Here is a 115343-nt window from a genome sequence, read left to right as displayed (position 1 = left end):
CCATGCAGTTTTTTTTAACCGACAGCACCCGACATTTTTTACGCGGCGCGTTCTATATTCGCGAAGTTCCCGACATTGATTCGCTGAGTCCGGTAATCAACTTTATCGAACCCGACGTGATTCATATGATTGAAACCACAAGCTGGAAATAATGCCGCTAATTGAAAAAATAGCCAACCAAAACGGTACAATCGGTGTATGGGAGCTGAAAGAAACAGTTGCTGATTTATTAAAATCATGTACATTAAATTCCGATGATACTGCGCGTTTGGCAACTTTTAAAGCCGAAAAGCGACAAAAAGAATTTCTGGCTACACGTCTGCTTCTTCAGAATCTGATACCCGAAAATACCCCAATTATTTACCGCGATGAATTTGGCAAACCGTCACTGATAAATTCCGATTTAAATATCAGCATCACACACTCTGCTGATCTGGCAGCCATTATTTTATCCGAAAAAAATATTGGAATCGACGTTGAACAATTGCAGCGGAATATCGATAAAGTTGTTACCCGATTTGCCAGCACTGCAGAAATTGAATTTATTGAAAGTAGCAAAGATCCGCAGTTCGTAAAAATATTGCTTTGGGCAGCAAAAGAAGCTATTTTTAAATGTTCTGGAATCCATGGAGTTCAGTTTAACGAGCAAATTGCAATTACTCCGTTCGATTATAATGCGCATTCCTGTTTCACCGGCGCTTTAAAGCATCCAGAAAAGGAAGTGAGTTACGATTTATTTTTTCGCATTATCAAAAACAATATTCTGGTTTATTGCGTTCAACACTAAAATTTAACCATGAAGAAAGTCGAAGATCAAATTCTCATCATATTCGGGGCATCGGGCGACCTCACCAAACGTAAATTGATACCTGCACTATTCGAACTTTACAAACAAAACCTTTTGCCCAATAAGTTTGCGGTTCTTGGTGCTTCCCGTTCAGCACTTTCCGATGATGAATTCAGAAGCCGGGCCGATGAATTTATTCCCAACGATGAAAAACGCGAAGAATTTAAAAAGCTTTTGTTCTATCAATCTGTTCAGAATAACGAAGCCGACGATTTTATTCCGTTAAAAGAGCGGCTTGATGAAATTTCCGGCGCGCTGGAGATTGAGCAGAATTACGTATTCTATTTATCAACTCCCCCATCGTTGTACCCGGTAATTCCGAAAATGCTTTGCCAGAATGGTCTTTCAAAATCGGAGAATAATTTTAGGCGACTGATCGTTGAAAAACCTTTTGGAACGGATTTAAAATCGGCAAAAGAATTAAACAAACAACTACTGAACTATTTCGAGGAAGAACAGATCTACCGTATCGACCACTACCTGGGCAAAGAAACCGTACAAAACATGCTGGTAACGCGCTTTTCGAACGGAATTTTTGAGCCACTGTGGAACCGGCGTTATATCGAGCGCGTGGAAATCACCTCAGCCGAAAGTCTGGGAGTGGAAGGCCGTGGCGGATACTACGAGAGCTCAGGAGCCTTACGCGATATGTTGCAAAACCACCTGCTGCAGGTTGCGGGTTTTGTGGCCATGGAACCGCCTGTTGTGGTAGAAGCCGATGCCATAAGAAACGAAACGCTAAAAGTTTTTCAGTCGTTACGACCGATTAAAGAAAATGAAGTATCGCGTTATGTTATTCGCGGCCAATATACCGCCTCAACAATTGGCGGCAAAAAAGTTGCCGGTTACCGCGAGGAGCCTGGCGTGGACAAGCTTTCGCGCACCGAAACGTTTGTTTCCCTTAAATTCTTTATCGATAACTGGCGCTGGGCAGGCGTACCATTTTATATTCGCACCGGGAAAAAACTACCAACCCGCGTAACTGAAATTGTTATCCACTTCCGTAAAGTACCCCATCATTTGTTTGGCAATGCCAGTTCCGACAGCAATAACCAGCTGATCATCCGAATTCAGCCCGACGAGGGAATTCTGCTGAAATTTGGCATGAAAACTCCGGGAGCCGGATTTAAGGTGCAAACGGTAAACATGGATTTCCATTACTCGGATCTGGCCGACAAAAAAGTTCCGGCAGCATACGAACGCCTTTTGCTGGATTGTATGCAGGGCGATGCAACACTGTATTCGCGCGGCGACGCTGTAGAAGCTGCCTGGGAGTTTGTTCAGCCTATAATTAACGCCTGGGAAACCAATCCTGAAATTCCAATTTATGGTTACCCGGCCGGAAGTTGGGGGCCGGAAGAATCCGCCAAACTTATCGTTAACGGAGATTGGCGCTACCCCTGTAAGAATTTACATAACGACGGCTTGTATTGTGAACTTTAATCTGCATATTGCATTGTATTATCTAACAGCATAAACTATCTGAAATGGAAACCTTTACTGAAGTAAAAATCTATTCGAAACCGAAAGATGTTTACAAGGCCATCGCGAAAGCACTGATCAAGATGGTACAAAATTCGAATCAGGAAGTGTTCGATATTGCGCTGTCTGGCGGAAATTCTCCAAAAGGACTTTTTAAAAAGATCAGTAAAAAATACGCCGACCGAATTCCATGGGAACGCATTCATTTATGGTGGGGCGACGAACGCTGTGTGCCCCCGACCGATGAACAAAGCAACTATAAAATGACGGTTGACTACCTGCTTTCAAACATTACTATTCCCGAAGAAAATATCCACCGCATAAAAGGCGAGGATGATCCTGAGCAGGAAGCTCTGCGCTACTCGCAAGAGATGGAACAAAGCCTGAATTCGAGGGGTAAAGATCCTGTTTTCGACCTGATCATTCTGGGGCTTGGTGACGACGGACACACGGCATCAATCTTTCCCGACCAGCTGGAACTTTTTGAAGACGAGCAAAGCTGCGCAGTTGCCGTTCATCCGCTTACCGGGCAAAAACGTATTACCATTACAGGAAATGTGCTGAATAATGCCAACCAGATATTTTTCCTGGTAACAGGCTCGAATAAAGCCTTGCGGGTTGCAGAGATTATGAATGATAATGATGCAGCCCAATTGCTACCGGCCTACTATATTTCTCCTACAAACGGAATCTTAACCTGGTTTTTAGACGAAGAGGCAGCTGCTCAAATTCAGTAATACCGAACGCTGATTACACTGATTGTGCAGATAGTCACAGATTTTATTATCAGTGAGAATCCAAATAAACAGCGTTATCTGCGTTCCAATCCCAAAACCCCTTCACCAAAACGAAAGGTTTCGGCAATTACCTCTTCCACGCTACCGGATGTTAGGTCGCACGCAATAACGTGGTCACCGGCCTCAGGAAAGGCTTTTTTCACCTTTTGATTGGGTAAGGTTCCAAGTTCATCAAACATATCAAGCATTGCATCAACACTCACTGTTTGATCCTGATTCTCTTCATCCTTATAGTAATATCCAAGAAACACTGGCACTGTTACACGGCCAAACGTTTCTTCTGTCATGGTAGCATCCAACAATTGTTGCAAATAAACCAGTGCTTCCACACGGTATTTGCAGTTCCAGTATTTACAATCTTCCGACTCCGGATCATCGTCAGAAACACGGTACTTCCCACCAATTACCTTTCGCCCGATTTGTAATCCCCATGGTTTTGACAGTAAAGCCATTGAGCCGTTTTTCACCTTAATATTAGGCGAATACATGATCAGTCCGTCAACATACTCCGGGAAATCTGCCGCCAGTTTTAATCCCAGCGTTCCTCCTGTTGAAGTGCTCATGATGATCACTTTTCTTCCCAAACTGCGGGCAACCATTAATGCTTCTTTTGCCGAAGCGTATAATCCATCGGGAGTCATATCAATTAAAGGATCCTCGGTAACCAATCCGTGATCGTGTAAACGCGGAATGTATAAGTTATAGCCAAAATGTTGAGCAAAACGCTCGTGTGCAGGGTGCCCTTCAAACCACGATGCGGAGAATCCATGCAGGTACAACACGCAATAATCAGTGCGTTCTTTTAACGAATCGTTTGCCCAGATAATGCGGCTTTCGTTATCAGGTTTTATGGAAAAAGATGCTTCCTTTCGTTGCACAAATGTCTCGATGTTTGAAATACTTGCCGATAGCGATGGCAGGTCTTTATTCAACTCAGGTTTAGGAGGTTTTGGCCCCAGAAGGTAGCCAATTATCGCCAAAAGAATCACTATCAGTAAAAAGCGTTTTATTCGTTTCATAATGAAGGTGGAAGTCCGAAGACCGAGGTTAGAAGTAGTCTCCTATTCGACCTAAGGCAGTTAATAATCGGGATGAAGATACATGTGTTTGTATTTATATCGAAATTTTTCGGCGTTTTTTAGTTTCAACCACAGAAGAAATATGGACAATACTGCAGCATTAATATCTTTCCTTCATTTAGATTTTGAATAAAATACATTTTCAAAATACAGTTTTAAACTTCTGGCGAAACTTCACGAATTTGTATCACGTATTTATTTCACTAGTCGTTTACCAATTTAAATGGCCATACACAATCAAAACCAGAAATCAAATTAATGAAATACATCGCCAGCACAAAAATTATCGAATGGATTGATCGTTATCTGGAAGACCCCAGGCTTGATCGCGAAAAACAACTCAGAAAGCGGTGGGCCTGGATTTGGATGGTTGTTACCTTTATTTTTGTCCTTCTCTCGATATATGTAACTCTATTTATATGGAAATTATGGGCACTATCGTGGTTTGGATTTCTATTTCTGCTGGGTTACGGCATTGGCTTCCCATTGTATCGTCAAATCAAACGATTCGATTTGGTTATCAACGTTCTTTTCACCGTTTTTACAACAGGTGCAATGTTTGCCATGCTTCAATCCGGTGGGCTTACAACTTCTCTGGGATATGTTTTTATTGGAATGAATTGTGCCATGGGATCGATACTTGCAGGCAATATTCGTTGGACTATAGGTATGTTTATCTGGTACTGTTTCACAATTTTAATAGTAGGTGTATTTCAGTCATCATTAACAACTCCGGAATATATTACACCGCAAATAAACACATTATCTTTTGTCGGACTAACATTTTGGATCAATGCATGCATACTGTTTATCGTCCTACTTTTCATGAAAGATAAAAGCCGCTATGAAAAATCGGAAACTGATAAGTTGCGTAAAATCGATGAAGCAAAAACCAAACTATTTACCAATGTTTCACACGAATTCAGAACACCGCTTACAGTCATTCATGGTGTTGCTGAACAAATGGGAAAACACAACGATCGATGGATGAAAGATGGTCCTGAAAAAATTAAGGCACAAAGCCAGATTTTGCTTCGGTTGGTGAATCAAATGTTGGACATCGCCAAAATTGAAGCAAATGAAATGCAACTGAATTTGATCCATGGAGACATCTGCCAGTTTGTTAAGATTATCGCCGGATCTTTCCAATCGCTCGCAGAAAATGCGGAAGTAAAACTAATGACAAATCAGAACAAGGAACCAATCTTCACCGATTACGATCCCGATAAAATAATGCATGCAATTTCCAACTTAATATCAAATGCAATTAAATTTTCTTTTCCGGGAGGAGTGGTAAGCGTTGATGTAAAAACTGAACTTTCTCAAAATAAAGAAACAGTTTGTATTTTGATTTCTGATAACGGTCGTGGTATCCCCAAAGCATCAGTTAGTAAAATTTTTGAGCGATTCTACCAGGCTCCCGATAACAACAACCAAACTTCGGGCACCGGATTAGGTCTGTCAGTAGCTTATGAAATGATTAAGCTTATGAATGGAGATATTACCGTGAAAAGTAAAGTTGGAAAAGGCTCATCATTCAAGGTTACCCTGCCAATAACAAAAACAGCAGAAAAAGTTGCTGATAACGGTATCTCTGTGATAAGCTCAACAATGATCCACACACAAATTTCCAAATCACCTTCTTTTAAAAAAAATAATTGGAATAAAACTGCTAATGAGCCCGAAAAAAAACCATTATTGCTAATTGTTGAAGATAATGGTGATGTTGTAGAATATCTTCAGTCGATTTTAAACACTGATTACAATATCAAACTGGCACCGAACGGCAAAGCGGCGCTTGAAAAAGCAAAAGAGATCATTCCTGACCTTATCCTTTCAGATATAATGATGCCTGAAATGGACGGTTTTGAGATGCTCGAACAACTGAAGTCAGATTTTCGGACCGATCATATTCCGGTCGTGATTTTAACTGCCCGAGGCGATTTTGAATCAAAAATGACCGGGTTTGAATATGGTGCCGATCACTATCTGATTAAACCTTTCAACGAAAAAGAACTCCTGTTAAAACTAAATAATCTGCTCGAGCTGAGGAGGAAAATGCAAAAACACTTAGGAGGAATTCCTTTAAGCATTCAACAAGAAAATACAAGTTACAATTCCGAATTACTATTCTTAAAAAAGATTAACGCACTGATTGAAAAAGAGATGGTTAACGAAGATTTCGGGATCAATGAAATTTGTTCTTTAATGAATATGAGTAGAGCCCAGCTTTATCGAAAATTCAGTGCTCTTACTAATAACTCTATTGGCCGTTATCTTCGATTGTGCAGACTTTACAGAGCAAAAGATTTATTGGAAAACAAAGGAAAAAACGTTACCGAAGCGGCTTTTGAATCCGGATTCAAGAATCTGTCGCACTTCAGCACCTGCTTTCATGAAGAGTTTGGAATTGCACCCAACACGCTCATTCAACAGCAAAGATCATAATTGAGACAAAACCCAAATAATCTGAGACAATTACCAAAGCACAGCCTTTGGCATTACTGTAATTTTGATACGAGGTTCGTAGCCGCACACAATAGTATTAGAAACCTTTAAAATTGGAAAAAATGAAACGATTAATCTTTTTATTATGGAGCATAAGTCTGCTGCTGACAGCTTGTGATATGAGTGACCCATTGTTACCAGAGAGAGATGTAGAGCCTAAATCGGCTGAAATGAAAATGACTCCGATAAAGGGCGAGATTCAATCGCACGTAACTGAGACATTAAATGGCATTCCTGTTTTTGGAACCTTGTCAGGAAATTTGTCGCATTTGGGAAAACTGATTTCTGATAATAGCACATGGTACACTATTTCGGTGGAAATGGATGAACAGAGCTGGACAATAGTATGGGAAATGTTTGGATCTGTTTGCGCGGCCAATGGTGATTTTCTAAAGTATACCTTAAACGGGTCGTTTAACATCCTCGAGAACAAAATTAGTGGGGAGATAAAAATTAATGGTGGTACCGGCAGGTTTAGTCAGGCACAAGGAAGTATGGATTTTACCGGTTGCGCCGATGATCCGTCAAATATAACGACGATGTACATGCACACTGAAGGTATCATATCAAATGTTGGTTCCAGCCACGGTGATGAGAATTCCTTGGTGGAACAAAATGAGTCGATTGCCCAGGCATTTACTGATGCGTGGGATACTCACGACACTGACCTGCTCACTTCACTCTTAGCCGATGAATTTATTTATACCGAAGCAGGAGGTAATAATTTCACCGATAAAACCGCAGTTGTTTTATATGCCATCGGTACCTATTCCGGAGCACCAGACTCACGTTTTGAAACCATTTCAATTGTTGCGAATGAACAGTTTGCGGCTGTTGAATGGATGTGGAAAGGCACAAATACAGTTGGCTGGCCACAAATGGGCATTCCTGCTACCAATGTATATTTTGAATTACCGGGAGTATCTGTTATGGAAATTGAAAATGGTAAAATAGTTTGGGTTAAAGATTACTGGGACCTAAACGAATTTTTAGAATTGATAGGAGTTCTATAAACGATGATCTTCTGATAAAATAAAGGGATTAAAGGCTGGTAGCTATTCCGGCCTTTTTTCGTTCATAAACAAACTAACAAAACTGAGGCTCGTGATTTTTATGCTCTTTCGGCCTTATCAGAACTCAATCACCAGCTGAACACCAATTTCACCCTCTTGCTCGTGCAGAAAATTGGAGAGTGTAAGCCCCAGTAGGCGGATTCCTTTTACAAACCCACCTTCCGATTTCATCAATTTCAGGCTTTCGGTAATAAATCGTTCTTTTGTGTTGATGTAGGGCTCAATGGTTTTACTTCGGGTGTGTTGCTCAAAATCGGCATATTTAAACTTTAAGGTCACCGTTTTGGCTTTTACCCCCGATCGGTCGGCCCGCTCCCAAACCTTCTCTGCAATTACCAATAATTCTTTTTTTAGTTCATCCTCTAAAAACAGATCCTGTGAGAAGGTATTTTCAGCGCCAACCGACTTTCTTTCGCGCGATGGCTGCACCTCGCGGTTATCAATACCCCGGCAAATATCGTAGTAGTAATTGCCTGCTTTGCCAAACATCCGGGTGAGTTCAAGCCTGTCGATCATTTTCAGATCGCCCCCATACCACACACCAATATCGTTTAACTTTTTGGCCGTTACTTTTCCTATTCCAAAAAACTTCCGGATCTCCAATTGATCGATAAAATCCTGCGCCTTATCGGGAGTCACCACAAACATTCCGTTGGGTTTATTGACATCGGAAGCGACCTTAGCCAGAAATTTGTTGTACGAAACGCCGGCCGATGCGGTTAACCCGGTTTCTTCGAAAATACGCTGGCGAATTTCTTTGGCAATCAAGGTAGCAGAAGGCTGACCTTTTTTGGCATAGGTAACATCGAGATAGGCCTCATCGAGCGACAGCGGCTCAACCAAATCGGTATACTCCAGAAAAATGCTCCGTATTTGCGCCGAAATTTCTTTGTAACGCTCAAAACGATGTTTTACAAAAATCAGGTTCGGACATTTTCGTTTGGCCACCTTCGACGACATAGCCGAACGAACGCCGTACTTTCGGGCTTCGTAACTGGCCGCTGCAACAACTCCCCGGTCGCTGGTGCCTCCAACAGCAATGGGCTTTCCTCTCAGTTCGGGATGATCCAACTGCTCTACCGACGCAAAAAATGCATCCATATCAACATGTATTATTTTACGTTTTTTTTCGGTCGGCATTTTGTCTTTCCTGATATGATGCGAAAATAACGAAGTCGCTGAATTAATTGAATCTTTATTCCTTCAATCGTTGTTCCACGAAATAGCGGCTCTAATTTTTTCTTAATATATTAGCAAAAATTTTTGATCGGGAAGGAATGGAAACACGAGATATTCTAATTAAAATTCGCAAAATCGTGCGCTCGGTAGACATCGAGTCAAAGAAAATTCAGAAAGAACACGGCGTAAGTATTCCACAGGTTCTTTGTTTAAACTTTCTGCACGAGTCGCCTAACTATCAAACAACGCAGGGCGAACTGCGAAAATTCCTAAACCTGAATCCGAGTACGGTTAGCGGTATTATAAACCGTCTTGAGAAAAAAGGCTACCTGGCCCGTCTTCCCAAATCGGGTGATAAACGTGTTGTGAATATAGCTCTTACCTCATCGGGCGATCAACTGCTGAGCACTATGCCATCACTGTTGCACGAACAATTATCGGAAAAACTTCTGCAACTTAGCGAAGAGGAATTCGGAGTTGTTGAAGCCGGCCTGAATACACTGGTAAAAATACTTGATATCGAAAAAATTGACGCTTCGCCGTTAATTACTATGGATTCCGACCTGGATGAGCAATTATAAAGCAAACCGGCAATTTTCGTGGCAATTATTTCCCATCGCCGGGTATAGCGTTTTCTAACGTTTAATCAAACAATAAGTATTTCAACTGAAGCAATAAGAGCTTCACCTCAAACAATAAACGCTTCAACTAAAGCAACAAGCACTTTAACTAAAGCAACGAGCGCTGCGACCAAAGCAACAAGCACTTAAACTGAAGCAATGTCAGCTTTAGCTGAAACAATGACAGTTTCAACTAAAGCAACGACCGTTGCAAGTGAAGCAATCACGATTTCAACTTAAGCAATGGCAATTTCAAGTCAAACAATCAGTGAATCGCGTCCAGAATCTGCTCATCCTCAGTGGTCTGCCCTTTCGAGAAGTTTATAGCCGTTTCGATTAAAGCCAAATGCGAGTAGGCCTGAGGAAAGTTCCCCAGCAAACGTTTGGTTTTAAAATCGATATCCTCGCTAAAAAGCCCCACGTGATTGCTGTACGTTAGCAGTTTATCGAATAATTTCTTTGCTCTTTTTCGCTGACCAATTGCATACAACGAATTAATGAGCCAGAAGGTACAAATAGTAAACGACGAACTTGGCAAACCAAAATCATCCTCGTTTTTATACCGGTACATCAATCCATCTTCGCAAAGCTCCCTTTCGGTGGCCAGCACCGTTTTTACAAAACGTTCGTCTTTTCCATCGATAAAACCGTACGACTGCATCAGCAGCGTGGCAGCATCGAGATCTTTCGATCCGTACGACTGTGTAAATGCGCCAACTTCTTCGTTCCACGCATTGGTGAAAATATCTTCTTTTATGGTATCGGCGAGTGGTTGCCATTCCGCCACATATCTTTCTTTGTGAATAAACCGGGCAATTTTTACTGCCCTGTCGATTGCTACCCAACAAAGTACCTTCGAGAAGGTAAAGTGGCGGTCATCGGTTCGAATCTCCCAAATTCCTTTATCCGGTTTGGTCCAGTTATTGGCTACCGTTTTTACGATGCTACGCACGATTGTCCAGAGCGACTCACTGTCTTCAAGCGAAATCTTAAATTCGGTAAACTGCTGAAAAATAACATCCATCAGAATTCCGTAAATGTCATTCTGTTTTTGAATGTAAGCCGCATTCCCAATACGAACCGGGTACGAATTTTTATAACCGCTTAAATGATCCAAAGTCTCTTCCTCGAGTACTTTCTCGCGATTTATGCCGTACATGATCTGTATCTTCTCATCCTTATCGGGAATAATATCGATAATGAACTTCATAAAACGCTTCACGGTATTCAGATGCCCCAAACTCGACATTACCTTTATTACCATCGAGGCATCGCGGATCCAGCAAAAACGATAATCCCAGTTTCGCTCCTCGCCAATTGTTTCGGGCAACGATGTTGTGGCAGCCGCCAAAACGGCTCCCGATTTATCGTAACTCAGCAGCTTCAGAACAAGCGCGCTTCTAACAATTTCGTTGTTGTATTTTTTAAACGACGTTAGTTTGTTGGCCCATTCCAGCCAGTACACTTTTGTTTTCTGAAGTTTAAGGTATTGCCGTTCCAGTGTTTGATTCAGCAGTTTCTGATCGTAAGAAATAAGGATAAACGCATTATCAGTTAAGGTAATTTCGTTTTCCTGCAAAATATCTTCTTTATCGAGGTCGGTATACAGGTACAACGAGTCGTAATCTCCTTCGGTGGTGTAACACTTGATGTACTCCTCCTCGGCTATCGTTGTTGTATTAAAACGGGCGTACTCCACTTTTGGATTGTATCGAACCCTAAATTTAGGTTCCCCCCATTTGTACTTTATATACCGAATAATATCCGGAGGGGTAAAATGCCCGAACTCGCTTGTTTTGTAACGAGGCATAAAATCAACAACCTCAAAACACGAATCTTCATTCTGAAAAAATGTAGAAACAATATTTGTTGTTCTTATGTATGTTTGTTTAATCTCATAACTATCGTCTACCAGGAACTCCATGCTCCCACCTTTCTTTTCGTCGAGTATTTTTGCAAACACCGACGACGAATTAAAATCGGGCAAACAACACCAGTCAATCGATCCCTTGTCGGAAATTAATGCAGCACTTTTGCAATTTCCGATTATCGAGTAGTTCAAATTATCCATGGCCGCAACCTAATGATTTTTGAATTAGTATTAACAGAAAGCTTATAAACGAAGCTACTTTTAACTATGATTTTACAAGCTCATTCAAAAAACTTCGTACCTCCTTGTAGTTGTTTACGAAATATTTTGCGGCCGAATTTTCAGTACCTACTTTAATGGTATGTGCCTCTTCGGGTAACTCTTTGAACAAGAATTCATCGGTCCAGTCGTCGCCCATTGCCAACACAAAATCAGCAGGATTAGCATGTAAAAAGTCGGTTGCAGCCGTTCCCTTATTTATTCCCGAAACTTTTACCTCTACTACCTTTTTCCCTTCCAGTATTTCCAAATCCTGGTTAAAGATCAGGTTTGAAATATCGTGCACCAATTCGAGCGCACGCAACACGCCTAATTCAATATCTGCTTTACGGTAGTGCCAAACCAGCGAGTAGGTTTTCTCTTCGATTAAACTTCCCGGAGTACGATCGACATACGATTCAAGCACCGGCAAAATACTCTCTTTCCACTCGGTATGAACAGGTTTACGTTCAACCCAACCTTTGCCTTTTTCTTTTAACCAGGCTCCGTGCTCGGCAATTAAATTGTATTTTCTTTTTCCAAACCAGCGGTCAAAAGTCTCTCTGTCGCGCCCGCTTACCAATGTCAGCGTTGTATTCTTTTCAGCTGCCAGTTTATCGAGCAACTTATACAAGTCCTCATCGGGTTTAGCCGCTTGCGGATTTGCAAAAAAACGTTGCAAAGTTCCATCGTAATCCAGGAACAAAACTTTCGACTGCTTATCATTGTAATCCGTGAAGATCTTATTCTTTAACTGGGCTGTAATTTTTCGTGCATGATGCTCCGAGCGTTTTTCAATCGTTTTATTTAATGCTTTCATAAACTCCGAAGCCCACTTATGAATATCGTAACGTTTTATTCGCTGTTGCATGGCCGTTATGGCTTTCTCCATTTCTTTGTCGGGTTTGGTAAGTGCCCTGTAAATTGCATCGGCCGTATCGGGAATATTATTCGGGTTCACCGAAATGGCTTCTCCAAGCTCTTTCGATGCACCAGCCATTTCACTCAAAATAAGAACACCTTTTTTGTTGACTTTTGACGCAATATACTCTTTGGCCACCAGGTTCATACCGTCTCTGAGCGGTGTTAGTAAAGCCACATCGGCCGAGCTGTATAACTCAATCAGGTTATTGAACGGAACCGAGCGATAGAAATAAATTACAGGGTTCCAGTTCAGCGTTCCAAATTCACCGTTAATATTCCCCACCAACACATCAATCTCGTTTTTCAGATTTTGGTACTGCTCCACATCCGTTCGCGACGGAACGGTAAGCATAATCAACGAAACTCTTTCGCGATAATCAGGATGTTTCATTAAAAACTCGCGGAAAGCATTTAAACGCTGCGGAATACCTTTGGTATAATCCAAACGGTCGATAGAAAGAATCAATTTACGGTTTGGCATACTTAACAGGAACCGGTCAATGTCCTGGTGTTCTTTCGAACGATCCTGAATAGGTTTGCTTTGTATCTCAAGCGCATGCGATTCGAACTTCTCGTAATCAATACCCATCGGAAATACATCGATCATCACCTGACGGTTTTCCAGTTTTATCTGGTTAAAATCAACATCGTGTCCTAACAAACGTTTCACCGAACTAATAAAGTGTCGGGCATAATCGTAGGTGTGAAAACCAATCAGATCAGCTCCCAGCAGTCCATTTACAATTTGCTCGCGCCATGGAAGTATACGTATTAACTCGTATGATGGAAAAGGTATATGCAAAAAGAATCCGATGGTTAAATCGGGGCGTCTTTCGCGAAGGATGTTGGGCAAAAGCAACAATTGATAATCGTGTACCCAAACCACGTCACCTTCTTCTGCATTTTCGATAATCGCATCGGCGAACATTTCGTTCACTTTGCTGTACGACTCCCAATACGATTCGTTAAACTCAGTAAACTCGGCAAAGTAGTGAAACAAGGGCCAAAGCGTTGCATTGCTAAACCCATCGTAGTAATTCGTAATTAATTCTTCGTTTAAAAACACAGGCAGGCATTGTTCGGTTTCCAGCAAACCGATAACTTCCTTTTCTTCCTTTTTTGTTTCGGGCATCACACCCGGCCAGCCTATCCAAACGCTGTTGCTGTCTTTGTGATATGATTTCAAACCTGTAGCTAAACCTCCGGCACTGGGAGTTATAGTCATTCCATCTGCACTTCTGTTTATCATTACAGGTAACCTGTTTGAGGCAATTATTAATCTACTCATAGTGTATTGTTTCTATAGAAATTTTTTCTAATTTACAAATATATTATTATCTGCAGAAAGTTGCATTCCACTTATGTAAATTCATTATTAACAATGAATTTAAAAGCTACATGAATTTGCATGCCCGCTTTTTTTTGTATTTTTGTTCGCATAGAAACTATTTTCAAATATGAATATAACTTCTTTAACAAAAAAGCAGGTAGCAAAGTCAATTGTTCCCCAGTTGGAAGAACAGGCATACGAGATGTCGTTACAAACCGGGTTACTAAAAAACTATATTCCTTCTTCTCCTATTACAACGCAAACGGAGGATAATGGTTTTATTCCTGATATTATAACCACCGAAAAAAACGGTGAAACCAACATTTACGAAATTCAGTTAACCAATAATATTGATACAGAAAAATGGAATTTTTTCGCGCATTTCACAAAGGAAAGACACGGAAAACTTCACATCATCGTACCCGAACCCAACTTAAGTGCAGCAGAGAAAGTAATTGTTGAGAACGACATCCGCAACATTAGGCTGATGTTTGTTCCTAACTAACACAACTCGCTGATAGTAATCGATTTATCTCTTTAGTTCATAACATACTCAAAAACAACTTTTGAGTAAAAAAATATGTATGATTTATAATAACAGACAGCAGACAATTGCACACAAAATTGAGACAGAAGCGCAACTTTCGAAGTGGAAAGACTGGAGGTGGCAGCTACGGCACTCCATAAAAACACTGGAAAAGTTTGAAGAACTATTAGGCGTTAAATTTGATGAGAATGAACGGGAAAATCTAAAAGAAACATTCGACAAATTCCCCTTGTCGATAACGCCTTATTACCTTTCGCTAATTAACAAGAAAGATTTCAAAAACGATCCGGTTTTTAAACAGTCGTTTGGCCAGGTTGAAGAACTTATTACTTTAAAATCAGAGCTGGAAGACCCGCTGTCGGAAGACAGCGACAGCCCGGTTGAAGGGATTACACACCGTTATCCCGACCGCGTGTTATTTCATGTAAGTAATATTTGCTCCATGTATTGCCGCCACTGTACGCGTAAACGTAAAGTTGGCGATATCGACTATGTGCCATCAAAAGAACAATTGCAAAAGGGGCTCGATTATATTGCCGGCAACCCGCACGTACGCGATGTTCTGTTATCGGGTGGCGACCCTTTTATGTTGCCTGATGAAAAAATTGACTGGCTTTTATCGGAAATCACCAAAATACCACATGTTGAGATCGTAAGAATTGGTACACGAATGCCGGTGGTACTTCCTTACCGGATTACCGATAAACTGGTTTCGATTTTAAAGAAATACCAGCCACTTTGGATTAATACGCACTTTAATCATCCGAAAGAAATTACGGCTTCATCAAAAGAAGCATTGGCAAAACTGGCCGACGGCGGATTTCCGTTGGGAAACCAATCGGTTCTGTTGGCCGATGTAAACGACTGTCCACGGATTATGAAATCGCTGCTCCACAAGTTGGTGGAAAACCGGGTACGACCTTATTACCTCTACCAGTGCGATCTTTCTGAAGGATTGTCCCATTTCAGAACACCAATTGGTAAGGGTATCGAAATTATGGAAAGCCTTATCGGGCACACCAGCGGTTTTGCCCGCCCAACTTATGTGGTTGATGCCCCCGGCGGTGGAGGTAAAATTCCGGTAATGCCAAATTATATTATTTCATGGTCGACCAACAAAGTAGTGTTGCGAAACTACGAAGGAGTAATAACAACCTATAAAGAACCCGACTCGTACGAAGCAAAATTGTGCGACCGAAACTGTGAAAATTGTAACCTCGACTTAAAAATTGAAGAGGGAGCAGAAGAAGACGCAATTGGAATTGAAAAATTATTATCGGATACCGACGATGCGATATCGTTGATACCCGAAGACAACGAACGAATGATAAGGAGGGAAGAAGATGCAGGATAAAATTGAAAAATTAGGCAACGGAAGCATAATTCAACACGGGCAGTTAAACGACCGTGTCTACCTGATGAAATTGGGTAGCACGGATTGTCCGTCGGAAATTGTTGAAGAAATAAATACGCTGGCAAGAGAAAACAAGTACAGTAAAATAGTTTGTAAAATACCGGTGCACGCCGCCCCGGTATTTCTATCCAACGGTTTTCTATCCGAGGCACAAATACCGGCGTTTTACAACGACAATGAAGCTGCGTTTTTTGTTTCGAAGTTTCTGAATTCCGACCGGCTTTTAGATATTGAAACGGAAAAACTGAACAACCTTAGCCAAATGCTAAAGGTGCAGGATTCGATTACGCCCAACGGTACCGACTATTCGAATGTAACGGTGCGCAAGCTGGAAAAAGAAGACTATGAGCAAATAACCGACATATATCGCGAAGTTTTTGTAACTTATCCGTTTCCGATCTATAATCCGGGTTATGTGCTTAAAACATTTCAGGATGGAACACAATATTTCGGAGCCGAATCGAATGGGAAACTGGTAGCTCTGGCATCGGCCGAGATTGACAAAGAAGGCAAAAATGCAGAAATGACCGACTTTGCCACCCTACCCGACCAGCGCGGTAAAAATCTGTCGGTGCTGTTATTAAACGCACTTGAAAAATCGATGAAAGAACAGGGAATTACAACCTTGTATACGATGGCCCGGTTAAATTCGATAGGAATGACAAAAACTTTCCTGAAGATGGATTATTGTTATTCGGGAACTTTAATAAAGAATACGAACATTGCCGGAAAGATTGAAAGTTTAAACATTTTATATAAACATATCTGATATGAACCTGGGATACCGATGTCATTTTGCAAAAACCTGCCCTCTTTATAAAGGAGAGGAGAAATCAAAGGATATGCCTTTGCTACTTTTTAGAAACGTGTTTTGTAACCGAGGAATGAAAGGCTGGAAAAACTGTAGCAGATTCAACGAATTGACGGAAAAGGAACATCAGAACCAAAAATGAGCGAAAAAATATATGAGTAAAGAAACAATTGACATTCAGAAAATCAGTAATCAATTTGAAAAAGACATTTTAATATTATTAAACGAAAAAGAAAAATACGTTTATGGCGACATCATTAAAGACCTTAAACTGTCGGCCAGAAGAGGCCAGGAGTTAATTTCTTCCTTACTTAATAAAGGTCTTGTGAAACGTATTGACCAATCTTCATACCTCAAGCTTAATGTTGATATTAAATAATGGGGTGGATTGATCTCTCTATTTTTTGCGTATACCTGTTGGCGATGCTTGGCGTAGGCGTTTATTTTCTGCGCAAAAATAAAAATACAGACGATTATTTTGTTGGTGGACGTAAACTCAGTAGTATTCACATCGGGTTATCGGTGGTAGCTACTGATGTAGGCGGAGGTTTTTCCATCGGTTTGGGTGGATTGGGTTTTACCATGGGATTATCTGGTAGCTGGCTTTTGTTTACCGGCCTATTGGGAGCCTGGCTTAGCGGTGTTCTTCTCATTCCAAAAGTTTCGGGGTTGGCACGCCGAAAAGGATTTTTATCTTTTCCTCAGTATCTTGAGTACGTTTTCGACAAACGAGTAGCCCTCATTGCCGGGCTGATATCGGCCATCGGATACCTCGGCTTTACCAGTTCGCAAATTCTGGCAGGAGCCAAACTCGCATCCTCAACGTTCGACGGGCTTAGCATTGATAAGGCGCTGCTGATTATGGGTACGATTGCCATTGTATACACCGTGCTGGGTGGTTTAAAAGCGGTTATTTACACCGACACCGTTCAATGGATCATTCTTATGGCCGGGCTTATTTTTGTTGGTCTGCCATTTGCCTATACCAGTATTGGAGGCTACGAAGCTATTTCGGCAACATTACCGGCTTAGTTTTTATCGCTTCGTTCGGTAAGCTGGCAGCAAATTGTTAACTGGATGTTTACCATTATTCCGATCTGGTTTATCGGAATGACACTTTATCAGCGGATTTACGCGGCAAAAAATACACAATCGGCACAACGCGGCTGGTTTATTGCCGGGCTGTTTGAATACCCTTTAATGGCATTTATTGGTGTGGTTTTAGGCATGTTTGCACGTGTGGCAATGGAAAACCAACTACTACCGGGCTACAACGCTGCCAACCTCGATGCTGAAATGGGACTTCCGGTATTGCTAAAAACCATACTTCCGGTTGGATTCCTGGGTATTGTTTTATCGGCTTACTTTTCGGCCATCATGTCAACTGCCGACAGCTGTTTAATGGCTGCATCAGGCAACTTGTTAACCGATGTATTCCGGCTGCACAACGGAAGAAGAAGTTTGCTTCTTTCGCAGTTACTGACTTTGATAATTGGCTCAATAGCATTGTTACTGGCCTTAAAAATGACCAGCGTTCTGGATTTAATGCTCCACTCCTACTCGTTTATGGTTTCGGGAATGATTATTCCGGTGCTGGCAGCCTTATTTTCCAGAAATCCGAATAAAGTTGCAGCGCTGTTATCCATGCTTACCGGAGGTTCGTTAACGTTGTTCCTCATCCTGTCGGGAATAGAGCTTCCGTTTGAACTGGATGCCAATATTTTTGGAATTGCAGGTTCGCTATTGGTTTATGTTATTGTTGCATCGGTTAAAAAGGAGAAAACTTTAACAGTATAATTATTTACATATTTTTTTGTGGCCTTATCAACCAAGAACCACTTATTTTGTTAGATACAGCATAAAAACAAGTAGCTAACAACCAAATGGGTGAAGAAACGTCCCATATACATACCGATAAATCCATTGTTGTTCTCCCTTTCGTGAACATGAGCTCCGACCCGGACAACGAATATTTCAGCGATGGTATTACCGAGGAAATAATTAACGCGTTAACCAAAATCGACGGGTTAAAGGTTATTGCGCGAACCTCTTCGTTTGCGTTTAAAGGCAAACATGTTGATGTGCGCGAAATTGCCCGGCAGTTAGACGTTTCATCGGTGCTTGAAGGCAGCGTTCGTAAAGTTCAAAGCCGGGTTCGTATTACAGCTCAGCTGATAAATGCAGCAGACGGCACACATTTCTGGTCGAAAAATTTCGATCGCGAAATTGAAGATATTTTTGCCCTTCAGGATGAAATAAGTTTGCTTATTGCCAACCAGATTCGCGAAAATTTTGGGCACTTTAACATTCAGGAACAACTGGTGAGCGAGCCAACCACAAACATGAAAGCCTATGAGCTGTTTTTGAAAGGACATTTCTATCAATTAAAATGGGATGCCGATTCGATAGCCGAAGCAACAAAATATTACGAGGCTGCCGTGCAACTCGATCCAAAATTTGCACGCGCCTACTACGGTTTGGTGCAAAGTTACGGTTTGCTGGCTGCCTGGGGATATATGCCTGCCGAGCAAGGTTTTGAAATAGCGATCAGAAATTTTATGATTGCCAGCGATCTTGATAAATCACTCCCCGAATATGGCCAGTCGTTTATTGGCCGCACTTTTTGGATGGAGTGGGATTTTAAAGCCACCTACAAACAACTGATTGAAACACTGAATCTGCATCCGCGATTTACCGACGGACTGGAGGCAATGGCCGAACTGCTTCTTTCTCATGGTTACTTTAAAGAAGCCGAAGAATACATTCAAAAAGCCATGAAAGTGGATCCGCTGTCGGCTAACCATTATTACACGCTTTCGCACATTTATTACTACCAGCGCCATTTTGATACGGCACTACAACTTATCGAAAAGGCATTGCAAATAAATCCCGATTTTGTGCTCGCACGCGAACTCCGGATTTTATGCCTGATCTGGTTGAACAAAGAGGATGAATTTGTACAGGCTATTGTCAATACTCCCAATCCGGAAGTAAAACAGATCTATTTTAATGTGCGAAACAAAGGTCTTAAAACGCTGCCCGAAGCAACTTTAAAAAGCTGGGAATCAACCGCCGAAGACAAACGGCAAATGGTTCCCTACGAACTTTTTATATTGGCCAATACCGAGCACCAGCTGGAAGCCATTGAATTATTGAGTAAATATATTACTCAAAAACGTGGTCAAATTATTAATTTCAGGCAAGACCCATCACTGGAAACACTTCATAAATTTGATGCTTTCGGTACATTACACATTTCAAATTTTGTTCTTGAAGAAGAAATTAAACATGTACCTGCCAAAGAAAAAAATACAGAATCAGAATTTCCGGAACAAGACAAACAGCTTGAAAAACTGGTAAATTTTATCGAAACGGAACAACCATTTCTGAATGCACAGCTTAGTTTACGAACGCTGGCCGAAATGCTCAATCTCCATCCAAACAAACTCTCGTATCTCATCAATGAAAAAACGGGCATGAACTTTAACGAGTTTATTAACCAATTCAGGCTTGTCCATTTTAAACAACTTGCAACTGATTCGAAAAACGCCCACCTCACTATTTTAGGAATGGCTTACGAAAGCGGTTTTAATTCAAAAACCGTATTTAACGCTTACTTTAAAAAGGCTGAAGGCATAACGCCCGGCAACTGGTTAAAAAACAGCAAAGGATAAAACCCATTTTTCGCCCCACAACTTCTCAAGGTTCCAAATCTCTTCAAAGTGCGGATTTTCACCAATGAGTGCGGAATTACATTTTCGGACGATTGACTCTTTTTTCTGCTTCATCTTTGTAGCGTAAAACAATTCAAAACAACAGAAAACAAAATTTAATCGAAATGAAAACAACAATTAAAAAAGCTACAACGATGAGAAAAACAAGAAGACTACCTTATTTGGTTTTAATGTTACTAACCGTTCTGTTAGTGCAAAATGCAAGTGCCCAAAGCCATGAAAACACGAAAAAAGAGAACGAGAGATGGATTAGTCCGGCGCGCACGGCCATAAATGTTTGTCCAGGAGGAGTTGCTTTTGGATTTTATTCGGCAAATGTTGAGCATCTTTTTGGCGAAAACCACGGACTGGTTTTACGTGGCGACCTGGAAACGATTCCTGATACCTATTCCGATGCCAAAATCGAATCAAGCGGAAAAGCGGTGATATTAAACTACCGTTATCACATTGGCGGAGGTTTAAACTCCTTTTATGCAGGAGCCTTTGCGCGCTACCGCAAAATAAAAGGCGACGGTGCGCTGGAAACCGGAGATTTTGATTTCAAACTACCCGAGTGCACTCTTGGCCTAAATGTTGGGAAACGCTGGATTTGGAAAAGTGGACTTTCGCTGAACTTTGCCTTGGGTTACGGTTATGCTTACGACGAGTTAAAAGTGAATAATTCGAGCCAGGCAGCCTTGGATGCCATCGATGTATTCCGCGATGATTATACCTTTATGAATGGATTTCTGGGCGAATTTTCAATCGGCTACGCATTTTAATTATTTTCATACAATGTATTTATCCATAGTCAATAAGTCAAAATTCGGAGTAGTAGTACTTTTCATTTTGCTGGGAATATTTCTGCAATGCACGAACAACAACAATACCGGCATAAAGCAGAAAACAGAAGAACTGTTCCAAAAGCAACTGAAGAAGAACAACATCCGAAATGCATTTCTGAGCGTGTATTCTCCTTCGCGTTCTATCGACTGGAACTATACAGGTGCTACATTTCAGAGTGGCGAAAAAGTAAGCTCCGACAATCCTTTTTTAACAGCCAGTATTGGGAAAACATTTACTGCAACTGCCATCGCACAATTGGTGGAGCAAAATAAGCTGAAGTTCAGCGATCCGATTAGCAGGTATTTGCCCGATTCAATTATGCAAGGCCTGCATGTATACAACGGAGTGGATTATTCGGCTGAAATAACGATTGCACATTTACTACAACACACGTCAGGGTTGCCCGATTATTTCGAAGGAAAGACCATTGACGGCCGTGCCAATGTGATGGAGTTGCTGTTTAGCGAACCGGACAAATTCTGGGAACCAGTGGAAACCATTGAGTTTGCAAAACAGAAAATGGAGCCACTTTTTGTTCCCGGAAACGGATTTAATTACACCGATACGGAATATGTTTTGCTTGGCTTAATCATAGAGAAACAGAGTGGAACAAACTTGCACAATTATTTTGAGGAGCACTTTTTTAAGCCGCTGGAAATGGAACACACCTCCATGCATTTACGATCGACACCACTGGAGCAGACTTTAAAGTTGGCTGAAACTTATGCAGGCGATTTTGAGGTGAGCTCAATTGCAAGTCTTAGCGCGGATTGGGCCGGAGGCGGGTTGGTTTCTACCGGTAGCGATTTGATAAAATTCCAGCAGGCACTTTTTTCTGGTAAAATTATTTCAGCCGAAACATTACAAACAATGCAACACTGGGTACCTGAAACGCATGGAATGGAATATGGTTTTGGCCTGCGCAAAATCGCCTTTCGAAAATTGTTTCCAACACTTCCGGATTTAACCATTATCGGCCATTCCGGAAGCACAGGTTCCTTTATGTTTTATTGTCCGGAATTGGACGTATACCTCGCCGGTACATTAAATCAAACTGTGGAAGTAAAAGAATCGGTAGTACTTATGGTAAAAGTGCTTTCGCTTATTTTAAAGAATACTGAAAATCAATGAGCACCTATTTTCGAAGTGGAGAAGCCATACAAAAAATTGCAAATAGGTACGCGCAAAAGTTAGATGAATTGCCGGTGCGCTACGAGCTAATGATTATTGAGACCACCTACGGCGACACCAATATTGCAATTACAGGTACCGAGAACAAACGTGCGCTGGTATTTATACACGGAGCTGAAACATGTGCTCCACTCGAATTTGAAACGTTAAAAGAACTGGTAAACGACTTTAAAATTTATGCTGTTGATCTGCCGAATTTAGCCGGCCGAAGTGCAGAGATTCAGCCTAACTTACAAAACAACTCGTACGGAAAATGGATGTTCGAAATTTTATCGCGCTTAGGTGTTAAGCACGCAATATTGCTGGCCTTTGGCGGGGGTGGTTTTATTGCCCTGAAAACTTTAGCATTCGACGAAAAACGAATTGCCAAAACCTTTTTGGTTGCTCCGGCAGGAATCGTTAAACCCAGTCGGCTCAGGTATTTTTTCAAAGTGCTTTTTTCAGTAAAAAGATTCAGAATACTCAGAAAAGAAAAACTGACAACGAACATTTTCCGAATCCCCGAAATTTCAGAAATTGAAGCGGCAAAGATTCAAACCCCATTATACATTTTTGCTGCTGAAGATGATGTCTTCTACCCGGCAAACCAGTTAAGAAAAAGGGCAAAAAAATTATTCCGATCTTTAAAAGATGTTTTTCTGCTATATAGAGGCACAACCAGAACAGCCAACAACGTACACAACAGCAGTACAAGCAGAAATACGATTAGTGATACCATTATCAAGAATGAACTGTAAACTAAAACTCAAACAAAAGTGAAAAAGATAGCCATAGCCGGCGCTACCGGATATTTAGGAAAATATTTGGTGGGGCAATTAATCGAATTAAACGCTGAAGGAATCGCATTGGCAAGGAATACGGAAAAACTGGCCGCTTTCGACAGCAAGAATTTACAAAAGGTAAAAGCTGAACTTACACGGCCGGAGTCATTAAAAGGCCTACTTAATGGAGTCGACACGGTTATTTCAACCGTTGGAATAACCCGCCAGAAAGATGGACTAACCTACATGGACGTTGATTATCAGGCGAACAAAAACCTGTTAAATGAGGCAGTAGAAGCGGGCGTTAGGAAATTCATTTATGTATCGGTATTGAACGGACAAAACATGAAGCAGCTGAAGATTTGCGAAGCAAAGGAACGATTTGTTGACGAGCTTAAAAATTCGGGGCTTAATTACACTGTTATCCGGCCAACAGGATTTTTCTCTGATATGAAAGACTTTCTGGAAATGGCAAAAAAAGGCAGCGTTTACCTTTTTGGAAACGGCCATAAAAAATTAAATCCGATACACGGTGCCGACCTCGCTAAAGTTTGTTTCGATGCCATAGAGACAGACAAAACAGAAATTGAGGTTGGTGGCCCCGATATCCTTTCGCACAACCAAATTGCAGAGATGGCTTTACAAGCTAGCGGCAAAAAGATTAAAATTGTACATCTTCCCGATTTCCTGCGAAAAGCAAGTATCGGTTTTGTCCGTACTTTCTTCCCTCAAAAAACTTATGGTCCTGTCGAATTTTTCCTTACCGCAATGGCCTTCGATATGGTTGCTCCCAAATTTGGCACGCATAAACTAATTGATTTCTTTTATGATTCAGTCAAATAGATACCTCATCTTAAAAACGAACAAATATGAATATCCCGGATAAAAACAAAACATTCCCGCTCCCCCACTACGACCGCTTGTGTTTTCTGAAAAACATCATCAAAAATCCTAATATCATTGTGGGCGACTACACGTACTACGACGATTTTGAAGACGTGAATAACTTCGAAAAAAATGTGAAATACCACTTCGATTTTGTGGGCGACAAGCTCATAATCGGCAAGTTTTGTATGATTGCATCAGGCGTTAGGTTTATAATGAATGGTGGCAACCACCTTGCCGACGCTATTTCCACTTACCCGTTCTCCATTTTCGGAGAAGACTGGGCAAATGCCATGGAAGGAAAAACGTATCCGCACAAAGGCGATACAGAAATTGGCAACGATGTTTGGATTGGAAGTAATGCAACAATAATGCCTGGTGTTAAAATTGGCGACGGGGCAATTATTGCAACAAATTCAACCGTAACAAAAGATGTTGAACCTTACTCCATTGTTGGTGGAAATCCTGCAAAACCTATTCGTAAACGTTTCTCGGAGGAGCAAATTGAAGCGCTGCTAAAACTCAGGTGGTGGGATTGGGATATTGAAAAAATTACCCAATCGGTGCAAATACTGAGCGGAACCAATATTGAAGAACTCAGCAAGCTGTTAAACACGTAATAAATGAAGAACATACTGGTTACATTAATCCTATGCCTTGCCGTTTTAAAGGTTTTCGCCCAGCAAACGGAAAAAGAATTTTGGCTGCAGGATCTGAAAGCCTATAAAACCGGATTAGAGGAAAAACACATTGATCTTTACAACAGAATTTCGAAAGCCGAGTTTGATTCGGAGTTAGAGCTAATTAAGTCATCGATAGATAATAAAACCGATTTTCAGCTTGTAATGGACCTGATGCGCCTGACCCAAAAAATTGGTGACGGACATACCGCTATTTCCTTAAGCAATGTGGAAACTCATAATTTCCCCTTCGAAATCCAGCAATTTGGCAACGACTGGCGCATTGTAAAAATAGTCCAAGGTTTCGATCACCTATTGGGAACCCAACTTATTGCTGTTGATGAAACTCCAATTGCAATTGCAGCACAAAAAGTTAGCGAGGTAGCGCAGTTTGTTGAAAACCGGCACTCAGCAATTATCCGAACTGCACAGTATTTCCCGATTAGTGAAGTGCTTTTTGAATTAAAGCTCATCAAACAAAAAGACAAAGCCTCGTTTATTTTAAAAGCGACGACGGTACTGTTTTTACAGAAACACTAAGCGTTTCTGCAGATAACGAACCTATAGAATTTGCAGAACTCACAATCTCAGTTCCCAAGATCAAGAAACCTGATACAACTTCAATTGAAGGTTTTTGGTACGCTCCAATTTCAGGCACCGATGGTCTGTACATTCATTTTGAAAGCTACCCAACCTTTGAAGAGATGATGCACATTGGTGAAGAAATAGTGGGCTATATTTTTCAAAACAATATCCACGAACTGGTTATTGATTTGCGAAATAATGGCGGTGGCGATCTTTATGCCGGTCTGGTTTTGGCCAATGCTTTAAATCTTGCCGATCCGGTTGACTGGAAATCGGGTGTTTATGTTTTGGCTGACAAAGTCACTTTTTCGGCAGCAACAAGTAACACAGCCTTATTTCGCGAATTGCTAAACGCAAAAATTGTTGGCGAACCTACAGGTTCAAATCCAACCGGGTTTCAGGATATGGACACTTTTGAGCTTCCCAACTCCAAACTTGTCATCTGTTACTCGAAACGCCTGTTTCGTATTCAGGAAGAATTTTCTGAAGGCGTGCAACCCGATATTCCCTTACAATACGAATGGAAAAGTTTTTCGCGGGGAGAGGACAATATGTTACAATGGGTAATTGAAAAGATAAGATAAAAGTAAATCGGAAGAGGATTCTTTTGAGGGTCTCCGAAAACAAAAAAGAGTTGCAAGAAATACATCTTACAACTCTTTAGTTTTCTGGTGAACCTGAAGGGACTCGAACCCCTAACCTCCTGATCCGTAGTCAGGTGCTCTATCCAATTAAGCTACAGGTCCAGAACGCGTTTGCTTTAAAAGCGGTGCAAATATAGCGCTTATTTGTATAAATACAAATCTGCACAGAAATTTTATTGAAATTAATTACAATTCATTTTTGCCTGCTTTTCTGCTGAGGTATTCAACCGCCTAACAGCAAAATAATTACGAGTATTTTTCCATTTTATCTTCAATGGCCACATTTTTTTCAAAATTCACCTGAAGTTTCATATTGGTGATCATTCGTTGTGTTCCTGCTTCGCCGCAGGCCTCATGAATACGCTCCAGCAAATCCGGAAATTCATGAAATCCACATTCAACTACAGTTTCAAACGGGCACACCTGGTAGCGGTATCCCGATTTTTGGATGGTTTCAATCGCTTTGTCAACCAATTCGTATTTTATTTTTCCGTCGGCTTCAGGCAATACCTGAATAGCCACATTTATCTTATTCGTTTTCCAACTCATCGTTATTCTTATTTTCCTTATGATGTATTAATTGTATAATCTCGCTACGCGACAAAATCTTAACATTGGTAATTACCATATCTTCGCGTAAAAAGCCACCGTACTGATTGCACTCGTTAATTACATTCTGAAATGTATCTCTGATTTCGGCAGTAATCGGCAACATTACCAAAGCCGATGAAAAACCTTCCATAAAGTCCATCGATTCAAACACTCCTTCCTGCTTGTTGAGCTCGAATATTAACTCATCTTTAAGAAGCTTTTGTTGCGCTTCTGTTAACATTTCGTTCTCATTAACCGAAAGGAACACCACAAAATAGCGCAATTTTTTGCCTTTTCCACCCAGTCCGGTTGATATAAACACCTGTTGCTCATCAAGTAAGGAGCTATGCATCAGCATTCTGCTTTCCTGCAAAGCCAGCGTTCCCCATTGTTTCAGGTCACCCTCAGCCTCTTCAACAAACTTCTCAAGCGTACGGTACGCTTTCACGTCATCGTACACCGCAATGGCTGTCAGTATTTCCTTTTTACGTTCTTCGTCAACTTCTTTGTCAAAAAGTTCCTCTCTCGCCTCAAAACATTCTTCCGATATGTCCCTGTCCTTCAGTAGTCGGGCAAATTCAAAGTATTTCATCTGAATACCAACATCTATCTGTTCCTCCAGAATACTAAAGTTTTCGGGCAGATCGTCCAATGCTTTCTGAATATTATTATAAAATTTATCTTCCTCCATTTAACCTCCTTCGTTCGAACAAAAATAGTCACTTGTTGTAACTATGTAAAGAACAAATATATTTTATTTTTTATCATCGGAATTTAAATATATTTGTAGGCTTATTTTTATTTAATTTAAATACAGAAAGCAGGGGGAGAGTGAAATTAAGCGAAGCAAGAAATAATGAGCCGGTGATAATCACCAAAGTTTTAGGTCATGGTTCGTTCCGGAAGAGGATTACTGAAATGGGATTTATCCGTGGCAACGAAGTTCGGGCCATAAAAGATTCTCCATTTAGAGGGCCCAGCGAATACAAAATTCTGAACTATAATATTACGCTGCGGAAATCGGAAGCCGATCAGATTGAGGTTATTCCGGCCTCCGAGTTCAAAAAAACATCAACCGACACTTACGAGGGTACTATCGACCGTAATATCGATTTAATCGACCACTCGGCGCGTACAAAAACAATCAATATCGCATTGGTAGGTAATCCCAACTGCGGAAAAACCACACTGTTTAATTTTATCTCCGGATCGAAAGAAAAAGTTGGAAACTACAGCGGTGTTACGGTTGACGTTCACAAAGCCACTTTTAAAAGCGGCGATTATACGTTTAACTTTTACGACCTGCCCGGCACATACAGTTTAACAGCCTATTCAAAAGAAGAAATATTTGTAAGGAAGTTTATTTACGAACAAACTCCTGATATTGTAATTAACGTACTGGATTCGACCAACCTGGAACGAAGCCTGTTTCTTACCACGCAGTTAATCGACATGGATTTAAGGGTTATAATGGCCCTGAATATGTTTGATGAGCTGGAAAAGAACAAGCTTAAACTGAATAAGGAAGAGTTATCGAAACTGGTTGGAATTCCTCTCATCCCTACGGTTAGCTCGAAAGGGCTCGGATTGGATAACTTAATTGAAAAGGTTATTGAAGTTTTTGAGGGCCGAGATAATTTTTCGCGCCATATCCATATTAATTATGGAAAAGAGCTTGAAAAGTCGATCCGCACCATTCGTCAGAAAATAAAAGAAGACAAACCGATCACTGATAAGATTTCGTCGCGTTTTCTGGCCATTAAACTGCTCGAAAAAGACAACCAGGTAATCGAACTGCTCTCGAAATACTCGAATTTCGAGGAGATACAGGAAGTTACCCTAAAAGAAATAAAGAAGATAGAACTGCTTGAAAACGACGATAGCGAAACGGTTATTGCCAATGCCAAATACAGTTTTATTGCCGGTGCTTTACGCGAAACGTACAGCAACAAACGTAAGGAAAAGAAAACTCAATCGGAAAAGATCGACAGTGTGTTAACCAACCGCTACCTGGGATTTCCGATATTTACTGCACTACTGTTTTTTATCTTCTGGACCACCTTTAAGCTGGGGGCTTACCCGATGGACTGGATTGATGCGGGAGTTGTGGCATTGGGTAATTTTGTGGGCAACATAATCCCCGAGGGCATGCTGAACGACCTGTTGGTTGACGGTATAATCGGGGGCGCCGGAAGTGTTTTGGTGTTTTTGCCTAATATACTTATTCTTTTCTTTTTTATATCGTTGCTCGAAGGCTCAGGATACATGGCTCGTGCGGCCTTTATTATGGACAATATAATGCACCGCTTTGGTCTGCATGGCCGTTCGTTTATTCCTATGATAATGGGATTTGGATGTAATGTTCCGGCTATTCTGGCAACTCGTTCCATGCGAAGTCGGGGCGACCGGATTCTTACCATGCTCATCATTCCGTTTATGTCGTGCAGTGCGCGGCTACCGGTTTATATACTTATTATTTCTGCCTTTTTCCAGAAATACGAAGCCTGGATTTTAATTGGAATTTACGCTGTTGGAATTCTTTTTGCTTTTATTACAGCGCAGGTTCTCAATAAAACAGTTTTTAAAAATAAAGAAACACCTTTTGTAATGGAGCTCCCGACCTACCGCCTGCCAACATTCCGGAATGTGGTGTACCATATGTGGGACAAAACGCAACATTACCTAAAGAAGATCGGGACGATTATTTTGTTGGGTGTTATTATTATTTGGGCATTGGAATATTTCCCGCGAAAAACGGAGAATACTTCTGCTTTTGAAGCACAAATTGAGCAGATAGCAAACTCGGAAATCACCGAAATACAAAAAGACGAACGCATTGCGGAAGTGAACCATGCCATGGAATCCGACCGTTTGATCAACTCCTATCTTGGACGAACTGGCAAACTCATTCAACCGATAATGAGTCCGCTTGGTTTCGACTGGAAAATGAGTATTGCTGTGGTGGCCGGTTTGCCGGCAAAAGAAATTGTAGTAAGCACCATGGGTGTGCTTTACCAATCGCAGGATGGTGAAACAACCATTAACCTGCAGCAAAAATTACAAAACGAAGTTCATCAATTAGGTAAGCATAAAGGACAGGACGTATTTACCACACCTGCCGCACTGGCATTCATTATTTTTATTCTGCTTTATTTCCCGTGTATTGGTGTTGTGGCGAGTATTAAAAACGAATCGGGCTCGTGGAAATGGGCAGCGTTTTCGGTATTTTACACCACGGCCCTGGCGTGGGTAGCCGCGTTTGTAACTTATAATATCGGGATGTTATTCATTTAATATGGTCCAGGAAATTCTGACATACCTTATTGTTGCTGCTGCCGTTTTTTGGGCAGCATTAAAAGTGTACCGTCGTTTTTTTAAACCGGCTAAAAAAAACAAAACAACCGATTTTAAAAAGGATAAAATAACCATGGTACACAACTGCTCCGAATGCGCTGCAGGAGACTGTGCTTTGCGGGATTTACCACGAAAGGTTATTGAAAAGAATATTGAAGAGTGCCACGACAACGCCGTTCACTCATCACAATGATTTTAATCCTGAAATAATTTCCTTTGGATTTTCGGCACTAAAAACAAAACTTCCGGCAACAAGTACATCGGCACCCTTATCAAGCAGCTTTTTGCCAGTTTCGTAGTTTACTCCACCATCAATTTCAATCTTACAGTCAGAATTTGCGTCATCAATCATTTTGCGCAATTGTGTCACCTTCCTATATGTATTTTCGATGAATTTCTGGCCACCAAAACCCGGATTTACCGACATCAGCAACACCATGTCCAAATCGCCGATAATATCCTCTAAAACGGCTACAGGCGTATGTGGATTTAAACAAACACTTGCCTTGGCTCCAAACGATTTTATTAACTGCACCGTACGGTGTAAATGGCGGCATGCCTCGTAATGCACCGTTATAATTGATGCACCGGCGTTAACAAAAGGCTCAATGAATTTATCCGGATCAACGATCATCAAATGCACATCGAGCGGTTTTTTGGCAATTTTCTTTACATGTTCAATTACGGGAATTCCGAATGATATATTTGGAACAAACACCCCGTCCATCACATCAAAATGAATATAATCAGCTTCACTTTGATTGATCATTTCGATATCTTTTCCGAGATTGTTAAAGTCAGCTGACAGAATGGAGGGTGCTACCAAAGCTCTCATAAGTTTCGTTTATTTACCCAGGTATGATTTTAGTAACCTGTTTCGGTATTGGTTTTTTAGTTTTTTTATTGCTTTTTCTTTTATCTGACGAACGCGCTCACGTGTTAATCCAAAAACATCTCCGATTTCTTCCAACGTATGCGGCTGATATCCTTTTAACCCAAAGTAATAACGCAGAATTTCCGCTTCCCGTTCCCCGAGTGTTGACAAAGATCGTTCTATTTCTTTACGAAGCGAATTATCCATCAGTTCGCCATCCGGATCCGGTGAATCTTCGTTGAGCATTACATCATACAAACTATTTGCCTCCTCTTCACGCAGAGGGGCATCCATTGATACGTGAGTACTGGAAAAATTCATAGAATCCTCAACCAAATCGGGTTTTGATTCCATTAATTCTGCCACCTCATCAACGGTGGGTTCGCGCTGAAATTCCTGCTCCAGCTTGTTAAATGCTTTGTTTATTTTATTTATCGAACCAATTTTATTTAAAGGCAAACGAACAATTCTCGACTGCTCGGCCAAAGCCTGAAGTATTGATTGGCGAATCCACCAAACAGCATACGAGATAAATTTAAATCCGCGGGTTTCATCAAAACGCTCCGCAGCTTTTATCAATCCTAAATTTCCTTCGTTAATTAAATCGGGTAGGCTAAGGCCCTGGTTCTGGTATTGTTTCGAAACAGAAACGACAAACCTGAGGTTTGCTTTTATCAGCGTTTCCAAAGCTTCGCGGTCTCCTTTTTTTATGCGTTTGGCCAACTCCACTTCTTTCTCCGCAGACAACAACTCTACCTTCCCAATTTCGTGCAGGTACTTATCCAGCGAGAGGGTGTCGCGGTTAGTAACCTGTTTGGTAATTTTTAGCTGTCTCATATATCGATCTTGTTAACATTAATTCTTTTTGAAAATGATATCCTACATAATAATATTACATTTCGGGGATAAAAGTAACACTCAAAACTGAATAAATTTACCATTAAATTTATCATCTCCAACTAAAACACAAAAATCAGTCAACTGTTCAATAACATTTTTTCTTTAAATTGGACGATCCAGAAGATAACGTTTAAAATCAGGATATTCTTTGGTCATTTGTTCACTTTTCTTTTCGCCCTTCATAAAGGCAGCAAGCTTTTCAGGTAATTCTACCTTACCTTTTCCAACAACCGTCTCTACCGTCTCTGTAAACTTTGCCGGATGTGCCGTTTCTAAAAAAACGCCGATCTCATTCTCCGACAAATAATCGCTTAACGACTGATATCCACATGCTCCATGCGGATCGCATAAATAGTTATGTTCGTTGTAGACCTTCAGAATCACCTCTCTGATTTCTTCATCAGAATAACGGTAACCTTTAATTTTTCCGGCTACTACTGCGTGCTCGTTTTTGTATAAATCGAGGATTCGGGCAAAGTTACTCGGTGCACCAACATCCATTGCATTGGCAATGGTTTCAACCGACGGACGTGGTTTATACTCTCCAGTGTTGAGGTATTCAAAAACTACATCATTCTCGTTGTTGGCAGCAATAAATTGTTTTACCGGCAGTCCCATTTCTGCCGCAATCAACCCGGCTGTAAGGTTTCCGAAGTTACCGCTGGGCACTGAAACAACCAATTGTTTATCATCAAGTTTACCAGCTTCTTTCAGGCGGGCATACGCATTAAAATAATAAAATGCCTGCGGAAGAAAACGCGCTACATTTATGGAGTTTGCCGATGTTAACACCAGCTTTTTATTCAGTTCATCATCAAGGAAAGCCGTTTTTACCAAATGTTGACAATCGTCGAAAGTACCTTCGATCTCCAATGCTGTAATATTCTGCCCCAGTGTTGTAAACTGCGATTCCTGTATATCACTAACTTTTCCCTTTGGATAAAGCACGTAAACATGAATGCCGTCAACTCCGAGGAAACCGTTAGCTACCGCACTACCTGTATCGCCCGATGTGGCCACCAAAACGTTTACCAGTTTCTCTTGTTTACCCAAAAAATGATTGAGCAAACGCGCCATAAAACGCGCGCCAACATCTTTAAATGCCAGCGTTGGGCCATGAAACAGCTCCAGGGAATAAATAGAATCGGTAACTTTTACAACCGGACAATCAAATTGCAGGGTATCAAAAACGATCTCTTTCAATTTGGCCTCTTCAATATCTTCACCAAAGAATTTCTTTGCCACTTCAGAGGCAATTTCCTGAAACGACAGGTTTTGAATTTGATCAAAAAAAGCAGGCTCGAATTTTTCAATCCGCTCGGGCATAAACAATCCGTTATCGGCCGCCAGTCCCTTTACAACTGCTTCTTTTAAAGAAACATCAGGGGTATTTTTATTTGTACTATAGTATTTCATCTCACTTCAATTAAAGCTTTAGGGGTGTTCGATGTAACTCGCTTATAACTATATGCATAAATGGAAAATAATTTTACAAGCTCGTTTCATTACTCCAACAAAAATAGAATTTTGGGATGAAGGCAAGACTCCCCCAACCTCAAAAACATGACATATATCAGAAATTTAACACCTTTTGATCTCCACAAATGGATATTTACTTCAAAAATGCACGAATAAATTCGTCACCTTGCAGAGTTCCAAAGATTCCGTTTCGTGGATCGAACTCATCGTATACCTCCACCGCATCGGCTTCACCACCCGGTTTGTAAATGGTAAACGGCACGGCATCGCGGGTATGTGTTTTTAGTGCACATGGCGTTGGATGATCGGGCAAAATAGCAATGGCCACGTCCTCGTCCATTTTTGCTGTTTCCTCCAGAATGTATTTTACCACGCGCTGATCGAGATACTCAATGGTTTTTGTTTTCAGTTCCACATCACCTTCATGGCCCGCTTCATCGCTTGCTTCGATGTGCAAATACACAAAATCGTTTTCTTTAAGCGCATCGATTGCAGCCTGTGCTTTTCCTTCGTAGTTGGTATCGTATAAACCGGTTGCGCCTTCCACATGAATCACTTTCATTCCGGCATACACTCCAATTCCATGAATCAGATCGACCGCAGAAATAACTGCCGAATTCTCGATTCCAAACATTTCTTTTAACGTTGGCATGGCCGGTTTATAACCAGGTGACCATGGCCAAACAGAGTTACCCGGATCTTTTCCTGCCGCTTTGCGTTTTAGGTTCACCGGATGATCTTTTAACAGTTCCTGTGATTTTAAAATCAGGTCAGTAACCAAATCAGAAGTTGCTTCTGCGGCGTCGGTTTTTGCTTTTGGCAAACAATTGACAAAGGGTGTTCCCGGTACATCGTGTGGTGGTGTGCAGGCAAAATCTTTAACACCATCTTTTATTACCAGCAAATGACGATAAGATACACCTGAATAGAATTTGATCTTGTCATTCCCCAATTTCTCATCGAGGAAACGAATCAGTTCCTCTGCCTCTTCATTTGAAATATGTCCGGCCGAGTGGTTTTTAATTTTCTCATCTTCCACACAAATCAGGTTACAGCGCATACCCAAATCTCCGGGTTGTAATTCAACGCCCATACTGGCCGCTTCCAGTACTCCCCTGCCTTCAAAAACCTTTTCAACATCGTAGCCTAATACGGCCATATTCGCAATTTCGCTACCCGGATGCATACTTTCGGGCACGGTTTTTAATAAGCCCGACTGGCCGTTTTTCGCCAGCCAATCGATATGTGGTTTATTCGCCATTTGCAACGGAGTTTTTCCGCCATAGGCTGCGATTGGCTCATCAGACATGCCATCGCCAAGAATTATAATATGTTTCATGTTGTTCAGAAAATAAAGAGAAGACCAGTATCCGGTGACAGCAGTTGGCAACCGGTCTTCAAAGTTTTTTTACTTTTTTATATGAATGCTTTTAGCAACAACTTTGTTTTAAATATTCGACACTTTTATCAAATCGGCAAATACCCCGGCGGCCGTTACCGAGGCTCCGGCGCCATAACCTTTTATCAGCATCGGAAATTCGTGATAACGTTCTGTTGTGTACATTACCAGGTTATTGCTTCCTTCCAGGTCGTAAAACGGATGCTTAGAATCTACTTCCTGCAATCCGGCTTCGGCCTTACCATTCTCGAACTTAGCCACAAAGCGCCATTTTTTATTTTCAGCTTCCAGTCGTTGACGTTCAGTTTCAAATTTGGCATCCAACTCCGAAACACCGGCCCAAAACTCGTCGAGCGTACCGGCAAATAATTCTTCGGGTACAAAACGGTTGATCAAAATATCATCCATTTCAATACGATAACCCGATTCGCGGGCAAGAATCAGAATTTTACGGGCCACGTCAACACCACTTAAATCAACCCGGGGATCGGGTTCTGAATAACCTTCATCCTTGGCCATTTGAATGGTTTTACTCAATGGAATATCAGCCGAAATAGTATTGAAAATATAGTTGAGCGTTCCGGAAAGAACGGCTTCAATCCGCAACACTTTATCGCCCGAATTTACCAAATCATTAAGTGTATTAATAATAGGCAAACCTGCGCCAACGTTGGTTTCGAAAAGAAATTTAATCCCTTTCTTTTTGGCGATTTTTTTCAGTTCGGCATAATTATCATACTCCGATGAAGCGGCTACTTTATTGGCCGTAACAATGGAAACGTTCGAACTCAAAATTTCCTTGTAAAGATCAGCAACCGCATCGTTAGCCGTACAATCCACAAACACGGAATTGTAGATATTCATTTCCTTGATCTCATCAACAAAACCCTGCAACGAAGATGTTTTCTCCGAAGCATCCAACTGCTCTTTAAAGGAATCAATTTCAATTCCATCGCGGTTAAAGAGCATTTTTTTAGAGTTGGCAATTCCGGTTAACTTCAATCGTAAGTGGTTTTGTTTTAATAGTCGCTCCTGTTGTTGTTTAATCTGTTTCAGCAGGTTTCCTCCAACAGTACCAATTCCCATCAGGAAAATATTCAGCTCCACATTCTCCGACAGGAAGAACGATTCGTGCACCACATTTAAGGTTTTTCGCAGATCGTCGTTTTTAACTACCCACGAAATATTCAGCTCCGACGCTCCCTGCGCGATGGCAATAATGTTTACACCACTTTTTCCCATGGTAGAAAAAAGTTTTCCGGCAATACCGGTAGTGTGTTTCATATTCTCGCCAACAATCGCCACAACAGAAACGCTTTTTTCGAGATCAATTTTATTCACCTGTCCGGCGGAGATTTCCTTTTCAAATTCTTCGCGAATTGCAGCTTCGGCCACATCCAGTGCTTTTTCTTCAATAGCCACACTGATTGAATTTTCTGAAGACGCCTGCGAAATTAAAATCACATTTACATTTACTTTTGCGAGTGCGGTAAACAATCGCATTGAAATGCCGGTAACACCCACCATTCCGATGCCCTGCAAGGTAACCAGCGTAATTCCCGAAATAGAAGAAATACCTTTAATCGGGCGGTCGAAACCATTCTTAACACCTTTTACAATTTTGGTTCCCGGGTTTTCCGGATCGAAGGTATTTTTTATCTGGATGGGAATTCCCTTTTGATAAACCGGCAAAATAGTTGGCGGATAAATTACTTTGGCACCAAAATGCGAAAGCTCCATGGCCTCTGAATAAGATATCTCAGGAATGGTATAAGCCTTGCGAATCACACGCGGATCGGCTGTCATAAAACCGTTTACGTCGGTCCATATTTCCAGAATCTCAACATCAAGGGCTGCAGCCAAAATTGCGGCAGTAAAATCAGATCCACCACGCCCAAGTGTAGTAAATTCGCCTTTGGCATTTTTCGAGATAAAACCGGGCACAACGGCTGCTCCTTTAAAACCGGCAAAAGTTTCCTTAATTCTATTGTTAGTAACGCCAAAATCAACTGCCGCTTTACCAAAGTTGCTGTCGGTTTGAATAAACTCCGACGAGTCTTTTCGCGGGCAGCCAATAAATTCGGCAACAATATGCGACGAAATTCGTTCGCCCAAACCGGCAATTCGATCGAGTGTTTTCAGTGTTAATTCGCCCACCAGAGTTATACCGGTCAATAATTTCTCCAACTCGTCGAGCAATACATCAACATGCTCTTTTACCGATCCTGATCCGTTAAAAAGTTCACGTAATGTTTCGTCGTGTCTTTGTCTGATTTCCGTAAGTTCCGTATGAAAGTCGCCTGTACCAGAGGCAGCATTGTGCGCTGCCGTTAGAATTTTATCGGTTATGCCACCAAGGGCTGAAACTACCACAACAACATCCTCGTTCTGGTTTAGTACAATGTCTTTTACACGTTTAATGTTTGCGGCGGAACCTACGGATGTTCCACCAAACTTTAACACTTTCATACGATTTTTTTTATCTATTTATATTTGTAAAAACTACTTCATCTTTAAGCCTGCCTTATAAAAAAACCGGATGAATCGACAGAATCAATTCACCCGGTATATTCTGTCTATATCAGTTAATCTATTCTGTGGTGGTGGTTACTGTTCCTGTAATGGCTTCAATAATTTTCGTCTCCAATTCCTGAGCAAGCTCGGGATTATCGATTACCAACTGACGCACAGTTTCACGGCCCTGCCCCAGTTTTGTTTCACCATAACTAAACCACGATCCACTCTTTTTAATAATATTGTACTGAACGCCCAAATCGATGATCTCGCCCGATTTAGAAATTCCTTCGCCATACATAATATCAAATTCAGCTTTACGGAATGGCGGTGCCACTTTGTTTTTCACCACTTTTACACGAACGTGGTTACCATTCACTTCGTCGCCATCTTTAATTTGTCCGATACGACGAATATCCAAACGCACCGACGCATAAAATTTAAGTGCGTTACCACCGGTTGTTGTTTCCGGGTTACCGAACATTACGCCGATTTTCTCGCGTAACTGGTTAATAAAAATACAGCAGGTTTTTGTTTTGTTGATGTTGGCAGTAAGCTTACGCAATGCCTGCGACATCAAACGTGCCTGAAGTCCCATTTTTGAGTCGCCCATTTCGCCTTCCAGCTCGGCTTTTGGTGTTAATGCAGCAACCGAGTCGATTACAACAATATCCAGCGCTCCTGAACGGATCAGGTTATCGGTAATTTCCAAAGCCTGTTCACCGTTATCGGGTTGCGAAATTAGAAGTTCATCAATATCAACACCCAGTTTACGGGCGTAGTACGGATCGAAAGCATGCTCGGCATCTACAATTGCGGCAATTCCTCCTGCTTTTTGAGCTTCAGCAATGGCATGAATGGCCAGGGTTGTTTTACCCGACGATTCAGGACCATAAATCTCAATAACACGGCCTTTCGGGAATCCGCCAACGCCTAAAGCTACGTCAAGCGCAATAGATCCAGACGAAATAGCGGGAACATCTTCGTCGGCGCGATCACCCATGCGCATAATAGAACCTTTACCGTAGCTCTTTTCAATTTTATCCATTGTAAGCTGAAGCGCTTTCAGCTTTTCCTTGTTCATTTGAGCTCTCTCCTCTTTTGTCATGTTCAGAATAGGTTATAGATTTAATGTTTCAATAATCTGATTCGTGTGATCTTTTGTATTTACTTTTTCGAAAATTTCGGCGATTACGCCCTCTTCGTCAATAACAAAGGTTTTTCGTAAAACACCCATGTATTCTTTGCCATAATTCTTTTTTAAGCCCCACGCGCCATAAGCCTCCAGAATTTCTTTTTCAGTATCGGCAATCAGGTTAAATTTAAACCCAAATTTGTCGATAAATTTCTGATGCGATTTTTCACTGTCGGGGCTTACTCCCACTACATCAAAACCTTTTTCCAACCACGCGTCGTAGTTGTCGTTTAAGTTACAAGATTCGGCCGTGCAACCGGGAGTATTGTCTTTCGGATAGAAATAAAGGATCAGTTTTTTTCCGGCAAAATCTTTAAGAGCGATCTTCTCTCCATTTTGATTTTTACCTTCAAAATCCGGCGCCTTATCTCCAACTTTTAAATCTGCCATGTCTTACGAATTATTCAATTTTACAAATATAGTTTAATAAATGATAAATCTCAGCTCAATTCTGTATCTTAGCTGCTACTTCAGTTTAATTTAATCTCTAAAAAAAATTGATTTTTTGTAGCTTTACAAACATAAAACAGAACTGGTTTTTATATGATTTTTAGAAAGGTTTTAGCACTACTAACAATATTCTCTATTTTTTTGTTTGCTTCCGACAGCGTTTTTGGAGCTAGCCAGGAAAATCCGTTATCGCAAGCCATTCGTTTATACGAAGAAGGCAATTTTGCCGAGGCTGAATTGATTCTGAAAAAGCTGCTGGATGAAAAGCCCGACCACCTGATGGTTAATTACTATTATGGGGCCTGCCGTACCGAAAACGGACATTACGGAACCAACGAAATCATTTACTTGCTGAACGGCAGTCTGGGCGAAGCGCCTTTAAAGACAAACTATTATATTGGTGTTCAGTACCACGCCCAAAACCGTTTTCAGGAAGCATTAAATTACTATAAATTATTCAGTAATAAAACCGATGAGGCAACGGCACAGGAAGTTGGACTTGCAGAAAAAATGGAACTATGCCGCGAGAAAATCAATCCGTTTGAGCAACGAAATGAAGCACAGGAAGTTGCTGAAACTGCAGCGGGCGATGTAATGCCGGCAGCTGTGCCCCGCACAACTGAACCCGAGCCATTTAATCCGGTTATTGGCGAAATGGTTATCGCTACTGAAATTTCGGATTCAACAGAAGTTATTGCCGCAAACGATTCGATTTTGATGGACTCAACCATTGCTGATTCAATCATTCCTGAGCCGGTAGTTATTGAGGAACCAACCGAAGTTGAGATTTTACCGGAGCCGATAAATTTTGTAGTGAATGCAGAGATTACTTATCCCGACACTACTTTTTTCAAAACAAAAAAAGGTTTAAAACTATATACCGAAGGAACTGCGAAACAGGAAGAGCTGGAGCAAACGATAAGCAATACAGATAAACTGCGAAAACAATACGGTGCCACAACATCGTACACCGAGCGGCAAACACTCGGCAAACAAATTCTTGATAACGAAACAAGTATTTTTCAGCTACGTGCAACTGCGGAAGAATTGCTGTTAAAATCGCAACAAGAAGAAAATTCGTTCTGGCAAAACGCTTCTTACGAAGAAATAGATGCCTTCCATAAACAGGCCGATGAGTATTTAGCAGCTTACAAATCTCAGTTAGTCCCGAAAAAACCGGATTCGATTATACTGGTGGCGCCATCAGTTGCACCGATAACAAGAACAACAAGTAGCAAAACCGAAGAAACAACAGAAGACGAACTGATTTATAAAATACAGTTGGGCGCCTATAGCCGTGGATTACCACCCTATGTAAAACGATTATTCGACAAGTTATCCTATATTCGTAAAATTGAGAATTACACCGACGAAAAAGGCATTGTGGTATACACTACAGGAAACCTTACAAACTACGACGATGCACTAAAAATGCAGGAACAAGTGCGTAGAGAAGGTGTAGAAGATGCCTATGTTGTGCCGTATTTTAACGGAAAAAGAATAACTTTGAGTGAAGCTAAAGAAATTGCAAACGACAAATGACGCAGAAAGAGACAAAAAAGATCCCAAAGGGGGATTTCAGAGAAGGAGTTGTTGAAGAAAATTTCCTGACTTTGCACAACGACGATGTGCACACATTCGATTATGTTATTGATGCTTTGATTGACATTTGCAACCACGAATATGAACAGGCGACACAATGTACAATGCTGGTTCATTACAAAGGCAAATGCGATGTAAAAAAAGGAACTTTTGATGCACTAAAGCCACTGAAAGATGCATTGATCGAACGTGAATTAAACGCAACTATTGACTAAAACATATGAGCATTCTTGCTATTATTTTGCTTATTCTTCTCGGCCTGCTACTATTGCTTATCGAGTTTGCAGTAATCCCGGGAGTTACCATCGCCGGAATTGGCGGTTTTCTTCTTTTAGGAGGAGCAGTGTATGTGGCTTTTGCCGAATACGGAACACTTGTCGGTTTTATAACACTGGCCACAGTCCTTATTCTTGCACCGGCTATGATTTACTACTTTTTTAAATCGCGGACAGGAAAAAAAATGATTCTGGAAAAGAACATTGTTGGAAAAGTTGACCTTATAAACAGGGAGAAAATTGTAGTGGGCGAAACCGGTAAATCTATTGGAAGATTAGCACCAATGGGAAAAGTAAAAGTAAATGGCGAAATTGTGGAAGCCCAATCAACCGGTGCTTTCATCGACCACAATACCGAAATCAGAGTTTTAAAAATTGAATCCAATAAAATTATAGTTGAACCTTTAAATAAATAAAACATGATAGTAGAAGCAGTAGGCGCCTGGGGATTAATAATCGGGGCAATCGTATTACTTTTTATAATCCTCTATTTTATCCCAATAGGATTATGGTTTTCAGCGTTGGTATCTGGAGTACGAATTTCACTCCTGCAGTTATTCTTAATGCGTTTCCGTAAAGTACCTCCTGGAGTAATTGTTCGTGCAATGATTGAAGGAGCAAAAGCCGATGTTGAATTAAGTCGCGATGCTTTGGAAGCACATTACCTGGCCGGTGGTCACGTAGCAAGAGTAGTTCATGCATTAGTATCTGCCGCAAAGGCAAACATTGAACTGCCTTTTAATATGGCAACCGCCATCGACCTTGCGGGTCGCGATGTTTTTGAAGCCGTACAAATGTCGGTAAATCCGAAAGTAATTAATACTCCTCCTGTAACTGCTGTATCGAAAGACGGTATTCAGCTAATTGCAAAAGCAAGGGTAACGGTTCGGGCCAATATTAAACAATTGGTTGGTGGCGCCGGAGAAGAAACCGTTCTCGCTCGTGTGGGTGAAGGAATTGTTTCGTCAATCGGATCATCGCATTCACATAAAGCAGTTTTGGAAAATCCGGATTTTATTTCGCGCGTAGTGCTTGAAAAAGGGTTGGATGCTGGAACAGCATTTGAAATATTATCGATTGATATTGCCGACATCGACATAGGTAAAAACATTGGAGCAGTGCTTCAAATGGACCAGGCTGAGGCAGACAAGAATATTGCCCAGGCTAAGGCAGAAGAACGCCGTGCTATGGCAATTGCCCTGGAGCAGGAAAATAAAGCTACAGCACAAGAAATGCGAGCTAAAGTTATTGAAGCCGAAGTTCAGGTACCATTGGCCATTTCGGAGGCCTTCCGTAGCGGAAACCTTGGAATTATGGATTACATGAAATACAAAAACATAATGGCCGATACCACCATGCGTGAGTCGATTGCTGATGAAGATAAAAGCAAACCAGACGATCAATAAAACGCATTAACGATAAAATAGTGAAGCCCGTTGCAACTTGTAGCGGGCTTTTTTAATGCAATTGTTTCTAAAATTTTTTCCAAAGCTTAAGCGTTTGTTAAAATATCTGTCTTTTTAGACGATTTTAGATCCATTTTGATGCCAGAACATGTTTTTCAGCATATCTTTGCAGCATAAGTTTTAGTTCATAAGTTTAGGTTTGATTAGTTTTATTGGTTTAGTTAGTGGAAAGGATGAGTGTTGACTCATCCTTTTTTTATGGCTTATTCCTGATACAATCTCTTCCACCCCATTATTTTCCATCTATAAATTCACCCGATAGATTTTCTTTAAGTTCGCATAGATTTAAAATATGTTATAAAACACATTTTTTTAACATTCGGGTAACTTCCGGTTCACATACGCACCTTATCTTTGCAGTATAAGTTTTAGTTCATAAGTTTAGGTTTGATTAGTTTTATTGGTTTAGTTAGTGAAAAGGATGGGTGTTGACCCGTCCTTTTTTAGTTTATACCAACCAGACTCCAATAGCACCTGGTAGTCACCCACTCTTTACATTTCATCTATCAGCGAACTGACTTTCACATTTAGCCACTTTTCCATAGAACATATTTAAATCAGTTTACATTCCTACAGAATTATATTTTGAAAAAATAACTGTTTCAGAAATTGCAGAAAGAGGATCGTGTGTTAAGTAAATTCCTATTTTTTTGGATACTTCATTAGTTGAAAATTGGGATATTTTTCACGTTCTTAATACGTATTTAACATCGGAAATAACACAAACGCGTTCGCAAAAACCAGGTTTTGAAAGTATTTCTACAGGCCACAACCGACGTTAAACACTGATATTCTGACAATTAAAACACAGGACCAAACAATTCCGATCAATTTGATTGATGATCCATAAAGTTAAAATATGTTATCGTGTGGCATTTTAACATTGCATTAACTTCCCTTCGCCTTATTCGCCGTACATTTGTAGTACAAATTTAGTTCATAAGTTTAGGTTTGATTAGTTTTATTGGTTTAGTTAGTGAAAAGGATGGGTGCTGACCCGTCCTTTTTTTATGACCTCAATTAAAATCAAACATATCTTTTTGCCGCCTTTCACGTATTTAAAATTACATTTTAATATCTAATTGCAATATTTGAACGATAGATGGCATTTATTGCTCATAAATAATAACAATACGATATTCGACAACTTAACATTAGATTAACTTTTGTTTCGAAGAAAGACCTTACATTTGTACTATAAGTTTTAGTTCATAAGTTTAGGTTTGATTAGTTTTATTGGTTTAGTTAGTGAAAAGGATGGGTGTTGACCCGTCCTTTTTTTATTTTAACCCAAACAGTAGATTTCACAAGCCATTCAACACCGACCAACAATCTCCCAATAAATTTTCCTTAAGTGGCAATAGATTAAAAAGATGTTATAAAACACATTTTTTAACATTAGGATAACCTCCAATTCATATTTACTCCTTACATTTGTCATACAAGTTTAGTTCATAAGTTTAGGTTTGATTAGTTTTATTGGTTTAGTTAGTGAAAAGGATGGGTGTTGACCCGTCCTTTTTTTGTTTATACCCACCAAAGCACAATAATTCCAATAAACGCCATCGTTACTGCGAAGTTGATTAAACATGCTTTGTAAACATCCTTTGAAGATACCGGCCTTGGATTTTCGCCAATAAAAGGCTTTTCAACCAGTTTTCCGTGATAACGGTTTGGCCCCCCGAAACGACAATTCAGTATACCGGCCAGGGCAGCCTCCGGATATCCTGCATTTGGACTTGAATGCTTCCTGCCGTATTTAACGATGAATTTAATGGCCCGGAAGTTAAAACTAACTGTAGCCATTAAAATCGCAGTAAGTCGTGCGGGAATAAAATTCAACACATCATCGAGCTTTGCAGCAAAAAAACCAAAATCTTTGTATCGTTCGCTTTTATAGCCGATCATCGAATCGAGGGTATTGGCCATTTTATAGGCCAGCATTGCAGGCACTCCGCCGATGAAATAAAAAAACAGGGGAGCAATTACCCCATCGCTGAGGTTTTCGGCCAGTGTCTCCAAAACTGCTGTTCTTATCTGGTTTTCGTTTAACGTTGCTGTTTCGCGGCCAACAATCATCGACAATTGCTGCCGACCGGCTTCCAATCCTTCCTTATCCAGTTTTATTACCACGCGCAATGCTTCCTGAATAAGCGAGCGGTTGGCTAAACCATAGAAAACCAGGATGGAGGAAACCACGAGGTACAGGTTTTGATAGGCAGCTAAAACCATTAACCCCAGTTTAAAAACAAAGTAAGTGGCAAGAATGAGGCAAGAAGCCAGAAACGCACCTTTTAGCTTTTTGTTTTTGCCCCGGTTCAACTTTGCTTCACCAACAGAAATTGCGTTGCCAAATAAACGAATGGGGTGTGGCAGAAAATGAGGATCGCCAATCAGACAATCAAGTGCAAAACCCGCCAGCAGAGGAATAATTATAGTAAGATGTTCATTCAATTTCCATCGATTTATAAATGTACGCCATATCAACATTTTCCCTGATTAGCTGCGCCAGTTTGTCGTATTGAGTTTCTTTAAATTGCCGGAAATCCATTTGGGTTGCCAGCTGTTTCCCCGACTCTTTTAAAATTCGGTTAACCACGCTGATATTATCAAAAATGCCATGAATATAAGTCCCCCAGGTTCGTTCATTCAGGAAATAACCATCCTTCTTTTGGCCGTTTACCAAACAAGCCGGGCTTTCCTGCTTTGCTATTGTTTGGCCCATATGAATTTCGTAGCCCTTACCTACCTCGCCGTTTTGAAAAGTAAACGAACACTGTTCTGTTACCTTCTCTTCAGTCAAAATAGTTTCAACCGGTAAAATTCCAAGACCCGGAACTTTTTCAATCTGTCCTTCCACATGATGCGGATCAGCAATCCACTCGCCCATCATTTGAAAACCGCCACAAATACCGTAAACAGCTTTTCCCTGATCGTGCGCCTTTTTCACCGCCATTGCCATTCCCTGCTTTTGCAGAAACAGAATATCTGAAATCGTATTCTTTGAACCGGGCAATAGCACAATATCGGCCTCATCGATATCTTCGGGCGATGCGGCATAAAACAGGTTTACTTCCGGTAATTGTTCCAGAAAATTAAAATCGGTGAAGTTTGACATGTGCCGCAGCAAAACCACGGCAATATTTGTTTTTCCTTCAACCGCCTTAAACTGTTTTTTATCTACAACCACCGAATCCTCATCATCAATATAGATGTCGCGAAAATGTGGAATGATACCCACGACCGGCACACCACAAAGTTCCTCCAGTTTTTTTGCGCCATCTTCAAACAAGGTAATATCGCCTCTGAATTTATTGATTACGATGCCTTTCACCAGTTTGCGTTCCTGCTCGGGCAACAGCATCATGGTACCGTAAACACTTCCAAACACACCACCTTTGTCGATATCAGCAATAAGATAAGTGGCTGCATTTTTCTCCACAGCCACCCGCATATTCGTGATGTCTTTTTTCCAAAGATTAACTTCCGAGATACTACCAGCACCTTCCACAACAATCGGATTAAATTCGTTCTCCAGTCGCGAAAAAGCATTCATTGCTTCGCTGAACAGAAAATCGCGGTCGGTTTCGTTAAAATATGCTTTTGCCGATTTATTGGCCCAGGGTTTACCATTCAACACAATTTGCGAATCCATGTAACCGGTTGGTTTCAATAACACCGGATTCATCTCCACACGGCAATCAATGCCACATGCTTCGGCCTGAACAGCCTGTGCCCGACCAATCTCCAAACCATCGGGAGTCGGGAAACTATTCAGCGACATGTTCTGTGCTTTAAACGGAGCCGGACGTAATCCATCCTGTTTAAAAATCCGGCAAAATCCGGCATTAACAACACTTTTTCCCACATCGGAGCCGGTGCCGACAAACATTATCGGGCGGTATGTTTTTGTTTTAGTCATGTTTATCTAATTCGAATACGGTAACACTGGCATAAGCCGGTTTAAAATTTTCAAAGAGTTGTGAAATGGGTAAATTTTCGATCACACTTTTTAATATGCGGATTACTCCGGCGTGGGCAACAACGGCAATATTACCGGCGTTTAATTTTTTTATTTCGTTGACACAAGCTGAAACACGCGCCACCATTTCGGGGTACGATTCGCCGTTTTTCGTTGGCAAAGTTTGATAATTGTCCATCCAGGTTTTTCCTTCAGGTTGAGCGTATATATCGTCCCAGGGCAACATCTCCCAGTCTCCAAAATTCAATTCTTTCAAACGCGTGTCAAATTGAATCTCCTCATTTGGGAAAAGATTTTCGGCCAGTTTCCGGCAACGTAACAAGGGGCTCGACCAGACGGCATCAAAACTCACCTGCTCAATATCCTGTAGCAAGCGTTTTTGTTCTTCATGAAATGTTTCGGCCACATCAACATCGGTTTGCCCGTAACAAATTCCGGGTTTTACATTTACGCTGGTATGTCGGATCGCGTAAATCTTCATCCCATATTTTGATAAGCGAGAATACACAAATAAAAAAACACTTCGCAGAGTTGCTGCAGGGCCCCCAACACATCGCCGGTGTAGCCATCTAATTTGCGGGTGATATAGTTTCGGAAGAAAAAAGTTACGATGAGCAAAACGGCGACCACCAAAACCGTTTCCTGCCAGGCAAGAAACAGCAACGAAAATCCGCCCGTAACCAAAGCAAATAACAATGAAAATAAAGAATCGGCTTTCCCGACAGGTTTGGTTTTGCTGCTTGCATCTAACCTTGCATATACCGAAGAGTAGATGAGCAACACCGGGAAGACACGACTTAATGCATGCCCGGCAATTAAAATGAAAGGTATTCTAATGGCATCGACATGCGATAAGGCCAAAAATTTTATCGCCAAAACCGACAATAGTCCAACAGTTCCGTAAGTGCCTATCCGGCTATCTTTCATTATTTCCAGAATACGTTCGGGCGTGTAACCGCCACCAAAACCATCGCAAAAATCGGCGAAACCATCTTCATGAAATGCTCCGGTCAACAATATGGTGGCCACCATGCTAAGTGCGACTGCCAGCGTAACAGGCAGCACAGCGCCAATAGCAAAATAAACCACTGCCCCAACTCCTCCAACAATCCATCCGATTACCGGAAAGTAGCGCGTTGATTTATTCAACATCTTCTCTGACCATCCTTCGATGCGCCCAACCGGGATTCGGGTGTAAAACATCAGGGCCGTGAGGAATATTTTTATCTCATTTCTCATGTGTCGCTTATTTCTGCCAAAATCATTCGGATTGATTTGCCATCAACCTTAGTTGTTTCTTTTCCTACCATGGTTGTTCGCTTATCAACCTCAGATGTTTTTATATCATCTTTGGTTGCTTTGTAATCAAACTTAGTTGATTCATTTCCAACCTTTGTTGATTCATTTCCAACCTTAGTTGATTTATTTCCAACCTTGGTTGATAGTCTTCCAACTTAGGTTGTTTGATTTCCTACTTAGGTTGATTGACTATCAACCTGTGTAACAAAGTTATATCATCACTTTATGGATCCAACAAAACATTGCTTTTTATAAAGCAGGCGTTTAATCCTTATTGCTCACACCGGCGTCTTCCATGCTGCTCATTTCGTTCAGGAAATTAACAGCCGATTTTACCAGCGGCATCGCAACGGCAACTCCGGTTCCTTCGCCCAGTCGCATTCCCAACTGCAGCAGCGGTTTTGCCCCAAGGTGCTCCAACATCAGCTTATGCCCTTTTTCGTCGGAACCATGGCAAAATACACAATTATCTTTTACGGCAGGATCCATTTGTACTGCCGTAAGCACAGCAGCCGTAGCAATAAAACCATCTATAAGGATAAGCATATTTTGTTTTTTCGCTTCGAGGTAAGCTCCCGTCATGGCAGCAATTTCGAGGCCTCCGAAAGTGGCCAGAATTTCTTCGGGTGTGGTTGGATTGTATTTCCCTGCAATTTCTTTTAGGATTCTGGTTTTTCGATCTACCTGCTCATCTTTCAATCCTGAGCCACGACCGGTACAAGCTTCCATAGAAATGCCCGTAAATTTGTGCATCAATAACGACGAAGGCGAGGTATTTCCAATTCCCATTTCGCCACAACCAATAGTATTGCAACCAAAGGCCGCTTCTTCGCGAACTGCTTTTGCTCCTGCTTCCATTGCTGCTCGGCATTCTTCCGCGGTCATGGCCGGTTCTTTTCGCATATTACGGCTTCCGTTTGCCACTTTTGCGTTAATCACCGGAAGTTCTGCCGGAAAACTGTAATCAACACCCACATCGTAAACTTTCAGCTCCAACTCGTTCTGACGGCAAAAAACGTTAATCGACGCACCTCCGGCGCAGAAGTTCATTACCATTTGCCAGGTAACATCTTTTGGGTAGGGGCTGATGCCTTCGTCGGCCAGACCATGATCGGCAGCAAAAATCAGGTGAGCCGGTTTTTCTATTTTGGGAGACAGGGTGTTTTGAACCATCCCGATTTGCAGGGCCAGGTTTTCAAGCAAACCAAGCGATCCGATTGGTTTGGTTTTGTTATCGATTTTGTGTTGAAGTTGATCTTTTAATGTCATTGTTTTATTTTTTCTCGCAGATTACGCGGATTACCGCAGATTTTATTTTGAACACGAAGACTCGAAGAATATTTCTCTCGCAAAGGCACCAGGACGCGGAGGATTCTGAAATCTTAATTCGTTAATCTTCATTCGAAATTCCTTTGATTTGAACAGGTATTCCGGAAACCATCAGAAAGACTTCGTTTGCTGTTTTGGCAATGTACTGATTCATCCAGCCTTGCAGATCGGCAAACTTACGGGCAATTTCATTTTCGGGATGAACACCCATTCCCAACTCATTGCTTACCACAAAAAGCGTCATATCCTGATTGATAAATTTGTCCCACTCGTGTTTGGCTACTTCCAGACTGGCATCTACATCGTTGCTGTTCTGATAAAAAATATTGGTCAGCCACAGCGTGATACAGTCAAGCAGTACTGTTTTTCCGATCATGTTATGTTTACTGATTTCCAGCTCTTCCTCGATGGTTTGCCACTGTTCGCCACGATCGGACTGATGGCGTTTTACCCGCTTATGAAAATCTTCGTCCCAGATACGGGCAGTTGCCAGATACACCGGTGCATCGGAACTATCCTCTGCACGTTTTTGTGCAAAACTGCTTTTACCCGAACGCTGACCGCCTGTTATAAATGTAATTTGTGTCATTCTTTAAAATTGAATTTCAAAAGTTACAAAAAATCAAACCCCGGTACACGACCAGGGGTAATCATTATCATGTGCCTTGAGTGCCACACTTAGGGAAGAAACTGCTATAATTATTCCTATAGCTATTTGTCTTCTTTCGAACTGCAAACATCTTGTTTATATATCCAGGTTATTTTATCGCCGTTTTCAAGAGGCTGGTCGATGGCAATCTTTTTGGCAGGCTCGCCATTAATTTTGTAGTACCAAACACTTTGGTTCGGCACACCTTTTACACCATCAATTTCATCGACAAAAACATATTGCCCCACGGGGTGTGTTTTTACTTCCGCAACAAACTGGAGGGCTTCCAAAGCCGAAAGCCCTTCTTTCCAATTTGTCTCGATTTTCAGTTTTGGATGTTTCAACGATCCAAAATCTATTTCAACAGTAACCTTATCTCCGTTGCCGGCAAAAGCCGATAATCCGACAAAACAGGCCAACAGCAGATTAAGGCAAAATATTTTTGGGTTGTTCATTGCTTATTTAATATCAAGTAACATGAATGGCGCAATACCTGTTTCAAACTCGTTCAGCTCAGTTCCGTCTGGCGAGTATGTTATTACTGAACCATTTGAAGTTACATTGTCAGAGAAGAAACAAAACAGTTTATTATCGTAGTATCCCAAACCATTCAGGCCATTCACTCCATCGATGAATTTTTCAGCCTCGAAACTTTTTGATGCTACATCGAAAACAGACACACCTCCAGGCATTCCGTAGCCGCCGGTTGTTACGATATATAATTTCGAGAAGTCATCATTAAACTCAAAAACATCAACGTAGTTCATGCTGCTTACTCCTTCCAAATCGTATTTGGCTTCAAATTCATCAGTAGAAGTATTGATATAACCGATTCCTGTTTGAGTGGTCTCATCGCCGTATGCTACTCCCAGATTGATGTACAGGTTATCCTGATCATCCATTTCAAAATACGAAGGGATGTTACCTTCAGGAAGATCGATGTATGAAACTTCATCGGTATCTAAGTCGATTACTGCAACTTTATTCGTATAATTTAATGCAGCATACAATTTATTTCCAGCGATAGCCAAACCTTCAGGACCATAATGCACAGGAATAGTTTTCACTACTTCTCCCGCAGTTAAATCCACTTTGGCAATGTACGAAAGAGTAGGATCGTTATACACTTTGCCTCCCCAGCATGAAACATACAAGTAATCACCACGTGCCTGACAGTTGCGTGGGCCTACAATCTGATCGGTGATTCCATTTTCTGTCTGCTCAAATGTTTTTGCATCAACCCAAAAAACCTGATCGGCAGTATTTCCCATCATATAAATTTTGCCGTTGTAGTTATAGGCAAACTGAATATTTGAAGTGATATCCAATCCATTTACCGAATTGTAATAGCTATTAACCACCTCATCAGTATATTTATTGTAAGCTGTAATGGTCGATTTATCTCCCGACCAGCTACCGGCGTTAACAATGTAGGCCAGTGATGCGTCAACATTCACCTGGTGAGTGATCGTATTACTCAACTCTCCATTCACCGCAATCAACGTAACATCATAAATACCCGGCTCGGTGTATATATGAAATGGGTTGGCTTCTGCTGAAGTTGCATTGTCGCCAAAGCTCCACTCATAACTTGCTGCCTCTGATGAAGTGTTAGTAAAGAACACAGTATCTCCCGCCTGAATATTCTCCTCGGGAGCATAAGTAAAGCCGGCTGTAACACTTGCCGAATCATTGTCGTCGCATGCAGTAAAGGCAAAGGCCAACACCGCCAAAAACGTCAAAATTTTAAATTGTTTTTTCATTTTGTAGTTTGTTTTTTATTTGAATTTATATGTGATGCTCAATCGGTAGGCGATGCCGGGCATGGCATAGCCCCAACTTGCCTGGTAATCGGTATCCAGCAGGTTGTTGATCATTCCATTTATTCGAATTTGATTCTGTCCGTCGATTTTCCAGTTGTAACCAACAGCCACATTCATCAGAAAAAAAGCATCCAGAACATTTTTTTCTTCCTCATCAGTAAATTGCTCGTCGTTGTAACTTCCGTCAACTGTGAAATCGAATTTGTTATAAGCTACCGTTGTGAAAAAATTACCGGCGTGAAGCGGAACATATTCCAACTGACGGTTAAGCGCGTTCGTGTTATTTTGCGACTTTTTTCGCTCTGCAGAAGTATAGGTATAATTCAGTCCTGAATTAGCTTTTAGTCCGAAAATGTTATAGTTCCAATCGGTCATAAACTCCAAACCTTTGCTTTGCACATTTTGCACATTCGCGGCATACCAATATGCTCCTCCGTTTTTCCAGAGAATCCAGTCGTCCACATTCATCAGGAAAGCATTCAGTTTTACATTCCCGGAGATGTCTCCAACGCAGTAGCTCCATTTTGTGCCGAATTCGTAACTCATTCCTTCTTCAGGATTCAGATCGGGATTTCCGCCGGGCACCCAGAAGCGGTCGTTAAAAGTTGGAACACGATAACTGCGTGCAATATTTCCGGTAAACCGAAGCACATACTTTTCTTTTGAAAGCGCCAGGTAGTTCAATCCGAACGAAGGCGTAAAAGGAACGTCGAAATCGGTAACATAACCATAGCGTAAATTTAGAGTTGCGGTTAAACGGTTAAAAAAACGATGATAGTACGAAGCATACAAGTCTACCCGATCCTCGTGTTTCAAAGATTCGGAATAAGCATAAACCGTTGGATAAATACGGGTAACTTTTGCTCCGGCTTTATAACTGGCCTGATGCGAAAAATCGTGTTCGACAAAAGCCTCGCCAATTATGCGTTGGGTTGAAATGGTATCAGAAGTATTTTCGTTGCTAACGGCATTATCATATACATACCCGCCGTTAATTTCGAATTTGAAGGGATTTTTGCGGTTTTTATAACCTGTCCAGATACGCACATGATCATTGTTATACTCTTCGCGCAAATCCGGATTACTCAGGTTGGTTTGCATATTTTGCTGAACCAGATGCCAGTCTTTCTCCAGCCAAATATTAAAGATGAAGAACTCGTCCTTGTCGAACTTATAATTCAGTTCCTGCAGTAATCCAATATTTTCAATAGCTGCATTGTGCTGCTTATCTTCTATTTCAAAAATATTGTTTTCGAAATCACGGTAATTGGGATTCGTGAATTTAAAATCATTGTTTTTCGCATAATAATATGCTCGTGTAACGGCTTCAAACCTTCCGTTTCCCCAAAACAGTTTTGTTCCGTAAAGCTGCTCACCAAATGAACCGTTTGCAATGCGGGCTTCGGCCTTAAAACCGTTGGTCCAGTTGTTTTGCAGGCCCAAATGAATGGCTCCGCCAATACTCCCTGATCCGTTTACAGAACTGGCACTACCAAACTGCACCCCAATTTCATCGAAAAGATAGATGGGTACATTATTAACATTGGAGTGGCCCAGCGTAAGCGAATTAATATTTATTCCGCCAAAATTAAAACTGGTATGATCGGGTGCCGATCCGCGAATACGAATAGTGGCCAAACCACCTGCATTGGTTTTAAAGGCAATGGGTAAACTGCGCGAAAGTAATTGCTCCAGGTTTCCATCCTGCGCTAACGAAAACTGAGTGGCATTAATACGTTCGATTTTAGCTCCCGACTGGTATTTCTGAAGCTTTCCATAACTCACTACTTCCTCAACCTGAACGGTGTCGAACACGGTAAAAGCCTGCTGCGCCACTGCACTTTGAGCCAGCGCCCACAATACGATTCCAAAAACTACAAACCTCCTCATTATTAGAATTTAAGGAGCTTTGGATAAATCAATGAAAAATACGGATATATTTCTCAAGCTTTTATCCCGAAGCTTAATTATTTACTATTGAATTTATGGCAGGTCTTCTGGCTCATCCCGGTTATTGATGCCTTCCCTCCCGATTCCCTCGGAAAGTGGCTTATGGTTCAATAACACGATCCGTCAAACGACGGATAGGACTTACAGCTGCGGGTACAGCTCCGGTTTTTCACCGGATTCCCTTTTCATCTTATTTCTGATACAGAAATTTTAAGAACCTAAATTCACCGACAAAGATAGTCACATTTTTTAACAACAATGATTTTATTGAAAAAGATACACAGGAAATAGCATTGACTTATTAACAGCACTCGACACCCCCACCCAAACGCCTGTACAGATGACACTTACACGATTATCACAATGGCAAATTGTGAATTAAGATTGATTTAGCACACCACTAAATATTCTAAAATACTTTAAAATTCCTGAAAAAGTTAAAACACACTAAATAATTGCATAGAAGTTGTTTACAGCTGCTGAAACAGAAAAACTACAGAGATGAAAGTAAGTAATAGAAAAAGCAGAAAAGAATTTCGGAATTTAATTAAACGTAACAATTTAATGAATCGTTTTATCCGGGATATTGAACGCGAAGAGCCGCTGGAATTTGACACTATGCAAACCATGATGGTTTATCAGCCGGTGCGCGTGCGATAATTTTTCGGGAATCAACTTTTTTCAATCACCTCCTCCGACACCAAAAATACCACCGGTTTATTTGAGATGGGATTGGTGCGCACCACTACAACCGTTTCGTAAACAGCTTCAATGTCGGCATAATTAAGCACTTCAACCGGCAGTCCCTTTTTACGAATATGGCCTTCCTGCATCATAATCAGCGAGTCGCAATATTCGCCGGCCAGGTTCAGGTCGTGAATAATCATCAGAACGGTTAATCCCAGTTCGCGACTCAACCGACGGATGAGATTCAAAGTTTGTACCTGGTGCGTGATATCCAAATGCGAAGTTGGTTCGTCAAGCAAAAGCAGATCGGGTTCCTGTGTTAATGCACGGGCAATGCCTGCCAGCTGCTGCTCACCGCCGCTCAAAGCGTTCATGTATTTACCTTTGAGCTTGTCAACACCGGTTAGCTTCATGTATTTTTCGGCAATTGCAAAATCTTCTTTCGTCTCGAAAAACTGAAATTGTTTGTGATATGGAATGCGCCCCATCAATACATATTCCTCTACGGTCATGCTGCCGATTTCGATATTCTGCGTAACAATGGCAATATTTTGAGCGCGCTGCTTCAGATTCATTTTTCGCGTATCCAACCCCTTCAACTCCATTTTTCCTTTCAACGGAGGAAGCTCTCCTGAAATTCCACGAAACAAGGTTGTTTTTCCGGAACCGTTTGGACCGATAATCCCCACAAAATCGCCTTTTGCCACATTAAAACTCACCTCCTTCAGTAAAAACTTACCGGGATAACCGCAGGAAAAATTAGTGATCTGAAAAAACTGTTCCATGCTAATTCAGTTTGAAATGTGATTTTGAGCGACTCAGTACAATAATAAAAACCAAACCACCAACAAAACCGGTAATTACCCCAATTGGCAATTCGTTTGGTGAAATAATGGTTCGGGCAATCGTATCAGAAAGAATTAGAAAAATGGCACCTCCCAAAAACGAACCGGCCAAAAGAATACGGTAATCGTTACCGATAATCAGTCGGATTAAGTGTGGAATAACCAAACCAACAAAACCGATAACTCCGGCCACAGAAACCGCAATTCCGGTGAGCAGCGAAGCCACAAAAAAGAGCAATTTAATGGCTACTCCGGTGTTTATTCCAAGATGTCGTGCTTTTACTTCTCCCAGACGAAGCGCATTTAGCGTTTGTGCAAAAAAGTAGGAAATAACCAGCCCCGCCAGCGATGAATAGAAGGCAATGGCGATCAACGAATTGTTTGATTCATCCAACGAGCCCATCACCCAGAAAACAATATTATGCAGGTTTTCGGTGGTGGAAATCGACATCAGAAACATCATGGCAGAGGAGGATACAAAACTTACCATCACACCAATCAGCAACATACTGTTTATGCTTAAACCTCCACGTTTTATACTTAACAGATACACGACAATGAGCGTGACAAGTGCTCCCAAAAAACCAAATGCCGGAAGCGAAAAAAAGCTCAAGGTATTCAGTCCGAAAACAATGGCAATGGCCACACCCAGTGCGGCACCGCCGGAAATTCCGAGCGTATAGGGCTCAACCAGCGGATTGCGGTAAATGCCCTGCAGCACCACTCCCGAAAGGCTTAAAGCACCTCCAACTCCGATGGCCATCAATATTCGGGGAACACGAATTTTTGATAAGACGGTATATTCAATGCTGCCTGTATCCGATAATATTTGTGGCAGTTGCATCAGCGACACTTTTATTTCTCCGGCCGATAATGAAAACAAAACAGACACCACCAGCAACACCAGTAGTGCGGCTAGAAAAAGTATCCATTTTAAATATTTGCTGTTCATTCGTTTCAAAATATGGGATTTACTCGCTTATAAAACGGTAAACATCTTTCAGTGCACTTGCAAAATTGGCCGGCGTTGGGCTACACGATGTTTCGGAAGAAATCAAATAAACTTTGTTGTTTTTCACAGCCTCCATCCCTTCGTAACTGTTCCACACTTTTTGTTCCTCCTTACCAAAACCTCCCATTTCGGCAATAATTATCACATCCGGATTTTTAAGCAAAACACTTTCACGCGTTAAAGTACCGTGGGTTAATCCCGCGGCAATATTCGTCGCATTACATAAGCGAATAAAATCGTTCATAAAAGTATTGTCTAACACCGAAAATACCGGATTGGCACCTATTTGAAAAAATATTTTTGAAGAAGGAAGCTGCTTCGCTTTCTCCTGAATTTCACTTACTGTTTTTCGGGCTTTTGCAACCACTTCTGTCGATTGATCTTCGCAACCAATCAAGTCTGCTATTTGCTGTGTTTGCTCACAAATTTCGTCAAAGGAAATCGGTGTTTCCAACACCTCAACACGTAACCCAAGTTTTTCAAGAGTAGCAATATCTTGTGGTTTGGTCAATTTCATGGTCAACACCAGGTCGGGTTTCAATGCGAAAATTTTCTCCACATTTACATCTACAGTTGATCCAATTTCTTCAATACCATCATTTAAGGCCAGCATACAATAACTCGTACAACCAACCAGTTTATCTTTTCCGCCAACCAGGTAAATATTCTCGGTAATCGACGGTGCCAGCGAAATTACGCGGTTAACGTTCTGTGCAAACACCGAAAAACCGGCAAGCAGCAATACAACGAGTATTTTAATCTTCATCCGTTTAAAATTAACAGGAAATCAGGTGCAGAAATCAATAGATTGATTCCCGAAACTTTGTTCCCGAAGTTCGTTCATCTAAATTGTTGGCAGGTCTTCTGACTTATCCCCATTGATCATTGCCTTCCCGTCATTGGCTGAACCGACAGTGGCGTGAGTAATGATCAGTTTCAGGATTTACAGCTGCGGGTACAGTTCCGGATTTCCACCGGATTCCCTAAACGCTTTTGCGCGCAACCAACGGGCACAAAGATAAATAATTTTAAAGAGAATGAATGCTAAATAACGACAGTTGCCTAAAATTCAGGATTTGAAATAATCTAAGGATTTGCGTATCAGTTTTTCAGGATACCCAATATCCACCAAAAACAATCCCTGTGCCGGAGCTGATGCGCCGGCCGAACCACGGTCCTGCTTTTCAATAATCTCGCAAAACTGATCGATACTCAGTTTGCCTTGTCCTACCTCCAGCAGAGTTCCTACAATGGCGCGTACCATATTGCGTAAAAACCGATCGGCTTTAATTGTAAATTGTAATCGCTCGCCGCGCTGCGTCCACTCGGCCTGCATTATTTTGCAGTTGTTGGTCTTTACATCCGTATGCAGGCGACTAAAACTTGTAAAATCAGTGTAGTTAAAAAGCTTTTGTGCTGCCTGGTTCATTTTCTCCACATCGAGCGGTTTCAGGTATTTGTGGCTCGTTTCAGTAGCAAACGGATCTTTTTCAGTTGAGATAAAATAATGATAAGTTCGTGATATAGCACTAAACCGGGCATGCGCCTCCGCATCAACCGGCCAAACTTTTTGCACGGCAATATCCGAAGGTAAAAAGCTGTTGAGTTTATAAACGATATCCAGATTTTTGGGAATACCATTTTCCGAATCAAAATGCAGGATAAAAAACGAAGCATGCACTCCGGTATCGGTTCTTCCGGCACCAACCACCTCTATTTTCTCGCGCAGGATTTTTGATAGTGCATCCTCCATCACCTCCTGAACAGAAACGGCATTGGGCTGGATTTGCCAACCATGATAATTAGTTCCTTTATAACTTAGTTGTAAAAAATAGCGTTGTGGCATTGTTCTCGTTTATCAGGGCGTAAAATTACAGAAAAAGTTGAAAGTTGAGATGAGCTAGGCGGGCCGAATTGCAAATCGGGCTTAGCCAAATCCCGACCACAGCGTCGGGACCAAAATCAATATAAGTTTGTACAAAAAATAGCCGCCTCTCTTTTTCAGAGAGGCGGCCCCAGTTAACCCCAAACACGCGACTTCAGAACGAAGCCTAAAAGTTTTTGAAAGTATTCATTAACTTTTGTCAATCCTATCCCTTGAGTTTCTAATGCAATATCAGCGGTTTTATAAGCAGTTTTTATCCTCCAAAAAGTATCCGTTGTTAAAACTTATACTTAACATTTTATGGAGTTAAAACTTTTCATTGTTTGTTTTAATTTGGCGGCCCTTTAAATGGGGCGTCAGGTTTATTTAATAAAATTAATGTATTAATTCATTAAAAGCAAGAGCGATAAAGATGTTGTTTAACAATAAAGGAGACAAGCTGAAATTTTGACATTTTACAAAATCCTGACTTTCAACAACATTTAAAAAACACACCAAACCAACTGACAGCCAGACAGCTAAATCTGAAATATTTTCAGAAATTCCGGTATGGTATACCTTTTGATTTTTTGTTACTGAAAGTTCAATGAATTGTTTAACCAAAAAGTTAAAGGAGGATAAAGTCATGAAATTAGCAAAAAGAAACGAACCGTATTTTCCATCAGTCTTTGACAGGTTTTTTAACAATGAATTGATGGATTGGAATCACTCGAATTTTTCGAGCACAAACACTTCGTTACCGGCAGTTAATGTAAAAGAAACCGACGATGACTTTGTTATCGAGGTTGCAGCTCCGGGAATGAGCAAAAACGATTTTAACGTGAACTTTAAAAATAACGTGCTCACTATTTCGTCTGAAAAGAAAAACGAAAAAGAAGAAAAGAATGAAAACTATACACGTAAAGAGTTCAGTTACCAATCGTTCCAACGTTCATTCACCGTTGCTGAAAACGCTGTAGTTGGAGAAAAAATTTCGGCCAAATACGATAACGGCATTTTACATATTGTACTGCCAAAACGCGATGAAGTAAAACCACAACCTGAAAGACAGATCAAAATTTCGTAATGATTAATAAAAACGTCGCTCAGAATTTTTGAGCGACGTTTTTATTTGATTGCCTTCGGAAAGAAAAGTTCATAAACCCCGTTTCTTTTCTAAAACCCATTGAATTGCTGCATCCATTGTATTAAAAGGCCGCGATTCATACCCCCGGTCGTGAAGCCGAATCAACATGGGATATACAATATCTTCAGGATTCTCGGTAACTATTGCAATTCTTTTATGCTCAAAAACACTGGGATTTTGCCTGTAAAATTCCGGAATTTCGATATGCTGCCCCGGCTCAATATCAAAATGAGCAGACCGATAGTCAAGAATAAATCCAATAGTATCTGCCGGAAATAAGTTCTTCCTTATGCATCCAGCCAGGATTCTTTCACATCGTTAATGGTTATTAAACCGAAATAGGACTTAAATACAATACAATCTTTGTATTCATACTTAAATTTCTCTGCATCCATAGAAGTCTTTAGTTGTTTTGCGTCGGTATAAAGCTACAAAATAAGATACACCAAATTAAAACCCGGTTAACTTTTACACCGAATTGGCGCTAAAATTAAAGTACAGCATCAAATAAATACTATAATCGTTTTAAAGCCGGTTCGTGCGTTTACAGCATAGTATATTTGCAGTAACTCACCCCTTATCTCTTAAATAGTTACCCTTTTGTTTTTCGAACCGTATCTTGAAGTATATCCGGTATAAATCATCGTCATCATAATAATCTATCCAATCAATATTCGCCTTACCAAACTGTTTGGTAAGTTCATACCCAAACGTTACCCTCCCCCACGAAATTTCTGTCCCGAGGCGGGTGTCGGTTTTTAATCCTGCCCGATGCAAACGAAAATCTCCGGAACCAATAAAATCAAACGAAAACAACCTTTTTGAAAGTGGAAACCTAAAAAGATGTAGGGTCATATCATTTTCAAAAAAAAGCCAGTTCCCGGCATACTCGTCGCATAAATTCACGCCTAATTCACTAACTAATGTATGTGGAGTATAACCCGATTTTGGAAACAGATTCAAATAATAACTCACTGCCGGGTTAAAATACATGAAATGAGTTAACACATCGCGTCCTTCAAGAATTTGTCCATGCTGTTTCCCAAAGCTATCAATGATTTTGTGAATTCCGCCGGCACCATCATTTCCTCCCTGAATCCACAAAGCCAATCCGGGAATCGGTTCTTTCTTGTTTAAAATACCGGGGCCTCCCGACAATTGGATGGCCAGGTTGTTCGTAAGAAACTTTACCCACGAAAATTCAGCGGTACTAATTTCGGTAAACGACTCTCCTCTGTAATACCGTCCATTTTCATCAAAACGCTGGCTATATTCCCGTTGCGTATAAAGGTCTGTCCTGATTCCAAATGAAATTAAGCGCTTCTTCTCTGTTTTATGATTGATAAAAGCCTTCACCAAAAACGATGAAGTAAATGCCACATCGTTTGAATTGCCGGAAAAAAGCAAATCAATGTCATTTATATGCTGAACCAGTATATGACTCTTTTCAAAATAAGATTCGTTGCCATTTAAAGTGCTTTGCGAAAAACAGGTATTAGCGCACAGGAGAATAACGATTATAAAAACGATTGATTTCAACACTATTTTTTCAATTCATGAATTAACATTTGGACATGCGTACCGATGGTGATACCGGGCAGTCAATATATAAACACAATTTCGAATATGTACACCACAACAGATTTTACAGGAACTTGTTTAATTATTTTTAACACTACTTTCTATATCAGATGAACGCTGCGATTATACATCAGCACAAAAAAGTAATGTGCCGATTACAATGCTTAGCCGCAACAACTTCATAGCATCAAAAATACTTTAATCAGAGCATAATTTCTTAATAAATTCCTAATAAGCTGTTATTCTTTGTTAACATCATAATTTGTTTCGCTGTTACTTAATTTTTTTTAACAAAAGAATAGGGAAATAAATTTCATAATGCCTTAAATTCGTGCCTTCGAAAAAATTAGCAAATAAATTTATAAAAGATATGAATCAAGCAGTTGATATCAAAGAATTGAACGAGAGAATACAGAGAGAGAGTTCGTTTGTGGATATGATTTCCATGGAGATGAACAAGGTGATTGTAGGACAAAAACACCTGGTTGAAAGTTTGCTGATTGGCTTACTTTCCAATGGACACATTCTGTTGGAAGGTGTACCGGGATTGGCAAAAACACTTGCCATTAAATCCTTGTCGCAAACCATCAGTGCTAAATTTTCGCGTATTCAGTTTACACCCGACCTGCTGCCTGCCGACGTTTTGGGAACAATGATCTACAGCCAGAAGAGAGAAGAGTTCAGCATTAAAAAAGGACCGATCTTTGCCAACTTTGTACTGGCTGACGAGATTAACCGTGCTCCGGCAAAAGTACAATCGGCACTGCTCGAAGCCATGCAGGAACGCCAGATTACCATTGGCGACGAAACCTTTAAACTGGAGGAACCATTCCTGGTAATGGCAACACAAAACCCCATTGAGCAGGAAGGTACGTACCCGCTGCCTGAAGCGCAGGTCGACCGTTTTATGCTGAAAGTGGTGATCAACTACCCGAAAAAAGAGGAAGAGCGCCAGATCATCAATCAAAACCTTTTGGCACAGTTTCCTGAAACATCAACAATTCTGAAACCGGAAGATATTATCAAGGCCCGCAACGTGGTGAAAGATGTTTACATGGACGAAAAAATTCAGAAATACATTGTTGACATTGTATTTGCAACACGCGAGCCCAACGAATATAAACTGGAAAAATACAACGATATGATCGCTTACGGAGCATCGCCAAGGGCAGGAATTAGCCTGGCACAAGCTGCAAAAGCTTTTGCTTTTATTAAGCGCCGCGGTTATGTAATTCCTGAAGATGTGCGTGCCGTTTGTCCGGATGTGTTGCGTCACCGTATTGGGCTGAGCTACGAAGCCGAAGCCAACAACATTACACAGGAAGAAATTATTACCGACATATTGAACCAGGTAGAAGTACCATAGTCGAGTCGCAGTTAACAGTGGCAGTTTACAGCTGTTCAAACACAACTTTTGAGCGCTGAACGTTAAACTTTGAACTCTAATTATGGAGACAACTGATTTATTAAAAAAAGTACGGAAGATTGAGATAAAAACACGTGGTTTGTCGCGCAATATTTTTGCCGGAGAGTACCATAGTGCTTTTAAGGGGCGCGGTATGGCCTTTTCGGAGGTGCGCGAATACCAGTTTGGCGACGATATTCGTAACATCGACTGGAACGTTACCGCCCGCTACGGTCATCCCTACATAAAAGTATTTGAAGAGGAACGCGAACTCACCGTGATGCTAATGATTGATGTGAGCGGTTCGCGCGAATTTGGTTCGTTTGAAAAGCTGAAAAAAAATGTGATTACAGAACTATCAGCTGTACTTTCGTTTTCGGCGATTCAAAACAACGACAAAATCGGGGTGCTCTTCTTTTCGGACAAGATCGAAAAGTTTATTCCGCCGAAAAAAGGGAAAAGCCACATTTTACGCATTATTCGCGAACTGATCGATTTTCACCCGGAAAGTAACGGCACCGACATTACCGAGGCTGTTCGTTACATGACCAACGCCATTAAAAAGCGCTGCACGGCCTTTATAATTTCCGACTTTATGGACGATAACAAAGACCTGGAAATGGCTCTTTCTATCGCCAACAACAAGCACGATATGGTGGCGTTGAACATTTACGACAAGCGCGAAACAGAACTACCATCCATAGGAATGATAAAGTTGAAAGACGCTGAAAAAGGCAACTATGTTTGGGTTGACAGCAGCTCGCGTAAAACGCGTAAACTTTATGCCGACTGGTGGATAAAACACATGGGCCGGCTGGATGTGATGTTCAAAAAAAGTGGTGTTGATTATGTATCGATAAACACAAACGAAGACTATGTAAAATCGTTAATGACCTTGTTCAAAAAACGGGCATTAAAATAGAGAAGCATGCAATTGAAACTAAAAATATTATTTCTGTTTACAGCAATTTTGATTGCAGGAACTACGCAGGCACAGCGCATTAAAGCTACTGCCAGCCTCGACTCTGCAAACATTTTGATTGGCGACCAGGTAAAACTTTTCCTGGAAATAGATCATCCGAAAGATGTAAACGTGCAGTTTCCGGCGGTTCCGGATACGATCAACAGCCTGATTGAAGTGATCAGCCGTTCGGGTGTCGACACTTTTGAGTTGGATGATGAGAAGCTGATGAAACAAATTCAGGCCTACACCATTACCAGTTTCGACAGCGGAAGTTACCGAATTACACCCTACTGGTTTAAAATCGATGTGGACGGAACCATCGACTCCATTCCCAGCAACGGTGTTACGCTGAATGTTTACACCATGGAGATCGATACCACAAAAGGACCGACAGACATTAAAATGCCTTACGATGCACCGCTTACTTTAAAAGAAGTTACTCCTTACATTCTGGGCGTGATTCTTATTGGGGCGATTATCTTCTTCCTGTTATATTCAATAAAGCGGAAGAAAAACAACAAACCGATATTTGCACGTCCGGCAAAACCAAAAGAACCGGCGCATATTATTGCATTACGTGAACTGGACCGTATTAAAACGGAAAAAGTGTGGCAGCAAGGCAAGACAAAACAATATTACAGCGAACTTACCGACACGCTGCGCGAATACATTGAAGATCGTTTTGGCATTCGGGCCATGGAGCAAACCACCGACGAAACTGTTGAAAGTTTCCGCAGGCAAAAAGGACTGGTTAGCGATAAAAACTTTGCCAATCTTACCCAGTTGCTGCAAACGGCCGACCTGGTAAAATTTGCCAAGTATCAGCCGCTGCCCGACGACGATAATCTGTCGCTGGTAAATGCCTATTTCTTTGTGAATGACACGAAGACAGAGGAGCAGAAAAAGGCGGAAGAGAAAGCCGATGATGATGAAAATGTTGAAGAAGTTGAGATAAAATAAAAAGAGATGTTTGAAGGATTGACATTTAAAAACCCTGAGCTGTTCCACATTTTATGGGTATTGATTCCCATGGTGGCGTGGTATGTGTTCAGGCAGAAAAAAAATACCGCAAGCATCCAGGTTTCATCCACCGCTTCGGTAATTAAGGCTCCCAAAACCATACGGCACTATTTACGCCACCTCGTTTTTGTGTGTCTGCTTATCGCCATCAGTTTTTTTGTGGTTGTTCTGGCTCGTCCGCAATCATCAAGAAACTGGGAAACCAGCGAAACAGAAGGTATCGATATTGTGATTGCACTCGATATTTCAAGTTCGATGCTGGCACAGGATTTTCAGCCCGACCGTTTGGAGGCAGCAAAAAATGTAGCCATGGAATTTATTTCGGGGCGCGAATACGACCGCATGGGGTTGGTGGTTTTTGCCGGCGAAGCATTTACGCAGTGTCCACTAACAACCGACCGTGCCGTGCTGCTCAACCTTTTTAAAGATATTGAAAGCGGTATGATTGAAGATGGAACAGCTATCGGAAACGGACTGGCAACATCGGTTGCCCGACTAAAAGACAGCGAAGCCATCAGCCGCGTGGTAATTTTGCTTACCGATGGGGAAAACAACCGTGGTGAAGTTGCTCCGGTAACAGCTGCCGAAATTGCCAAAACCTTTGGTATTCGGGTTTACACTGTTGGTGTGGGAAGCATCGGAACGGCACCCTACCCTGTGCAAACCCAGTTTGGTATACAGTTGCGCGACATGCCGGTAAAAATTGACGAAGAAACCCTGCAGGAAATATCATCGCTTACCGATGGAAAATATTTCAGGGCAACCAGCAACACCAAACTGGAAGAGATTTATAAAGAAATTGACGCATTGGAAAGATCAAAAATTGAAGTGCGCGAATTCAGCCGTAAATCGGAAGAATTTATGCCTTTTGCCCTGCTTGGGGCACTGTTTTTGATTGTAAGTTTGTTTATGCGTTTAACTATATTTAGAAGTATCCCATAAGTTGATAGTGTATGGAAATGTTTAGGTTTGGAAATATCGAATATTTATGGGGATTGCTAATAATTCCGCTGTTGGCATTGTTTTTTGCATGGTCGCGTATTTCGCGCCGCCGGGCATTAAAAAAGTTTGGGCAACAGGAAATTCTGGCTCAACTGATGCCGTACAGCTCAGGCAACCGCCCTGTTGTTAAGTTTATTATTTTGATGCTGGCGCTGGCATTTTTTATTGTTGGAATTGCCCGTCCGCAGTTCGGATCGAAATTAAAAACCGAAAAACGCGAAGGTGTTGAGCTGATGATCGCGCTTGACGTTTCGAACAGTATGATGGCCGAAGATATTCAGCCCAACCGTTTGGAACGTGCAAAAAGAGCAATTTCAAGGCTGGTAGACCGTTTAAAAGACGACAAGATCGGACTGATCGTTTTTGCCGGCGACGCTTACACACAGCTGCCAATTACCACCGATTACAATTCAGCAAAACTGTTTTTGAATTCGGTAAATACGCAAATCGTTCCGAAACAGGGAACAGCCATTGGTGCCGCCATCGATTTGGCACGAAAATCGTTTACGCCAAACGGCGAGGCCAACAAAGCCATTATAATTATCACCGATGGAGAAAACCACGAAGACGACGCACTGGCATCAGCCGAGGCCGCAATGGAAGAAGGCGCCATTGTACACACCATTGGAATGGGATTGCCTTCAGGATCGCCAATTCCGGTGTTGCGCAACGGCCAGACCGATTACCTGAAAGACCGCGACGGAAATGTAGTGGTAACAAAGCTGAATGAACAAATGCTGGAGCAAATTGCTGCTACCGGTGGAGGCATTTATGTACGCGCCAATAATGCACAGGTGGGATTAAATGCCCTGTTTGATGAAATAAATAAAATGGAGAAACAGGAAATGGAAACGCGCACTTTTTCGGAGTACGACGACCAGTTCCAGTATTTCTTTGCCGTGGGATTGTTTTTGCTGTTGCTCGAATTTGTAATTCTTGAACGTAAAAACAAGTATTTGAAGCGGATAAAATTGTTTGGATAAAGATTGAAGCATGGAGCACGAAGTTGGAAAACTTCAAGTGACGAATGACAATTGACTAATGACTAGAAAGATGAGACGAATATATTTTATATTATTTCTGCTAACGGTTTCCGGGATAACTTTCGGGCAAAATGAACGGAAATTTGTACGTAACGGAAACAAACTTTTTATGGAGGCCGTGCGCGACACCATGAGAGTTGATACCGTAAAATACAGTAATGCCGAAACTGAATACCGCAAGGCGCTGGAAAAACGCCCTGAAGATTTGAAGTGGAATTATAACCTGGCAGATGCCTTGTATAAGCAACAAAAATTCGAAGATGCTGAAGGAAAATTCTCCGAGCTGGCCGAAAAAATGGAAGAACCCGTTGACCGTGCCCGTGTTAACCACAACCTTGGAAATACACAGCTGATGCAGGAGAAACTGGATGAAAGTATCGAGTCGTACAAAAAGGCGCTGCGTGAAAATCCGGATGATCTGGAAACAAAATACAACCTGGCCTATGCGCAAATGCTGAAAAAACAAAAAGAGCAGCAACAGCAGCAAAATCAAGGCGGAGGCGGTGGCAACGGTGACGGTAACGGTAAAGGTGATGGTAAAAGCGGTCAGGATAAGAATGACCAGGATAAGAACCAAGATCAGAGTAAAGATAAAAACGATCAGAATAAGGATAATCAGGATCAAGACAAAGATCAGAATCAGAATCAGCAAAATCAGGATCAGAATAAAGACCAGCAGCAACAACCTCAGCAAAATAAAATTTCGAAACAAGATGCTGAGCAATTGTTGCAGGCCTTGCAAAACGACGAACGCGATATTCAGGATAAGGTAAAAAAAGCAAAAGCTGCCAAAGCCAAACGTACGCGATCGGAGAAAGAATGGTAGGAAAACGATGAAGGATAAAGGATTAATTATTAAGGATTAGTGATTAATTGATTTCAGACTAAAGCAATTGAACAAAAACAATAATTTTGTAGGCTTTGATACAATGATGAAGAAACTGGTAATATATATTTTTCTTTTATGCGCGGCAATTGCAGCCCGGGCCGAACAAACCCGATTTACCATGTCGGCACCAAGCGCCGTTGAAATGGGACAACAATTCAGGCTGAGCTTCCAACTTAACGACAGGGGAACAAATTTGCAGCTTCCTCCGGGATTAAGCGACAATTTCCAGATTTTAGGGGGGCCAAGTATCGGGCAGTCTTCAACACGCATTACAGACATTAACGGAAAAACCACTTCGGAGGTAACGTTTTCGTATATTTATATTTTGCGGGCCAAAGCGGAGGGAACTTTCGAAATCCGCCCGGGATCGATCGAGGTAAACGGAAAGGTTTTTGAATCCAACAAGCTGTCTATTCAGGTGGTAAAAGCACAGTCGCAGCCAAGCCAGCAACAGGCAACTCCGGGGCAAACACCCGAAGGAGGTACTCAGAATATTAACCTCGACAAAGACAACCTTTTTGTTCGTGTTGATTTAAGCAAACGAAACGTTTACCGCGGAGAGCAAATTATTGCCACCGTAAAATTGTATGTAAATCCAAATGTTCCGGTGCATGGTTTTGATGAAGTAAACCTGCCAACATACGAAGGTTTTTACACCCAGGACATAGATATTCCGCAGCAGATAAATTTCACCCGCGAGGTGTACAACGATAAAATTTACCAGGTTGGTACGTTGAAAAAAACCATCCTTTTCCCGCAGCAAAACGGACGATTAACAATTGAGCCATTTAGCATGGCACTGTTGATTCGCCAACGGGTAAAAGCGCGTAGTTTTTTCGATGATTTCTTTGATAATTACCGCACGGTAAGAGCACGGGTAACCAGCGATGCCGTTTCGGTGAATGTAAAAGACCTGCCTACCGAGCCGGCCAATTTTATGGGCGGTGTGGGGAACTTTAATGTTTCGTCGGAAATTAGCAGCACCGATGTTACCACCAACGATGCAGTTACGCTTACCATGAAAATATCGGGTAACGGAAATATCCGTCTGGTACGTTCTCCTGAACTGGAACTGCCAAGTGATTTTGAAGTGTACGACCCGCGTGCAACCGACAATGTACAGGCCAACGACAACGGCGTTTCAGGAAATAAAACCATTGAGTACCTGTTCCAGCCACGTTTTGAGGGCGACTATGAAATTCCGCCGATCAAGTTTGCCTATTTCAACCCGGCCACAGGAAAATATGTAACCAAATCAACCGAGGCTTATACGCTGCACGTTGAAAAAGGAACTGAAGAGCAATCAACTACAGTTATCAGCTCACGACGAAAAGAAGATCTGCAGCTGATCGGACAGGATATTCGTTTCATCAAACAGGGGAAACCGATGTTACAGGTAAAAGGACATACGTTCTACGGAAGCACTATCTTTTATTTGATTTACCTGATTACTGCCGTACTGTTTGTGGTGCTGTATTTCGTGTACCGTAAAAAGGCCCGCGAAAATGCCAACATTGCACTGGTACGTAATAAAAAAGCCAGCCGCGTGGCTGTAAAACGTTTGAAAGCGGCTGCCGGTTATATGAAACAAAACAACAACGAAGCGTTCCACGATGCTATTTTAAAAGCTTTCTGGGGATACCTGAGCGACAAATTGGGAATTCCGGTGGCTGACCTTAATCGCGAAAATGCTGTGGCAAAACTAAAGGACCGCAATGTTGCCGATGAAGTAATTAAAGACTTTGAAGAAGTTGTTGACCAGTGCGAGTTTGCACGTTATGCTCCGGTTGGAGGATCGGAAGCACGCCATGATTTGTATAAGAAGGCTGAGACCACAATGAGCCGTTTTGAAAAACAAATTAAACGCTAGAACAATGAAAAGGATACTAATATTCATACTACTTATAGCTCCGTTTTTTGCTTTCGCACAAGAAACAAATGAGCAACTTTGGGAGAAAGCCAACGCTTATTACACCACCGAAGAATACCAGCAGGCCGTTTCGGCTTACGAGCAGATTTTAGCTACCGGCGAAGAGTCGGCAAAAGTATATTTCAACCTGGGAAATGCCTATTTTAAAACCGGCGACATTAACAACGCCATTTTAAATTACGAGCGCGCCAAAGTGCTGGCACCACACGACGAAGACATTGCATTTAACCTGCAGGTGGCCAACCAGTATGTGGTTACCCAAATCGAGGAATTGCCAAAACCGTTTTTCCTGCGCTGGAAAAACTCGGTAATTAATAAATACCCCGCCGATACCTGGGCATACATCAGCATTGTGTCGTTTGTATTGTTCCTTTTGCTGCTCGGTGGTTTTTTCTTTAGCAAAACTGTTGCCGTAAAACGCCTTTCGTTTTGGTTTGGCATCGTAGCCGTTCTTTTATCGGTTTTTGCAGTTTCGCATGCAGCACAACAGAAAGCAAGGATCAATAACCGGAACACCGCCATTGTTTTTTGTCCGCGTGTTACGGTAAAAAGTTCGCCAAGCGAAACCGGTACCGACTTGTTCCTGATCTACGAAGGTTTAAAACTGGAAATTACCGACCAGCTCGACAGCTGGACAGAAATAAAACTGGCCGATGGCAACCAGGGATGGCTGCCTGATTCTTGCATTGTAAGAATCTAACAATTCGCTCTACTTCCTGTCCCCCATTGCTTTAACCTACCTGTAAATAAACAAAACAGTAGTATTCTGCGTTGTTTACATACAAATAATACGCATATACTTTATTTTGTAAATAGTCCCTGATTTATCAGTTGGTTGAGCTTATAATGCATTGCGATTTTATTAGTAACTTGAATGCATATGAAATTGTACAACGCCTGTTCAATAAAGATCTCGAAAGTTGTAACCTGTAGTTACAGCACGTCTTTTTCGTATGCAACCAGTTTATTGCAGAAACCACATCGCGATGCTATTTACAGCATTTATGGTTTTGTTCGTTTGGCTGATGAAATCGTTGATACTTTTCACGAAAACGACAAGGCCTACCTGCTCAATAAATTCGAAGAAGATTTTAAAGATGCCATGAAAAGGGGCATCAGTCTTAATCCGGTTCTTCAGGCGTTTCAGGACACCGTAAAAAAATACAAGATCTCGATGGCTCATGTCGAAGCTTTTCTTACCAGCATGAGATACGATCTGGAGAAAAAAGAATACAAAACTAAACTGGAGGCCAACCAGTATATTTACGGTTCGGCCGATGTGGTTGGTTTGATGTGTTTGAAAGTTTTTTGCGACGGTGATCAGGAAAAATTCGACGAGCTGGTAACACCTGCCATGAAACTCGGCTCTGCTTTTCAGAAAGTAAATTTTTTGCGCGACCTGCGTGAAGACACGGAAACACTGGGCCGGACGTATTTTGCGGAATTATGCAGCAAAGAATTTTGCGACGAAGAAAAAAAACGCATTGTAAAAGATATCGAAGCTGATTTTAAAACCGCGTACGAAGGTATTAAAAAGCTTCCGGGGAAATCTAAACTCGCCGTTCTGCTGGCTTATTATTATTATCGTTTACTGCTAAATAAGTTACGTGAAACTCCTGCCTCGGAAATTCTGCAAAACAGGGTGCGAATTCCAAACTATAAAAAAATGCTGATCATGGTAAAAGCAAAAACACTCTATAATCTCGGACTGGTATGACGAACAACAACAAAATAGAAAAAGTAATCCTGGTTGACGAAAACGACAAAGTACTTGGCGAGATGGAAAAAATGGAGGCGCACCTGAAAGGCTTGCTTCACCGGGCCATTTCTGTGTTTATCGTCAACTCGAAGGGCGAATGGCTCATTCATCAGCGGGCCTTCAACAAATACCACTCCAACGGGCTGTGGACCAACACCTGCTGCAGTCATCCTTACCCTGAAGAGACCAGCGTTGATGCGGCCAACCGCCGCTTAATGCAGGAAATGGGCATGAAAGCTCCCTTGCAGGAAATATTTGCATTTATCTACAAAGAAGAACTGGACAACCAGCTTACCGAACACGAACTCGACCGTGTTTTTATTGGTTTTAGCGATGACAAACCGGAGCCAAATGCCGATGAAGTTTCCAATTGGAAATACATCAACTTCGAAGAATTAAAAACGGATGTAAAGAACAATCCGGAGAACTACACCGTTTGGTTTAAAAAGATATACGAACGCGTTGAAGAACATTTAAAAGTAAAAACGTGAATATACTAATTGCCATAGCAGCCTTTTGTTTTATGGAGTTCGTAGCCTGGTCGAACCATAAATTTGTTATGCATGGCTTTTTATGGAAATGGCACCGCGATCATCATGTAAACGACCACAAAAAAAATGCATCGCAAACCGAGTTGTACAAATCCGGTTTTGAAAAGAACGACTACTTTTTCCTCGTTTACGCCGTTCCGGCAATTGTTGTCCTCATCGTTGGTTTCTTCTTTCAAATCTCAGCTTTAATTGCACTGGGCATTGGTATTAGTTTATACGGGCTCACCTATTTTGCCATTCACGACGTAATGATTCACCAACGGCTCAACATTCCCTTTTTAACCCACACAAAAAACAAATACCTCAGGGCAGTTCGCGAGGCACACCTGGCACACCATCGCGGAAAAAACGTTCGCGATTTTGACAACTATGGATTACTGATCTTTCAATTTCGTTTTTTAAAGAAATAAATGTCATTGTACTTTATACTACTTACGGCTTCCGGCGCAGTGCCTTTGCTGCTCAGTTTCGATAAACGGCTGCAGTTTTACAAACAGTGGAAATATGTTTTCCCTTCCATTCTGCTGGTGGCTTTAGTGTATATCATTTTCGATGTGAATTTTACCAACCGGGGCATTTGGGGCTTTAACCCGGAATATTTATCCGGCATTTATTTGTTCTCTCTCCCATTGGAGGAAATCCTGTTTTTTGTTGTTATTCCTTATGCCAGTATTTTTCTGCATGAATGTGTGCGGGAATACTTTCCAAAACTGGAATTACCAAAATCCCTGAATAAAGTATTGCTAATAGCCCTGATCGTATTTTCTGTGTTGGTAGCCGTTTTAAACACTGATAAAAACTACACAGTTTACATTTCACTGAAACTGGCAGTTGTTTTACTGCTGGCTCTACTTTTAAACAGCAGAATTCCCCGTTCGTTTTTTATCACCTTCATAGTTATCCTTGTCCCGTTTCTGATCGTAAACGGAATTTTGACCGGATCGTATATCGACGGAGAAGTGGTGTGGTATAACAACAGCGAAAACCTGGGATTACGGATTTTCACTATTCCCGTTGAAGATTTTGCCTACGCATTCAGTATGATTTTATACAACCTGTTGCTGATTGAACAAATCAAAAAACGCGTTAATAAATGAGCGACACAAAAAACATAGCAAATTTAATACAGGCAAATTACCGATACTTTGTTCTGTTTATTTTCATTTTCTATATCGTGGGATTTGCCGGACTCTCGGTTTCTGCCACCCGCTCGTTTTTTGTGCTTTTAACACCATTTGCTTTGTTATTGAGCTCTTTTATTGTAGCCTTATTTCACGGCAAGTTTTCACAAAAAGCAATACTGGTTTTCGTTTTTATTTTTACCGCCAGCTTTATTATTGAAGTAATTGGTGTAAACACCGGAGCTATTTTTGGCGGCTACACCTACGGGCACGGATTAGGCTTAAAGCTTTTTAATACGCCGTTAATTATCGGGTTAAACTGGCTGCTACTTGTTTATGTATCCAATTCGGTAATGGAAAGAACCGGCTGGAATCCGGCGATGAAAGTTTTTGGCGCCGCCTTTTTAATGCTGGCTTACGATGTGTTGCTGGAACAGGTAGCACCACAATTGTCTATGTGGACTTTTGACCAATCTCCGGTTCCCCTGCAAAACTATGTGGCCTGGTTTGTTTTGGCCCTGCTTTTCTCACTGGCAATCAGCGTACTAAAAATAGATACAAAAAACCGGATAGCGCCGGTGGTTTTTGGCATTCAGACTTTATTTTTTGCCCTGTTACTGTTAACTTTAAACTAAAACTTTGATCATAAAAGCAAAACATAATTTTCTCCTCGATCCGTTTTTCAGGCATTATGTAATCCGGAAAATGAAACGTCACTTTCAGTCGTTTACCATCAATGGCACGATCGAGGACAAAGGTTTGCCCATACTATTGATCTGCAACCACATGAGTTGGTGGGACGGCATTTGGACCCTGTATGTAAATCAGCAACTCTTTAAACGCAAATACCATTTTATGATGCTGGAAGAGGAGCTTCGAAAAAACTGGTTTTTCCAGTATACCGGGGGCTTTTCCATCAAAAAACGATCGAAGTCGATTATTGAAACCTTTGATTACACCGCCGAATTATTGTCGGATGCAAAGAATCTGGTTTTGCTGTTTCCTCAGGGAAACATAAAAAGCATTTACCAGAACAAATTTGTGTTTGAGAAGGGGATTGAAAAAATTTTGCAGCGCACAAAAGATGATATCCAGATCGTTTTTCAGGCCAACCTCATCGATTATTTTGCTGATGCGAAACCCAATGCTTTTTTTAATCTGCACCATTACACCGGTGAATGGAATATTGATGAGATAGAAAAGGCTTACAACTCCTTTTACAAACAGTGCTTGGAAGCACAAGCCAAAAAAGAAATTTAAAGATGATAATTGCAGCATGGATCATATTCATTTTTACGGCGATACAACTTGGGGTTGTTTTGCTGAATGCAATTTTCAGGCAGCCACTTCCCCCTTGCCCAAACGATTTTAATCCGCTCGTTTCCATTCTTATTCCGGCGCGTAACGAAGAACAAAACATTGCCCGTTTACTCACGGACATCCAACAGCAGGAGTGGCAAAATATTGAGGTCTTGGTGTTTAACGATCAGTCGACCGATAAAACTTCAGAAATTGTTGAATCGTACGCAAAAACAGATCAACGTTTTCAGCTTTTAAATTCCGACGGACTTCCGGAAGGTTGGCTGGGAAAAAACTATGGTTGTTACCAACTGGCCCAAAAAGCAAAAGGAAATTACTTTTTGTTTTTGGATGCTGATGTACAAATTTCGGGAGCAATAATCGCCGGAACAATTGCCAAAGTGCAACAACACCAACTTGGTTTGCTCTCTATTTTCCCAAAACAAAACATGCACAGCTGGGGTGAATATTTGACGGTTCCGAATATGAATTTTATTCTACTCAGTTTATTGCCACTGGTTTTTGTCAGGCTTCTGCCCTTTTCATCAATGGCAGCTGCAAACGGGCAATTTATGCTCTTCGATGCCAAAACATACCGTGACAAACAACCACATCACACCTTTCGGAACAATAAAGTGGAAGACATTGCAATAGCCCAATATTTCAAGCAAAATGGTATTCAAATCGCATGTTTAACGGGAAACGCTTCAATTTCCTGCCGCATGTACAATTCGTTCAGCGACGCTGTAAACGGATTCTCAAAAAATGTAATTATGTTCTTCGGAAACTCCGCGTTGCTGGCGGTTCTTTTTTGGCTGATCACCACGCTGGGCTTTATTCCAGTTCTTATCGCCTTGCCCAAAGTATTCGTGTCCTCCTATTTATTAATGCTTGTAACCATTCGCATTTTAATAAGTGTTATCAGCCATCAAAATCTCTTAAAAAATCTGCTGCTGGCCATTCCTCAACAAGTGGTGATGGGTATTTTCATTATAAAAGCATTTCTCAATAAATCAAAAAAAGCCTACCAATGGAAAGGAAGAACGATATCATAATCACATTGCTTTTGGGCTTTTTCCTTTCCGTAAGTGCTTTTGCTTCGAACAAGGAAAAAATTTACCAGGCTTATATTGGCAACCGGATGGACGAGTGGAAAACCATTATCGATAGCCTGGAGCAAAACAAAACAGAAAATACCGGCTATCTCAGCGAACTGGTCAACTACCAATACGGTTACATAGGTTATTGTTTAGCTGAAGACGATGATAAGAAAGCCAAACACTATCTTGATCTGGCTGAGGAAAACCTCGAGACTCTGGAGGAAAAGAACTTTAATCCGGCACTGATCAATGCCTACAAAGCGGCTTTCTGGGGATTTAAAATTGGTATTCAGCCCATTAAAGCGCCAATTTACGGAAGACGCAGCATTAAACATGCTGACCTTTCGTTGGAACAAAACAATGAACTGCCCTTTGCCCATGTGCAATATGGCAACGCTTATTTTTATATGCCGGCAGTTTTTGGCGGATCGAAGCAAGTGGCCATCGAGCACTTTTTGCTGGCTATTGAACAGATGGAAAAGAAACCTGCAGAACTGGAGAACGACTGGAATTACCTGAGTTTACTAAGTTTAACCGGGCAATCGTACGAAGAATTGAACGAATTGAGGAAAGCGCAGTTTATATACGAGAAAGCGTTAAAATTTGAACCCGATTTTAGATGGGTGAAAGACGAACTTTATCCTGACTTAAAAACAAAACTGGAGAAATAATGAAGAAAAAGGTTTTGATAGTAGGTGCCGGAATAGGTGGCCTGGCCACAGCAATTCGGTTGGTAAAAAACGGTTACGAAGTGGAGATGCTGGAAAAGAACGAACAAGCCGGTGGAAGGCTGAACCAGATAAAAAAAGATGGTTTTACCTTCGATACCGGTCCCAGTTTTTTTAGCATGTCGTACGAGTTTGAGGAGTTTGCCAAGGATTGTGGCATTCAACTTCCGTTCGAATATGTGGAACTGGATCCGCTGTACACAGTAAATTTCAGAGGCGATGACAAAACCTATTTCTTATACAAAAACATTGATAAACTGGCTGAACAGTTTGCCGATATCGAACCCGACTTTAAAGAAAAGTTTGAACGTTACATGAACAAAGCCGGTGCACTTTTCAACGACACCGTTGATATTGTGATCAAACGAAACTTCGATTCGCTGGCAGGTTATGTTTGGGCTTTAATGCGCGTAAACCCGGTGCATATTCCGGTATTGTTCAAAAGCTTCTGGAACCACGTTACCAACTATTTTTCATCATCGCAGGCACAACAGATTATTTCGCTGGTGGCCTTTTTCCTAGGGCGCACTCCTTTTGATACCATGGGCATTTACAGCCTGCTTTCGTACACCGAATTTAAACACGACGGCTACTACAACGTAAAAGGCGGGATGTATAAAATTGTTGAAGGTCTTGTAGATGTCCTGAACAAGGAAAACGTAAAAATCCATTACAACACCGAGATCAAAGGATATACCGAAGATAAGGGAGCACTAAAATCGCTGACCGACCAAAACGGCAAAAGCTGGTCGGCCGACACTTACCTGATCAATTCGGATGCAGCATGGTTTAGAGGCAATATTTTTAAACGCCCTGCTTATGCTCCTGCTAAGCTCGACAAAATGAGTTGGACAATGGGCTACCTTACTTTCTATATCGGGCTGAGATGCAAACTGCCACAGGTAAATCACCACAACTACTATCTGGGAACAAATTATAAAGACTATGCCGAGAATGTGATGAAGAATCCGGGAACTTTGCAAAAACCCTACTATTATGTAAATGTCCTCTCGAAACACAATAACGATTGTGCACCCGAAGGTTGCGAAAGCCTGTTTTTTGTGTGCCCGGTGCCCAATCTCTACCACAAACAAGACTGGTCGGATAAAAACCAGATCGTTGACAGTATTATTGAAGATTTCTCTGAAAGGATTGGAAAAAACATAAAAGACGAGATCGTTTCAAGAACCATTTACACCCCGCAAGTGTGGCAAAACCGCTTTAATTTGCACCGTGGCGCCGGACTCGGATTATCGCATAATATGAACCAGATTGGCATTATGCGCCCACGCAATATCGACGAGAAATATAAAAACGTTTTTTATGTGGGTGCATCAACCGTTCCCGGAGCCGGAATTCCGATGGCTATAATCAGCTCTAAGCTAGCTTTTAAGCGCATTCAGCAACATGTTTCATAACATAACACAATCTGCGTTGCACCTGTTGAATATATCCTTCGACTAATACACTGAATATCACACAGTAATAAATCCCCCGTTAGGTTAGTTCGGCACATTGATATATATCAAATCTCCCCGGCCCTGTTATGTGATTAAAATTACAAATAGAAAACTTATATTATGGTTTATTTATATTCGGCATTTATTGATATCAGTGAACTGCGATAATAAATTTCTATAGGAAATCAGTCAACTTTTCACGATATTTATTGTTAGTAAAAGCGAAAATTAATACGCCGACAATATTCAAAAAAACTAAATTTCTTATGTTTGATTTAGACCTAGTAAAAAAAGTGTATTCAGAACTCCCCGAGAAGGTGAAACAAGCCAAAGGCATTCTGAATAAGCCAATGACGTACGCAGAAAAAATTCTTTATTCTCACCTGTTTGCAGCGCAGGAATTAGCTGCCTTTAAACGCGGAGCAGATTATGTTGATTTTGCTCCCGACCGTGTAGCCATGCAGGACGCTACTGCGCAGATGGCATTACTTCAATTTATTAACTCAGGAAAAAAGCGAACAGCCGTTCCTTCAACCGTACATTGCGACCACTTGATTCAGGCGCAGGTAGAAGGAAAAACCGACCTCTCCGTTTCAAAAACCGCTAACAAGGAAGTTTTTGATTTCCTGGAGTCCGTTTCGAATAAATACGGAATAGGTTTCTGGAAACCGGGAGCCGGTATTATTCACCAGGTGGTTTTGGAAAATTATGCATTCCCGGGAGGAATGATGATCGGAACCGACTCGCACACCGTTAACGCGGGAGGACTGGGAATGGTTGCCATTGGAGTTGGTGGTGCCGACGCTGTTGACGTGATGGCAGGAATGGCCTGGGAGTTGAAAATGCCAAAAATGATCGGTGTAAAACTCACCGGTAAAATAAGTGGCTGGGCGGCTCCAAAAGATGTTATTCTTAAAGTGGCCGGAATTCTTACCGTAAAAGGTGGAACCGGAGCCATTATCGAATATTTTGGTGAAGGTGCAAAATCGCTTTCAGCAACCGGTAAAGGAACCATTTGTAACATGGGTGCCGAAGTGGGTGCTACCACAAGTATTTTTGCTTACGACGAAAGCATGGAGCGTTATTTACGCGCCACAGGTCGTGCAGAAGTGGCTGATCTGGCCAATGGGGTAAAAGAACACCTCGATGCCGATGCCGAAGTTTATGCAAATCCTGAACAATATTACGACGAGTTGATCGAAATCAACCTTTCGGAACTGGAGCCACACGTAAACGGGCCATTTACCCCTGACCGTGCCACTCCTATATCGCAAATGAAAGAAACAGCCGAAGCCAACGGTTGGCCAATGGAAGTTTCTGTAGGATTGATTGGTAGCTGTACCAACTCATCGTACGAAGATATTTCGCGTGCTGCGTCGATTGCCAAACAAGCCGAAGAAAAAGGTTTGGTTACCCAGGCAGAATTCACCATTACGCCGGGATCGGAGCAAGTGCGTTACACCATCGAACGCGATGGATTTATCGATACCTTCGAGAAAATTGGAGGAAAAGTATTTGCCAATGCCTGCGGACCATGTATCGGTCAGTGGGCGCGCCCCGGAGCGGAAAAAGGAGAGAAAAACACGATTGTACACTCGTTCAACCGTAACTTCTCGAAACGTGCCGACGGCAACCCGAATACCCACGCTTTTGTAACATCGCCCGAGCTGGTGACAGCGCTGGCCATTGCCGGTCGTTTGGATTTTAATCCGGCTACCGATACCCTGACCAACAAAAACGGCGAAGAAGTAAAACTCGACCTGCCAACAGGCGAAGAACTTCCGGGCAAAGGTTTTGATGTAAAAGATCCGGGATTCCAGGCTCCGGCAGCAGACGGTTCAAACGTTGTGATAAATGTGGCTGACGACTCGAATCGTTTGCAGCTTTTATCGCCTTTCGAAAAATGGGACGGACAGAATATCACCGGTGCCAAACTGCTGATTAAAGCCGAAGGAAAATGTACCACCGACCACATTTCAATGGCCGGACCATGGTTACGTTTCCGTGGTCACCTTGATAATATTTCGAATAATATGCTGATTGGTGCCGTTAACGCGTTTAATGGCGAAACCAACAAAGTGAAAAATCAGCTTACCGGCGAATACGATGCAGTTCCTGCCGTTCAGCGCCAGTACAAAGCCGAGGGAATTCCAACGGTTGTGGTTGGCGATCATAACTACGGTGAAGGATCGTCGCGCGAGCATGCCGCCATGGAACCACGTCATTTGGGTGTAAAAGCAGTTATCGTTAAATCGTTTGCACGTATCCACGAAACCAACCTGAAAAAACAGGGGATGTTAGGATTGACCTTCGCGAACGAAAACGATTACGATCTGGTACAGGAAGACGATGTATTCAACTTTGTTGATCTGGTAGATTTTGCACCGGACAAAGCACTTACTGTTGAGCTCGTTCACGCTGATGGTTCAAAAGATGCCATTAAACTGAACCACACTTACAATGCGCAACAGATTGAATGGTTTAAAGCCGGATCAGCATTAAATCTGATCAAACAACAAAACGCATAAGAAATCTCGCAAAGCCGCGAAGGCGCTAAGAATTAAACTTGGCGTCTCTGCGCCTTTACGAGCTATCTTCATTTTATTATAACCAGTAAATTAATTAATTAGGACCATGCAAAAAATCAAAGTACAAAATCCGGTTGTCGAGCTCGACGGTGATGAAATGACCCGGGTAATTTGGGATTTCATCAAACAAAAACTCATTCTCCCCTATCTTGATATTGATTTGAAATATTACGATTTGGGAATGGAAAGCCGCGATGCCACCGACGACCAAATTACAATAGACGCAGCCCACGCCATCCAAAAATATGGTGTTGGTGTAAAATGTGCCACCATCACTCCCGACGAAGTTCGTGTGGAAGAATTCGGCCTGAAAAAAATGTGGAAGTCGCCAAACGGTACTATCCGTAACATTTTGGGCGGAACAGTTTTCCGCGAGCCAATCATGATTTCGAACATTCCGCGTTTGGTACCGGGTTGGAAACAGCCAATTTGCATCGGTCGTCACGCTTTTGGTGATCAGTACCGTGCTACCGATTTCCTTACCAAAGGAAAAGGGAAACTTACAATCACTTTTACGCCTGAAGACGGCAGCGAACCTATTTCGCACGAAGTTTTCGATTTCGAAGGAAACGGACTGGCCATGGCCATGTACAACACCGATGAATCGATTATCGGGTTTGCTCATTCATGTATGAATCAAGCGCTAGACAAAGGTTGGCCGCTGTATATGTCAACAAAAAATACTATCTTAAAAGCCTATGATGGTCGATTTAAAGACCTTTTCCAGATGGTTTACGAAAACGATTACCGCGAAAAATTCGAAGCCAAAGGAATTTGGTACGAACACCGTTTGATCGACGATATGGTAGCCGCAGCCCTGAAGTGGGAAGGCGGATTTGTTTGGGCTTGTAAAAACTACGACGGCGATGTACAAAGCGATACCGTAGCACAAGGTTTTGGTTCGCTGGGCTTAATGACATCAACACTGGTTACTCCCGACGGGAAGACCATGGAAGCCGAGGCGGCTCACGGAACGGTAACACGCCACTTCCGTCAGCACCAGCAGGGAAAACCAACATCAACGAATCCGATTGCATCAATTTTTGCATGGACACGAGGTTTGGCTTTCCGCGGAAAACTGGACGACAACCAGGAACTAATTGATTTTGCACATGCGCTGGAACAAGTTTGTATTGAAACCGTAGAATCGGGCAAAATGACCAAAGACCTGGCCTTGATCATTCACGGTAAAGAACTTCAGGAAGCTCATTATTTAACTACTGAGCAGTTTCTGGAAGCGTTGGACGAAAATTTACAGGCAAAGTTGAATTAGAATAGTTCACGCAGATTGCGCTGATTTACGCAGATTTTAATGCTGCGAGTAAAGGAAAGAAAAAATATGACAGAAAAAACCAAAATAATTAACGGGAAGTTGGTAGTGCCGGATTATCCGACCATTCCTTTTATTGAGGGAGATGGAATCGGAAAGGATATCAGCCTGCCTTCACAACGTGTAATCGATGCTGCTGTGGCTAAAGCCTACGGCGACACCAAAAAGATTACATGGAAAGAAGTGCTGGCCGGCGAAAAAGCCTACCACGAAACCGGAAGTTACCTGCCCGACGAAACCATCGAAGCGTTTAAAGAATACCTCATCGGTATTAAAGGCCCGCTGCAAACACCCGTTGGTGGCGGAATACGTTCGTTGAACGTGGCCTTGCGCCAAACGCTCGATTTGTACGTTTGTGTACGCCCGGTGCGATGGTTTAAAGGGGTGCCCTCGCCTATTCGTTACCCGTCGATGGTGGACATGCACATTTTCCGCGAAAACACCGAAGACATTTATGCCGGTATCGAATACATGATGGGCGAAGAAGAGACAAAAAAATTTCGCGATTTCCTGATCAACGAAATGGGCGTCGATAAGATTCGTTTTCCCGAGTCGTCGTCGTTTGGTGTAAAACCCATTTCAAAAGACGGATCGGAACGCTTAACAAAAGCCGCTATCGAGTACGCCATCAATCGCCAGTTGCCATCGGTTACCATCGTTCATAAAGGAAACATTATGAAATTTACCGAGGGAGCTTTTAAAAACTGGAGCTACGATTTGGCCGAAACTGAATTTGCCGAACAAACTTTTACCTGGCGACAATATGAAACCCTGAAAAAGGACAAAGGCGAACTGGATGCCAACAAAGCGCTGGATGAAGCTAAAAAAGCCGGAAAAGTGATCGTAAAAGATTGCATTACCGATGCCTTTTTACAGGAATCGTTGTTGCACCCATGGGATCACTCGGTAATTGCTACCATGAACCTGAACGGCGATTACGTATCGGATCAGCTGGCAGCAATGGTGGGTGGAATTGGAATTTCGCCGGGAGCAAATATCAACTACCAAAGTGGTTATGCCATTTTTGAGGCTACCCACGGAACAGCGCCAAATATTGCCGGAACCGGTAAAGCAAACCCGGGATCACTGATCCTGTCGGCGGTTATGATGTTGGAATATATGGGATGGAATCTGGCAGCAGAGCACGTTTACGATGCAATGGAACACGTATTTGCAAAACGTAAAGTAACCAGCGATCTGCATGCGCAAATGGAAGGAGCTACACTGCTGTCGACTTCTGAATTTGCCGATGCCATAATCCGAAATATGCATTAATTAAATAAATCAATAACAATAACAGATGGAATACATTAAGTACAGATTTTACCAGAAAGCGAATAAGTGCGCTAAGGAGTTCCAAAGACTCAAAAGTGAACATGCCGATGTGGTACTGGGTGAAGTAAAACTCGGGCAAGTATTAACCGGAATGAAAGGTATACCGCTTTTGGTTACCGACACTTCAAAACTCGATCCCGAAGAAGGAATCCGTTTTAAAGGTTATTCAATTCCTGAATTGCGCGAGAAACTGCCAAAAATAAATCCTGATGGCGAACCAATCCCTGAAGGACTGCTTTACCTGATGCTGATTGGGGAAATCCCGTCGCAGGAAGATGCCTTGAACCTGTCGAGAGACCTGGCTACACGTGCACACGTACCGCAACATACCTTCGATGTAATTGATGCGATGCCAAAAACATCGAAACCAATGACACAGTTTAGTGCGGCTATTCTTTCAATGGCAACCGAGTCGACTTTCCAGAAAGCATACCGCGCCGGTGTAAACAAAAAATATTTCTGGGATGCTACTTACGAAGACGTAATGAACCTGATTGCACGTTTACCACGTATTGCAGCCTACATTTACCGTCGCCAGTTCTTTAACAGCGACCACATTGAGCCTAACCCACGTTTAGACTGGGCGGGTAACCTGGCGCACATGATGGGGCACGACTCGGAAGAAGTTCGTCGTTTGTTCCGTTTGTACATGATCATTCACGCCGACCACGAGGGTGGAAACGTATCGGCACACACTGCACACCTGGTAGGTTCGGCACTGAGTAATCCGTACTACTGCTACGCTGCTGCAATGACCGGTTTGGCCGGACCATTACACGGACTGGCGAACCAGGATGTTATTTTCTGGATTTTCGAAATGATCGAAGAACTGGATACCGATACACCTACCGACGAGCAGGTGGCCGAATACTGTAAACATACACTGGAGAGCGGCCGCGTAATTCCGGGATACGGACACGCTGTATTGCGTAAAACCGACCCACGTTTTACCGCACAACAGGAATTTGCCAACAAGTACATTAAAGACGACAAAATGGTGAACCTGGCTAACCAGTTGTACCGCGTTGTTCCTCCAATTTTGGGTTCGGTTGGAAAAATTAAAAATCCATGGCCTAACGTTGATGCTTACAGCGGTTCGTTGCTGTATCACTACGGAATTAAGGAATACACCTTCTACACCGTAATGTTTGGAGTATCGCGTGCATTGGGAGTACTGGCATCGTTGGTTAACGACCGTATTTACGGTATGCCAATCGAGCGCCCGACTTCGCACCCGCTTAGCTGGTTTAAAGAACAAGCTGAAGGAAAAGGATCAGATTGCTAATCATTGCAACGATATAATAAAGAAAGCCGGTTTTGCCGGCTTTTTTTTATGAAGTCAAATGAAAATCAGTAGCAAAATCTGTTTCAGAATTTATTGACTCACGCTGATTGTGCCTTCCGTCAGCTGACGGATAAGGGAGAGTTAGCTTAAAGTTTATTTTACTTGCATATTTGCTACTGCTATGTTGCTGGTGCGTCCCGAAGTGTCGGGATGTAATCCGGACCTCAGCCAAAGGCTGAAAGTTTGTTCTTTTCAATTCTACCGAATTGCACACCGATTACAAATCGGCGCGAGCGGGGACTCACGCTGATTGTGCCTTCCGTCAGCTGACGGAGAAGCAATCTCACCCATCCCTTTTATTTCCGCCCTGTGTTACGATCGGCTTACTCGCTGATGCAAAACGAACAATTGTCCTTATTTCATGTTCTCTGTTATACTAGTCCGGTATTGACTGAAACGGATGCAGCAATATCTTTCCGAAGCGGATAGTTCATCCCAACTAACAAGGAGAAACAATTATGAAAGTTTTAAAAGATGACATTGAAGTCAAAATGGAGATTCCTGGCGCGATAATTCGTCAGCAAACCGATTTTGGCGATGCAACCGGTTTAGGTAAAATCAGCGGCGAGTATTTTAGTCTCTCAGCGGGTGTCGATACTACCCCGCTTTTTATGGGGCTCGAAGGAAATATGTGCCAGTGTCCGCACTGGGGCTACGTAATTAGCGGTGTGCTTACCACCACCGATGCCGAAGGTGTCGAGGAATCGGTGAAGGCCAAAGATCTTTTCTACTGGCCATCAGGGCATAATGTAAAGGTGAACGAAGATGCCGAAATTGTTATGTTTAGCCCTCAGCACGAGCATACCCATGTAATCAATCACATGATTGAGAAAGTAAAAGGCTAAACCCGTATTTGCAACAAGATAGATTAAAGAAAGCCGGTTTTGCCGGCTTTTTTTTATGATGTCAAATGAAAATTAGTAGCAAAATCTGCTTCAGAATTTATTGACTCACCCTGATTGTCCGCCAGCTGGCGGACAATCGTCCCTCTCTTCACAAAGAGAGGGAATGAGGGAGAGTTAACTGAAAGTTTTCTTTGATCTTTGTTGTTACTAAGTTGCTGGTGCGTCCCGAAGTTTCGGGATGTAATCCGTTCCTCAGCCAGAGGCTGAAAGTTTGTTCTTTTCAATTCTATCGAATTGCACAATGATTGGAAAGTGGGAGGAGCAAGGGAGTTTTCGTCAACATTGGTAAAATTAATCGTTTGGCAATCCAAAACCTTTATTCGACTTTAAATAATTTGTCGGATTGAGATAAAGATAAAATCTCAAAATGTTCTATATCAATATCTGTTGGAAGCTTATCTCGTAGTACGGGTAAAATATATTGACAATTTACTTCATCAACGATTTCTGTCAACAAATTTGTTATTTGATTAGAATGGACGTTTTCAATCTGGTCTTGTAATACAAAATGAAGGCAGGGTATTCCAAGAGAATCGGCAAATTTAATATAAGCAAGATCAAATGAAGCCATTTGACTTTTCTTGCTTCCTGTACCAGGATTACCTTCAATATTTCCTATCTTAAATTTGTAAACACCATCGACATTCTCCGCACTTAATAATGAATGTAGTCCATCTAATCTACTTGAAATATCTGAAAAGAACTTATTAAATTCGGTTATTCTTTCTTGAATCAATTCGTCTTTTGATAAAATGTTTTTATTAATCGTGTCAAGCTTACTTTGAATCTGTTTTAAATTATCATTTGATTTTTCCCAAAGCCGCTTTTGCTCTTCAAGATTACCCTTTTTCTCGTAATATGAATTCAATCCATTAATAATAATTTGTAAGTCATCAATAGCTCCAGATTTATTTAAGGATTCAGAAAGAGTCTTTTCTTTTATTATTTGTAATTTAAGATGCCTTCTTTCTTTATTAATATCAGCCTCTAGTTTTGGAAGTTCTTCTGTAATATATGAAATTTTCTGCTGTATCATTTCGTTGTGAAATGACAAGGTTTGTTCAAATGTTTTTTGAACGTTTGGGATAAGAGATTTAGCCCTCTCATACATTCTTTTTATCTGTTCAGTATCAAGGTCAGAATAATCCTTTTCTAAATTTATCTTACTTTCCAGAATCAATTCTTTTCTTAATTCAAGCCGAGAAAGCTTAGTTGATATCTGGTTGATATGAGATTTTGTCAGGTTAAGAAGCTGCAACTCTTCTTCATATTTATCATTTAAATTAAAAAACTCTTTTTTAGTATTTAAATCTGCAATCTCCTTGTTTACAATAATAAGAGACTGATTAATTTGAGATAAATTACTTTCTTTTCTTAGCCTTGTTTGTAATTTTTCTTCAAGGTTTTTATCTCGAACTAGTTTATCTTTTGAGCAATCGGTATCAATTCCTAGCCAAAATAGGAAAAGCAATTCATATTCTACATCGGTCGTAAATGAATCCAATACTTTAAGGGTATGAATTAATTTGTTTCTTTCATCACGAATGTTCTTTGATTTTAATTGCTTTAATGTTGGTTTCTCACTCTGGGAATTGAAAATTAAATCCTTTAAAACTTTTGGAAAGTCATCATTACTTAAGGTTTCTCCATTTACCTTTTGTATTTTACTTTTATATTTCAAAAAGTTTCTTTCAATTTCAATTTCATTTGAAGTGGCGTCATCTAAGTCTTTACAAAGAGTAAGCAATATTCTAATATTATTGCTTTTAAGAAACTGTTCTATTTTTTTATTTGTTGTTCTAAATTCAGGATCTAAATAAATATTCTTACCATTACCATCAAGACAGAAATCAATCAATCTAAGAACGGTTGTTTTCCCGACACTATTTCCCGATTCTGTTTTATTCTGAGATTTAGTTTCATCAACAATTAAATTAATACCCTTATGAAAAGGTATCTCCCTAATTGGAACATCTCCATTGTATATATTAAGTCGCTTTAGAAACATTTTATAATAAAACCTTTTTCTGAATTATCAACAGCACCGATAATAAACAACCAATCTAAAGTAAGTGTAAAAAGATTGATAGATACATTGTCTGAGGACTTTAATTCTTCATAAGCCAGAAAGAAATCATATTTTCTATTCTCAGATTTAGATAATATTTCAATTACCTTAGCTCCAAGATAATAATAATCCTTTGCGGGATTTATGTCTTTACTTATTATCATTTAGGTTCCTCAAGTATTTTACATCTAATAAAAGCATCTACCATGATTAGTCTAATTCCTAGAACTATGTCCTCATCAAAGAAATTAGAATTTTCTAGTTGCAAATATAATTCATCAAATATGTCATCTATAATATTATCAGCGTTTTGTCTAATTATATTTATTGGGTCGTTTGAATCTAATACATATTTGCCTTTAATCCTAATATAAAGCTGTTCTATGTTGTTCAATAGTTTCTCCTTTTTTATTGAGCCTTGAGACTCAAGTTCATCATAGAGAATATTAATTTTTTCATGATAAACTTTATACTCTTGTATCAAAGAGTAGTTAGTTTTCACACAATTGTAACTAAGCTTTTCTTTAGGGTTTATTACGTTTAATGATTCTGACGTAACACTTCCATCAAATGAAATCGCGGCAATGGCATTTATTGCATTTCTTAACATCGAGGGATTATTATTTATCCGCTGATTCATATAATTACTTTCATGAGATCGTTTCATATCCTTTAATACGTCAACAGTATAAACTACCTCATCATTTGTTTCAGCATGATGCTGGCGACAGAGCAAAATTAAATTTTCATAATCAGCTCTTTGTTCATCAGTCATATTCAGATTAAACCTTTCACCACCTTCTTTTGCTGCCTCAATATGGCATATATTCGAATCTAAAGCATTTCGTTGATTTACAAGAATAGCATTGCATCCAGGAAATGCACATTGATTTCCTGATAGACCAAATAGTCTTTTTAAAGTTTTGTCAGTATAGTTTCTTGCTCCGCTTCCCATGTTATTAATATAAAATTATACTAATCATGTTAGTGTTCATCTTTTGCATAATGTTTCTAAAAGTTGGCTACTACGCTATCTATGAAGTAAAATAAAGTAATATCTGCCAACAGGGGAAACAGTATTAATTTTTGTCTGTTTATCTCAGGATACGTATTCAACGGTTAAAAATTTTATTGCTTAAATGTAATCATCTTATGTTTAAAAAGCAAGACCAAACAAAATCCGGAGGATTTGTATGTTTATAGCCAGGGTGAACAACAGGAGGTACGACTCCGGCCGGATTCGAATAAATCGCTAATCACATTGGCTATAATCATCTGATGCCGCTGGCATCGGCCAAAACAAAAGGCTGCCCTCCGGAACAGCCTTTTGAAAATGAGTTAGAAAATCAACACCACCTCCCACCCCGACTCGTCGGGGCGTACTCCTCCTCGACAGGAGGAGAAACGTTCGTGCTCACCTTCATATCTCAATGACAAAACCGATCTACCATAAGCCCAATTTCCCCTCCTCTCAGGAGGGGGGTATCCGTCGACTGACGGATGGGGTGGTAAACGCCTGAAGCAATCTCGAAATCCGCCATCAACAAAGGAATTCAGTCCTTGTCGGAGCAATAATACCCTTGGGTAGAACAATTATTACCGAGGTAATAAGGATAATTACCTTGGGTATAATAGATATTCCCTAAGTAATCAGGGCACCCCCTTAGGTAATCTCTATGATTCCTTTGGGTAGAAGAGCAATTACCAAGGGAAGAACGATGATCCCCTTGGGGATGATAGATATTCCCTAAGCAATCAAGGCAATCCCTTAGGAAATATCTATGGTTCCCTTGGGGAGAAGGGCAATTACCTGTCATTGATCGACAAAAACAGAGATTGCTTCTCCCGATTCGTTTCACTCATCGGTATCGTAATGACTTGTTTATTATTGGTACAAGGCAGCGGACAGTAGTGAATCGTGCCGGAATGAATTAATTTATTGTCCGCTGCCCTATTCTATTACAACATATCGTCATTGCGAGCGAGGAACGAGAGAAGCAATCTCTCCAAAATTGCGGTGCAAGCTACTGACATATGAATCTCCCTACCCTTTTGTCTATCGACATTTTCCCTCGCGAGGGGAATCAGCTGCAATGTTCGGTCGGTGGTTTTGATGTAACGTTAAGGAGATTGCGGTGCAAGCCACCAACAAGCCGGAACAACTTCCCGTTTGCACTGCTTTCATCGCTACGCTCCTTTGCCATTCATCGAAAAATCTCCCCTGTTTATCCAAAATATTCTTTCATTTCCAGACACTTACCTACCTTTGTTTCAGCCAAACAAAAAACAAAAGAAATAATGGAAACTACACACACAACACACCTTAACAGAGTTACCGGCCATGGCCGCGAGAATATTCCCAACCTGTTTTTTAAGCTGATGAGTTTTACCATGAAACTCAGGGATTTATTTGCCCGACAATCGGAGCGAAACTTTAGCCGCCTACCGATAAAAGAGAGACAAATTGTGGTTGACTATGGCTGCGGGCCGGCACGCTACATAAAAAATGCCTCGGAGAAAGTTGGCCCCGGCGGAAAGGTTTTTGCCGTCGATATTCATCCCATGGCCATCAGCAACGTAAACCGCAAAATTGAAAAACACCGGCTGAGTAATGTGGAAGCCATTCAGGCCAACGCTTATTCGTGTGCCCTGCCCAACCGCATTGCCGATGTGGTTTACGCCCTCGATATGTTTCATATGATTGAACAACCAACGGAGCTGATCCGCGAACTGGCACGTATCGTACTGTTTAACGGTATTATTGTTATTGAAGACGGGCATCAGCCTCGTGAGCTTACCCTAAAAAAGATTAAAGAATCGGGGCTTTTATGCATCTACAGCGAAAACAAACACCACGTGGTTTGCCAGCTAAAAGAGACCAAATGTTTACCACCGGCCTAACCAGAAGATTTGTAAACCGAAGTAAAAGCCCCCTCCTAATTTTCTGCCTCGCTACCCGGCTAAATTTGGAAAGCCATCCGCTGTAAAAATATTTATCGACAGAAAGGCCCGATCTTCTTGGCAGGCAGCAATTGTTTTTGCTATCTTTAAGGCATATCAATTAAACCGTAATTTCAATAAATTTATCATGAGAAAAAGTATTTTTTACAGTTTCGCCGTGATGGCAGCTTTGCTGATTGCCAATCCTGCGTTTTCGAAAAAAGCAAACAAACTGACCTCGCAAGAGAAAAAAGAAGGCTGGGTTTTGCTGTTTAACGGTAAAGATTTTGACGGCTGGCGTCAATACAACGGAACAGCTATGCCTGCTAACTGGGAGATAGAAGACGGCGCTATGAAAGTGTTTACCGGAGAAGGTAAAGAGCCGGGACAGGGAGCCAATGGCGATATTATTTTCCAGAAAGAGAAGTACAAGGATTTTGAATTCTCGATTGATTGGAAAGCCGGTAAAATGGCCAACTCCGGAATTTTCTATTATGTACGCGAGTTGCCCGGAAAACCGATTTATTATGCCGCTCCGGAAATTCAGGTGCTCGACAATAAAGACGCTACGGACAATAAAATAGACAGCCACCTGGCCGGTTCGTTGTACGATATGATTGCGGCCGATCCTGAAACCGTTAATCCGGCAGGTGAATGGAATACCTGTGTAATAAAAGTTAAAGACGGAAAAGTTACCGTATCAATGAATGGTACTGAAGTTGTTTCGTACAGCCACTGGACCGATGAGTGGGACCAATTGGTGGAAAACAGCAAATTCAAAAGCTTTGAAGGTTTCCAGGAAGGAATTGCTAAAGATGGTTTTATCGGTTTGCAGGACCATGGTTATACCGTATGGTTCCAAAACGTTAAAATCAGAGAATTATAAACTGAATTTGTATCGATAAAGAAGAACACTTTTTATAAAGTACAAAATAAATCCCGGCTTGAAAACAAGCCGGGATTTTTCGTGAAGTGCGTACCAGAAATCGATTACAAAGGATCAATTTAAAAAATCCGCTGGAGTAAAATTTAAGAGCAGTCGAGGAATTGTTATTTTTCCTGCCGGAGGCCTTCATTTTTGTCTTACTTCAACTCCGGGCAACCACCAAAAGAGGCCGTCCACTAATGCAACGTTAGCGACATCCGAGCCTGGCCTCGTCCGGTGAGCCGGAAAATAAGCGGTGACGGCGTTAAAAATTACTGATGTTTGAGGAGGTACGACTGCCTGTCCCGATCGTAGCATCGGGAAGTTTCAGGAATTTTAGCCGGCATTGCGTAGCTTTTCCGTGGGAAGCGGGCGCAGCCTTGGGTTTTGTGTTTACTATTTGGGCTAAGCCAAATAGTAAAATCGGTCTGATAAGACATAAGCATCTTTCTTCTGATTCGTAGCCTATTTTAATCTTAAAACTTTTTGAATAAGATATTTTTTCTCCACCGGGGATTTCACATGATTCATTCTAAATCTTCCTCACGAATTCATCTAAATCTTTTCTGGTACGCGGTGCTTTTTCTCTCGAGCGGTATGGCTCATCCAGCTCATCGGCTTCGCCCAAATATCCCAGGGCACCCATACACACCGGAGTAAGATTATCATCCAGCTGTAAAAGCTCTTTAACCTGATCGCTGCCAAAACCGGCCATCAGGTGACCGTAAATATCTTTGCTGGTTGCCTGAAGCAACAACTGGGCATTGGCCATACCCACATCGTGCATCGCCCATTTATTGGGCTTACCAGTATCCGAGAACGTATCAACCTTTATGGCCACAAATAAAACGGCCGCATGTTTTGTCCAGGGTTTGTTACCTGTTGCCAGACAATCCCAGAGGGCATCGAACCCCGGCGTGCCGCGCATGGCATATACATATTGCCAGGGCTGCTCATTCATAGCACTGGCTGCCCACGATGCTGCTGTAAAAATTTCATTCACATCCTCCTCGGCAATGGGTTCGGGCGAAAAGGCCCGCGGACTCCATCTTTTCTCCAATAAAGGATGAATCTTATACTTCGTCATAACTTCCATATTACTTATTCTTTAGTTCATCTGCATGGGCAGGTCCATCAGCAATATCCGGGCATCTGATGAAGCCGTAATATCAACCGATTCCACGTCCCAAATTCCTATTGCATCACGTTTCGACAAATCGGTACCTGAAACGTTCACCTCTCCCTCTATAACCATTATATAAATTCCGTTTCCGGCTTTTTTAATCGTGTACGAATCTGTTTTTCCGGCATCGTAATTACCCAGGAAAAACCATGCATCCTGGTGGATCCACACGCCCTGATCGTCGGGGTTAGGCGAAAGCACCTGGTACAATTTGTTCTTTTCGGCCACGTCGCGAATCGAGATCTGATCGTAACGCGGCTGTACATTTTGTTTGTTGGGAAACAACCAAATCTGGAAAAGCTTTAATGTTTTATCCGGATGATGGTTAAACTCGCTGTGGTAAACACCTGTTCCGGCACTCATCACCTGTACATCGCCTTCGCGGATAACGGCCTGGTTGCCCATGTTATCTTTGTGTTCCAGATCGCCTTCCAGCGGAATGGTTATGATTTCCATGTTATCGTGCGGATGTGTTCCAAAACCTTGTCCGCCTGCAATGGCATCGTCGTTTAACACGCGCAGCACCCCGAAATTCATTCGCTCGCGATCGAAATAATTCGCGAAACTAAAACTGTGTCTTGCCTCTAACCAACCGTGGTTGGCATATCCTCTCGAATCTGATTTATATACTATTGTTTTCATTGCTTTCTCTTTTTAATCATTCATTTGTTTGGGAATCCGCATCTGTAAAACTTTTGTCATTGCAAACCTTCCGCCAACCGGCGGCGAGGAACAGTCCCGCTTTGGGCATCCGGGGTGGTAATCAAATTTTTTCGATACTTTCTTTAAAAGAAAAGCCGGTGCCCGGTTATGCACTAATAGCATTTTCAGACACCGGCCAAGGTTCTCTCCATCACAAACTCCTCACTAACTCCCTTCTTCCGAACCTTACTTGTTTTGTTGTTTTCGTATGGCGTATTATCTTACTTGCTCGAAGTTGTTCCTTCTGAGGCTGTAGCTTTCAATTCAAATTTAATCTCGAATTCATCTTTGATCATGTTATCACCCAAATCGCTGAAGAATTTTCCTGAACCGTATTTAATATCCCATTTTGTACGGTCGATAGTGGCTGTACCTGTTGCGGTTAACACATCGCCGTCAACTTTTACTTCTGCAGGGAACGATACTTCGTTTGTAATTCCTTTAATGGTAAGGTCTCCAACCACTTTGTCGTTGTTGTATGAAGTAATTTTAAAGTTGGCCACCGGGTGCTTTTCTGCTGAGAAGAAATCGTCTGATTTCAGGTGACCTACCAATTTGTCTTTCCACTCTCCCTGAAGGTCGGTCACTTCAATTGAAGTTACATCCATATTCAGGTTGGCGCCGGTAACCTCTTTGCCTTCAACAAAAACTTCTCCTCCGGCCAGGTTAAGGTAACCGGTATGTTCACCTGTAACTTTTTTACCTGTCCAATATACTTTACTGGCTTTTGTGTCAACGTTGTAAGTTGTTTTATCGCCATTTCCATTCGATGCAAAACTTGCTGTTGTTATCGCTATTGCAAGTACTAATAATGTAGCTAATTTTTTCATTTTCAATTTTGTTTAATGTTTACTAATAAATTTCTACTGCAAACATACGGGGGATTTGACACGAAAAAAATAAACTAGTTTAATAAAACACCTATCAGTCTTTTTTTCTTGCTCTTTTAGCGATAATTTTACTCAAAAACACGGGAGTAACTCCCAGATAAGACGAAATATGGTATTGCGGAAGGCGCTGAACAAGATCGGGATCATTATTTAAAAGCTCCTCGTAATTCTCTTCTGCAGTTTTGGAGAGGATAGCCACGAATCGTTTTTGCAGGAAGATATACGAGCGCCTGATATTTGCACTTAATTCGGTGTATTTGCTCATAATGGAAGCAAAAGCAGATTCTGATATTGAAAACACGGTGGTTTTCTCTACGGCCTCTAAATAATACGATGTGGTTGCGGGAGTACTTAAATCGCCCAGCCACTGCCGTTCTTTACCAAAAAGCAGGTTAAACTCTTTCCCGCTTTGGTCGATAATGTACATGCGAAGCAATCCTTTTTCGATATAATAATGACGTGTATTTTCATCACCGGCATTAAAAATCCGTTGTTTCTTGTTAAACGTTTCTTTTCTGAAAACCGACACGATCTCCTCCTTTTCGGTATCAGTCAATTCGCGATTACCAATTTTTTCGAAATAAGAATATAGTAAAGAAAAGTCCTCCATGTGGCTATAGCTTCTAGCACAAATTTAGCAATCAAAAACGATGTGCCATGCCTGAAGCTACTTTTTTGCTGCCTCGGTGTAAATTGCCTTTAATAAACTGGCATCGTCTTTACTATCGCTGCTGAGTTGCCAGAACATAATTCCGCCCAGCTTATTTTCTTTGGCGTATTGTGTTTTTAGTTTTACCGAAACGGTATCGTCGTAGGTAACAAAAATGCTATCAGTTGGATTATAAAGGAACGGCGCTTTGGCCACCGGATCCCAGTGTTTTTCGTAACCATCGGCCTCAGTAAAATCAGTTAAGAGAACGGAATACGATGTTCCTCCGCTAATGGGGCCGGTATTGGGTTGGTATAAACCATTGTTTTCGGGTGGAACACCTTTCCAGCCACGGCCGTAAAATGCGGCACCAATTACTATCTGTTTCGTATCGACACCTTTTTCCACACAAAAACGGATAATTTCTTCGGCCGACTGAGGTTCCCACATGTCTTCGCCTTCAGCCAATTCCGCATTTTGCAATGTCATTGCCACGCCAAGAGGAGTTTCGGCAATATCTGCCAGTGAACGGTGCCCCAGGGCTGTGTGGTGTGTAGCAAACTTTGTTGCTCCACCGGCCTGGTCGTAGGTCATTATGTTCATGTAATCAACGTATTTCATTACCTCCAGCAATTCCACATTATTATAGTAGCGCTTCCACCCTGCCGAAGCAAAAGTTAGTGTTTGCGGGCGATCGAGTTGATCCAGTGCTTCACGCAAACCTTTCATCAAAAGGGTAAAGTTTTCTTTGTCCTCGGGGCGTGCTTTTGTGCCACCTGCCGGAATTCCCGGATATTCCCAGTCGATATCTACCCCATCCAACCGGTAGTTCTCAATAAAATCGATGGTGCTGGCTATAAACTTTGTCCGGCTTTCTTCGGTATAAACTGCATCGGAAAAACCATCGGCCGTCCAGCCGCCACAAGCAATCATTACTTTTAAGTGTGGGTACTTTCCCTTTTGTGCCACCAGCTGTTTCATAATTGAATCGGCTTTCTCATTCCTAAACTGCATCTTTCCATCAATAACTTTACTAAAGCTAAAAATGATATGCGTTAACTGATCCAGCGGCAACTGATCGGGCATGTAGCCTTCGCGTGGAACGTAATAGGCCATCACGTTTATTGCTGATGCTGTTTCGTCATTCGCCTTTTTTTGTACACCACAGGAAACAAAAAATACACAGGCCAATAAAAATGTAATTAACTTGTTCATGATAACTGCACTTTCGTTATTATAGGCTAAAGATATGTTTATATTTGCACTTTGTAAAATATTTAAAAACTACAATACCAAAATGAATAATCTAAAAAAGATAGCCCTCCAGTTATTCGCCCTTTTGTTTTGCGCACAAACTATTTTGGCACAAACTCCGGCTGATTGGGTGAATCCTTTTATCGGAACAACCAACTACGGAACAACCAATCCCGGGGCTGTAGTTCCGCGCGGAATTGTATCGGTGGTGCCTTTTAATGTGAGCGGCAATTCGCCCTTAAACAAACACGACAAGGACAATGGCTGGTGGTCAACACCCTATTCGTGGGACAATAAATATTTTACAGGCTACTCGCACGTAAACCTAAGTGGTGTTGGCTGCCCCGAGTTGGGCGTAATTCTTTTGATGCCAACAACGGGCGATGTTAACGGTGATCACCGCGAATACGGATCGGAAATGAGCAAGCAGGTAGCCCACCCGGGATATTATTCTACTTACCTGAATAAATACGCTATCAATACTGAAGTTTCGGCAACGGAACGAACAGGAATCAGCCGTTTTACCTTTCCGGCCGGGCAATCGAATATTCTGATTGACCTTGGCAACGGCTTAACCAACGAAAGCGGCGCATCAATTAAAATTGTAAACAATCGTGAAATTGAAGGCTGGCGAATGACCGGTACTTTTTGTTACAACGACGGCACCGAACGCCCGGTTTATTTTGTGGCCCGTTTTAGCAAACCGGCCGAAGAATTTGGTGTGTGGAAGAAAATGCCAAAAATGGGGCCCGAAGCAGCCTGGTCGGCAACAAGTGATAAAATAAAATACTATAAAAATTTCAAGGCCGAAATGGCGGGCGACAGCATTGGAAGCTGGTTTACTTTTAACACCAAAGCCAATGAAGAAATTCTGGTTGAAGTGGGTATTTCGTACGTAAGTATCGAAAACGCCCGATTGAATTTGAACTACGAATCGAAAGATTTTGATTTTGAAGCTACCCGCAAACAAGCGGAAAAAAAGTGGAACGAAGCATTGTCGACGATTACCGTAAAAGGCGGAACCAATGATCAGAAAACAGTTTTCTACACCGGTTTGTACCACATTCAGATTCATCCAAATATTTTAAGCGATGTGAACGGACAGTATCCGGCTATGGAGTCGTTTGAGATAAAAACCCACCCAAACGGCGAACGCTACACCGTATTTTCACTGTGGGATACTTACCGGAATTTGCATCCTTTTATGAGCCTTGCATTTCCCCAGCAGCAACTGAATGCGGTTCAATCGATGATAGAAATGTACGACGAAAGTGGCTGGCTGCCGCGCTGGGAGCTAAACAGCACCGAAACACACGTTATGGAAGGCGACCCTGCCCTACCGGTAATTGTCGACACCTGGTTTCGTGGCATCCGCGATTTTGACATTGAAAAGGCTTATGAAGCCATGTACAAATCGGCAACCACTCCCGGTGCTGAAAACAAAATCCGCCCGGATATCGACCATTATATTTCGCATGGTTATGTGCCGCTAATGTCGCAGTACGATAATTCGGTGTCGCATGCACTGGAGTATTACATTGCCGACTGGAACCTGGCACAACTCGCAAAAGAACTGGGTAAAGATGACGATTACGAACGTTTTCTGCAACAATCGAGAGGCTACAAAAACTATTACGATAAGGAGTTTGGAATTATCCGTCCGAAACTGGAGAACGGTGAGTTTATGCCTGATTTTAACCCGCGTCAGGGAGAGAATTTTGAGCCAAGTCCGGGATTCCACGAAGGAAATGCCTACCAGTATACCTTTTGTGCACACCACGACATGGATGGAATGATCGCCTTAAACGGCGGCAAAAAGGAATTTGTAAAAAAACTGCAGGCTATTTTTGATGACGGTCATTTTGATATGGCCAACGAACCCGATATTCATTACCCCTGGCTTTTTAACTACATAAAAGGTGAAGAGTGGCGCGCCCAAAAAGAATTGAACCGATTAATGGCCACCTACTTTAAAAATGCACCTGACGGGCTGCCGGGTAACGACGATACCGGTACCATGTCGACCTGGATCGTGTATTCGATGATGGGTATTTACCCCGTTTTGCCGGGTGATATGAATTATGCCATTGCCTTACCTGTTTTTGATGAAGTGAAGATTCAGCTGGATCAGAACTTCTACCCCGGATCGGAACTTATCATCAAAAAATCGGGCTCGGGCGATAAAATAAAAAGCATTTCGCTAAACGGTAAAAAGCAAAAGTCGTTCTTCGTTAACCACACTGAATTGGTACAAGGCGGAGTTTTGGAGATTAACTTTTAAAAAAGATTGATAGAGATTGAATAAGATTGAGGAGATTGATGAAAACACTTTTTGCTCAATACTCGTAACTCGCAACTTGATTTATAAAATGAAACAAGTAGCGAACCTGTTTCGATGAATGGCTTTTGTGTATTTGGAAGAAGTATAGCAACGAATACAATTTTATTTGCCCGGTATTGTGTACAACAATAATTCTATATAGCTTTATCGTTTATAAAACAACCCTTTACCCAAATAGCAGAATGGAAGTGGGTAAATAACCATAGCTCATGAATTACTCGTTAATCACAAAAATAAAATCGTTTCACCGTTACCTGTTTATTCCAATTCTGCTAACGTTATTCTCCATTGTTTTCTTTTTAGTATACCGCAATATTAAACTCACCACAATTAACGAATTCAATAACGAGCAATTGATTCTGGCCCGGACAGCCTCGATGGGAATCAGCTCTTTTTTTAGCGACTCGGAAGCCGATTTAAAATTCCTCTCAAACCTCGAAGATGTTATTAGCGGAACAAACGACAGCAAAAAAATATTACAAAGCTACTACAATGCACACGGCTCTGTTTTGGCAGCCATCACCCGCATCGACTCTTCGGGTGTCATTCTGTCTACCTACCCCGAAAACCCGGATGTAATTGGCAACGATATCTCGTACCAGGAGCATGTAAAACAGGTTATGAAAACGCACCAACCCGTTATCAGCGATGTATTTATGTCGGTTCAGGGCTATTTATGCATTGCGTATCATTACCCGGTGTTTAACGAATCTGATTTTGAAGGTAGTCTTGCCATCCTTATACCAATGCATAAATTAGGAGAATTATACCTGGGCAATATTAAAACCCGCGGCACCGGCCAAACCTGGCTGCTTAGCGAAAATGGAACTGAAATTTACTGCTCGAATGAAGAACACACCGGGCGAACATATATTGATAACACAGAGCACCACGGAATTGCCGGGCAACTAATGTCAGATATTACCCGCGACAGCAGCGGAATTATTAAAAGTTATCATAGTGTTGATACCAGTTACGGAGAGGCTGTTGTTGAAGAACAATATGTTACCTTTTATCGCACATCACTGGGAAATACCTACTGGACCATACTCATATCATCGCGCGAAGCGGATATTTTTAATGCCCTTACCCGTTTCCGAAATCATTCTTTTATTGCCTTTTTCCTGTTACTGCTTGCCCTGGCATTCTACTTTTATTCGCTGGCTAAAGTGAGAAATGTTTTAAAACAAGAAACTAAGCGGCGTGAGGCAGAAAAAACATTACAAAGAAGCGAAGAAAAATTCAGGAAGTTATTTGAAGATCATTCGGCAATAAAATTATTGATCGACCCCGAAACATCGCGAATCGTTGATGCCAACAAATCGGCAACCCGCTTTTATGGCTGGAGCAGAGAGGAACTTCAGAATATGACCATTAATGAAATCAATACACTATCGGAAGAAAATATCAAAAAAGAATTTACAAATCTGAAAGAAAAAGGAAGTATCCGTTTTGAGTTCAGGCACCGTTTAAAAAACAACGAAATACGCGATGTTGAAGTTTTCAGCAGCCGGGTTGAAATTGATAACAAGATCGTTTTCCACTCGGTTATACACGATATTACCCAACGAAAAAAAGCGGCCCGGGCATTAATTGTTGCAAAAGAACAGGCCGAAGAAAACAACCGTCTGAAAACCGCCTTTTTACAGAATATGAGCCACGAGATTCGCACCCCCATGAATGCTATTATCGGATTTTCGTCGTTGCTGCCGTATTCGTACAACAACAAGGAACAGCTGATACAATACTCCGATATTATTAATCAAAGCTCGAACAACCTGCTGGGTATTATCGACGATATTCTTGAAATTGCCAAAATAGAATCGGGGCAACTGCCGCTATTTAAAGAATCGTTTTGTTTAAACGAGCTGTTTACCGAACTCAAAACCTTCTTTCAGGAATACCAACGCCAGATTAACAAATCGCACGTGCAGTTTGATTTAAAAACCTGCACGAATCTGCACGATTCCATTATTACTGACAAAGGCAAACTGCGCCAAATACTGATTAATCTGATCAGTAATGCCTTTAAATTTACCAACGAAGGAAGAATTGAAGGAGGGTGCTCCGTTGCTGATAACAACACCATACAGTTTTATGTGCGCGATACAGGAATTGGTATTCCGGCAGAAAAACAGCAAGCCATTTTCGAACGGTTTACCCAATTGCATACCGATAAAAAGAAACAATACGGCGGCACCGGATTGGGATTGTCGATTGTAAAAGGTTTGCTGGATCTGCTGGGAGGAACAATCACGCTCGAGTCGGTACAGGAAAACCAGACAAGTGGGCAAAGCGGAGAAACCACCTTTTATTTTAGCATTCCTTACCAGAAAGCCGAAGCAAAAGCGGTAAAACAAAATACCACCGTTAACGGGAAAGAATACCGTTTTAATAATGAAACCATTTTACTGGTGGAAGATAACCTTGCCAACACACGCCTGATTGAAAAAATACTTTCCGATACCGGTCTCAATCTACAGTGCACCGAATACGGAGAAGAAGCTGTTGATGTAGCCTGTGCGACATTGCCCGCTCTGGTGCTGATGGATATTGGGCTACCCGACATAAGTGGCTACGAGGCTACACGAAGAATAAAAACGGTGGCTCCCGGAATTAAGATCATTGCACAAACGGCCTATGTTTCCGACGATGATAAAGTGAAAGCATTTGAAGCCGGCTGCGACGATTTTGTGGGTAAACCACTTACCCGCGAACAGTTGCTTGCGGTTATTAACAAACATTTGAATTCGAACAATAATTTATAAAACTGGTAATTGTTCTTCACCAGCTCAGTTCGCACAATATTGTGGTTGTGTTTAGTAGTCTCTGCTTCTTAATAAGCCAATCATTTGCCCTACGCCAATACCAAAACAGGTTCTGTCTTTATTTATCTGAACCATTGGAGATACGGAAAATCCGTAAACTCTTGTAAATGGAAATTCAATTCGTGGATTTATTACCAAACTAACCGTATTTTGTTTTTCGTAATTCCAGCTATAATTTTCAGCTAAGAATCCCGACGTTGTTTTTTGCCAATTTTCAGGTTCCCTGATTACGGTGTAAGCCAATCCGAATGACAAATTGAGCCTTATCGATCTATTTTCGTTAATACGGTATATTTTCCCAATAGCCAGTTGGTAATTTTCCATTCGGTCGTGCGGACTGGTTGCTCCAAAAAGTAGAGCATTGGCCAAACCTGTTGAATAGTCATCGGGTTGAGACTTCGGTTTACGTCGGTTATAAATGTATCCAACCTTTACTGAATACTTTTCTTTATATACATAGTTCAAATTGACATCCACGCCATAGTAGTTACCAAAATTCAAACCGTCGGAATAATAAATAGCATTATTTTGAGCAAACTGAGCATTAGCTGCATTAAAACCAACAATCAACAGGAATAGGATTACCAGGCTTCTTTTCATCAGCGTATTATATTAAAAGCTGTTCCTAAATTAAGAAACAGCTTTTAAATTCCACGATACAAATTCAGTTATTTGTTGCTAATTATCTTCCAATGTAGTGTCTTTAGAAAGTTCCCGGCTTACTCAAATATTATATATCAAGTTTTAACCTTAAACCTAAGCCCACATAAACGCGCTCAAGATTGAAAATCGGATTAAAGCGAAGCTCCGGTTCAAACACTAATTTCTCCGATAATTTAATGTCTTTTCCGAGCTTTGCCATAACCCCTAAATTGTATTTGGGATCAATCTCATACGATTCAACTTCTACCTCTCCGGTCTCCGACGTCTGCTTCCAACCAAGAAAAACCTCAAAGCTTGGGCCGGCAGAGAAATTTACAATTCGTGAGGAAAACTTGTAAAGAATGGGGATCGACAAATGGCTTTCGCGAATATCGGTATCGAAATAATACCTTTCCAAGCTAAACGATATTGGTTGTAAGTAAGTACGATAATAAACTCCGGCTTCTATTCCACTATGTTTGCCAACAGTTCTGGCGATATTTAGTCCAACACCAGGAAGTATATGCTCTTTGTCGGCAACTTCATTCACAAAATCAATTCCCAAATAGGTTTTGTTTTGGGCGTTTAGTGTATTTACTGATGTGAATAAGATAAAAATGAAACCTGCGATTAAAAACTTGTGTCTTTTTGAGTTTTTCATGCTAATTGGGTTTTAATTTTTTGAAATTATTTTTATGTTTTGCAATTACTGTGCCATTATGATAACTTTGCTTCTCTGCCACTGCACGTTCCTATATTCAAGCAATATTTCTTCTTCAGCCTGTGCTAAGCCACACGATACAATCGTTCGGCAGCGGAGGTACTGGTCGCTGATCGTTTGAAATGGCTGTCATTTCGAACAAGAAACGAGAGTGGAATCTGTCTCTTGCTCAATATTCAAAAAGTTAAAGATTATAAACCTGCATCTGCAATGGAACTGTAAGGAGTTGACGGAACTTGCCCCGACAACCGCCGGGATGACAGATCATTTGGCATAATAAAAAATCAGGGATGAACGGTTGTTCATCCCTGATTTTTGTATTGGCTAGTCGTTCGAAACTTATAGCTAAACTAAAATAGCCTTACAATATTCCACACACTTAACAATCTCTTGCTGTGCATCTGATCCTTCCGGAATAGGATATTCCAATTCAATATCGGCATATATATTCCAGTTCTTTTCTTTTATCAATCCAAGAATATCGGCCAGCGGCGTTTCTCCTTCGCCCCAAACTTTGTTAGTATTGGCAGGCTCGGCTTCTTTACCGGTTTTATCTTTAAGGTGTATACTGTAAATTCTGTCGTGTAACTTTTCAATTATATCGTTGGGGTGCTTACCTGTAGCGCCAAAATAGTGGCCCACATCAAAATTCAGTTTATTGGCCGGAGAATGTGCCAAAAAGGTTTCAAAGTCAAAACCGGGCTGCCCGGGTTGCGAATGGTTATGATAGGCCGCAATCATTCCATGTTTTTCGGCAAATTTTCCGAGTTTACGGCACGCTTCATCACCAATTTCGTTGGTAACCGCTCCGGCACCCAATATTTTAGCGGCTTTAAATGCATAATCAATTTCATCATCGCTCCAGTTGGCAGGTGCAAACTTTACCGTATGAACATGTATGCCCGCGTCATCGAATAACTTCTTCAGCTCTTCGTATTTTTTAATATCAAGGGTGGTTCTCCACTCTTTTTGTTTTTGTGAGGCTTCTTCTATGGCTATTCGGTACACATTACGTTCTTCTTCACTTGCATCGTTTCCGGGCCGGCTCGGTGTTGCCGGTACTCCGGCCCATTCTTCTGCCGTATTCCCCATGAGTTCAAGTGAAGTGATATTGGCGGCTTTACAATAGGCTATAATGTCTTCTACCGAGTTGGGCATACTGCGCCAGCTATAAGTAATAACGCCAATGGGAACACCTCCAAAGGTAGAACCCGGTTCGTTGGGAGCACAACTAAACGACAGCGGTGCAAACGCCAAAGTAGTTGCACCAACGGCAGTTGTTCGAATAAAATTTCTTCTGGAAAATTGATCTTTCTTAATCATGGTTTATTAGATTAGTTGATTCTTGCTGCTTTAAATTTAATTGAATTAATTTAATCGCTTAAAAGGAATATAAAATAATTTCACCTCGATTTTTCTGACCTCAGCCACCACTGTATGAACCGTTTCCGCATCCCCAGCTATCATGCCTGTCCTCATACGTGGTTTATCTCTTCTTTGGCTTTATTAAGCCTCATGTTGCAGAGTTCATGAACCAGGGGGGCAAATGCCCAACTTTGAAAGCAGAACGGGGCTTTAGTCCGTAAGCCTTGCTGCAGGCGGTATTCAGATAGCTTGCTTAAGCTGACCTTGTAACTCCCTGATTTTAGGCTTCCTGCAGCCGTGTAATTGCTCAGCAAACTTGTTGGCTGTCTTGTTGCAGCGCTGCAGCAAGCGAAAAAACTTATTTGCAGGCCTGTTGCACAGCTGCGGCAAGCAAAAAAACTTGTTGGCTCGCCTCCTACACGGCTGCACAGCCAAAAAAATTTGTTGGCGACCATGTTGCACAGCTGCAGCAGGCGAAAAAATGTTGTGGAAGGCGTGTATCACGGCTGCAGGAAGCAAAAAACTTATTTGCTGGCCTCTTGCACGGCTGCAACAGCCAAAAAAACTTGTTGGCGACCATGTTGCACAGCTGCAACAGGCGAAAAAAAGTTGTGGAAAGCGTGTAGCACGGCTGCAGGAGGCAAATAAATATTGGAGCTCGTATGTTGCACGGCTGCGGCAAGCAAATAAATATTGTAGCTCGTATGTTGCACGGCTGCGGCAAGCAAGAAATTTTAGTGGCTACTTAGTCGCAAAGCGGAAAGCCCGGCCGCAAGATTAAGAGTCGTTAGACATGGGGCTTTAGCCATTGGAACATAAAAAAAGGATGTCATCTGTTTATGTTGCAAATCATACAGATGACATCCTAAAAATGAAAAAGCCGATCCGTCAGTTGACGGATCGGCTTTTCAATATGGTAAAGAAAATTATTAGTCTTCTTTCTTTGCTTCGTCAGCTGACTCGTCAGCTTTAGGCTCCTCGGTTGTTTCAGCATCAGCTAATGGTGCGGCTTGTGCAGCAACTGCATTTTCCTCTTTATCCATTGCGCCTTCTTCCGGTTTTGTTTCTACCGCAGTATCAACATCGGCTAAAGGTGCAGCTTGTGCAGCAACTTCAGTAGCTTTTTTAGCACCACCACGACGTGAACGACGTTTTTTAGGTGCAGCAGCTTCTTCTTTTGCAGCCAACATAGCTTCGTTGAAGTCAACCAACTCGATGATACACATATCGGCGTTGTCGCCTAAACGGTTACCGGTTTTCAGAATACGAGTGTATCCTCCCGGACGGTCAGCAACTTTAACAGCTACTTCGCGGAACAATTCCGATACAGCATCTTTGTCTTGCAAGTAGCTAAAAACTACCCTGCGAGAGTGTGTAGTATCTTCTTTTGCCTTTGTAATAAGCGGCTCAACGTACATACGCAATGCTTTCGCTTTTGCAACAGTAGTTGAAATTCTCTTATGCGCGATAAGTGAACTTGCCATGTTTGCCAACATCGCTTTACGATGTGGTGCTTTACGGCCTAAGTGATTAAATTTCTTATTATGTCTCATTGCCTTTTACTCCTTATCAAGTTTATACTTGGAAATATCCATTCCAAAATTCAGTCCCATGTTATCTAAAAGGTCATCCAATTCGGTTAACGATTTTTTACCAAAGTTTCTGAATTTCAGCAGGTCGTTTCTGTTGTAGGTAACCAGGTCTCCTAATGTATCTACATCCGCAGCTTTCAAACAATTCAAAGCACGAACCGAAAGATCCATATCAACCAGTTTAGTTTTCAACAACTGACGCATGTGCAGTACTTCTTCGTCAAACTCTTCGTTTGCAAATTTCTCATCCGTATCAAGAGTGATCTTTTCGTCTGAGAACAGCATGAAGTGATAGATAAGAATTTTAGCTGCTTCTTTTAATGCATCTTTTGGGTGAACAGAACCATCGGTAGCAATATCCAGAACTAATTTTTCGTAGTCGGTTTTTTGCTCAACACGATAGTTTTCAACCGCGAATTTTACCTTTTTAATTGGCGTATAGATCGAGTCGATCGGAATTACACCAAATTCTTCTTCAACGGGTTTGTTTTCAACAGCAGGAACGTAACCACGTCCTTTGCTGATGTTCAACTCCATTTGAATTTTTACATCCGGCTCCATTCTGCAAATTACCAACTCAGGATTCAGTACTCTGAAACCGGTCATAAATTTGTTAATGTCTCCGGCAGTAAATTCTTCCTGGCCGCTGATTGAGATAGATACTTTTTCGCTGTCAAAATCTTCCACCTCGTTTTTAAAACGAACTTGCTTCAGATTAAGGATAATATCAGTTACATCTTCAATAACTCCTTTAATCGTAGAAAACTCATGGTCAACACCTTCAATTTTAACAGTTGTAATTGCATAGCCTTCCAACGACGATAACAGAATACGACGAAGTGCATTACCAATTGTAATACCGTATCCCGGTTCCAGGGGACGAAACTCGAATTGTCCGAACTTGTCATCGGATTCTAACATTATTACCTTGTCAGGCTTTTGGAATGCTAATATTGCCATAATATTCTAAGTAATTTTATTATTTTGAATACAACTCTACGATTAGTTGCTCTTTGATGTTTTCTGGAATTTCTTCACGTTCCGGACGGTTCAGGAACTTTCCGGCCATTTGTGCGCCATCCCATTCCAACCATTCGTACTGTGAGCTTCTGCGCGATTGCAATGAGCCAGTAATTTCTTCCAGCGATTTTGATTTCTCGCGAACACCAATAACGTCGCCAGATTTAACCGTGTACGATGGAATATTTACTAATTTTCCGTTAACAGTAATATGTTTGTGTGATACAAACTGACGTGCCGCAGCACGAGTTTTAGCAATACCCAAACGGAATACTACGTTGTCGAGACGAGACTCTAACAACTGAAGAAGTACCTCACCGGTAACACCTTTAGAAGCTTGCGCTTTTTTGAAAAGTGTGCGGAATTGTCTTTCTAATACACCGTAAGTATATTTTGCTTTTTGTTTCTCTTTTAACTGCTGCCCGTATTCCGATACTTTTCTTCTTTTCGAAGCTAAACCGTGCATCCCCGGAGGGTAGTTTTTGTGTTCGAACACTTTATCCGGTCCGAAGATAGGCTCTCCGAATTTACGAGCGATTTTAGATTTTGGTCCTCTATATCTTGCCATTTCCTTTTCGTTTTAAAATTAAACTCTACGTCTTTTAGGAGGCCTGCAACCGTTGTGCGGAAGCGGTGTTACATCAATAATTTCAGTAACCTGGATACCGATGGTAGCCAAAGCTCTGATTGCTGATTCACGACCGTTACCAGGTCCTTTAACATATACCTTAACTTTACGTAGTCCAAGGTCATAAGCAGTTTTAGCACACTCTTCTGATGCTACCTGAGCAGCATAAGGAGTATTCTTTTTCGAACCACGGAATCCTTTTTTCCCTGCTGACGACCAGGAGATCACTTCTCCGTTCATGTTTGTCAGCGTAACAATAATATTGTTGAAAGACGAGTGGATATGAGCCATACCATTGGCTTCAACAACCACTGTTCTCTTTCTACTTGATCCTGTTTTTTTTGCCATAACTCAAATTCCTTATTTAGTGGCCATTTTTTTGTTAGCAACAGTTTTACGTTTTCCTTTACGGGTACGTGCGTTGTTTTTTGTGCTCTGTCCGCGAACCGGTAAACCGATACGGTGACGGATACCACGGTAACAACCAATATCCATTAAACGCTTAATGTTCATCTGAACTTCAGATCTTAGCTCACCTTCAACTTTGAAGTTATCGCCGATAACTCCACGGATGGCTGCCAAGTCGTCATCAGTCCAATCCTGTACTTTCAGGTTTCTGTCTACACCTGCTTCGTCAAGGATAGTGATGGCTCTGCTGCGGCCAATACCATAAATATAGGTAAGAGCAACCTCACCTCTTTTATTACTTGGAATATCAACACCTACTATACGTGCCATAAAATTCTTCTTTTAATAGATTAATTACCCTTGACGTTGTTTAAACTTCGGGTTCTTTTTATTAATCACATACAAACGTCCTTTCCTGCGTATAATTTTGCAGTCTTCGCTACGTTTTTTAACTGAAACACGAGTTTTCATCTTAATTATTTTTTTAATTTTTTGTATCGATGTCCGACGTTTGTCGGGACTCGTTTCATATACAATCTTTAGTTTTTGTACCTAAACGTAATTCTACCTTTAGTTAAATCGTAAGGAGACATTTCGACTTTAACCTTATCCCCTGGCAAAATTTTAATATAATGCATTCTCATTTTCCCGGAAATGTGCCCTGTGATAACATGACCGTTTTCCAGTTCAACCCTAAACATTGCGTTTGATAATGCTTCTATAATTGTTCCATCTTGTTCTATGGAAGGTTGTTTTGCCATAAAATTCTCTTTTAATTTTTTTTGAATAAGTTTATACTAAATATCTCTTTTTACAATTTGTCTTACATTCCTCCGAGTCCCGGACGACCTTTAATTCGGCCTGATTGCATCAAACCGTCGTAATGGCGCATCAACAGGTGACTTTCAATCTGCTGTAAGGTATCTAACACTACACCAACAAGAATTAGCAGCGATGTACCACCGTAGAACAGGGCAAACGACTGGCTGATTCCAATCATCATGGCAAAGGCCGGCATAATAGTTACCAATCCTAAGAAAATAGAACCGGGTAATGTTATACGCGACATAACGGTATCAAGAAATTCAACAGTTTTCTTTCCTGGTTTAACACCCGGAATAAAACCACCGTTTTTCTTCATATCTTCTGCCATTTGGGTTGGATTAATAGTAATAGCGGTGTAAAAATACGTAAAAGCTACCACTAATAAAAATTGTGTTAAATTATACCATAAACCTGTGATGTTTGATAAGGCAGCCGCCACACCACGCAGATTTTCAGAATTAGCAACACCAACAATTGTAATAGGCACCATCATAATTGCTTGTGCAAAAATGATAGGCATTACACCTGCGGCATTTACTTTCAGAGGGATGTACTGACGTACTCCGCCATATTGCTTGTTACCAACAATTCGTTTCGCGTATTGTACCGGAATCCTACGGGTTCCCTGTACCAGGGCAATTGATGCCATAAACACGATGAAAAGGATAACAAACTCTACAAGGAACATTACTAAACCTCCACCATTGATTCGTGATCCAAATTCCTGAACCACGGCCATTGGTAAACGGGCAATAATACCAATCATAATGATTAACGAGATACCATTACCGATTCCTTTATCGGTAATACGTTCTCCTAACCATAACACAAACATCGATCCTGCTGTTAATATCACAATGGAAGGGGCGTTAAACCATAGTCCTTGCATTGCGAAAGCCGAATCGGGTAACTGCATGTGTAGATTTGTAAGATATGCCGATGCCTGCGGAATCAGAATTAACACGGTTAAATAACGTGTAATCTGATTTATTTTCCTTCTTCCTGACTCTCCCTCTTTCTGCAACCTCTGGAAATAGGGAACTGCGATACCCATTAACTGGATAACAATTGAGGCAGAAATATACGGCATGATTCCTAAAGCAAAGACAGAAGCCTGTGCAAAAGCACCACCCGAAAACATGTTAATCAATCCCAGCAATCCATCAGAAGTCTGATTTTGCAGGTTTTGTAACTGTGCCGGATCAATACCCGGAAGTGAAACAAACGATCCTAACCTGTAAATTAACAGGAAAAACAATGTTGTTCCAATTCTGAATCTTAGATCTTCAATCTTATAAATATTCTTTAGGGTCTCAATAAATCGTTTCATTACGGTTTAAGCTATTTCGGTTGTTCCTTCTAATTTTTCTATTGCTTCTTTCGCGCTTTTTGAAAAAGCGTTGGCTTTAACTTCCAATTTTTTAGTTAAAGTACCTCCGCCAAGAATTTTGATCTTGTCGTTTTTCGACGCGATACCTGCGTTAACCAAGGATTCTTTGTCAATTACGGTCAGGTTCTTTTTTGTAGCAAGGTTCTCAAGTACATCAAGGTTGATTGCTTTGTATTCAACACGGTTGATGTTTTTAAATCCCATTTTTGGAACTACACGTTGCAAAGGCATTTGACCACCTTCGAAACCGATTTTTCTTGAGTAACCTGAACGCGACTTTTGACCTTTGTGACCACGAGTTGACGTGCCGCCACGGCCTGAGCCCTGGCCACGACCAATTCGTTTACATGTTTTAGTCGATCCTTCTGCAGGTTGTAAGTTACTTAAATTCATCTTATTAAATATTTTTATATTCAATTGAATAAGATGGAACGGGTCTCGAGTACTCGAGACCCGTTTCATAATTTCAATAGTTTGAAATATTACTTAACTTCTTCAATACTCAGTAAATGTCTCAATTTGTTAGCCATACCAACAATTTGAGGAGTAGCTTCGTGAACAACAGTTTGGTTCAGTTTTTTCAAACCTAACGACTCAAGCGTTGCTTTTTGGCGTTTTGTTGAACCGATACCACTTTTTACTTGTGTTATTTTTAATTTAGCCATAACTGTGTTATCCTTTAAAAACTTTTTCCATTGAAACACCTCTGTGTTCAGCTACTGTATAAGCATCCCTTAACTCGGTTAAAGCATTCATTGTTGCTTTTACCAGGTTGTGTGGGTTTGATGATCCTTTTGACTTAGCCAAAACGTCGTGAATACCGGCACTTTCCAGTACTGCACGCATCGCACCCCCAGCCTTAAGACCGGTACCTGACGAAGCAGGTTTTAACAGGACGTTTGCACCGCCGAATTTTGCGGTTTGTTCGTGTGGTATAGTTCCGTTAATAACCGGAATTTTTACCAGGTTCTTTTTAGCTGCGTCAACGCCTTTAGAAATTGCAGTTGTTACTTCGCTTGCTTTACCAAGTCCCCAGCCTACGATTCCTTTTTCGTCGCCCACAATAACAATGGCAGAGAAACTGAACGTACGTCCACCTTTTGTTACTTTGGTTACACGGTTAATGGCTACCAACCTGTCTTTTAATTCCAGGTCGCTTGTTTTTACTTTATTACTTACTTTCGCCATAATGTATTAGAATTTAAGGCCACCTTCGCGGGCAGCGTCAGCTAATTGTTTTACTCTACCGTGGTATAAGTTACCACCTCTGTCGAATACAACTTCAGTAATTCCGGCTGCAAGTGCTTTTTCGGCAACTGCTTTACCAACCATTGCAGCTTTTTCAGTTTTTGTACCACTGGTTTCAGCAATACCTTTATCTGATGATGAAACTGCTAATAAAGTTGTTCCTTGCAGGTCGTCGATAACCTGAACGTAGATTTGCTTGTTACTTCTGTAAACGCTTAATCTAGGACGTTCTGCTGTGCCGGAAACAACTGTGCGTACGCGACTTTTTATTCTTGCTCGCCTTTGAACTTTTGTTAATGCCATAATAATTAATCTTTTTAAAAATTATTTACCGGCTGCTTTACCAGCTTTACGCCTCAATACTTCGCCTGCAAACTTAATACCTTTTCCTTTGTAAGGTTCAGGTTTGCGGAATGATCTGATTTTGGCAGCTACTTGTCCGATTAATTGTTTGTCGTGACTTTTAAGGGTCACTGACGGAGTGCTACGTTTATCAGATAATGCCTCTACTTTAACTTCTGCTGGAAGTTGCAGGTAAGTATGGTGAGCAAAACCTAATACAAGGTCAAGTACGTTATCTGGCAGAACTTCTGCACGGTAACCTACACCAACTAACTCTAACTTAATTTCGTATCCTTTCGATACGCCTTCCACCATGTTATTGATCAAAGAGCGGTACAGTCCGTGCATTGACTTTTCGCGTTTTGATTCGCCGTTTCTTTTTACTTCGATAGTTGCATCTTCTACAGCTACCTCGATAAGCGGATCAACTTGCTGAGTCAATTCACCCAGAGGACCTTTTACGCTAACAACACTGTCGTTAACTTTTACTTCTACTCCTGCTGGTATTGAAATGGGTAATTTTCCTATTCTTGACATGACTGTTCCTCCCTATTAATACACGTAACATAAAACTTCTCCACCTACTTTAAGCTCGCGAGCTTCTTTATCGGTAATTACACCTTTTGAGGTAGAGATTATTGCTATGCCTAAACCATTTAGTACACGTGGAATACTGTTTGTGTCGCAGTACTGACGCAGACCTGGTTTACTAATGCGTTCTAACGCTTTTATTGCAGATACTTTTGTTTCTGGATTGTATTTCAACGCAATTTTAATGTTACCCTGAACGCCAACACCTTCTTCAAATTTGTAGTTTAAGATGTAACCTTTTTCTTTCAAAAGTTTAGTCATCTCTTTTTTAATATTTGAAGCAGGAATGTCAACTACACGGTTTTTTGCCATAATTGCATTTCTTACCCTTGTCAGATAATCTGCTATTGGATCTGTTACTTTACTCATTTTTCAAGTTTCTTTTAACGATTACCAACTTGCCTTTTTAACTCCGGGAATCAAGCCATTTGATGCCATTTCCCTAAAATCAATCCTGCTGATACCGAATTGGCGCATATATCCTTTCGGACGTCCGCTAAGTTTACAACGGTTGTGTAAACGTACTTTGGCGGAGTTTTTAGGAAGTTTTTGCAAACCTTCCCAGTCGCCTTCTGCTTTCAGTCGGGCACGTTTTTCGGCGTATTTCTCAACTAATTTTGCACGTTTTACTTCGCGTGCCTTCATTGATTCTTTAGCCATTACTAGTTCTTTTTAACGTTTTTAAATGGTAAACCTAATTCTTTCAACAAAGCAAAACCTTCTTCGTCGGTTTTTGCAGAAGTGACAAAGGTAATATTCATTCCGTTGATCTTGCTTACTTTATCAAGCACGATCTCGGGGAAAATAATTTGTTCCGGAACGCCAAGTGTGTAGTTTCCACGGCCGTCCATTTTGCTTTCGATACCTTTAAAGTCGCGAATACGTGGCAGTGCCACAGCAATTAAACGATCCAAGAATTCATACATTTGGTCGCGACGCAATGTAACGCGCACGCCAATTGGCATTTTCTTTCTCAATTTGAAATTAGAGATATCCTTTTTTGACAAAGTTTGTACGGCTTTCTGGCCGGCGATCATTGTCATTTCGGTTTGGGCAACGTCGATCAGTTTTTTGTCGGCGATTGCTGCTCCAACACCCTGGTTAAGGATGATCTTTTCTAATTTCGGAACCTGCATTACAGAAGAGTAATCATACTCTTTCTTTAAAGCAGGGATTATTTCTTCCTGATATTTCTTCTTAAGAGTTGGTACGTAAGCCATTACTTAATCTCCTCTCCTGTTTTTTTCGAAATACGAACTAATTTACCTTCGTCATTCAATTTCTTTCCTACACGTGTAGCTTCACCTGTTTTAGGATCAACCAACATAAGGTTAGAAATATGCACCGGTGCTTCCTGTTCGATGATACCTCCCTGTGGCGCTGTTGCGTTAGGTTTGGTATGCTTTTTCATCATGTTAACACCTTCAACTATTGCTCTGTCGGTTTTTCTGATCACTTCCAGTACACGACCTTTTTGGCCTTTACTGTTTCCAGCGATCACAACCACAGTGTCACCTTTTTTTATGTGTAACTTTTTCTGCATTTTGAGCTCTTTTCTTATTACAATACTTCTGGTGCGAGTGAGATAATTTTCATATTCTTCTCGCGTAATTCACGTGCTACGGGCCCGAAAATACGTGTTCCACGCATTTCGCCGGCGTTGTTAAGAAGTACTACAGCGTTATCGTCGAAACGAATGTAAGAACCATCCTGACGACGGTTTTCTTTCTTCGTACGTACAACAATTGCGCGTGATACAGTACCTTTTTTCATCTCGCCTCCGGCAAGTGCACTTTTTACAGTAACCACAACAGTGTCGCCCAATGTTGCGTAACGTTTGCGTGTTCCGCCTAATACACGGATCACTAAAACTTCTTTCGCTCCACTGTTATCGGCTACCGAACATCTTGATTCTTGTTGTACCATGATTACTTAGCTCTTTCAATTATTTCAACTACTCTCCAACATTTAGTTTTACTTAAAGGACGAGTTTCCATAATCCTTACTGTATCGCCAACGTTGCATTCATTTTTCTCATCGTGCGCATGGAATTTGGTAGTTTTGTTAACGAACTTACCATAGATTGGGTGCTTCTCTTTACGTTTCTCGGCAACCACTATCGATTTATCCATTTTATCACTAACAACGACCCCGATTCTCTCTTTTCTGAGATTTCTTACTTTATTTTCCATCGTTGAATTACTTCTGATTTTCGTTTAATTCTCTTTCGCGAAGAATTGTATTCAAACGTGCGATCGTAGCTTTAGTTTCCTTCAACTTGTTAGGATTTTCAAGCGGCGATACGGCATGATTCAATCTTAGGCGAACAAGATTTTCTTTTTCAATCTGCAGACGCTCAACGATTTCGTTGTTCGCCATTTCTTTGATTTCACTTACTTTCATGATTCACCTAATTTTATTCTTCAACATAATCACGTCTAACCATAAACTTTGTTTTTACCGGTAGTTTCTGAGCGGCAAGTCTTAAAGCTTCTTTTGCTGTTTCCATAGAAACACCTTCAGCTTCAATAATAATACGACCCGGAGCTATCGGAGCAACAAATCCTTCAGGAGCACCTTTACCTTTACCCATCCTTACTTCGGCTGGCTTTTTGGTAATCGGTTTATCGGGGAATACGCGTATCCAAATTTGTCCTCGACGTTGCATATAACGTGTTACCGCAACCCTGGCAGCTTCAATCTGCCTACCGGTAAGCCACGATTCTTCCAACGACTTTATTCCAAATGAACCGAATGCTAATTGGTTTCCGCGTTGAGCGTTACCTTTCATTCGACCCTTCTGTACTCTTCTAAATTTTACTTTTCTTGGCTGTAACATCCTTTTTTAGATTGTGAGTGTTAAACCACTATTTTCTACGACGGTTACGGTTTGCACCACCACCTCTGTTTCCACCCGGACGTCCAGACTTTTGTCCAACGTTAGGCGAAAGGTCGCGATTTCCGTATACCATACCTTTACAAATCCAAACTTTAATTCCAATAAGTCCGGTTTTTGTTAATGCTTCTGCCAATGCGTAGTCAATATCTGCACGCAAAGTATGAAGCGGAGTACGGCCGTCTTTATACATTTCAGAACGAGCCATTTCTGCTCCGTTTAACCTACCTGAAACCAATACTTTGATTCCTTCGGCTCCCATTCTCATGGTTGAAGCGATGGCCATCTTAACTGCCCTGCGGTAAGCAATCTTACCCTCTAGCTGACGTGCAATGTTATTTGCAACGATCTTAGCATCAAGTTCAGGACGTTTGATCTCGAAAATGTTGATTTGAACCTCTTTTTTGGTAATCTTTTTTAATTCTTCTTTCAGTTTGTCAACTTCCTGACCGCCTTTACCAATAATAATACCAGGGCGAGAAGTATGAACGGTGATGGTGATCAGCTTCAAGGTACGCTCAATAACGATTCTTGAAATGCTGGCTTTGGCCAAACGAGCATTCAGGTATTTCCTGATCTTTTGGTCTTCAACCAGTTTGTCGCCGTAATTATCACCACCGAACCAGTTTGAATCCCATCCTTTGATGAATCCCAAACGATTTGCTATCGGATTTACTTTTTGTCCCATGAATATTAATTAAGGTTTTCTTCAACAACACTTTCTTTACTATCTACGTAAATAGTCACGTGATTCGAGCGTTTTCTGATTCGGTGTGCACGACCCTGGGGAGCCGGGCGCAAACGTTTCAAAATACGACCTGAATCTACCATGATTTGTGATACGTAAAGTTCACTTTCTTCTAAACGAACCCCTTCGTTTTTAGCCTGCCAATTGGCAATGGCTGAAAGCAGAAGTTTCTCTACCCTGCGTGATGCTTCTTTTGAAGAATACTTCAATACATCTAAGGCTTTATTAACCTCCATTCCGCGGATCATATCGGCTACAAGCCTCATTTTCCTCGGAGATGTAGGGCAGTTGCGTAAAACAGCAAAATATTGTTGTTTTTTCTCTTCTTTTCTTTTCTCAGCTGCTAGTCTTTTTCTGGCACCCATTGTACTTACTTTTTAAATATTAATGCCTATCTTTTCTTATTACCAGCATGCCCCCTGAATGTACGGGTTGGAGCAAATTCGCCCAAACGGTGTCCCACCATGTTTTCGGTGACATAAACCGGGATGAACTTGTTTCCATTATGTACTGCAATAGTGTGTCCTACAAAATCAGGAGAAATTACTGATGCTCTGGCCCAGGTTTTCACAACCGATTTTTTGTTCGATTCATTCATAGCTAAAACTTTACGTTCTAACTTGAAATCGATAAATGGGCCTTTTTTTAATGAACGACTCATAATTTATTCCTCTTTACTATTTTTTCCTACGTTCTACAATATACTTGTTGGAAGCTTTTTTCTTCGAACGGGTTTTATAACCTTTCGCAAGCAAACCTTTACGTGATCTCGGGTGTCCTCCTGAGTTTCGGCCTTCACCACCACCCATTGGGTGATCGACAGGGTTCATTACAACACCACGAACACGAGGTCTTCTTCCTAACCAACGAGAGCGACCGGCTTTACCCGATTTCTCGATGTTATGTTCTGTATTTCCAACCGTACCTACTGTAGCCCTGCAGGACGTAAGTACCATACGAGATTCGCCTGATGGCAATTTTAAAATTGCATATTTGCCATCACGTGAGGTCAATTGTGCATAAGCACCTGCACTACGTGCCATCACCCCACCCTGTCCCGGG

Annotated in this window: 116 protein-coding genes, 1 tRNA gene, 1 pseudogene and 2 riboswitches (2 of these 120 cut by a window edge); of the genes and pseudogenes, 54 read left to right on the top strand and 64 right to left on the bottom strand. The window is 41.4% G+C overall.

Going from position 1 to position 115343, the window contains the following annotated elements; all coding sequences use genetic code 11:
- The 4 genes in view from gldD to pgl are tightly spaced (at most 44 nt apart) and all read left to right on the top strand, a layout consistent with a single transcriptional unit that may run on beyond the window.
- Positions 1-152: the 3' portion of a gliding motility lipoprotein GldD gene (gldD, locus tag LH29_RS18750; protein ID WP_045032687.1), read on the top strand. It extends 430 nt beyond the left edge of the window; 152 of the gene's 582 nt are visible here — the last part of the coding sequence; its start codon lies beyond the left edge, outside the window; the stop codon is at positions 150-152.
- The gene (locus LH29_RS18745) at positions 152-787 is read left to right on the top strand and encodes a 4'-phosphopantetheinyl transferase family protein (protein WP_045032686.1); all 636 of its coding nucleotides are present in this window, start codon (positions 152-154) and stop codon (positions 785-787) included. Before gldD ends, LH29_RS18745 begins: the two co-directional genes overlap by 1 nt.
- A gap of 9 nt (positions 788-796) precedes the next feature.
- Positions 797-2290, top strand: coding sequence for a glucose-6-phosphate dehydrogenase (gene zwf, locus LH29_RS18740; protein ID WP_045032684.1), 1494 nt, complete (start codon positions 797-799; stop codon positions 2288-2290).
- A gap of 44 nt (positions 2291-2334) precedes the next feature.
- The gene (gene pgl / locus LH29_RS18735; RefSeq protein WP_045032683.1) at positions 2335-3066 is read left to right on the top strand and encodes a 6-phosphogluconolactonase; all 732 of its coding nucleotides are present in this window, start codon (positions 2335-2337) and stop codon (positions 3064-3066) included.
- A 74-nt stretch (positions 3067-3140) separates the two neighbouring features.
- Here the strand turns inward: pgl and LH29_RS18730 are convergent, their stop codons facing one another.
- A complete protein-coding gene (locus LH29_RS18730) occupies positions 3141-4145 on the bottom strand; it encodes an alpha/beta hydrolase (RefSeq protein ID WP_045032681.1) in 1005 nt (334 codons plus the stop codon).
- Between the two features lie 318 nt (positions 4146-4463).
- On the opposite strand from LH29_RS18730, the gene LH29_RS18725 reads away from it, so the two are divergent.
- Positions 4464-6653 (top strand): ATP-binding protein, encoded by a 2190-nt coding sequence (locus LH29_RS18725; protein ID WP_045032679.1) that lies wholly within the window; start codon positions 4464-4466, stop codon positions 6651-6653.
- 122 nt (positions 6654-6775) lie between these two features.
- A complete protein-coding gene (locus LH29_RS18720) occupies positions 6776-7726 on the top strand; it encodes a nuclear transport factor 2 family protein (RefSeq protein ID WP_082063829.1) in 951 nt (316 codons plus the stop codon).
- 117 nt (positions 7727-7843) lie between these two features.
- Here LH29_RS18720 and dinB read toward each other — a convergent pair whose 3' ends face one another.
- On the bottom strand, positions 7844-8926 hold the full coding sequence (gene dinB / locus LH29_RS18715) for a DNA polymerase IV (protein ID WP_082063828.1): 1083 nt from the start codon (positions 8924-8926) through the stop codon (positions 7844-7846).
- 137 nt (positions 8927-9063) lie between these two features.
- Here dinB and LH29_RS18710 point away from each other — a divergent pair, with 137 nt between their 5' ends.
- The gene (locus tag LH29_RS18710) at positions 9064-9546 is read left to right on the top strand and encodes a MarR family winged helix-turn-helix transcriptional regulator (RefSeq protein ID WP_045032676.1); all 483 of its coding nucleotides are present in this window, start codon (positions 9064-9066) and stop codon (positions 9544-9546) included.
- A gap of 304 nt (positions 9547-9850) precedes the next feature.
- On the opposite strand, the gene LH29_RS18705 is transcribed toward LH29_RS18710, so the two are convergent.
- Complete coding sequence (locus tag LH29_RS18705) at positions 9851-11656, bottom strand: glycoside hydrolase family 15 protein (protein WP_045032674.1); 1806 nt, start codon at positions 11654-11656, stop codon at positions 9851-9853.
- 64 nt (positions 11657-11720) lie between these two features.
- Complete coding sequence (locus tag LH29_RS18700) at positions 11721-13925, bottom strand: bifunctional alpha,alpha-trehalose-phosphate synthase (UDP-forming)/trehalose-phosphatase (protein ID WP_045032672.1); 2205 nt, start codon at positions 13923-13925, stop codon at positions 11721-11723.
- Positions 13926-14094: 169 nt separating this feature from the next.
- On the opposite strand from LH29_RS18700, the gene LH29_RS18695 reads away from it, so the two are divergent.
- The 13 genes and pseudogenes from LH29_RS18695 (at position 14095) to LH29_RS18630 (ending at position 25984) form a co-directional block, all read left to right on the top strand.
- The gene (locus LH29_RS18695) at positions 14095-14472 is read left to right on the top strand and encodes a hypothetical protein (RefSeq protein ID WP_045032671.1); all 378 of its coding nucleotides are present in this window, start codon (positions 14095-14097) and stop codon (positions 14470-14472) included.
- Positions 14473-14551: 79 nt separating this feature from the next.
- Positions 14552-15868, top strand: coding sequence for a lysine 2,3-aminomutase (gene kamA / locus LH29_RS18690; RefSeq protein ID WP_045032670.1), 1317 nt, complete (start codon positions 14552-14554; stop codon positions 15866-15868).
- Positions 15858-16697 (top strand): putative beta-lysine N-acetyltransferase, encoded by an 840-nt coding sequence (gene ablB, locus LH29_RS18685; RefSeq protein WP_045032668.1) that lies wholly within the window; start codon positions 15858-15860, stop codon positions 16695-16697. The genes kamA and ablB overlap by 11 nt, the downstream gene beginning before the upstream one ends.
- A 196-nt stretch (positions 16698-16893) precedes the next feature.
- Positions 16894-17118 (top strand): hypothetical protein, encoded by a 225-nt coding sequence (locus tag LH29_RS18675; protein WP_045032664.1) that lies wholly within the window; start codon positions 16894-16896, stop codon positions 17116-17118.
- Positions 17118-18536: pseudogene (locus LH29_RS18670) on the top strand (sodium:solute symporter family protein). The gene LH29_RS18675 and the pseudogene LH29_RS18670 overlap by 1 nt, the downstream one beginning before the upstream one ends.
- A gap of 149 nt (positions 18537-18685) precedes the next feature.
- Positions 18686-20413, top strand: a complete 1728-nt coding sequence (locus tag LH29_RS18665) for a helix-turn-helix domain-containing protein (RefSeq protein ID WP_045032825.1) — start codon at positions 18686-18688, stop codon at positions 20411-20413.
- Positions 20414-20577: 164 nt separating this feature from the next.
- Positions 20578-21234: a DUF3575 domain-containing protein gene (locus tag LH29_RS18660; protein WP_045032662.1), complete on the top strand. Its 657-nt coding sequence runs from the start codon at positions 20578-20580 to the stop codon at positions 21232-21234.
- A gap of 13 nt (positions 21235-21247) precedes the next feature.
- On the top strand, positions 21248-22429 hold the full coding sequence (locus LH29_RS18655; RefSeq protein ID WP_082063827.1) for a serine hydrolase domain-containing protein: 1182 nt from the start codon (positions 21248-21250) through the stop codon (positions 22427-22429).
- Positions 22426-23226 (top strand): alpha/beta fold hydrolase, encoded by an 801-nt coding sequence (locus tag LH29_RS18650; protein ID WP_045032658.1) that lies wholly within the window; start codon positions 22426-22428, stop codon positions 23224-23226. The genes LH29_RS18655 and LH29_RS18650 overlap by 4 nt, the downstream gene beginning before the upstream one ends.
- Before the next feature lie 18 nt (positions 23227-23244).
- Positions 23245-24093, top strand: coding sequence for an SDR family oxidoreductase (locus tag LH29_RS18645; protein WP_045032657.1), 849 nt, complete (start codon positions 23245-23247; stop codon positions 24091-24093).
- A 26-nt stretch (positions 24094-24119) separates the two neighbouring features.
- Positions 24120-24755, top strand: coding sequence for a CatB-related O-acetyltransferase (locus LH29_RS18640; RefSeq protein WP_045032656.1), 636 nt, complete (start codon positions 24120-24122; stop codon positions 24753-24755).
- A gap of 3 nt (positions 24756-24758) precedes the next feature.
- Positions 24759-25355, top strand: a complete 597-nt coding sequence (locus LH29_RS18635) for a hypothetical protein (protein ID WP_045032655.1) — start codon at positions 24759-24761, stop codon at positions 25353-25355.
- A gap of 164 nt (positions 25356-25519) precedes the next feature.
- Positions 25520-25984 carry a S41 family peptidase gene (locus LH29_RS18630; RefSeq protein WP_052671078.1) on the top strand — a complete coding sequence of 155 codons (465 nt, stop codon included), beginning with the start codon at positions 25520-25522 and terminating at the stop codon, positions 25982-25984.
- A gap of 85 nt (positions 25985-26069) precedes the next feature.
- Here LH29_RS18630 and LH29_RS18625 read toward each other — a convergent pair.
- From LH29_RS18625 to LH29_RS18615, 3 genes are all read right to left on the bottom strand, one after another.
- Positions 26070-26146: transfer RNA gene (locus tag LH29_RS18625), tRNA-Arg, on the bottom strand.
- A 144-nt stretch (positions 26147-26290) separates the two neighbouring features.
- On the bottom strand, positions 26291-26593 hold the full coding sequence (locus LH29_RS18620) for a thiamine-binding protein (protein ID WP_045032654.1): 303 nt from the start codon (positions 26591-26593) through the stop codon (positions 26291-26293).
- A complete protein-coding gene (locus LH29_RS18615; protein ID WP_045032652.1) occupies positions 26574-27326 on the bottom strand; it encodes a hypothetical protein in 753 nt (250 codons plus the stop codon). Before LH29_RS18615 ends, LH29_RS18620 begins: the two co-directional genes overlap by 20 nt.
- A gap of 140 nt (positions 27327-27466) precedes the next feature.
- Between LH29_RS18615 and feoB the strand changes: the two genes are divergently transcribed.
- Both feoB and LH29_RS18605 read left to right on the top strand, forming a co-directional pair.
- A complete protein-coding gene (gene feoB / locus LH29_RS18610) occupies positions 27467-29929 on the top strand; it encodes a ferrous iron transport protein B (protein ID WP_045032650.1) in 2463 nt (820 codons plus the stop codon).
- 1 nt (position 29930) lies between these two features.
- Positions 29931-30182 carry a hypothetical protein gene (locus tag LH29_RS18605; protein WP_045032648.1) on the top strand — a complete coding sequence of 84 codons (252 nt, stop codon included), beginning with the start codon at positions 29931-29933 and terminating at the stop codon, positions 30180-30182.
- On the opposite strand, the gene rpe is transcribed toward LH29_RS18605, so the two are convergent.
- The 7 genes from rpe to bcp form a co-directional block, all read right to left on the bottom strand.
- The gene (gene rpe, locus LH29_RS18600; RefSeq protein ID WP_045032647.1) at positions 30174-30824 is read right to left on the bottom strand and encodes a ribulose-phosphate 3-epimerase; all 651 of its coding nucleotides are present in this window, start codon (positions 30822-30824) and stop codon (positions 30174-30176) included. The genes LH29_RS18605 and rpe overlap by 9 nt on opposite strands.
- A gap of 9 nt (positions 30825-30833) precedes the next feature.
- A complete protein-coding gene (locus tag LH29_RS18595) occupies positions 30834-31700 on the bottom strand; it encodes a sigma-70 family RNA polymerase sigma factor (RefSeq protein ID WP_045032645.1) in 867 nt (288 codons plus the stop codon).
- Positions 31701-31865: 165 nt separating this feature from the next.
- Positions 31866-33179 carry a threonine synthase gene (gene thrC / locus LH29_RS18590; RefSeq protein WP_045032644.1) on the bottom strand — a complete coding sequence of 438 codons (1314 nt, stop codon included), beginning with the start codon at positions 33177-33179 and terminating at the stop codon, positions 31866-31868.
- Between the two features lie 196 nt (positions 33180-33375).
- On the bottom strand, positions 33376-34581 hold the full coding sequence (locus LH29_RS18585; protein ID WP_045032643.1) for a cofactor-independent phosphoglycerate mutase: 1206 nt from the start codon (positions 34579-34581) through the stop codon (positions 33376-33378).
- A 108-nt stretch (positions 34582-34689) separates the two neighbouring features.
- A complete protein-coding gene (gene thrA, locus LH29_RS18580) occupies positions 34690-37110 on the bottom strand; it encodes a bifunctional aspartate kinase/homoserine dehydrogenase I (protein ID WP_045032642.1) in 2421 nt (806 codons plus the stop codon).
- 121 nt (positions 37111-37231) lie between these two features.
- Positions 37232-38263, bottom strand: coding sequence for a recombinase RecA (gene recA / locus LH29_RS18575; RefSeq protein ID WP_045032639.1), 1032 nt, complete (start codon positions 38261-38263; stop codon positions 37232-37234).
- Positions 38264-38275: 12 nt separating this feature from the next.
- The gene (gene bcp / locus LH29_RS18570; protein WP_045032637.1) at positions 38276-38740 is read right to left on the bottom strand and encodes a thioredoxin-dependent thiol peroxidase; all 465 of its coding nucleotides are present in this window, start codon (positions 38738-38740) and stop codon (positions 38276-38278) included.
- Between the two features lie 153 nt (positions 38741-38893).
- On the opposite strand from bcp, the gene LH29_RS18565 reads away from it, so the two are divergent.
- Genes LH29_RS18565 through floA form a run of 4 tightly spaced genes read left to right on the top strand, consistent with a single transcriptional unit; the run spans position 38894 to position 42083 of the window.
- On the top strand, positions 38894-40342 hold the full coding sequence (locus tag LH29_RS18565; RefSeq protein ID WP_045032634.1) for a tetratricopeptide repeat protein: 1449 nt from the start codon (positions 38894-38896) through the stop codon (positions 40340-40342).
- Positions 40339-40617, top strand: coding sequence for an ATP-dependent Clp protease adaptor ClpS (locus LH29_RS18560; protein WP_045032632.1), 279 nt, complete (start codon positions 40339-40341; stop codon positions 40615-40617). Before LH29_RS18565 ends, LH29_RS18560 begins: the two co-directional genes overlap by 4 nt.
- 5 nt (positions 40618-40622) lie before the next feature.
- Complete coding sequence (locus LH29_RS18555) at positions 40623-41093, top strand: NfeD family protein (protein ID WP_045032627.1); 471 nt, start codon at positions 40623-40625, stop codon at positions 41091-41093.
- Between the two features lie 3 nt (positions 41094-41096).
- Positions 41097-42083: a flotillin-like protein FloA gene (floA, locus tag LH29_RS18550; RefSeq protein ID WP_045032624.1), complete on the top strand. Its 987-nt coding sequence runs from the start codon at positions 41097-41099 to the stop codon at positions 42081-42083.
- Between the two features lie 1587 nt (positions 42084-43670).
- Here the strand turns inward: floA and cbiB are convergent.
- The 9 genes from cbiB to LH29_RS18505 form a co-directional block, all read right to left on the bottom strand.
- Positions 43671-44597: an adenosylcobinamide-phosphate synthase CbiB gene (gene cbiB / locus LH29_RS18545; RefSeq protein ID WP_045032621.1), complete on the bottom strand. Its 927-nt coding sequence runs from the start codon at positions 44595-44597 to the stop codon at positions 43671-43673.
- Positions 44590-46065: a cobyric acid synthase gene (locus tag LH29_RS18540; protein ID WP_045032619.1), complete on the bottom strand. Its 1476-nt coding sequence runs from the start codon at positions 46063-46065 to the stop codon at positions 44590-44592. The genes cbiB and LH29_RS18540 overlap by 8 nt, the downstream gene beginning before the upstream one ends.
- A complete protein-coding gene (gene cobC / locus LH29_RS18535; protein WP_045032617.1) occupies positions 46058-46606 on the bottom strand; it encodes an alpha-ribazole phosphatase in 549 nt (182 codons plus the stop codon). The genes LH29_RS18540 and cobC overlap by 8 nt, the downstream gene beginning before the upstream one ends.
- Positions 46603-47364 (bottom strand): adenosylcobinamide-GDP ribazoletransferase, encoded by a 762-nt coding sequence (locus LH29_RS18530; protein ID WP_045032615.1) that lies wholly within the window; start codon positions 47362-47364, stop codon positions 46603-46605. Before LH29_RS18530 ends, cobC begins: the two co-directional genes overlap by 4 nt.
- A 324-nt stretch (positions 47365-47688) precedes the next feature.
- Complete coding sequence (gene cobT / locus LH29_RS18525; protein WP_045032613.1) at positions 47689-48693, bottom strand: nicotinate-nucleotide--dimethylbenzimidazole phosphoribosyltransferase; 1005 nt, start codon at positions 48691-48693, stop codon at positions 47689-47691.
- Positions 48694-48814: 121 nt separating this feature from the next.
- Positions 48815-49342: a bifunctional adenosylcobinamide kinase/adenosylcobinamide-phosphate guanylyltransferase gene (gene cobU / locus LH29_RS18520; RefSeq protein ID WP_045032611.1), complete on the bottom strand. Its 528-nt coding sequence runs from the start codon at positions 49340-49342 to the stop codon at positions 48815-48817.
- A 122-nt stretch (positions 49343-49464) separates the two neighbouring features.
- Positions 49465-49857: a DUF4430 domain-containing protein gene (locus LH29_RS18515; protein ID WP_045032609.1), complete on the bottom strand. Its 393-nt coding sequence runs from the start codon at positions 49855-49857 to the stop codon at positions 49465-49467.
- A gap of 3 nt (positions 49858-49860) precedes the next feature.
- Positions 49861-51165 (bottom strand): PKD domain-containing protein, encoded by a 1305-nt coding sequence (locus tag LH29_RS24050; protein WP_052671076.1) that lies wholly within the window; start codon positions 51163-51165, stop codon positions 49861-49863.
- A 15-nt stretch (positions 51166-51180) separates the two neighbouring features.
- Positions 51181-53115 (bottom strand): TonB-dependent receptor, encoded by a 1935-nt coding sequence (locus LH29_RS18505; RefSeq protein WP_045032607.1) that lies wholly within the window; start codon positions 53113-53115, stop codon positions 51181-51183.
- A 79-nt stretch (positions 53116-53194) separates the two neighbouring features.
- A riboswitch (cobalamin riboswitch) is annotated at positions 53195-53412 on the bottom strand.
- Between the two features lie 264 nt (positions 53413-53676).
- On the opposite strand from LH29_RS18505, the gene LH29_RS24670 reads away from it, so the two are divergent.
- Positions 53677-53835, top strand: a complete 159-nt coding sequence (locus LH29_RS24670) for a hypothetical protein (RefSeq protein WP_157493757.1) — start codon at positions 53677-53679, stop codon at positions 53833-53835.
- 11 nt (positions 53836-53846) lie between these two features.
- Here LH29_RS24670 and LH29_RS18500 read toward each other — a convergent pair whose 3' ends face one another.
- The 4 genes from LH29_RS18500 to truA form a co-directional block, all read right to left on the bottom strand.
- A complete protein-coding gene (locus LH29_RS18500; protein WP_045032605.1) occupies positions 53847-54647 on the bottom strand; it encodes an ABC transporter ATP-binding protein in 801 nt (266 codons plus the stop codon).
- A 1-nt stretch (position 54648) separates the two neighbouring features.
- Complete coding sequence (locus LH29_RS18495) at positions 54649-55659, bottom strand: FecCD family ABC transporter permease (RefSeq protein WP_045032603.1); 1011 nt, start codon at positions 55657-55659, stop codon at positions 54649-54651.
- A gap of 19 nt (positions 55660-55678) precedes the next feature.
- Positions 55679-56485, bottom strand: a complete 807-nt coding sequence (locus LH29_RS18490; protein WP_045032601.1) for an ABC transporter substrate-binding protein — start codon at positions 56483-56485, stop codon at positions 55679-55681.
- A gap of 71 nt (positions 56486-56556) precedes the next feature.
- Positions 56557-56742, bottom strand: a riboswitch (cobalamin riboswitch).
- A 46-nt stretch (positions 56743-56788) separates the two neighbouring features.
- Complete coding sequence (truA, locus tag LH29_RS18485) at positions 56789-57565, bottom strand: tRNA pseudouridine(38-40) synthase TruA (RefSeq protein ID WP_045032599.1); 777 nt, start codon at positions 57563-57565, stop codon at positions 56789-56791.
- A gap of 733 nt (positions 57566-58298) precedes the next feature.
- On the opposite strand from truA, the gene LH29_RS18475 reads away from it, so the two are divergent.
- On the top strand, positions 58299-58670 hold the full coding sequence (locus LH29_RS18475; protein ID WP_232302862.1) for an Hsp20/alpha crystallin family protein: 372 nt from the start codon (positions 58299-58301) through the stop codon (positions 58668-58670).
- A 630-nt stretch (positions 58671-59300) separates the two neighbouring features.
- Here LH29_RS18475 and LH29_RS18470 read toward each other — a convergent pair.
- On the bottom strand, positions 59301-60269 hold the full coding sequence (locus LH29_RS18470) for a hypothetical protein (protein ID WP_198152500.1): 969 nt from the start codon (positions 60267-60269) through the stop codon (positions 59301-59303).
- A 412-nt stretch (positions 60270-60681) separates the two neighbouring features.
- Here LH29_RS18470 and LH29_RS18465 point away from each other — a divergent pair, with 412 nt between their 5' ends.
- The 22 genes from LH29_RS18465 (at position 60682) to LH29_RS18360 (ending at position 84025) form a co-directional block, all read left to right on the top strand.
- Entirely contained in the window at positions 60682-61677 is a 996-nt protein-coding gene (locus LH29_RS18465; RefSeq protein ID WP_045032819.1) for an AAA family ATPase, read from the top strand.
- Between the two features lie 82 nt (positions 61678-61759).
- Positions 61760-62638 carry a DUF58 domain-containing protein gene (locus LH29_RS18460; protein ID WP_045032592.1) on the top strand — a complete coding sequence of 293 codons (879 nt, stop codon included), beginning with the start codon at positions 61760-61762 and terminating at the stop codon, positions 62636-62638.
- Positions 62639-62644: 6 nt separating this feature from the next.
- Complete coding sequence (locus tag LH29_RS18455; protein WP_045032590.1) at positions 62645-63640, top strand: hypothetical protein; 996 nt, start codon at positions 62645-62647, stop codon at positions 63638-63640.
- Between the two features lie 6 nt (positions 63641-63646).
- The gene (locus tag LH29_RS18450; protein ID WP_157493756.1) at positions 63647-64642 is read left to right on the top strand and encodes a vWA domain-containing protein; all 996 of its coding nucleotides are present in this window, start codon (positions 63647-63649) and stop codon (positions 64640-64642) included.
- Positions 64643-64653: 11 nt separating this feature from the next.
- Positions 64654-65685 (top strand): vWA domain-containing protein, encoded by a 1032-nt coding sequence (locus LH29_RS18445; protein ID WP_232302861.1) that lies wholly within the window; start codon positions 64654-64656, stop codon positions 65683-65685.
- A 70-nt stretch (positions 65686-65755) separates the two neighbouring features.
- Positions 65756-66571, top strand: a complete 816-nt coding sequence (locus LH29_RS18440) for a tetratricopeptide repeat protein (protein ID WP_045032589.1) — start codon at positions 65756-65758, stop codon at positions 66569-66571.
- A 103-nt stretch (positions 66572-66674) separates the two neighbouring features.
- Positions 66675-68504: a BatD family protein gene (locus LH29_RS18435; protein WP_045032815.1), complete on the top strand. Its 1830-nt coding sequence runs from the start codon at positions 66675-66677 to the stop codon at positions 68502-68504.
- A gap of 4 nt (positions 68505-68508) precedes the next feature.
- Entirely contained in the window at positions 68509-69264 is a 756-nt protein-coding gene (locus tag LH29_RS18430) for a tetratricopeptide repeat protein (protein ID WP_157493755.1), read from the top strand.
- Between the two features lie 180 nt (positions 69265-69444).
- A complete protein-coding gene (locus LH29_RS18425; RefSeq protein ID WP_045032586.1) occupies positions 69445-70281 on the top strand; it encodes a phytoene/squalene synthase family protein in 837 nt (278 codons plus the stop codon).
- The gene (gene idi, locus LH29_RS18420; protein ID WP_045032584.1) at positions 70278-70814 is read left to right on the top strand and encodes an isopentenyl-diphosphate Delta-isomerase; all 537 of its coding nucleotides are present in this window, start codon (positions 70278-70280) and stop codon (positions 70812-70814) included. The genes LH29_RS18425 and idi overlap by 4 nt, the downstream gene beginning before the upstream one ends.
- Entirely contained in the window at positions 70811-71284 is a 474-nt protein-coding gene (locus tag LH29_RS18415; RefSeq protein ID WP_198152499.1) for a sterol desaturase family protein, read from the top strand. Before idi ends, LH29_RS18415 begins: the two co-directional genes overlap by 4 nt.
- On the top strand, positions 71285-71971 hold the full coding sequence (locus tag LH29_RS18410) for a lycopene cyclase domain-containing protein (protein ID WP_045032580.1): 687 nt from the start codon (positions 71285-71287) through the stop codon (positions 71969-71971).
- Positions 71968-72630, top strand: a complete 663-nt coding sequence (locus tag LH29_RS24045; RefSeq protein ID WP_052671074.1) for a carotenoid biosynthesis protein — start codon at positions 71968-71970, stop codon at positions 72628-72630. Before LH29_RS18410 ends, LH29_RS24045 begins: the two co-directional genes overlap by 4 nt.
- A gap of 70 nt (positions 72631-72700) precedes the next feature.
- Positions 72701-73255 (top strand): 1-acyl-sn-glycerol-3-phosphate acyltransferase, encoded by a 555-nt coding sequence (locus LH29_RS18400; RefSeq protein ID WP_045032577.1) that lies wholly within the window; start codon positions 72701-72703, stop codon positions 73253-73255.
- Positions 73256-73257: 2 nt separating this feature from the next.
- Complete coding sequence (locus tag LH29_RS18395; RefSeq protein WP_045032575.1) at positions 73258-74349, top strand: glycosyltransferase; 1092 nt, start codon at positions 73258-73260, stop codon at positions 74347-74349.
- The gene (locus LH29_RS18390) at positions 74325-75065 is read left to right on the top strand and encodes a tetratricopeptide repeat protein (RefSeq protein ID WP_045032573.1); all 741 of its coding nucleotides are present in this window, start codon (positions 74325-74327) and stop codon (positions 75063-75065) included. The genes LH29_RS18395 and LH29_RS18390 overlap by 25 nt, the downstream gene beginning before the upstream one ends.
- Positions 75065-76540: a phytoene desaturase family protein gene (locus tag LH29_RS18385; RefSeq protein WP_045032572.1), complete on the top strand. Its 1476-nt coding sequence runs from the start codon at positions 75065-75067 to the stop codon at positions 76538-76540. Before LH29_RS18390 ends, LH29_RS18385 begins: the two co-directional genes overlap by 1 nt.
- Positions 76541-76848: 308 nt before the next feature.
- Positions 76849-79110, top strand: a complete 2262-nt coding sequence (locus LH29_RS18380; protein WP_045032571.1) for an aconitate hydratase — start codon at positions 76849-76851, stop codon at positions 79108-79110.
- Between the two features lie 106 nt (positions 79111-79216).
- A complete protein-coding gene (locus LH29_RS18375) occupies positions 79217-80443 on the top strand; it encodes an isocitrate dehydrogenase (NADP(+)) (protein WP_045032569.1) in 1227 nt (408 codons plus the stop codon).
- 66 nt (positions 80444-80509) lie between these two features.
- A complete protein-coding gene (gene icd / locus LH29_RS18370; RefSeq protein ID WP_045032567.1) occupies positions 80510-81775 on the top strand; it encodes an NADP-dependent isocitrate dehydrogenase in 1266 nt (421 codons plus the stop codon).
- A gap of 25 nt (positions 81776-81800) precedes the next feature.
- Entirely contained in the window at positions 81801-83120 is a 1320-nt protein-coding gene (locus LH29_RS18365) for a citrate (Si)-synthase (protein WP_045032565.1), read from the top strand.
- A 518-nt stretch (positions 83121-83638) separates the two neighbouring features.
- The gene (locus tag LH29_RS18360; protein WP_045032563.1) at positions 83639-84025 is read left to right on the top strand and encodes a cupin domain-containing protein; all 387 of its coding nucleotides are present in this window, start codon (positions 83639-83641) and stop codon (positions 84023-84025) included.
- A 376-nt stretch (positions 84026-84401) separates the two neighbouring features.
- Here the strand turns inward: LH29_RS18360 and LH29_RS18355 are convergent, their stop codons facing one another.
- The 3 genes from LH29_RS18355 to LH29_RS24040 are packed head-to-tail and all read right to left on the bottom strand — an operon-like array spanning position 84402 to position 87108.
- Positions 84402-86093: a DUF2326 domain-containing protein gene (locus LH29_RS18355; RefSeq protein ID WP_045032555.1), complete on the bottom strand. Its 1692-nt coding sequence runs from the start codon at positions 86091-86093 to the stop codon at positions 84402-84404.
- Positions 86084-86317, bottom strand: coding sequence for an ABC-three component system middle component 6 (locus LH29_RS24825; RefSeq protein WP_045032553.1), 234 nt, complete (start codon positions 86315-86317; stop codon positions 86084-86086). The genes LH29_RS18355 and LH29_RS24825 overlap by 10 nt, the downstream gene beginning before the upstream one ends.
- Entirely contained in the window at positions 86314-87108 is a 795-nt protein-coding gene (locus tag LH29_RS24040; protein WP_052671073.1) for an ABC-three component system protein, read from the bottom strand. Before LH29_RS24040 ends, LH29_RS24825 begins: the two co-directional genes overlap by 4 nt.
- 1343 nt (positions 87109-88451) lie before the next feature.
- On the opposite strand from LH29_RS24040, the gene LH29_RS18340 reads away from it, so the two are divergent.
- Positions 88452-89054 (top strand): class I SAM-dependent methyltransferase, encoded by a 603-nt coding sequence (locus tag LH29_RS18340; RefSeq protein ID WP_045032551.1) that lies wholly within the window; start codon positions 88452-88454, stop codon positions 89052-89054.
- A gap of 187 nt (positions 89055-89241) precedes the next feature.
- The gene (locus LH29_RS18335) at positions 89242-89979 is read left to right on the top strand and encodes a 3-keto-disaccharide hydrolase (RefSeq protein WP_052671072.1); all 738 of its coding nucleotides are present in this window, start codon (positions 89242-89244) and stop codon (positions 89977-89979) included.
- 571 nt (positions 89980-90550) lie between these two features.
- Here LH29_RS18335 and LH29_RS18330 read toward each other — a convergent pair.
- From LH29_RS18330 to LH29_RS18310, 5 genes are all read right to left on the bottom strand, one after another.
- Positions 90551-91105 carry a nitroreductase family protein gene (locus tag LH29_RS18330; protein WP_198152498.1) on the bottom strand — a complete coding sequence of 185 codons (555 nt, stop codon included), beginning with the start codon at positions 91103-91105 and terminating at the stop codon, positions 90551-90553.
- Positions 91106-91126: 21 nt separating this feature from the next.
- Entirely contained in the window at positions 91127-91843 is a 717-nt protein-coding gene (locus LH29_RS18325; protein WP_045032547.1) for a pirin family protein, read from the bottom strand.
- A gap of 281 nt (positions 91844-92124) precedes the next feature.
- Positions 92125-92733 (bottom strand): YceI family protein, encoded by a 609-nt coding sequence (locus LH29_RS18320; protein WP_045032545.1) that lies wholly within the window; start codon positions 92731-92733, stop codon positions 92125-92127.
- 94 nt (positions 92734-92827) lie between these two features.
- Positions 92828-93403 carry a Crp/Fnr family transcriptional regulator gene (locus tag LH29_RS24035; RefSeq protein WP_052671071.1) on the bottom strand — a complete coding sequence of 192 codons (576 nt, stop codon included), beginning with the start codon at positions 93401-93403 and terminating at the stop codon, positions 92828-92830.
- Between the two features lie 57 nt (positions 93404-93460).
- Positions 93461-94657 carry a glycoside hydrolase family 18 protein gene (locus tag LH29_RS18310; RefSeq protein ID WP_045032543.1) on the bottom strand — a complete coding sequence of 399 codons (1197 nt, stop codon included), beginning with the start codon at positions 94655-94657 and terminating at the stop codon, positions 93461-93463.
- An 82-nt stretch (positions 94658-94739) separates the two neighbouring features.
- On the opposite strand from LH29_RS18310, the gene LH29_RS18305 reads away from it, so the two are divergent.
- Positions 94740-96977, top strand: coding sequence for a GH92 family glycosyl hydrolase (locus tag LH29_RS18305; RefSeq protein WP_045032805.1), 2238 nt, complete (start codon positions 94740-94742; stop codon positions 96975-96977).
- A gap of 269 nt (positions 96978-97246) precedes the next feature.
- On the top strand, positions 97247-99805 hold the full coding sequence (locus LH29_RS24030) for an ATP-binding protein (protein WP_052671070.1): 2559 nt from the start codon (positions 97247-97249) through the stop codon (positions 99803-99805).
- A 51-nt stretch (positions 99806-99856) separates the two neighbouring features.
- On the opposite strand, the gene LH29_RS18295 is transcribed toward LH29_RS24030, so the two are convergent.
- The 28 genes from LH29_RS18295 to rplB form a co-directional block, all read right to left on the bottom strand.
- Positions 99857-100465: a hypothetical protein gene (locus LH29_RS18295; RefSeq protein ID WP_045032541.1), complete on the bottom strand. Its 609-nt coding sequence runs from the start codon at positions 100463-100465 to the stop codon at positions 99857-99859.
- A 130-nt stretch (positions 100466-100595) separates the two neighbouring features.
- A complete protein-coding gene (locus tag LH29_RS18290; RefSeq protein ID WP_045032540.1) occupies positions 100596-101168 on the bottom strand; it encodes a porin family protein in 573 nt (190 codons plus the stop codon).
- 405 nt (positions 101169-101573) lie between these two features.
- Positions 101574-102551, bottom strand: a complete 978-nt coding sequence (locus tag LH29_RS18285; RefSeq protein ID WP_045032539.1) for a sugar phosphate isomerase/epimerase family protein — start codon at positions 102549-102551, stop codon at positions 101574-101576.
- A 971-nt stretch (positions 102552-103522) separates the two neighbouring features.
- Entirely contained in the window at positions 103523-104146 is a 624-nt protein-coding gene (gene rplQ, locus LH29_RS25210; protein ID WP_045032535.1) for a 50S ribosomal protein L17, read from the bottom strand.
- Between the two features lie 6 nt (positions 104147-104152).
- Positions 104153-105145: a DNA-directed RNA polymerase subunit alpha gene (locus LH29_RS18270; protein WP_045032533.1), complete on the bottom strand. Its 993-nt coding sequence runs from the start codon at positions 105143-105145 to the stop codon at positions 104153-104155.
- Positions 105146-105164: 19 nt separating this feature from the next.
- A complete protein-coding gene (gene rpsD / locus LH29_RS18265; RefSeq protein WP_038559074.1) occupies positions 105165-105773 on the bottom strand; it encodes a 30S ribosomal protein S4 in 609 nt (202 codons plus the stop codon).
- An 18-nt stretch (positions 105774-105791) separates the two neighbouring features.
- Positions 105792-106181: a 30S ribosomal protein S11 gene (gene rpsK, locus LH29_RS18260; RefSeq protein ID WP_045032531.1), complete on the bottom strand. Its 390-nt coding sequence runs from the start codon at positions 106179-106181 to the stop codon at positions 105792-105794.
- Between the two features lie 12 nt (positions 106182-106193).
- A complete protein-coding gene (rpsM, locus tag LH29_RS18255) occupies positions 106194-106571 on the bottom strand; it encodes a 30S ribosomal protein S13 (RefSeq protein WP_045032528.1) in 378 nt (125 codons plus the stop codon).
- Between the two features lie 24 nt (positions 106572-106595).
- Positions 106596-106712, bottom strand: a complete 117-nt coding sequence (gene rpmJ, locus LH29_RS24350) for a 50S ribosomal protein L36 (protein ID WP_074780216.1) — start codon at positions 106710-106712, stop codon at positions 106596-106598.
- Between the two features lie 68 nt (positions 106713-106780).
- Complete coding sequence (gene infA, locus LH29_RS18250) at positions 106781-107002, bottom strand: translation initiation factor IF-1 (protein ID WP_038559066.1); 222 nt, start codon at positions 107000-107002, stop codon at positions 106781-106783.
- A gap of 62 nt (positions 107003-107064) precedes the next feature.
- Positions 107065-108396 (bottom strand): preprotein translocase subunit SecY, encoded by a 1332-nt coding sequence (gene secY / locus LH29_RS18245; RefSeq protein WP_045032526.1) that lies wholly within the window; start codon positions 108394-108396, stop codon positions 107065-107067.
- A 6-nt stretch (positions 108397-108402) separates the two neighbouring features.
- Positions 108403-108849 carry a 50S ribosomal protein L15 gene (gene rplO / locus LH29_RS18240; protein WP_045032524.1) on the bottom strand — a complete coding sequence of 149 codons (447 nt, stop codon included), beginning with the start codon at positions 108847-108849 and terminating at the stop codon, positions 108403-108405.
- An 89-nt stretch (positions 108850-108938) separates the two neighbouring features.
- Positions 108939-109121, bottom strand: coding sequence for a 50S ribosomal protein L30 (rpmD, locus tag LH29_RS18235; protein WP_045032522.1), 183 nt, complete (start codon positions 109119-109121; stop codon positions 108939-108941).
- A 7-nt stretch (positions 109122-109128) separates the two neighbouring features.
- On the bottom strand, positions 109129-109644 hold the full coding sequence (gene rpsE, locus LH29_RS18230; RefSeq protein WP_045032520.1) for a 30S ribosomal protein S5: 516 nt from the start codon (positions 109642-109644) through the stop codon (positions 109129-109131).
- A 6-nt stretch (positions 109645-109650) separates the two neighbouring features.
- On the bottom strand, positions 109651-110007 hold the full coding sequence (gene rplR / locus LH29_RS18225; protein ID WP_045032518.1) for a 50S ribosomal protein L18: 357 nt from the start codon (positions 110005-110007) through the stop codon (positions 109651-109653).
- Positions 110008-110028: 21 nt separating this feature from the next.
- Positions 110029-110583 (bottom strand): 50S ribosomal protein L6, encoded by a 555-nt coding sequence (rplF, locus tag LH29_RS18220; RefSeq protein ID WP_045032516.1) that lies wholly within the window; start codon positions 110581-110583, stop codon positions 110029-110031.
- 15 nt (positions 110584-110598) lie between these two features.
- A complete protein-coding gene (rpsH, locus tag LH29_RS18215; RefSeq protein ID WP_038559042.1) occupies positions 110599-111006 on the bottom strand; it encodes a 30S ribosomal protein S8 in 408 nt (135 codons plus the stop codon).
- A gap of 21 nt (positions 111007-111027) precedes the next feature.
- Positions 111028-111297: a 30S ribosomal protein S14 gene (gene rpsN / locus LH29_RS18210; protein WP_038559037.1), complete on the bottom strand. Its 270-nt coding sequence runs from the start codon at positions 111295-111297 to the stop codon at positions 111028-111030.
- Between the two features lie 2 nt (positions 111298-111299).
- A complete protein-coding gene (gene rplE, locus LH29_RS18205; protein WP_038559032.1) occupies positions 111300-111857 on the bottom strand; it encodes a 50S ribosomal protein L5 in 558 nt (185 codons plus the stop codon).
- Positions 111857-112180, bottom strand: a complete 324-nt coding sequence (rplX, locus tag LH29_RS18200; protein ID WP_045032514.1) for a 50S ribosomal protein L24 — start codon at positions 112178-112180, stop codon at positions 111857-111859. Before rplX ends, rplE begins: the two co-directional genes overlap by 1 nt.
- A gap of 17 nt (positions 112181-112197) precedes the next feature.
- The gene (gene rplN / locus LH29_RS18195) at positions 112198-112563 is read right to left on the bottom strand and encodes a 50S ribosomal protein L14 (protein ID WP_045032512.1); all 366 of its coding nucleotides are present in this window, start codon (positions 112561-112563) and stop codon (positions 112198-112200) included.
- A 2-nt stretch (positions 112564-112565) separates the two neighbouring features.
- Complete coding sequence (gene rpsQ / locus LH29_RS18190; RefSeq protein WP_038559018.1) at positions 112566-112829, bottom strand: 30S ribosomal protein S17; 264 nt, start codon at positions 112827-112829, stop codon at positions 112566-112568.
- Positions 112830-112836: 7 nt separating this feature from the next.
- A complete protein-coding gene (gene rpmC, locus LH29_RS18185) occupies positions 112837-113040 on the bottom strand; it encodes a 50S ribosomal protein L29 (RefSeq protein WP_045032510.1) in 204 nt (67 codons plus the stop codon).
- A gap of 13 nt (positions 113041-113053) precedes the next feature.
- Positions 113054-113476 carry a 50S ribosomal protein L16 gene (gene rplP, locus LH29_RS18180; protein WP_045032508.1) on the bottom strand — a complete coding sequence of 141 codons (423 nt, stop codon included), beginning with the start codon at positions 113474-113476 and terminating at the stop codon, positions 113054-113056.
- A gap of 28 nt (positions 113477-113504) precedes the next feature.
- Positions 113505-114221: a 30S ribosomal protein S3 gene (rpsC, locus tag LH29_RS18175; RefSeq protein WP_038559008.1), complete on the bottom strand. Its 717-nt coding sequence runs from the start codon at positions 114219-114221 to the stop codon at positions 113505-113507.
- 5 nt (positions 114222-114226) lie between these two features.
- Positions 114227-114646 (bottom strand): 50S ribosomal protein L22, encoded by a 420-nt coding sequence (gene rplV / locus LH29_RS18170; protein ID WP_038559005.1) that lies wholly within the window; start codon positions 114644-114646, stop codon positions 114227-114229.
- A 26-nt stretch (positions 114647-114672) separates the two neighbouring features.
- Positions 114673-114942: a 30S ribosomal protein S19 gene (gene rpsS / locus LH29_RS18165; protein ID WP_038559002.1), complete on the bottom strand. Its 270-nt coding sequence runs from the start codon at positions 114940-114942 to the stop codon at positions 114673-114675.
- Positions 114943-114958: 16 nt separating this feature from the next.
- On the bottom strand, positions 114959-115343 hold the 3' end of the coding sequence (gene rplB / locus LH29_RS18160) for a 50S ribosomal protein L2 (protein ID WP_045032506.1). It continues 440 nt past the right edge of the window; the window shows 385 of its 825 coding nt (coding positions 441-825); the start codon falls outside the window, past its right edge; the stop codon is at positions 114959-114961.

It is taken from the genome of Draconibacterium sediminis, from assembly GCF_000949475.1.
Taxonomy (GTDB): Bacteria; Bacteroidota; Bacteroidia; order Bacteroidales; family Prolixibacteraceae; genus Draconibacterium; species Draconibacterium sediminis.
The sequence above is the reverse complement of the archived record's forward strand: the minus strand, read 5'-3'. Positions and strand labels throughout refer to the sequence as shown.

Coding starts and splice junctions, on each gene's coding strand:
- LH29_RS18745 (WP_045032686.1), top strand. CDS start 152: ATGCCGCTAATTGAAAAAATAGCCAACCAAAACGGTACAATCGGTGTA.
- zwf (WP_045032684.1), top strand. CDS start 797: ATGAAGAAAGTCGAAGATCAAATTCTCATCATATTCGGGGCATCGGGC.
- pgl (WP_045032683.1), top strand. CDS start 2,335: ATGGAAACCTTTACTGAAGTAAAAATCTATTCGAAACCGAAAGATGTT.
- LH29_RS18730 (WP_045032681.1), bottom strand. CDS start 4,145: ATGAAACGAATAAAACGCTTTTTACTGATAGTGATTCTTTTGGCGATA.
- LH29_RS18725 (WP_045032679.1), top strand. CDS start 4,464: ATGAAATACATCGCCAGCACAAAAATTATCGAATGGATTGATCGTTAT.
- LH29_RS18720 (WP_082063829.1), top strand. CDS start 6,776: ATGAAACGATTAATCTTTTTATTATGGAGCATAAGTCTGCTGCTGACA.
- dinB (WP_082063828.1), bottom strand. CDS start 8,926: ATGCCGACCGAAAAAAAACGTAAAATAATACATGTTGATATGGATGCA.
- LH29_RS18710 (WP_045032676.1), top strand. CDS start 9,064: ATGGAAACACGAGATATTCTAATTAAAATTCGCAAAATCGTGCGCTCG.
- LH29_RS18705 (WP_045032674.1), bottom strand. CDS start 11,656: ATGGATAATTTGAACTACTCGATAATCGGAAATTGCAAAAGTGCTGCA.
- LH29_RS18700 (WP_045032672.1), bottom strand. CDS start 13,925: ATGAGTAGATTAATAATTGCCTCAAACAGGTTACCTGTAATGATAAAC.
- LH29_RS18695 (WP_045032671.1), top strand. CDS start 14,095: ATGAATATAACTTCTTTAACAAAAAAGCAGGTAGCAAAGTCAATTGTT.
- kamA (WP_045032670.1), top strand. CDS start 14,552: ATGATTTATAATAACAGACAGCAGACAATTGCACACAAAATTGAGACA.
- ablB (WP_045032668.1), top strand. CDS start 15,858: ATGCAGGATAAAATTGAAAAATTAGGCAACGGAAGCATAATTCAACAC.
- LH29_RS18675 (WP_045032664.1), top strand. CDS start 16,894: ATGAGTAAAGAAACAATTGACATTCAGAAAATCAGTAATCAATTTGAA.
- LH29_RS18665 (WP_045032825.1), top strand. CDS start 18,686: ATGAGCTCCGACCCGGACAACGAATATTTCAGCGATGGTATTACCGAG.
- LH29_RS18660 (WP_045032662.1), top strand. CDS start 20,578: ATGAAAACAACAATTAAAAAAGCTACAACGATGAGAAAAACAAGAAGA.
- LH29_RS18655 (WP_082063827.1), top strand. CDS start 21,248: ATGTATTTATCCATAGTCAATAAGTCAAAATTCGGAGTAGTAGTACTT.
- LH29_RS18650 (WP_045032658.1), top strand. CDS start 22,426: ATGAGCACCTATTTTCGAAGTGGAGAAGCCATACAAAAAATTGCAAAT.
- LH29_RS18640 (WP_045032656.1), top strand. CDS start 24,120: ATGAATATCCCGGATAAAAACAAAACATTCCCGCTCCCCCACTACGAC.
- LH29_RS18635 (WP_045032655.1), top strand. CDS start 24,759: ATGAAGAACATACTGGTTACATTAATCCTATGCCTTGCCGTTTTAAAG.
- LH29_RS18630 (WP_052671078.1), top strand. CDS start 25,520: ATGATGCACATTGGTGAAGAAATAGTGGGCTATATTTTTCAAAACAAT.
- LH29_RS18620 (WP_045032654.1), bottom strand. CDS start 26,593: ATGAGTTGGAAAACGAATAAGATAAATGTGGCTATTCAGGTATTGCCT.
- LH29_RS18615 (WP_045032652.1), bottom strand. CDS start 27,326: ATGGAGGAAGATAAATTTTATAATAATATTCAGAAAGCATTGGACGAT.
- LH29_RS18605 (WP_045032648.1), top strand. CDS start 29,931: ATGGTCCAGGAAATTCTGACATACCTTATTGTTGCTGCTGCCGTTTTT.
- rpe (WP_045032647.1), bottom strand. CDS start 30,824: ATGAGAGCTTTGGTAGCACCCTCCATTCTGTCAGCTGACTTTAACAAT.
- LH29_RS18595 (WP_045032645.1), bottom strand. CDS start 31,700: ATGAGACAGCTAAAAATTACCAAACAGGTTACTAACCGCGACACCCTC.
- thrC (WP_045032644.1), bottom strand. CDS start 33,179: ATGAAATACTATAGTACAAATAAAAATACCCCTGATGTTTCTTTAAAA.
- LH29_RS18585 (WP_045032643.1), bottom strand. CDS start 34,581: ATGAAACATATTATAATTCTTGGCGATGGCATGTCTGATGAGCCAATC.
- thrA (WP_045032642.1), bottom strand. CDS start 37,110: ATGAAAGTGTTAAAGTTTGGTGGAACATCCGTAGGTTCCGCCGCAAAC.
- recA (WP_045032639.1), bottom strand. CDS start 38,263: ATGACAAAAGAGGAGAGAGCTCAAATGAACAAGGAAAAGCTGAAAGCG.
- bcp (WP_045032637.1), bottom strand. CDS start 38,740: ATGGCAGATTTAAAAGTTGGAGATAAGGCGCCGGATTTTGAAGGTAAA.
- LH29_RS18565 (WP_045032634.1), top strand. CDS start 38,894: ATGATTTTTAGAAAGGTTTTAGCACTACTAACAATATTCTCTATTTTT.
- LH29_RS18560 (WP_045032632.1), top strand. CDS start 40,339: ATGACGCAGAAAGAGACAAAAAAGATCCCAAAGGGGGATTTCAGAGAA.
- LH29_RS18555 (WP_045032627.1), top strand. CDS start 40,623: ATGAGCATTCTTGCTATTATTTTGCTTATTCTTCTCGGCCTGCTACTA.
- floA (WP_045032624.1), top strand. CDS start 41,097: ATGATAGTAGAAGCAGTAGGCGCCTGGGGATTAATAATCGGGGCAATC.
- LH29_RS18540 (WP_045032619.1), bottom strand. CDS start 46,065: ATGACTAAAACAAAAACATACCGCCCGATAATGTTTGTCGGCACCGGC.
- cobC (WP_045032617.1), bottom strand. CDS start 46,606: ATGAAGATTTACGCGATCCGACATACCAGCGTAAATGTAAAACCCGGA.
- LH29_RS18530 (WP_045032615.1), bottom strand. CDS start 47,364: ATGAGAAATGAGATAAAAATATTCCTCACGGCCCTGATGTTTTACACC.
- cobT (WP_045032613.1), bottom strand. CDS start 48,693: ATGACATTAAAAGATCAACTTCAACACAAAATCGATAACAAAACCAAA.
- cobU (WP_045032611.1), bottom strand. CDS start 49,342: ATGACACAAATTACATTTATAACAGGCGGTCAGCGTTCGGGTAAAAGC.
- LH29_RS18515 (WP_045032609.1), bottom strand. CDS start 49,857: ATGAACAACCCAAAAATATTTTGCCTTAATCTGCTGTTGGCCTGTTTT.
- LH29_RS24050 (WP_052671076.1), bottom strand. CDS start 51,165: ATGAAAAAACAATTTAAAATTTTGACGTTTTTGGCGGTGTTGGCCTTT.
- LH29_RS18505 (WP_045032607.1), bottom strand. CDS start 53,115: ATGAGGAGGTTTGTAGTTTTTGGAATCGTATTGTGGGCGCTGGCTCAA.
- LH29_RS24670 (WP_157493757.1), top strand. CDS start 53,677: ATGAAAGTAAGTAATAGAAAAAGCAGAAAAGAATTTCGGAATTTAATT.
- LH29_RS18500 (WP_045032605.1), bottom strand. CDS start 54,647: ATGGAACAGTTTTTTCAGATCACTAATTTTTCCTGCGGTTATCCCGGT.
- LH29_RS18495 (WP_045032603.1), bottom strand. CDS start 55,659: ATGAACAGCAAATATTTAAAATGGATACTTTTTCTAGCCGCACTACTG.
- LH29_RS18490 (WP_045032601.1), bottom strand. CDS start 56,485: ATGAAGATTAAAATACTCGTTGTATTGCTGCTTGCCGGTTTTTCGGTG.
- truA (WP_045032599.1), bottom strand. CDS start 57,565: ATGCCACAACGCTATTTTTTACAACTAAGTTATAAAGGAACTAATTAT.
- LH29_RS18475 (WP_232302862.1), top strand. CDS start 58,299: ATGGATTGGAATCACTCGAATTTTTCGAGCACAAACACTTCGTTACCG.
- LH29_RS18465 (WP_045032819.1), top strand. CDS start 60,682: ATGAATCAAGCAGTTGATATCAAAGAATTGAACGAGAGAATACAGAGA.
- LH29_RS18460 (WP_045032592.1), top strand. CDS start 61,760: ATGGAGACAACTGATTTATTAAAAAAAGTACGGAAGATTGAGATAAAA.
- LH29_RS18455 (WP_045032590.1), top strand. CDS start 62,645: ATGCAATTGAAACTAAAAATATTATTTCTGTTTACAGCAATTTTGATT.
- LH29_RS18450 (WP_157493756.1), top strand. CDS start 63,647: ATGTTTGAAGGATTGACATTTAAAAACCCTGAGCTGTTCCACATTTTA.
- LH29_RS18445 (WP_232302861.1), top strand. CDS start 64,654: ATGGAAATGTTTAGGTTTGGAAATATCGAATATTTATGGGGATTGCTA.
- LH29_RS18440 (WP_045032589.1), top strand. CDS start 65,756: ATGAGACGAATATATTTTATATTATTTCTGCTAACGGTTTCCGGGATA.
- LH29_RS18435 (WP_045032815.1), top strand. CDS start 66,675: ATGATGAAGAAACTGGTAATATATATTTTTCTTTTATGCGCGGCAATT.
- LH29_RS18430 (WP_157493755.1), top strand. CDS start 68,509: ATGAAAAGGATACTAATATTCATACTACTTATAGCTCCGTTTTTTGCT.
- LH29_RS18425 (WP_045032586.1), top strand. CDS start 69,445: ATGAAATTGTACAACGCCTGTTCAATAAAGATCTCGAAAGTTGTAACC.
- idi (WP_045032584.1), top strand. CDS start 70,278: ATGACGAACAACAACAAAATAGAAAAAGTAATCCTGGTTGACGAAAAC.
- LH29_RS18410 (WP_045032580.1), top strand. CDS start 71,285: ATGTCATTGTACTTTATACTACTTACGGCTTCCGGCGCAGTGCCTTTG.
- LH29_RS24045 (WP_052671074.1), top strand. CDS start 71,968: ATGAGCGACACAAAAAACATAGCAAATTTAATACAGGCAAATTACCGA.
- LH29_RS18400 (WP_045032577.1), top strand. CDS start 72,701: ATGAAACGTCACTTTCAGTCGTTTACCATCAATGGCACGATCGAGGAC.
- LH29_RS18395 (WP_045032575.1), top strand. CDS start 73,258: ATGATAATTGCAGCATGGATCATATTCATTTTTACGGCGATACAACTT.
- LH29_RS18390 (WP_045032573.1), top strand. CDS start 74,325: ATGGAAAGGAAGAACGATATCATAATCACATTGCTTTTGGGCTTTTTC.
- LH29_RS18385 (WP_045032572.1), top strand. CDS start 75,065: ATGAAGAAAAAGGTTTTGATAGTAGGTGCCGGAATAGGTGGCCTGGCC.
- LH29_RS18380 (WP_045032571.1), top strand. CDS start 76,849: ATGTTTGATTTAGACCTAGTAAAAAAAGTGTATTCAGAACTCCCCGAG.
- LH29_RS18375 (WP_045032569.1), top strand. CDS start 79,217: ATGCAAAAAATCAAAGTACAAAATCCGGTTGTCGAGCTCGACGGTGAT.
- icd (WP_045032567.1), top strand. CDS start 80,510: ATGACAGAAAAAACCAAAATAATTAACGGGAAGTTGGTAGTGCCGGAT.
- LH29_RS18365 (WP_045032565.1), top strand. CDS start 81,801: ATGGAATACATTAAGTACAGATTTTACCAGAAAGCGAATAAGTGCGCT.
- LH29_RS18360 (WP_045032563.1), top strand. CDS start 83,639: ATGAAAGTTTTAAAAGATGACATTGAAGTCAAAATGGAGATTCCTGGC.
- LH29_RS18355 (WP_045032555.1), bottom strand. CDS start 86,093: ATGTTTCTAAAGCGACTTAATATATACAATGGAGATGTTCCAATTAGG.
- LH29_RS24825 (WP_045032553.1), bottom strand. CDS start 86,317: ATGATAATAAGTAAAGACATAAATCCCGCAAAGGATTATTATTATCTT.
- LH29_RS24040 (WP_052671073.1), bottom strand. CDS start 87,108: ATGGGAAGCGGAGCAAGAAACTATACTGACAAAACTTTAAAAAGACTA.
- LH29_RS18340 (WP_045032551.1), top strand. CDS start 88,452: ATGGAAACTACACACACAACACACCTTAACAGAGTTACCGGCCATGGC.
- LH29_RS18335 (WP_052671072.1), top strand. CDS start 89,242: ATGAGAAAAAGTATTTTTTACAGTTTCGCCGTGATGGCAGCTTTGCTG.
- LH29_RS18330 (WP_198152498.1), bottom strand. CDS start 91,105: ATGACGAAGTATAAGATTCATCCTTTATTGGAGAAAAGATGGAGTCCG.
- LH29_RS18325 (WP_045032547.1), bottom strand. CDS start 91,843: ATGAAAACAATAGTATATAAATCAGATTCGAGAGGATATGCCAACCAC.
- LH29_RS18320 (WP_045032545.1), bottom strand. CDS start 92,733: ATGAAAAAATTAGCTACATTATTAGTACTTGCAATAGCGATAACAACA.
- LH29_RS24035 (WP_052671071.1), bottom strand. CDS start 93,403: ATGGAGGACTTTTCTTTACTATATTCTTATTTCGAAAAAATTGGTAAT.
- LH29_RS18310 (WP_045032543.1), bottom strand. CDS start 94,657: ATGAACAAGTTAATTACATTTTTATTGGCCTGTGTATTTTTTGTTTCC.
- LH29_RS18305 (WP_045032805.1), top strand. CDS start 94,740: ATGAATAATCTAAAAAAGATAGCCCTCCAGTTATTCGCCCTTTTGTTT.
- LH29_RS24030 (WP_052671070.1), top strand. CDS start 97,247: ATGAATTACTCGTTAATCACAAAAATAAAATCGTTTCACCGTTACCTG.
- LH29_RS18295 (WP_045032541.1), bottom strand. CDS start 100,465: ATGAAAAGAAGCCTGGTAATCCTATTCCTGTTGATTGTTGGTTTTAAT.
- LH29_RS18290 (WP_045032540.1), bottom strand. CDS start 101,168: ATGAAAAACTCAAAAAGACACAAGTTTTTAATCGCAGGTTTCATTTTT.
- LH29_RS18285 (WP_045032539.1), bottom strand. CDS start 102,551: ATGATTAAGAAAGATCAATTTTCCAGAAGAAATTTTATTCGAACAACT.
- rplQ (WP_045032535.1), bottom strand. CDS start 104,146: ATGAGACATAATAAGAAATTTAATCACTTAGGCCGTAAAGCACCACAT.
- LH29_RS18270 (WP_045032533.1), bottom strand. CDS start 105,145: ATGGCAATATTAGCATTCCAAAAGCCTGACAAGGTAATAATGTTAGAA.
- rpsD (WP_038559074.1), bottom strand. CDS start 105,773: ATGGCAAGATATAGAGGACCAAAATCTAAAATCGCTCGTAAATTCGGA.
- rpsK (WP_045032531.1), bottom strand. CDS start 106,181: ATGGCAAAAAAAACAGGATCAAGTAGAAAGAGAACAGTGGTTGTTGAA.
- rpsM (WP_045032528.1), bottom strand. CDS start 106,571: ATGGCACGTATAGTAGGTGTTGATATTCCAAGTAATAAAAGAGGTGAG.
- rpmJ (WP_074780216.1), bottom strand. CDS start 106,712: ATGAAAACTCGTGTTTCAGTTAAAAAACGTAGCGAAGACTGCAAAATT.
- infA (WP_038559066.1), bottom strand. CDS start 107,002: ATGGCAAAACAACCTTCCATAGAACAAGATGGAACAATTATAGAAGCA.
- secY (WP_045032526.1), bottom strand. CDS start 108,396: ATGAAACGATTTATTGAGACCCTAAAGAATATTTATAAGATTGAAGAT.
- rplO (WP_045032524.1), bottom strand. CDS start 108,849: ATGAATTTAAGTAACTTACAACCTGCAGAAGGATCGACTAAAACATGT.
- rpmD (WP_045032522.1), bottom strand. CDS start 109,121: ATGGCTAAATTAAAAATAACACAAGTAAAAAGTGGTATCGGTTCAACA.
- rpsE (WP_045032520.1), bottom strand. CDS start 109,644: ATGGCGAAAGTAAGTAATAAAGTAAAAACAAGCGACCTGGAATTAAAA.
- rplR (WP_045032518.1), bottom strand. CDS start 110,007: ATGGCATTAACAAAAGTTCAAAGGCGAGCAAGAATAAAAAGTCGCGTA.
- rplF (WP_045032516.1), bottom strand. CDS start 110,583: ATGTCAAGAATAGGAAAATTACCCATTTCAATACCAGCAGGAGTAGAA.
- rpsH (WP_038559042.1), bottom strand. CDS start 111,006: ATGAGTAAAGTAACAGATCCAATAGCAGATTATCTGACAAGGGTAAGA.
- rpsN (WP_038559037.1), bottom strand. CDS start 111,297: ATGGCTAAAGAATCAATGAAGGCACGCGAAGTAAAACGTGCAAAATTA.
- rplE (WP_038559032.1), bottom strand. CDS start 111,857: ATGGCTTACGTACCAACTCTTAAGAAGAAATATCAGGAAGAAATAATC.
- rplX (WP_045032514.1), bottom strand. CDS start 112,180: ATGCAGAAAAAGTTACACATAAAAAAAGGTGACACTGTGGTTGTGATC.
- rplN (WP_045032512.1), bottom strand. CDS start 112,563: ATGGTACAACAAGAATCAAGATGTTCGGTAGCCGATAACAGTGGAGCG.
- rpsQ (WP_038559018.1), bottom strand. CDS start 112,829: ATGGAAAATAAAGTAAGAAATCTCAGAAAAGAGAGAATCGGGGTCGTT.
- rpmC (WP_045032510.1), bottom strand. CDS start 113,040: ATGAAAGTAAGTGAAATCAAAGAAATGGCGAACAACGAAATCGTTGAG.
- rplP (WP_045032508.1), bottom strand. CDS start 113,476: ATGTTACAGCCAAGAAAAGTAAAATTTAGAAGAGTACAGAAGGGTCGA.
- rpsC (WP_038559008.1), bottom strand. CDS start 114,221: ATGGGACAAAAAGTAAATCCGATAGCAAATCGTTTGGGATTCATCAAA.
- rplV (WP_038559005.1), bottom strand. CDS start 114,646: ATGGGTGCCAGAAAAAGACTAGCAGCTGAGAAAAGAAAAGAAGAGAAA.
- rpsS (WP_038559002.1), bottom strand. CDS start 114,942: ATGAGTCGTTCATTAAAAAAAGGCCCATTTATCGATTTCAAGTTAGAA.